At 34.3% G+C, this 115,343-nt stretch carries 96 protein-coding genes and 4 tRNA genes (2 of these 100 only partly in view); 51 read left to right on the forward strand and 49 right to left on the reverse strand.

The genetic code is table 11. From position 1 onward, the window contains the following. The 4 genes from ACMDB5_RS07525 to ACMDB5_RS07540 all read right to left on the reverse strand — a co-directional run. Nucleotides 1-1,781, reverse strand: the 5' portion of a protein-coding gene (locus ACMDB5_RS07525; RefSeq protein WP_413997650.1) for a cation:proton antiporter. The gene continues 463 nt to the left of window position 1, outside the view; the window shows 1,781 of its 2,244 coding nt (coding positions 1-1,781); the start codon lies at nucleotides 1,779-1,781; the stop codon falls past the left edge of the window. 102 nt (nucleotides 1,782-1,883) lie between these two features. After that, nucleotides 1,884-2,654, reverse strand: a complete 771-nt coding sequence (locus tag ACMDB5_RS07530; RefSeq protein ID WP_413997651.1) for a polysaccharide deacetylase family protein — start codon at nucleotides 2,652-2,654, stop codon at nucleotides 1,884-1,886. Between the two features lie 30 nt (nucleotides 2,655-2,684). Further along, nucleotides 2,685-4,031, reverse strand: a complete 1,347-nt coding sequence (gene purB, locus ACMDB5_RS07535) for an adenylosuccinate lyase (RefSeq protein WP_413997652.1) — start codon at nucleotides 4,029-4,031, stop codon at nucleotides 2,685-2,687. A gap of 68 nt (nucleotides 4,032-4,099) precedes the next feature. Continuing rightward, a complete protein-coding gene (locus tag ACMDB5_RS07540) occupies nucleotides 4,100-4,792 on the reverse strand; it encodes an SIR2 family NAD-dependent protein deacylase (protein ID WP_413997653.1) in 693 nt (230 codons plus the stop codon). 152 nt (nucleotides 4,793-4,944) lie between these two features. Between ACMDB5_RS07540 and ACMDB5_RS07545 the strand changes: the two genes are divergently transcribed. Next, on the forward strand, nucleotides 4,945-5,607 hold the full coding sequence (locus ACMDB5_RS07545; RefSeq protein WP_413997654.1) for a TrmH family RNA methyltransferase: 663 nt from the start codon (nucleotides 4,945-4,947) through the stop codon (nucleotides 5,605-5,607). 185 nt (nucleotides 5,608-5,792) lie between these two features. After that, nucleotides 5,793-6,761 carry a c-type cytochrome gene (locus ACMDB5_RS07550; protein ID WP_413997655.1) on the forward strand — a complete coding sequence of 323 codons (969 nt, stop codon included), beginning with the start codon at nucleotides 5,793-5,795 and terminating at the stop codon, nucleotides 6,759-6,761. Between the two features lie 135 nt (nucleotides 6,762-6,896). Here ACMDB5_RS07550 and secA read toward each other — a convergent pair whose 3' ends face one another. From secA to ACMDB5_RS07580, 6 genes are all read right to left on the reverse strand, one after another. Beyond that, nucleotides 6,897-10,244 (reverse strand): preprotein translocase subunit SecA, encoded by a 3,348-nt coding sequence (gene secA, locus ACMDB5_RS07555; RefSeq protein WP_413997656.1) that lies wholly within the window; start codon nucleotides 10,242-10,244, stop codon nucleotides 6,897-6,899. An 87-nt stretch (nucleotides 10,245-10,331) separates the two neighbouring features. Further along, nucleotides 10,332-10,553: a DUF2795 domain-containing protein gene (locus tag ACMDB5_RS07560; protein ID WP_007138072.1), complete on the reverse strand. Its 222-nt coding sequence runs from the start codon at nucleotides 10,551-10,553 to the stop codon at nucleotides 10,332-10,334. 151 nt (nucleotides 10,554-10,704) lie between these two features. Continuing rightward, nucleotides 10,705-11,274 (reverse strand): cob(I)yrinic acid a,c-diamide adenosyltransferase, encoded by a 570-nt coding sequence (locus ACMDB5_RS07565; protein WP_413997657.1) that lies wholly within the window; start codon nucleotides 11,272-11,274, stop codon nucleotides 10,705-10,707. Nucleotides 11,275-11,567: 293 nt separating this feature from the next. Beyond that, on the reverse strand, nucleotides 11,568-12,254 hold the full coding sequence (locus ACMDB5_RS07570; protein WP_413997658.1) for an ABC transporter ATP-binding protein: 687 nt from the start codon (nucleotides 12,252-12,254) through the stop codon (nucleotides 11,568-11,570). Nucleotides 12,255-12,451: 197 nt separating this feature from the next. Then, nucleotides 12,452-13,081: a carbonic anhydrase gene (locus ACMDB5_RS07575; protein WP_413997659.1), complete on the reverse strand. Its 630-nt coding sequence runs from the start codon at nucleotides 13,079-13,081 to the stop codon at nucleotides 12,452-12,454. Nucleotides 13,082-13,111: 30 nt separating this feature from the next. After that, nucleotides 13,112-13,891, reverse strand: coding sequence for an O-methyltransferase (locus ACMDB5_RS07580; protein WP_413997660.1), 780 nt, complete (start codon nucleotides 13,889-13,891; stop codon nucleotides 13,112-13,114). A 187-nt stretch (nucleotides 13,892-14,078) separates the two neighbouring features. On the opposite strand from ACMDB5_RS07580, the gene ACMDB5_RS07585 reads away from it, so the two are divergent. Both ACMDB5_RS07585 and katG read left to right on the forward strand, forming a co-directional pair. Then, the gene (locus tag ACMDB5_RS07585; protein WP_414000371.1) at nucleotides 14,079-15,629 is read left to right on the forward strand and encodes an SDR family NAD(P)-dependent oxidoreductase; all 1,551 of its coding nucleotides are present in this window, start codon (nucleotides 14,079-14,081) and stop codon (nucleotides 15,627-15,629) included. Between the two features lie 193 nt (nucleotides 15,630-15,822). After that, nucleotides 15,823-18,042 carry a catalase/peroxidase HPI gene (katG, locus tag ACMDB5_RS07590; RefSeq protein ID WP_413997661.1) on the forward strand — a complete coding sequence of 740 codons (2,220 nt, stop codon included), beginning with the start codon at nucleotides 15,823-15,825 and terminating at the stop codon, nucleotides 18,040-18,042. Between the two features lie 592 nt (nucleotides 18,043-18,634). Here katG and ACMDB5_RS07595 read toward each other — a convergent pair. The 3 genes from ACMDB5_RS07595 to ACMDB5_RS07605 all read right to left on the reverse strand — a co-directional run bounded on the left by ACMDB5_RS07595 (nucleotide 18,635) and on the right by ACMDB5_RS07605 (nucleotide 23,061). Beyond that, the gene (locus tag ACMDB5_RS07595) at nucleotides 18,635-20,164 is read right to left on the reverse strand and encodes a carboxypeptidase-like regulatory domain-containing protein (protein ID WP_413997662.1); all 1,530 of its coding nucleotides are present in this window, start codon (nucleotides 20,162-20,164) and stop codon (nucleotides 18,635-18,637) included. A gap of 258 nt (nucleotides 20,165-20,422) precedes the next feature. Then, nucleotides 20,423-22,285 (reverse strand): ABC-F family ATP-binding cassette domain-containing protein, encoded by a 1,863-nt coding sequence (locus tag ACMDB5_RS07600; RefSeq protein WP_413997663.1) that lies wholly within the window; start codon nucleotides 22,283-22,285, stop codon nucleotides 20,423-20,425. A 218-nt stretch (nucleotides 22,286-22,503) separates the two neighbouring features. Continuing rightward, nucleotides 22,504-23,061: a hypothetical protein gene (locus ACMDB5_RS07605; RefSeq protein ID WP_413997664.1), complete on the reverse strand. Its 558-nt coding sequence runs from the start codon at nucleotides 23,059-23,061 to the stop codon at nucleotides 22,504-22,506. Nucleotides 23,062-23,667: 606 nt separating this feature from the next. Between ACMDB5_RS07605 and ACMDB5_RS07610 the strand changes: the two genes are divergently transcribed. The 15 genes from ACMDB5_RS07610 to ACMDB5_RS07680 all read left to right on the forward strand — a co-directional run bounded on the left by ACMDB5_RS07610 (nucleotide 23,668) and on the right by ACMDB5_RS07680 (nucleotide 35,546). After that, entirely contained in the window at nucleotides 23,668-24,978 is a 1,311-nt protein-coding gene (locus tag ACMDB5_RS07610; RefSeq protein ID WP_413997665.1) for a dihydrolipoamide acetyltransferase family protein, read from the forward strand. A 218-nt stretch (nucleotides 24,979-25,196) separates the two neighbouring features. Beyond that, nucleotides 25,197-25,970, forward strand: a complete 774-nt coding sequence (locus ACMDB5_RS07615; RefSeq protein WP_413997666.1) for an exonuclease domain-containing protein — start codon at nucleotides 25,197-25,199, stop codon at nucleotides 25,968-25,970. A gap of 39 nt (nucleotides 25,971-26,009) precedes the next feature. Next, nucleotides 26,010-26,621, forward strand: a complete 612-nt coding sequence (locus tag ACMDB5_RS07620; RefSeq protein ID WP_413997667.1) for a fumarylacetoacetate hydrolase family protein — start codon at nucleotides 26,010-26,012, stop codon at nucleotides 26,619-26,621. Continuing rightward, nucleotides 26,621-26,965 carry an Hpt domain-containing protein gene (locus tag ACMDB5_RS07625; protein WP_413997668.1) on the forward strand — a complete coding sequence of 115 codons (345 nt, stop codon included), beginning with the start codon at nucleotides 26,621-26,623 and terminating at the stop codon, nucleotides 26,963-26,965. The genes ACMDB5_RS07620 and ACMDB5_RS07625 overlap by 1 nt, the downstream gene beginning before the upstream one ends. Nucleotides 26,966-27,077: 112 nt before the next feature. Beyond that, nucleotides 27,078-28,331, forward strand: coding sequence for a CinA family nicotinamide mononucleotide deamidase-related protein (locus tag ACMDB5_RS07630; RefSeq protein WP_413997669.1), 1,254 nt, complete (start codon nucleotides 27,078-27,080; stop codon nucleotides 28,329-28,331). Nucleotides 28,332-28,403: 72 nt separating this feature from the next. Then, nucleotides 28,404-28,640: a 50S ribosomal protein L28 gene (gene rpmB, locus ACMDB5_RS07635; RefSeq protein ID WP_072941276.1), complete on the forward strand. Its 237-nt coding sequence runs from the start codon at nucleotides 28,404-28,406 to the stop codon at nucleotides 28,638-28,640. Between the two features lie 29 nt (nucleotides 28,641-28,669). Continuing rightward, nucleotides 28,670-28,852, forward strand: a complete 183-nt coding sequence (rpmG, locus tag ACMDB5_RS07640; RefSeq protein ID WP_011963553.1) for a 50S ribosomal protein L33 — start codon at nucleotides 28,670-28,672, stop codon at nucleotides 28,850-28,852. Nucleotides 28,853-28,926: 74 nt separating this feature from the next. Then, complete coding sequence (locus ACMDB5_RS07645) at nucleotides 28,927-29,079, forward strand: DUF4295 domain-containing protein (protein ID WP_072941281.1); 153 nt, start codon at nucleotides 28,927-28,929, stop codon at nucleotides 29,077-29,079. A gap of 127 nt (nucleotides 29,080-29,206) precedes the next feature. Continuing rightward, the gene (gene ftsY / locus ACMDB5_RS07650) at nucleotides 29,207-30,160 is read left to right on the forward strand and encodes a signal recognition particle-docking protein FtsY (protein ID WP_413997670.1); all 954 of its coding nucleotides are present in this window, start codon (nucleotides 29,207-29,209) and stop codon (nucleotides 30,158-30,160) included. Nucleotides 30,161-30,478: 318 nt separating this feature from the next. Continuing rightward, complete coding sequence (locus tag ACMDB5_RS07655) at nucleotides 30,479-31,579, forward strand: sensor histidine kinase (protein WP_413997671.1); 1,101 nt, start codon at nucleotides 30,479-30,481, stop codon at nucleotides 31,577-31,579. Further along, nucleotides 31,579-32,913, forward strand: coding sequence for a sigma-54-dependent transcriptional regulator (locus ACMDB5_RS07660; protein ID WP_413997672.1), 1,335 nt, complete (start codon nucleotides 31,579-31,581; stop codon nucleotides 32,911-32,913). Before ACMDB5_RS07655 ends, ACMDB5_RS07660 begins: the two co-directional genes overlap by 1 nt. 203 nt (nucleotides 32,914-33,116) lie before the next feature. Continuing rightward, on the forward strand, nucleotides 33,117-33,338 hold the full coding sequence (locus tag ACMDB5_RS07665; RefSeq protein ID WP_413997673.1) for a hypothetical protein: 222 nt from the start codon (nucleotides 33,117-33,119) through the stop codon (nucleotides 33,336-33,338). A gap of 6 nt (nucleotides 33,339-33,344) precedes the next feature. Next, nucleotides 33,345-34,625 (forward strand): Glu/Leu/Phe/Val family dehydrogenase, encoded by a 1,281-nt coding sequence (locus ACMDB5_RS07670; protein WP_413997674.1) that lies wholly within the window; start codon nucleotides 33,345-33,347, stop codon nucleotides 34,623-34,625. A 91-nt stretch (nucleotides 34,626-34,716) separates the two neighbouring features. Then, entirely contained in the window at nucleotides 34,717-35,133 is a 417-nt protein-coding gene (locus tag ACMDB5_RS07675) for a GreA/GreB family elongation factor (RefSeq protein ID WP_413997675.1), read from the forward strand. Nucleotides 35,134-35,183: 50 nt separating this feature from the next. Continuing rightward, complete coding sequence (locus tag ACMDB5_RS07680; protein WP_413997676.1) at nucleotides 35,184-35,546, forward strand: hypothetical protein; 363 nt, start codon at nucleotides 35,184-35,186, stop codon at nucleotides 35,544-35,546. 61 nt (nucleotides 35,547-35,607) lie between these two features. Here the strand turns inward: ACMDB5_RS07680 and ACMDB5_RS07685 are convergent, their stop codons facing one another. Further along, the gene (locus tag ACMDB5_RS07685) at nucleotides 35,608-36,675 is read right to left on the reverse strand and encodes a serine hydrolase domain-containing protein (protein WP_413997677.1); all 1,068 of its coding nucleotides are present in this window, start codon (nucleotides 36,673-36,675) and stop codon (nucleotides 35,608-35,610) included. Nucleotides 36,676-36,915: 240 nt separating this feature from the next. Here ACMDB5_RS07685 and ACMDB5_RS07690 point away from each other — a divergent pair, with 240 nt between their 5' ends. Both ACMDB5_RS07690 and ACMDB5_RS07695 read left to right on the forward strand, forming a co-directional pair. Continuing rightward, on the forward strand, nucleotides 36,916-37,359 hold the full coding sequence (locus ACMDB5_RS07690; protein ID WP_413997678.1) for a hypothetical protein: 444 nt from the start codon (nucleotides 36,916-36,918) through the stop codon (nucleotides 37,357-37,359). Next, nucleotides 37,340-37,636, forward strand: a complete 297-nt coding sequence (locus ACMDB5_RS07695; RefSeq protein ID WP_413997679.1) for a DUF721 domain-containing protein — start codon at nucleotides 37,340-37,342, stop codon at nucleotides 37,634-37,636. Before ACMDB5_RS07690 ends, ACMDB5_RS07695 begins: the two co-directional genes overlap by 20 nt. Before the next feature lie 82 nt (nucleotides 37,637-37,718). Here the strand turns inward: ACMDB5_RS07695 and ACMDB5_RS07700 are convergent, their stop codons facing one another. After that, nucleotides 37,719-38,138 carry a nucleoside-diphosphate kinase gene (locus ACMDB5_RS07700; RefSeq protein WP_113634352.1) on the reverse strand — a complete coding sequence of 140 codons (420 nt, stop codon included), beginning with the start codon at nucleotides 38,136-38,138 and terminating at the stop codon, nucleotides 37,719-37,721. Between the two features lie 86 nt (nucleotides 38,139-38,224). After that, a complete protein-coding gene (gene bshC, locus ACMDB5_RS07705; protein WP_413997680.1) occupies nucleotides 38,225-39,814 on the reverse strand; it encodes a bacillithiol biosynthesis cysteine-adding enzyme BshC in 1,590 nt (529 codons plus the stop codon). A 329-nt stretch (nucleotides 39,815-40,143) separates the two neighbouring features. Here bshC and ACMDB5_RS07710 point away from each other — a divergent pair, with 329 nt between their 5' ends. Continuing rightward, nucleotides 40,144-40,386: a DUF1648 domain-containing protein gene (locus ACMDB5_RS07710; RefSeq protein ID WP_413997681.1), complete on the forward strand. Its 243-nt coding sequence runs from the start codon at nucleotides 40,144-40,146 to the stop codon at nucleotides 40,384-40,386. A 72-nt stretch (nucleotides 40,387-40,458) separates the two neighbouring features. On the opposite strand, the gene ACMDB5_RS07715 is transcribed toward ACMDB5_RS07710, so the two are convergent. Beyond that, nucleotides 40,459-45,630 carry a T9SS type B sorting domain-containing protein gene (locus ACMDB5_RS07715; RefSeq protein WP_413997682.1) on the reverse strand — a complete coding sequence of 1,724 codons (5,172 nt, stop codon included), beginning with the start codon at nucleotides 45,628-45,630 and terminating at the stop codon, nucleotides 40,459-40,461. Between the two features lie 146 nt (nucleotides 45,631-45,776). On the opposite strand from ACMDB5_RS07715, the gene ACMDB5_RS07720 reads away from it, so the two are divergent. The 4 genes from ACMDB5_RS07720 (at nucleotide 45,777) to ACMDB5_RS07735 (ending at nucleotide 51,713) form a co-directional block, all read left to right on the forward strand. Beyond that, nucleotides 45,777-47,966 carry a B12-binding domain-containing radical SAM protein gene (locus ACMDB5_RS07720; RefSeq protein WP_413997683.1) on the forward strand — a complete coding sequence of 730 codons (2,190 nt, stop codon included), beginning with the start codon at nucleotides 45,777-45,779 and terminating at the stop codon, nucleotides 47,964-47,966. 190 nt (nucleotides 47,967-48,156) lie between these two features. Continuing rightward, a complete protein-coding gene (locus ACMDB5_RS07725; protein WP_413997684.1) occupies nucleotides 48,157-48,642 on the forward strand; it encodes an acetyl-CoA carboxylase biotin carboxyl carrier protein subunit in 486 nt (161 codons plus the stop codon). 83 nt (nucleotides 48,643-48,725) lie between these two features. Then, the gene (gene accC / locus ACMDB5_RS07730) at nucleotides 48,726-50,168 is read left to right on the forward strand and encodes an acetyl-CoA carboxylase biotin carboxylase subunit (protein ID WP_413997685.1); all 1,443 of its coding nucleotides are present in this window, start codon (nucleotides 48,726-48,728) and stop codon (nucleotides 50,166-50,168) included. 3 nt (nucleotides 50,169-50,171) lie between these two features. Continuing rightward, nucleotides 50,172-51,713 (forward strand): acyl-CoA carboxylase subunit beta, encoded by a 1,542-nt coding sequence (locus ACMDB5_RS07735; RefSeq protein ID WP_413997686.1) that lies wholly within the window; start codon nucleotides 50,172-50,174, stop codon nucleotides 51,711-51,713. Between the two features lie 71 nt (nucleotides 51,714-51,784). Here the strand turns inward: ACMDB5_RS07735 and ACMDB5_RS07740 are convergent, their stop codons facing one another. The 5 genes from ACMDB5_RS07740 to ACMDB5_RS07760 form a co-directional block, all read right to left on the reverse strand. Then, complete coding sequence (locus ACMDB5_RS07740; RefSeq protein WP_413997687.1) at nucleotides 51,785-52,687, reverse strand: N-acetylmuramoyl-L-alanine amidase; 903 nt, start codon at nucleotides 52,685-52,687, stop codon at nucleotides 51,785-51,787. A gap of 32 nt (nucleotides 52,688-52,719) precedes the next feature. Next, on the reverse strand, nucleotides 52,720-53,184 hold the full coding sequence (locus tag ACMDB5_RS07745; protein ID WP_413997688.1) for a hypothetical protein: 465 nt from the start codon (nucleotides 53,182-53,184) through the stop codon (nucleotides 52,720-52,722). Between the two features lie 42 nt (nucleotides 53,185-53,226). Next, entirely contained in the window at nucleotides 53,227-54,540 is a 1,314-nt protein-coding gene (rimO, locus tag ACMDB5_RS07750) for a 30S ribosomal protein S12 methylthiotransferase RimO (RefSeq protein WP_413997689.1), read from the reverse strand. A 223-nt stretch (nucleotides 54,541-54,763) separates the two neighbouring features. Next, nucleotides 54,764-56,260 carry an OmpP1/FadL family transporter gene (locus ACMDB5_RS07755; RefSeq protein ID WP_413997690.1) on the reverse strand — a complete coding sequence of 499 codons (1,497 nt, stop codon included), beginning with the start codon at nucleotides 56,258-56,260 and terminating at the stop codon, nucleotides 54,764-54,766. A gap of 56 nt (nucleotides 56,261-56,316) precedes the next feature. After that, entirely contained in the window at nucleotides 56,317-57,411 is a 1,095-nt protein-coding gene (locus ACMDB5_RS07760; protein ID WP_413997691.1) for a hypothetical protein, read from the reverse strand. Between the two features lie 101 nt (nucleotides 57,412-57,512). Here ACMDB5_RS07760 and proS point away from each other — a divergent pair, with 101 nt between their 5' ends. The 6 genes from proS (at nucleotide 57,513) to rpsT (ending at nucleotide 59,777) form a co-directional block, all read left to right on the forward strand. Next, complete coding sequence (proS, locus tag ACMDB5_RS07765; protein ID WP_413997692.1) at nucleotides 57,513-58,991, forward strand: proline--tRNA ligase; 1,479 nt, start codon at nucleotides 57,513-57,515, stop codon at nucleotides 58,989-58,991. Between the two features lie 77 nt (nucleotides 58,992-59,068). Next, nucleotides 59,069-59,140, forward strand: a tRNA-Glu gene (locus ACMDB5_RS07770). Nucleotides 59,141-59,186: 46 nt separating this feature from the next. After that, nucleotides 59,187-59,261 (forward strand) — tRNA-Glu (locus ACMDB5_RS07775). 43 nt (nucleotides 59,262-59,304) lie between these two features. Further along, nucleotides 59,305-59,376: transfer RNA gene (locus tag ACMDB5_RS07780), tRNA-Glu, on the forward strand. Between the two features lie 41 nt (nucleotides 59,377-59,417). After that, nucleotides 59,418-59,489, forward strand: a tRNA-Glu gene (locus tag ACMDB5_RS07785). A gap of 36 nt (nucleotides 59,490-59,525) precedes the next feature. Then, nucleotides 59,526-59,777 (forward strand): 30S ribosomal protein S20, encoded by a 252-nt coding sequence (gene rpsT / locus ACMDB5_RS07790; protein ID WP_040473828.1) that lies wholly within the window; start codon nucleotides 59,526-59,528, stop codon nucleotides 59,775-59,777. Nucleotides 59,778-59,905: 128 nt separating this feature from the next. Here the strand turns inward: rpsT and ACMDB5_RS07795 are convergent, their stop codons facing one another. Together ACMDB5_RS07795 and ACMDB5_RS07800 are read right to left on the reverse strand one after the other, a co-directional pair. After that, on the reverse strand, nucleotides 59,906-60,325 hold the full coding sequence (locus ACMDB5_RS07795; RefSeq protein WP_413997693.1) for a response regulator: 420 nt from the start codon (nucleotides 60,323-60,325) through the stop codon (nucleotides 59,906-59,908). Nucleotides 60,326-60,327: 2 nt separating this feature from the next. After that, entirely contained in the window at nucleotides 60,328-62,040 is a 1,713-nt protein-coding gene (locus ACMDB5_RS07800) for a PAS domain-containing protein (RefSeq protein ID WP_413997694.1), read from the reverse strand. Nucleotides 62,041-62,208: 168 nt separating this feature from the next. Here ACMDB5_RS07800 and typA point away from each other — a divergent pair, with 168 nt between their 5' ends. Next, on the forward strand, nucleotides 62,209-64,005 hold the full coding sequence (gene typA / locus ACMDB5_RS07805; protein ID WP_413997695.1) for a translational GTPase TypA: 1,797 nt from the start codon (nucleotides 62,209-62,211) through the stop codon (nucleotides 64,003-64,005). A gap of 92 nt (nucleotides 64,006-64,097) precedes the next feature. Here typA and ACMDB5_RS07810 read toward each other — a convergent pair whose 3' ends face one another. The 6 genes from ACMDB5_RS07810 to ACMDB5_RS07835 form a co-directional block, all read right to left on the reverse strand. Beyond that, a complete protein-coding gene (locus tag ACMDB5_RS07810) occupies nucleotides 64,098-68,558 on the reverse strand; it encodes a T9SS type B sorting domain-containing protein (protein WP_413997696.1) in 4,461 nt (1,486 codons plus the stop codon). A gap of 24 nt (nucleotides 68,559-68,582) precedes the next feature. Further along, nucleotides 68,583-70,934, reverse strand: a complete 2,352-nt coding sequence (locus ACMDB5_RS07815; protein ID WP_413997697.1) for a choice-of-anchor L domain-containing protein — start codon at nucleotides 70,932-70,934, stop codon at nucleotides 68,583-68,585. A 15-nt stretch (nucleotides 70,935-70,949) separates the two neighbouring features. Further along, complete coding sequence (locus ACMDB5_RS07820) at nucleotides 70,950-71,786, reverse strand: ABC transporter permease (RefSeq protein ID WP_413997698.1); 837 nt, start codon at nucleotides 71,784-71,786, stop codon at nucleotides 70,950-70,952. Between the two features lie 2 nt (nucleotides 71,787-71,788). Beyond that, on the reverse strand, nucleotides 71,789-72,706 hold the full coding sequence (locus ACMDB5_RS07825; protein WP_413997699.1) for an ABC transporter ATP-binding protein: 918 nt from the start codon (nucleotides 72,704-72,706) through the stop codon (nucleotides 71,789-71,791). Between the two features lie 76 nt (nucleotides 72,707-72,782). Beyond that, nucleotides 72,783-73,172 carry a response regulator gene (locus ACMDB5_RS07830; protein ID WP_413997700.1) on the reverse strand — a complete coding sequence of 130 codons (390 nt, stop codon included), beginning with the start codon at nucleotides 73,170-73,172 and terminating at the stop codon, nucleotides 72,783-72,785. Further along, nucleotides 73,162-74,991 carry a PAS domain S-box protein gene (locus ACMDB5_RS07835; RefSeq protein ID WP_413997701.1) on the reverse strand — a complete coding sequence of 610 codons (1,830 nt, stop codon included), beginning with the start codon at nucleotides 74,989-74,991 and terminating at the stop codon, nucleotides 73,162-73,164. Before ACMDB5_RS07835 ends, ACMDB5_RS07830 begins: the two co-directional genes overlap by 11 nt. A 323-nt stretch (nucleotides 74,992-75,314) precedes the next feature. Here ACMDB5_RS07835 and ACMDB5_RS07840 point away from each other — a divergent pair, with 323 nt between their 5' ends. After that, nucleotides 75,315-76,364, forward strand: coding sequence for a hypothetical protein (locus ACMDB5_RS07840; RefSeq protein ID WP_413997702.1), 1,050 nt, complete (start codon nucleotides 75,315-75,317; stop codon nucleotides 76,362-76,364). A gap of 37 nt (nucleotides 76,365-76,401) precedes the next feature. Continuing rightward, nucleotides 76,402-77,277: an SdiA-regulated domain-containing protein gene (locus ACMDB5_RS07845; protein ID WP_413997703.1), complete on the forward strand. Its 876-nt coding sequence runs from the start codon at nucleotides 76,402-76,404 to the stop codon at nucleotides 77,275-77,277. On the opposite strand, the gene ACMDB5_RS07850 is transcribed toward ACMDB5_RS07845, so the two are convergent. Then, complete coding sequence (locus ACMDB5_RS07850; RefSeq protein ID WP_413997704.1) at nucleotides 77,260-80,991, reverse strand: metallophosphoesterase; 3,732 nt, start codon at nucleotides 80,989-80,991, stop codon at nucleotides 77,260-77,262. The two genes, ACMDB5_RS07845 and ACMDB5_RS07850, sit on opposite strands and share 18 nt — an antisense overlap. 25 nt (nucleotides 80,992-81,016) lie before the next feature. Between ACMDB5_RS07850 and ACMDB5_RS07855 the strand changes: the two genes are divergently transcribed. After that, entirely contained in the window at nucleotides 81,017-82,189 is a 1,173-nt protein-coding gene (locus ACMDB5_RS07855; RefSeq protein WP_413997705.1) for a Pycsar system effector family protein, read from the forward strand. Here the strand turns inward: ACMDB5_RS07855 and ACMDB5_RS07860 are convergent. From ACMDB5_RS07860 to ACMDB5_RS07900, 9 genes are all read right to left on the reverse strand, one after another. After that, complete coding sequence (locus tag ACMDB5_RS07860) at nucleotides 82,186-84,555, reverse strand: GAF domain-containing protein (RefSeq protein WP_413997706.1); 2,370 nt, start codon at nucleotides 84,553-84,555, stop codon at nucleotides 82,186-82,188. The two genes, ACMDB5_RS07855 and ACMDB5_RS07860, sit on opposite strands and share 4 nt — an antisense overlap. Before the next feature lie 592 nt (nucleotides 84,556-85,147). Further along, the gene (locus tag ACMDB5_RS07865; protein WP_413997707.1) at nucleotides 85,148-86,206 is read right to left on the reverse strand and encodes a nucleoid-associated protein; all 1,059 of its coding nucleotides are present in this window, start codon (nucleotides 86,204-86,206) and stop codon (nucleotides 85,148-85,150) included. A gap of 88 nt (nucleotides 86,207-86,294) precedes the next feature. After that, nucleotides 86,295-86,834, reverse strand: coding sequence for an IS1096 element passenger TnpR family protein (locus ACMDB5_RS07870; RefSeq protein WP_413997708.1), 540 nt, complete (start codon nucleotides 86,832-86,834; stop codon nucleotides 86,295-86,297). 125 nt (nucleotides 86,835-86,959) lie between these two features. Then, nucleotides 86,960-87,553 (reverse strand): HPP family protein, encoded by a 594-nt coding sequence (locus tag ACMDB5_RS07875; RefSeq protein ID WP_413997709.1) that lies wholly within the window; start codon nucleotides 87,551-87,553, stop codon nucleotides 86,960-86,962. A gap of 26 nt (nucleotides 87,554-87,579) precedes the next feature. Continuing rightward, nucleotides 87,580-87,969 carry a VOC family protein gene (locus ACMDB5_RS07880; protein WP_413997710.1) on the reverse strand — a complete coding sequence of 130 codons (390 nt, stop codon included), beginning with the start codon at nucleotides 87,967-87,969 and terminating at the stop codon, nucleotides 87,580-87,582. A gap of 2 nt (nucleotides 87,970-87,971) precedes the next feature. Continuing rightward, nucleotides 87,972-88,232 carry a hypothetical protein gene (locus tag ACMDB5_RS07885; protein WP_413997711.1) on the reverse strand — a complete coding sequence of 87 codons (261 nt, stop codon included), beginning with the start codon at nucleotides 88,230-88,232 and terminating at the stop codon, nucleotides 87,972-87,974. Nucleotides 88,233-88,307: 75 nt separating this feature from the next. Beyond that, entirely contained in the window at nucleotides 88,308-88,700 is a 393-nt protein-coding gene (locus ACMDB5_RS07890) for a hypothetical protein (RefSeq protein ID WP_413997712.1), read from the reverse strand. A gap of 45 nt (nucleotides 88,701-88,745) precedes the next feature. Continuing rightward, a complete protein-coding gene (locus ACMDB5_RS07895) occupies nucleotides 88,746-89,312 on the reverse strand; it encodes a sugar O-acetyltransferase (RefSeq protein ID WP_413997713.1) in 567 nt (188 codons plus the stop codon). A gap of 45 nt (nucleotides 89,313-89,357) precedes the next feature. After that, entirely contained in the window at nucleotides 89,358-89,816 is a 459-nt protein-coding gene (locus tag ACMDB5_RS07900) for a YciI family protein (protein WP_413997714.1), read from the reverse strand. 183 nt (nucleotides 89,817-89,999) lie between these two features. Between ACMDB5_RS07900 and ACMDB5_RS07905 the strand changes: the two genes are divergently transcribed. The 6 genes from ACMDB5_RS07905 (at nucleotide 90,000) to ACMDB5_RS07930 (ending at nucleotide 95,790) form a co-directional block, all read left to right on the forward strand. Beyond that, nucleotides 90,000-92,159 carry a TonB-dependent receptor gene (locus tag ACMDB5_RS07905; RefSeq protein WP_413997715.1) on the forward strand — a complete coding sequence of 720 codons (2,160 nt, stop codon included), beginning with the start codon at nucleotides 90,000-90,002 and terminating at the stop codon, nucleotides 92,157-92,159. 151 nt (nucleotides 92,160-92,310) lie between these two features. Further along, a complete protein-coding gene (locus ACMDB5_RS07910) occupies nucleotides 92,311-92,931 on the forward strand; it encodes a hypothetical protein (RefSeq protein ID WP_413997716.1) in 621 nt (206 codons plus the stop codon). Nucleotides 92,932-92,943: 12 nt separating this feature from the next. Beyond that, nucleotides 92,944-94,302, forward strand: a complete 1,359-nt coding sequence (locus tag ACMDB5_RS07915; RefSeq protein ID WP_413997717.1) for a histidine kinase — start codon at nucleotides 92,944-92,946, stop codon at nucleotides 94,300-94,302. 2 nt (nucleotides 94,303-94,304) lie between these two features. Then, complete coding sequence (locus tag ACMDB5_RS07920; protein WP_413997718.1) at nucleotides 94,305-94,604, forward strand: 2TM domain-containing protein; 300 nt, start codon at nucleotides 94,305-94,307, stop codon at nucleotides 94,602-94,604. Nucleotides 94,605-94,669: 65 nt separating this feature from the next. Next, a complete protein-coding gene (locus ACMDB5_RS07925; protein ID WP_413997719.1) occupies nucleotides 94,670-95,011 on the forward strand; it encodes a 2TM domain-containing protein in 342 nt (113 codons plus the stop codon). Nucleotides 95,012-95,034: 23 nt separating this feature from the next. Beyond that, complete coding sequence (locus tag ACMDB5_RS07930) at nucleotides 95,035-95,790, forward strand: LytR/AlgR family response regulator transcription factor (RefSeq protein ID WP_413997720.1); 756 nt, start codon at nucleotides 95,035-95,037, stop codon at nucleotides 95,788-95,790. Between the two features lie 25 nt (nucleotides 95,791-95,815). Here ACMDB5_RS07930 and ACMDB5_RS07935 read toward each other — a convergent pair whose 3' ends face one another. From ACMDB5_RS07935 to ACMDB5_RS07950, 4 genes are all read right to left on the reverse strand, one after another. Then, a complete protein-coding gene (locus ACMDB5_RS07935) occupies nucleotides 95,816-96,589 on the reverse strand; it encodes a CDP-alcohol phosphatidyltransferase family protein (RefSeq protein ID WP_413997721.1) in 774 nt (257 codons plus the stop codon). A 60-nt stretch (nucleotides 96,590-96,649) separates the two neighbouring features. Further along, nucleotides 96,650-97,672 carry a COX15/CtaA family protein gene (locus tag ACMDB5_RS07940; protein WP_413997722.1) on the reverse strand — a complete coding sequence of 341 codons (1,023 nt, stop codon included), beginning with the start codon at nucleotides 97,670-97,672 and terminating at the stop codon, nucleotides 96,650-96,652. Nucleotides 97,673-97,684: 12 nt separating this feature from the next. Then, complete coding sequence (locus ACMDB5_RS07945) at nucleotides 97,685-99,118, reverse strand: CCA tRNA nucleotidyltransferase (RefSeq protein WP_413997723.1); 1,434 nt, start codon at nucleotides 99,116-99,118, stop codon at nucleotides 97,685-97,687. A gap of 75 nt (nucleotides 99,119-99,193) precedes the next feature. Further along, nucleotides 99,194-99,763 carry an L-threonylcarbamoyladenylate synthase gene (locus ACMDB5_RS07950; protein WP_413997724.1) on the reverse strand — a complete coding sequence of 190 codons (570 nt, stop codon included), beginning with the start codon at nucleotides 99,761-99,763 and terminating at the stop codon, nucleotides 99,194-99,196. 492 nt (nucleotides 99,764-100,255) lie between these two features. Between ACMDB5_RS07950 and ACMDB5_RS07955 the strand changes: the two genes are divergently transcribed. Next, nucleotides 100,256-101,419, forward strand: coding sequence for a glycosyltransferase (locus ACMDB5_RS07955; protein ID WP_413997725.1), 1,164 nt, complete (start codon nucleotides 100,256-100,258; stop codon nucleotides 101,417-101,419). On the opposite strand, the gene ACMDB5_RS07960 is transcribed toward ACMDB5_RS07955, so the two are convergent. The 3 genes from ACMDB5_RS07960 to ACMDB5_RS07970 are packed head-to-tail and all read right to left on the reverse strand — an operon-like array spanning nucleotide 101,414 to nucleotide 104,218. After that, the gene (locus ACMDB5_RS07960) at nucleotides 101,414-102,202 is read right to left on the reverse strand and encodes a glycosyltransferase family 2 protein (RefSeq protein ID WP_413997726.1); all 789 of its coding nucleotides are present in this window, start codon (nucleotides 102,200-102,202) and stop codon (nucleotides 101,414-101,416) included. The two genes, ACMDB5_RS07955 and ACMDB5_RS07960, sit on opposite strands and share 6 nt — an antisense overlap. 39 nt (nucleotides 102,203-102,241) lie before the next feature. Continuing rightward, nucleotides 102,242-103,354, reverse strand: a complete 1,113-nt coding sequence (locus tag ACMDB5_RS07965) for a glycosyltransferase family 4 protein (protein ID WP_413997727.1) — start codon at nucleotides 103,352-103,354, stop codon at nucleotides 102,242-102,244. A gap of 48 nt (nucleotides 103,355-103,402) precedes the next feature. Continuing rightward, nucleotides 103,403-104,218: a 2,3,4,5-tetrahydropyridine-2,6-dicarboxylate N-succinyltransferase gene (locus ACMDB5_RS07970; RefSeq protein ID WP_413997728.1), complete on the reverse strand. Its 816-nt coding sequence runs from the start codon at nucleotides 104,216-104,218 to the stop codon at nucleotides 103,403-103,405. A 231-nt stretch (nucleotides 104,219-104,449) separates the two neighbouring features. Here ACMDB5_RS07970 and ruvX point away from each other — a divergent pair, with 231 nt between their 5' ends. Both ruvX and ACMDB5_RS07980 read left to right on the forward strand, forming a co-directional pair. Beyond that, a complete protein-coding gene (gene ruvX, locus ACMDB5_RS07975) occupies nucleotides 104,450-104,866 on the forward strand; it encodes a Holliday junction resolvase RuvX (RefSeq protein WP_413997729.1) in 417 nt (138 codons plus the stop codon). Between the two features lie 120 nt (nucleotides 104,867-104,986). Beyond that, a complete protein-coding gene (locus ACMDB5_RS07980) occupies nucleotides 104,987-106,483 on the forward strand; it encodes a malate:quinone oxidoreductase (protein ID WP_413997730.1) in 1,497 nt (498 codons plus the stop codon). Nucleotides 106,484-106,529: 46 nt separating this feature from the next. Here the strand turns inward: ACMDB5_RS07980 and ACMDB5_RS07985 are convergent, their stop codons facing one another. Then, nucleotides 106,530-108,743: an FUSC family membrane protein gene (locus ACMDB5_RS07985; RefSeq protein WP_413997731.1), complete on the reverse strand. Its 2,214-nt coding sequence runs from the start codon at nucleotides 108,741-108,743 to the stop codon at nucleotides 106,530-106,532. Between the two features lie 199 nt (nucleotides 108,744-108,942). Between ACMDB5_RS07985 and def the strand changes: the two genes are divergently transcribed. The 3 genes from def (at nucleotide 108,943) to mazG (ending at nucleotide 110,960) form a co-directional block, all read left to right on the forward strand. Beyond that, the gene (def, locus tag ACMDB5_RS07990) at nucleotides 108,943-109,530 is read left to right on the forward strand and encodes a peptide deformylase (RefSeq protein WP_413997732.1); all 588 of its coding nucleotides are present in this window, start codon (nucleotides 108,943-108,945) and stop codon (nucleotides 109,528-109,530) included. An 86-nt stretch (nucleotides 109,531-109,616) separates the two neighbouring features. Beyond that, on the forward strand, nucleotides 109,617-110,093 hold the full coding sequence (locus ACMDB5_RS07995; protein WP_413997733.1) for a DUF5606 domain-containing protein: 477 nt from the start codon (nucleotides 109,617-109,619) through the stop codon (nucleotides 110,091-110,093). Nucleotides 110,094-110,177: 84 nt separating this feature from the next. Beyond that, nucleotides 110,178-110,960, forward strand: coding sequence for a nucleoside triphosphate pyrophosphohydrolase (gene mazG, locus ACMDB5_RS08000; RefSeq protein WP_413997734.1), 783 nt, complete (start codon nucleotides 110,178-110,180; stop codon nucleotides 110,958-110,960). A 151-nt stretch (nucleotides 110,961-111,111) separates the two neighbouring features. Here mazG and ACMDB5_RS08005 read toward each other — a convergent pair whose 3' ends face one another. Next, complete coding sequence (locus ACMDB5_RS08005) at nucleotides 111,112-111,792, reverse strand: Crp/Fnr family transcriptional regulator (RefSeq protein WP_413997735.1); 681 nt, start codon at nucleotides 111,790-111,792, stop codon at nucleotides 111,112-111,114. Between the two features lie 109 nt (nucleotides 111,793-111,901). Between ACMDB5_RS08005 and ACMDB5_RS08010 the strand changes: the two genes are divergently transcribed. From ACMDB5_RS08010 to ccoN, 3 genes are all read left to right on the forward strand, one after another. After that, nucleotides 111,902-114,277 (forward strand): heavy metal translocating P-type ATPase, encoded by a 2,376-nt coding sequence (locus tag ACMDB5_RS08010; RefSeq protein ID WP_413997736.1) that lies wholly within the window; start codon nucleotides 111,902-111,904, stop codon nucleotides 114,275-114,277. Nucleotides 114,278-114,399: 122 nt separating this feature from the next. Then, nucleotides 114,400-114,591 (forward strand): cbb3-type cytochrome oxidase assembly protein CcoS, encoded by a 192-nt coding sequence (gene ccoS, locus ACMDB5_RS08015; protein ID WP_230061523.1) that lies wholly within the window; start codon nucleotides 114,400-114,402, stop codon nucleotides 114,589-114,591. A 2-nt stretch (nucleotides 114,592-114,593) separates the two neighbouring features. Next, nucleotides 114,594-115,343, forward strand: partial view of a cytochrome-c oxidase, cbb3-type subunit I gene (gene ccoN, locus ACMDB5_RS08020; RefSeq protein WP_413997737.1) — the beginning only. Its footprint extends 1,434 nt past the window's final position; only the first 750 of its 2,184 coding nucleotides appear in the window; its start codon is at nucleotides 114,594-114,596; its stop codon lies off the right edge, out of view.

The raw sequence follows: 115,343 nt of genomic DNA on the forward strand, positions 1-115,343 counted from the left end.
TCAAATGTAGTCATGTGTCCGTCCCAAGGTGTCAAATTAGCATAACGGCGTTCAACTTTAGTGACTTCTCTATCATTAAGATTTTTTAGGAAATGATTTTCAATTTTTTGGTATTGCATGTGTAATTTCTTTGGAAAGAATAAATAAACGGCAATGGCAATAATCAATGCAATAAAAGCAATTCCTGGTGAGAAAAAGATATTCAATAAGAAACCGATATAGAAAATAGCTAGTCCAATTCGTAATAAAATCATCATGATGATTGGACCTCTGTACTTGCGTTCGCTCAATAAAATTTGCACTTCTTTGACAGCTACACGTCTTAATGATAATGCCCATAAAAATGGTGAAATAGCAATAATAGTGATCAAGGCAGCAATAGCATTCCCAAATTTAGAATGCTCTACTAAAGGCAAAATAAATTTAGATGACAGCAGAATGATGGCCGTAATGATGATGGTATGAAGGATAACTTGAACCATATAGGCTCTTATAACCACTTGCCAAGTGCTCACTGATTTTATAGATTGGGTATTGGCACTGTAACGAGCAATGTTTTTTAGCCATTTTCGGGGTAACTTTCGCTCTAATAATTCTGAAAAAGGAACCGCCAATTTTATCATAAACGGGGTGGTAAATGTGGTTACCGCCGATACTGCAACCACTATAGGGTATAAGAATTTGCTGGTAACATTCATTGACATTCCCAAAGTGGCAATGATAAAGGAGAATTCCCCAATTTGGGACAAACTCATTCCTGTTTGAACTGATTGTTTTAGTGGCTGTCCTGAAATTAATGCACCAATGGTCGAACTTATTGATTGTCCAAACAAGACTACAAAAGTAAGAAACACCACGGGCAAAGCGTATTCATATAGCATATTCGGATCGATTAACATTCCTACAGATACAAAGAAAATAGCTCCAAATAAATCTTTTAAAGGTTTTATCAGGTGTTCAATATGTTCTGCTTGTGTAGTTTCGGCTATAATAGATCCCATGATAAAGGCACCTAAAGCTGGAGAGAAACCAACGTTGGAAGCTAGGATAACCATCATTAAGCACAAAGCCAGTGAGACAATTAGCATCATCTCATCCGTCAATAAATGTTTTGCTTTTTTTAATAAAGTAGGGATGAAAAAGATTCCTCCCACAAACCAAGCGATCAAGAAAAAAACCAGTTTTAATACTGAAAATAATAATTCACTCCCCGAAAATTGTTGACTCACTGCAACCGTTGATAGTAATACCATCATCAAAATGGCAACAATATCCTGAACAATGAGGGAACCAATTACGATTCCGGCAAATTTTTGGGCTTTGACACCTAGTTCATCAAAGGTTTTCAGAATGATGGTTGTGGACGATATGGAGAGAATTACACCAAGAAAAATACAGTCCATTTCTTTCCAACCCAACCATTTTCCGGCCATGAAACCAAAGACTAACATGACGGCAATTTGGGTAATGGCGGTTATAGATGCCGTTCCGCCTACTTTCATCAGCTTTTTAAAGCTGAATTCGAGACCCAAACTGAATAATAAAATGATTACACCAATTTCTGCCCAGACTTCTACACTCTTGATATCTTTTATCGAAGGGAAAAAATCAAAATGGTTTCCCGCCAAAAAACCTGCAATCAGATAGCCAAGGACTAAAGGTTGTTTTAGTTTTTTAAAGAGTAGTACGGCTATTCCGGCGGTCATTAAGATTAAACCTAAATCGCTAATTAAGGGTTCTAAATGTTGAGTAACTTGAGCTGCGGTTGTGGCAGTATCCATAAATGTTTGTTTTTTTAATTTTTACTTTTAACGATGTTGTACGATTAAAAGTGATTTTGTTTTAAAAAAAAATATAATTCCGGTAGAACAGGAAAACTATATTTACTTTAAATTATATAATTCGGATAGAGTGTAGAACTTCATATTATTCTGTTTTACATATTTACATATAAGTTCTAATGTTTCTATTTTGGTTTGATAATTTACGGTCACGTTTTTTACGGGTTTGTGACCAATAAGAATCAATATTTTATTATTCTGTTTTGCGTAATTCAGTAATTTAAAAAGGTAGGAAAGGTTAAACTGAAAATGTTTACTGTCAATGTCTATCCCAAAAACAATTCGGGTTTTATTGTAAAAACAATTCTGTTTAGAAGGATTTTCCAAACCATGGGTTATTCCTCTCAGGATTTTGAATTTGCTTAAAAGAGCAGTATCAATAGTTGTATTTCGGGCTCCATAAGGGTAAGCAAATGAATTTACTTTTAAGGAATAAAAATCCATCAAATCGAGCATGGGATTTATTTCTTTATCGATATAAGCATCTGTTCCGTATTGCTTAACAAATAAGTTTGCTTTGAGATGATTAAGGCTGTGGCCGGCAATTTCATGTCCTTCTTTTTGCAACTCTAACAGTTTTGCAATTTCTGAACGATTCAAAGTGTTTATTTTAGAAACACAAAATGTAGCTTTCCAGGAATAGCTGCTTAGTATTTTGTCCGCCTGAAACCATTCGTTGACTGTAGCGTCATCAAATGTTAATACAATACCGGGCTGGAGAGAGGATTTACTTTCTTTACTAAGTTTTTTATTTTCACAGGAAAATAAAAAAAAAGTACAAAGTAATATGAATTTCAAAAATATACTTTTCATGTTACCTTGTACTTTATGAGTTAAATTTTTTTATATCCCCAAGAAATTGCTGGGTGTAATTTGCATTAATTCAGTTCTAATTTCCTCTGAAACATCCAATGTGGCAATGAAGTTATGAATTGCTTTCTTATCGATTGCTTCATTGGTTCTCGTCAGTCCTTTCAGCGCTTCATAAGGGTTTGGATAGGCTTCACGACGCAAAATAGTCTGAATCGCTTCGGCAACAACTGCCCAGTTTTTCTCTAAATCTTCATGAAATTTAGGCTCGTTCAATAACAATTTGTTTAATCCTTTCAAAGTAGCTTCAAAAGCGATTAAAGTATGTCCCATAGGAACTCCAATGTTTCTTAAAACCGTACTGTCTGTCAAATCGCGTTGCAATCTTGAAACGGGTAATTTAGCAGATAGATGTTCGAAAATCGCGTTGGCAATTCCTAAATTTCCTTCGGAGTTTTCAAAATCAATCGGGTTTACTTTATGTGGCATCGCAGAAGATCCGATTTCTCCGGCTTTGATTTTTTGTTTGAAATATTCCATCGAAACATAGGTCCAAATGTCTCTGTCTAAATCGATGATAATGGTGTTGATTCTTTTTAATGCATCAAAAAAGGCTGCAAAATGATCGTAATGTTCAATTTGAGTCGTTGGGAAAGAATGGTGTAAGCCTAGATTTTCTTCAACAAATTTTCCGCCAAATTTCCTCCAGTCAATTTGTGGATAAGCCACGTGATGGGCATTGTAATTTCCGGTTGCTCCGCCAAATTTAGCCGCAAAAGGAACGTTGAATAACAAACGCATTTGCTCTTCTAAACGCTCTACAAATACCGCAAGTTCTTTACCCAAACGAGTAGGCGAAGCCGGCTGTCCGTGTGTACGGGCAAGCATTGGAACGTCCTTCCATTCGATACTTAATTCTTTCAATTTTGATGTCAAAGTAATCAAAGAAGGCATGTACACTTTCTCAAAAGCTTCTTTGGTAGAAAGCGGAATCGCCGTATTGTTGATATCCTGAGAAGTCAATCCAAAATGGATGAACTCTTTGTATTGCGATAAACCTAATTTTTCAAAAGCGTCTTTGATGAAGTACTCCACCGCTTTTACGTCGTGGTTGGTTACTTTTTCAGTTTCTTTGATCCAAAGTGCGTCTTCGGTAGAGAAATTTTTATAGATGTTGCGTAAACTGTCAAATAAGTTAGGGTTTACTTCTTTTAATTGTGGCAAAGGAACTTCGCACAAAGCAATGAAATATTCAATTTCAACTAATACGCGGTATTTTATTAAAGCTTCTTCAGAGAAAAAAGGAGCCAGTGAAATAGTCTTGTTTCTATATCGTCCGTCAATTGGAGAAATAGCATTCAATTCGTTTAAAGTAGTCATTGTTTTGTTGTTTGTTCGAAAACCACAAATATAAACTTTTAGAAGCAAAATCGAAAAGGAATGGTTTCTTAAATAGTTAAAATAAGCTTGTTTTTTAGAGTTTTCATTCCTTTAGAGGCTATTTCGGGTATTATTTCGAGTGGATTTCTTAGATTGGGAATCTTAATGGGTTTTGGGTCAATGTAAAAAATAGGAACATTCGAACGGGTGAAATCAATTAATCCTGCCGCAGGATAAACTTGTAACGAGGTGCCTATCACGGCAAAATAATCAGCAGTTTTTGTAATAGCGATGGCTTCGTCCAGCGCAGGGACTTCCTCGCCAAACCAAACAATATGAGGGCGTAATTGGTTTTTGTTTTTATCCAAATCGCCAAAATTCAAATCTTCAGTCCAATTAAGAATATAATCAGCATTTTTGGAGCTTCTCACTTTTAACAATTCGCCGTGCAAATGCAGGACATTCGTACTTCCGGCGCGTTCGTGCAAATCATCGACATTTTGGGTGATTACATATACGTCGAATTCATTTTCTAGTTCGGCCAAAATTTGATGTCCTAAATTGGGTTGTACTTCCTTGAGTTGCTGTCTTCTTTTGTTGTAAAAATCAAGAACTAATGCCGGATTTTTTTGCCAGCCTTCTGGTGTGGCAACATCCATTACGTTATGACCTTCCCAAAGTCCATCGCTGTCGCGAAAGGTTTTGATGCCGCTTTCGGCGCTGATTCCCGCTCCGCTTAGAACTACTAATTTCTTTTTCATTTTTATGTTTTTAGACACAAATTCAAGAATTTTCAAATTGTGAAAAATAAAATTTGTGAATTCGTGGCTAATATAGTTTTTTTGCGGTTTATTAATTTGTTGTATTAATGAAAGCTAATCTATTTTAGTATTTTTGCCAAAAAACAGACCCAATGATTGATATTGATTACCTTAATTTTCTTGAAAATATTCTAACTGACAATCGTAAAGAACGCTTTTTGAAAGTATTGGAAAACAGGACTAATCATTTTACCATTGCTGTCGAGGATGTTTTTCAGATGCACAATACCAGTGCGGTGATGCGCAGTTGCGAGGTTTTTGGAATCCAGGAATTGAATGTTATCGAACAGCGTTACGGCAAAAGTATCGACAAGGAAATTGCAATGGGTGCCCAAAAATGGGTGGATATTAATGCTTTCGATAGTGTTTCGAATTGCCTGGATACGCTGAAAAACAAAGGTTACCAGATAATTGCCACCACGCCACATGAAAATGACTGCCTGTTGGAAGATTTTGATATTTCAAAACCCAGCGCCTTGTTTTTTGGAACGGAAAGAGATGGCTTGTCGGAGGAAATTTTGCAACGTGCCGATGGTTTTCTTAAAATCCCGATGGTGGGTTTTACCGAAAGTTTGAATATTTCAGTTTCGGCTGCGATTATCATTCAGAATTTGACTAACAGACTGCGAAGTTCAAATATCGATTGGCAGTTGTCTGAAGAAGAGATTTTGGTAAAAAGATTGGCTTGGGCCAGAAATTCCATAAAAGACATCAAAAGAATCGAAGCACGTTATTTTGAAGAAAATCCAAGGTAATTAGGATTGATTTACATAAAATAGCGGAGAAACTTCTAATTCCTCTACATTTTAAGGCTGAAAATTATTTTCAGTTATTCTAAAATATTTTTATATTTTTACTTGTAACTAATTAATTTTTAATTAGTTGTGTTTTTGTTGTGAAGATGTAATTTTTTAGAATATTAATGTAAAGTAAATAAATCATGTGGAAAATAGTAAAAACCGTATTTGTAGCATTGATCCTAATTGTTATTGTAGGTTTATTGTTTGTCAGATTTGCTTTGCCTAATGTTGGTGAGGCAGAATATTTAAAAGTTGATGTTAGTCCGGAACGTATAGCAAGAGGAGAGTATTTAGCCAATAGTGTGGCTGTTTGCGTAGATTGCCATTCTGAACGGGATTGGAGTAGGTATTCTGGACCTTTGATTCCGGGTACGATGGGTAAAGGCGGGGAGATTTTTGATCAAAAAATTGGTTTTCCCGGTAGCTTTTATGCAAGAAATATTACTCCATATGGGATTGGTAATTGGACGGATGGCGAAATTTTGAGGGCTATTTCAAGCGGTGTCAGTAAAGATGGTTCGGCATTATTTCCGGTGATGCCTCATCCTAATTATGGAAAAATGGATAAAGAGGATCTAATCTCGATTATTGCTTATTTGAGGACTTTTAAACCAATTAAAAATGATGTGCCTAAATCTAAGGCTGATTTTCCAATGAATTTTATTATCAATACGATTCCTCAAAAAGCAAGTTTTTCTAAAATACCGGATACTAAAAATACACTAGTTTATGGGGAATATTTGTACAATGCTGCGGCTTGTTTTGAATGTCATACCAAAAAAGATAAAGGCGCTCCTGTTGCCGGAATGGAATTGGCAGGTGGTTTTGAATTTCCAATGCCGACTGGTGGAGTAATTCGTTCGGCAAATATCACTCCAGATAAAGAAACAGGTATTGGCAATTGGTCCGAACAGCAATTTGTATCTCGTTTTAAAATATATGGCGACAGTACTTTTGTTCCTGAAAAAGTTGAAAAAGGAGATGCCAACACCATTATGCCTTGGACTATGTATGGCAAAATGAAAACAGAGGATTTGAAAGCCATTTATGCCTATCTTAGAACGATAAAACCAATCAAAAACGAAGTCGTCAAGTTTTCAAAATCATGATTTTAATTTTGAATTAGGTAATTGCCGATTTATAGAATAGATTTTTTATCATAAGCAATAGATAAAATTAAAACCCCCAATTACGAAAGTAGTTGGGGGTTTTGCATTTCACAGATTAGAATCTGTTATTTGGATTTATTCATTAACGATAACCCATTCTCCAGAAGCTAATAGACTTTCTGCTTTTTTGTATTTCATCGTTTCCGTTTTTCCGGTAGCTACTTGTTTGATAGTTACATTGTCATTACGGTTGATTTTTGGCATATCTCTAACGATAGTTTCAGTAACTTGTCGTTGTTGCGTTTCGCCTGCTTCACGATTTGCAGCTTCACTATTAGGAATTTCGTCTTTGCTTAATTGCAATTTTTCTTTTGGTCGAACTTCTTCTCTAGCTTCTTGAATTTCCGGAGCGCTTTGTTGTGGTAGATCTCCTTTGAATAAGAATGAAATTACCTCTTTGTTTACTCCGTTCAACATACCGTTAAATAAGTTGAAGGCTTCGAATTTGTAGATAAGCAATGGGTCTTTTTGTTCGTGAACGGCTAATTGAACCGATTGTTTCAATTCGTCCATTTTACGAAGGTGTTTTTTCCAAGCTTCATCAACAATTGCCAAAGTGATATTTTTCTCGAAATCGGCAACTAATTGTTTTCCTTCGGAATCATACGCTTTTTTCAAATCAGTCACCACGTTCAATGATTTTACACCATCGGTAAATGGAACTACAATGCGTTCGAATTGGTTGTTTTTATCCTCGTAAACATTTTTGATAATTGGAAATGCTTCTCTGGCGCTACGTTCGGTTTTTTCGTTGTAGTATTTTAAAGCTTCTTTGTAAACTTTGCCTGTTAATTCTATTTCTGTCAATCTCGCAAAATCAGCTTCGGTAACCGGAGAAGTAATAGAGAAATAACGGATTAAATCAAATTCGAAAGTTTTGAAGTCAGTTGTACCCTTAGTGTCCTGAACAATAAGCTCACAAGTATCATACAACATATTTGCAATATCCAGTTTCAAACGCTCTCCGAATAATGCATGACGACGACGTTTGTAAACTACTTCACGTTGTGCATTCATTACATCATCATATTCTAACAAACGTTTACGAACTCCAAAGTTGTTTTCTTCTACTTTTTTCTGAGCACGTTCGATAGATTTTGTCATCATCGAATGTTGGATAACTTCTCCTTCTTCGAGTCCCATTCTGTCCATTACTTTGGCTACTCTTTCAGAACCAAATAAACGCATCAGGTTGTCTTCAAGAGAAACATAAAACTGAGAGCTTCCCGGATCTCCTTGACGACCTGCACGACCACGCAACTGACGGTCAACACGACGGGAATCATGACGTTCTGTACCTACAATTGCCAATCCGCCTGCTGCTTTTACTTCGGCAGATAATTTAATATCCGTTCCACGACCCGCCATATTGGTTGCAATAGTAACCACTCCGGCTTTTCCTGCTTCCTCAACGATTTGGGCTTCTTGTTTGTGCATTTTTGCATTTAATACATTATGCGTAACACCTCTCATTTTAAGCATTCGGCTTAATAATTCCGAAATCTCAACAGAAGTAGTACCAATAAGAACCGGTCTTCCTGCATTAGATAATTGGGTTACATCTTCAATAACGGCATTGAATTTTTCACGAGTCGTTTTATAAATAAAATCCTCTTTGTCTTGTCTTGAAATTGGTCTGTTAGTAGGGATTTCTACTACGTCCAATTTGTAGATTTGCCATAACTCACCTGCTTCGGTAACAGCTGTTCCTGTCATACCACCAAGTTTGTTGTACATTCTGAAATAATTCTGAAGCGTTACAGTTGCAAAAGTTTGAGTAGCCGCTTCAATTTTTACATTTTCTTTGGCTTCAATCGCTTGGTGTAATCCGTCTGAATAACGACGGCCGTCCATGATACGACCTGTTTGCTCATCGACAATCATAATTTTGTTGTCCATGATTACATATTCAACATCTTTTTCAAAAAGGCTGTAGGCCTTCAAAAGTTGTGTTAAAGTATGGATACGCTCACTTTTGATACCGAAATCTTGGAATAATCTTTCTTTTTCTTCCGCTTCAGTGTCTTTGTCAAGCTTTTTCTTTTCGATGATGGCAATTTCGGTTCCAATATCCGGAAGCACGAAAAAGTCAGCATCAGTATCTCCAGAAAGGAATTTGATTCCGTTATCGGTCAATTCCACCTGATTATTTTTTTCTTCAATCACAAAATACAAGGCTTCATCAATCTTGTGCATTTCGCGATTGTTGTCCTGCATATATTGGTTTTCTGTTTTTTGAAGTAATTGTCTTATTCCTTCTTCACTCAAAAACTTAATCAAAGCTTTGTTTTTAGGCAAACTTCTGTAGGCTCTTAAAAGCAAGAAACCACCTTCTTTAGTATTTCCTTCTTTGATTAATTTTTTAGCTTCTGATAAAAAACCATTTGCAAGTTGACGTTGTAGGCCAACTAAGTTTTCGATCTTTGGTTTTAGCTCATTAAACTCATGACGGTCACCTTGAGGAACCGGACCAGAGATAATCAATGGCGTTCTGGCGTCATCAATCAAAACAGAATCCACCTCATCGACAATCGCATAATTGTGTTTTCTTTGCACCAAGTCATTTGGTGAATGTGCCATATTATCTCTCAAATAGTCAAAACCAAATTCGTTGTTGGTTCCGTAAGTGATATCAGCTTCGTAGGCTTTTCTTCTTTCGTCAGAATTAGGTTGGTGATTATCGATACAATCTACGGTCATACCATGGAACTCAAACAAAGGAGCTTTCCAAGTACTGTCACGTTTTGCCAAATAATCATTCACGGTTACTAAATGCACTCCGTTTCCGGTCAAGGCATTCAAGTATAGCGGCAAAGTTGCCACTAATGTTTTTCCTTCACCCGTTTGCATTTCTGCAACTTTCCCTTGGTGCAATACCATACCTCCAATCAATTGAACATCATAATGAATCATGTCCCAAGTGATCTCTTTTCCGGCAGCGTTCCATTTGTTTTGCCAGATAGCATTGTCTCCATCAAGAGAAACATAGGTTTTAGTTCCAGAAAATTCTCTGTCTTTAGCAGTAGCAGTTACCGTAATTTGAGAGTTGTCTTTAAAACGTCTTGCTGTTTCTTTGACTACGGCAAATGCCTCAGGAAGAATTTCTAATAATGTTTTTTCAGAGATTTCGTAAGCTTCTTTCTCTAAGGTGTCTATTGCGTTATAGATGTCTTCACGCTTGTCAATGTCTTCAATTTCTTCTACTTCTTGTTGAAGTGCAGCAATCTTAGTGTCAATTCCAGCTCTGGCATGTTTTAGCTGATCTTTGAAGAAATAGGTGCGCGCTCTTAATTCATCGTGTGATAATGTAATTAAGTTACTTTCAAAGGTTTTAATTTTGTTTAAGTAAGGCTGTAGGGCTTTGACATCTTTCTCGGATTTGTCTCCAACAAAGGCTTTAATAATGCTATTTATGAAACTCATAATATATTTGTATTTCTAATTTATTTTATAGCTGTAAATTTAACCAAAAAAAAAGCCTCTTTTGAGACTTTTTCTTGGGTAATTTTTTTAATATTCATCCTCATTCCAAAGATAATCTTCGTCAGTTGGGTAATCCGGCCAAATTTCTTCCATTGATTCATATATTTCGCCTTCATCCTCTATAGATTGAAGGTTTTCTACTACTTCTAATGGTGCTCCTGCACGTATAGCGTAGTCAATAAGTTCGTCTTTGTTAGCAGGCCACGGTGCATCACTAAGGTAGGATGCTAATTCTAATGTCCAATACATCTTTTGTCGATTTAGTTTTGTGCAAAAATAAAATTTTTACTGAAAAAGGCAAGTAAAAATTCATTTATTTTAAAAAAAGTTAAGAACGTGCTGTTGATTGCTGATTTTTTAACTCGGATTAACGATGTTTGATTGAAGAAAATCTAAAATTTTATTTCCTCGGAATCCATTGTACTTCTTCAGCGTTCAAATCATGGGACAACTTTCGTGCCAATACAAAAAGGTAGTCAGAAAGTCGGTTTAGGTACTTGATTGCGATCTCGGCAACGGCTTCATTATGGCTTAAATGAACAGCTAAACGCTCGGCACGACGGCAAACACAACGTGCTATATGACAATATGACACAGTAGTATGCCCTCCGGGTAAGACGAAATGAGTCATTGGCGGGAGTTCATTTTCCATTGCATCGATTTCGTTTTCCAATAATTCGATGTCTGATTCTATGATTCCGAGTTTTTTCAAACGAAGTTCTCCGTTTTTCATCACTTCTTTTTCGGGAGGTGTGGCAATAATGGCGCCTATGGTAAACAATCGATCCTGTACTTCAATCAGGATTTTCTTGTAATGTGTATTCATTTCCTGATCTCGGATTAATCCGATATGTGAATTCAGTTCGTCAACGGTGCCGTAACTTTCAATACGGATATGATCTTTTGGGACTCTGGTTCCTCCAAAAAGAGCTGTCGTTCCTTTGTCCCCGGTTTTTGTATATACTTTCATTTTTGCTTTATTGTTTGTTTGCGGATTCGATGATTGTTCGGAATCACAACAAATTTAGGGTATTAATTCGACTATTTTGCTAAAAAATCCTTTGCAGAGTCTGTAATGAAAATGAAATGCAGGCAGGGTTTATTGCATTTTGGGATGCAATAATTTGTTTTTAAAATTGGGTAGAAACGATTGCCCTAGCCCGGATAGAAGTGAAAATCTTTTTCTTGAATCTTCTAACACTAATAAGTCAGAAAGATTCAAGAAAAGATTGTAACGGATAGCCGGATAAGCTCCCGAAAAAACTATTTTGTAATATCGCTTTCAACGATTCCATCTCGCAAGCGAATGATTCGGTGTGCGTGTTCGGCAATTTCCTCCTCGTGAGTAACTAGGATTACCGTGTTGCCATTAGCGTGAATCTCATCAAAAAGGGTCATGATTTCAAGAGAGGTCTTGCTGTCTAGATTCCCCGTAGGTTCATCGGCAAGAATGATCGAAGGGCTGTTTACTAAGGCTCTGGCTACAGCCACACGCTGGCGTTGTCCTCCCGAAAGTTGATTCGGATGGTGATCCATTCTGTCAGATAATCCCACTTGTGTCAGGACTTCTTTGGCTCTAAGATGCCTTTCAGATTTAGAATGACCAGCATAAATCATAGGCAAGGCCACATTGTCTAGCGCCGTTGTTCGGGGCAAAAGGTTGAAAGTTTGGAAAACAAAACCAATTTCTTTGTTTCGTATTTCGGCCAGTTCATCATCTTTCATGTGGCTAACATCTTTATTGTTCAAGATGTAAGTTCCCGAAGTTGGTGTGTCTAAACATCCCAAAAGATTCATTAAGGTAGATTTTCCTGATCCCGAAGGTCCCATTAATGCTACATATTCGCCTTTGTTTATTTCTAAATCAATGCCTTTTAGGACATAGACAATTTCATTTCCAAGAACAAAATTTCTCTTGATGTCGGTTATTTTTATTAATGGATTTGCCATTTACAGATACAATTGATAGATTATGATTTCTCGTTTTTAAAAGTACAAAAGACTTTTGAATTAGAGATAAGTTGCTAAAAATACATTTTTGTTACAAAAGTAATGGAAAACTCACAATAGGAATTGATAACTAACTCAAAAAAAAATGACAACCGGTTATGGATGTCATTTTTTAGGTTTTAAAAGCAAGCTAGAAATTAGTCAGCTATTTTGTAAATTGATGTTATTTCTTTAAATATCGCATCGACATCAATATTTAAATCAATTAGTTTTCCGGTGTGAATATCAAAAACCCAACCGTAAACTTTTAGATTTCGTTGTCTGTTTGCTCTTTGTACCTCTGCGGTTTTGATCACATTAATACATTGTTCTTGAACATTAAGTTCAACTAATCTTTTATATTTTTCGCCTTCATCCGTTATAGCATCAAGTTCATTTCTATGAAGTCTATAGACATCACGAATGTTTCTTAACCAAGGGTTTAATATCCCTAAATCGGCTTGTTGCATGGCGGCAAGTACACCACCGCAGCCATAATGACCGCAAACTACGATGTGATTTACTTTTAGACTTGTTACGGCATAATTAATAACTGACATGGAATTCAGGTCGGTATTAGGAACCATATTTGCAATATTTCGGTGTACAAAAACTTGTCCAGGTTCTAATCCCATCAGGTCTTCGGCAGAAACGCGACTGTCTGAACAACCAATGTATAGGAATTCTGGAGTCTGTCCATCGGCTAATTTATCAAAATAATGATCATCGCTTTGAAGCTTTTTTGCAATCCAATTGCGGTTATTCTCGAATATTTGTTTGATGTCCATGTGGTATATTTAGATTGCAAATATAATAATCTATGCGCGAATGATGAAATGTTCTTTTGGTTGTTCTCGTCTAAAAAACACCAATCCCCACTGAAACGTATCGATAGTTACCGTAACTTTTGGATGTTTTTTTATGATTTCCCAAACTTCTTCCATTTCCGCAGACCAATGAATATCGTCAAGAATCCAAACGCTATCGTTAGTTATCGTTGGCAATAAAAGTTCAAAATAATCTAAGGTTGCTTGTTTTTGATGGTTACCGTCAAAATAAATCAGATTGAAGATCTTAGATTTTAGATTTTCAGAATGTAAATAATTGTCGAATTCAGTTACTTGAAATTCTATATTGTTGCAGTTGATCTTTTGCAGTTGATTTTTCGCAATTGCTGCTGTCTCGTGACAACCTTCGAGCGTTGTTATTTTAGCATTTTGATTTCCTAACGAATGTGCAGAAGTCGCCAATCCCAACGAAGTGCCGATTTCTAAAATTGTATCAGGCTGAAAATATTTTGTAATTCTAAATAATAATTTCGCTCTTTTTGGGCTAATTCCGGCGGTTTGCGCAATTTGCGCAATTTGTCTTTTATTAGATTTAAAAACTTTCGATCCTGCGCCAAAATCGGTTACTTCAACATAATTCTTATTCCTTAAAAGTGAGTTTCGATATTCCCGTAAAATCGAATATTCCGGTTTGGGTTTTCGGTCATAGAAGCATTTGGTCAACAAATTAAAGACAAACGGAGAATGCACTGCATGTTCGTTCTTAGAGTGCCAAAGGAATTTTAGATAGGATTTTATTTGAAATAGCATATAGGCTTATTACACGAAGTCTTATTAAGTAGCTGCGAAGATACAAAAAAGGGACTAGGCGATAAGGAGAAATAAATAGTCGGCATTTAGTCAGCAGATTTTGATTTTAAGACTTTGAAACATAAAGACTTTAAAGCTTATATTTGCGGCCTTGGTATTTTTGCCAAGATTGATATATGTTTTTATGATGTTGAAGGAAGAAATAGATACGGCTACTGTAATTAGTGCGGAAGAAATAGGTAAATGTATCGCCATATTGGAGCAATTGGTAGCAAATACGGATCAGATATTTGACATTGATAAAGACCAAAGAACCGCCTTGATTAAAGCCGCGGGAATGTTTTCCAGACCAGACCGTGACGAGCTTTCTCGCAGAAAAAAGGACGGGAAACTAGTTGCCAAACGCAAAAAAGAAAAGCAAGACAGGACGGCAAGAAAAGAAACCGGAATTCGTCATGCCCGTGAAGCAAGCGTTTTTGTGGCGCCAAAATTATTGGCTTTCAATGATCTTGCTCATAAAGAACAATTGGAACTGGAAACCCCTAGGAATTGTTACGTATGTAAAACGGAATTTACCAAAATGCACCATTTTTACGATACGATGTGTACCGATTGTGGCGATTTTAATTACGCTAAGCGTTTTCAAACTGCTGATGTAAAAGGACAAATTGCGGTTATTACGGGTTCTCGTTTAAAAATAGGTTATCATATCACTTTGATGCTTTTGCGTGGAGGAGCGACCGTTATTGCGACGACTCGTTTTCCGGTGGATTCGGCTTTGCGGTTTTCAGATGAACCCGATTTCATGGAGTGGGGGCATCGCCTAAAAATTCATGGATTGGATTTAAGACATATTCCAAGTGTCGAAATCTTTTGCAATTTTATTGAACAAAAGTACGGACGATTGGATATTCTGATCAACAATGCGGCGCAAACCGTGCGACGACCTTCGGGATTCTATACGCATTTAATGGAAAACGAAGAACGCCCAATAAACTCTTTGCCGCAACAAGCACAAGAATTATTGTTGGATCATACCGATTGTCTGGATGAACTAAAAGTGTTGACCTCGGGAGTTTCCTCTAATCAAAATATGCCAGTGACCTGGCACGGACCCGAACCAGGAATCGGTTTGCGGGCTTCCGCCAAATTATCCCAGATTCCCTATTCTTTTGACAATGCGCTGGTGGCAAATGAAGTTTTCCCCGAAGGAGAACTTGATGCCGACTTGCAGCAAGTGGATTTGAGGAAAACCAATAGCTGGCGATTGAAGTTGGGACAAATAGAAACCACCGAAATGATAGAAGTGCAATTGGTGAATTCGGTTGCGCCTTTTGTGTTGTGTAACCGCCTTTCGGAAGTGATGAAAAAAGACAATACAGGCCAAAAACACATCATAAATGTTTCGGCCATGGAAGGGAAGTTTCATCGCTTTTTTAAAGAGGCGCGCCATCCGCATACCAATATGGCCAAAGCAGCTTTGAATATGCTTACCCATACCGCCTCGGGAGAATTGGCAAAAGAAGGTATTTTTATGAATGCCGTAGATACAGGTTGGGTAACTGACGAAGATCCTGCAGAATTAGCCAAAAAGAAACAAGAATTGGAAGATTTTCAACCGCCACTAGACATTGTGGATGGTGCTGCGCGAGTTATGGATCCCTTGTTTGACGGGATTAATACCGGCAAGCATTGGTGCGGGAAATTCTTGAAAGATTATAACCCAATTCCTTGGTAAAAGTATTTTAACTTATTAAGGTTGAGTATAAAGAATAATAGAAGCAAACCACAACAGAATTTGATTTTGTTGTGGTTTTTTGTTGTTGCTATTTGATGTGTGTATAGTTTTTATCTATCATAAAAATAATTTAGATAAGGAATTTTGTGCTAAATTAGCATTCAAACTCTAAAAAATTAAAATCAAACACAATATGGAAAATAACAATAATGGAAATGGTGAAAGTAAATGCCCGTTTTCGGGTGGTACTACAAAGCAAGGTGCAGCTAATGGAACACAAAACCAAAATTGGTGGCCAAATCAACTAAAAGTTGATGTTTTACGTCAGCATTCATCAAAATCTAACCCAATGGGTGAAGAATTTGATTATGCGGAAGCGTTTAAGTCACTCGATTTAGAAGCTGTAAAAAAAGATCTTCATGCCTTAATGACAGATTCTCAAGATTGGTGGCCTGCTGATTTTGGACATTATGGACCATTTTTTATTCGTATGGCTTGGCATAGTGCAGGTACATACCGCGTGCAAGACGGACGTGGTGGTGCAGGTGAAGGGCAACAACGTTTTGCTCCATTAAATTCATGGCCAGACAACGTATCGTTGGATAAAGCACGTCGTTTAATTTGGCCAATAAAACAAAAATATGGCAATAAAATTTCTTGGGCTGATTTAATTATCCTTACAGGGAATATTGCTTTAGAATCTATGGGATTCAAAACATTAGGTTTCGCCGGTGGTCGCGCTGATGTTTGGGAACCAAATATGGATGTATATTGGGGTTCTGAAAAAATATGGTTAGAAGAAAGCGGTGGTCCTAATACCCGTTATACTGGAGAGAGAGATTTAGAAAATCCTTTAGCTGCTGTTCAAATGGGATTAATCTACGTGAATCCAGAAGGACCAGACGGAAATCCTGATCCACTTTTAGCTGCTCACGATATTAGAGATACTTTTGCCCGTATGGCAATGAATGATGAAGAAACTGTTGCATTAATTGCAGGTGGCCACACATTCGGAAAAACACACGGTGCCTCTACCGTAGATCATGTAGGTAAAGAACCAGAAGCTGTTGGAATGGAACAGCAAGGTCTTGGATGGCATAATAGCTTCGGGACTGGTAAAGGTGGTGACACCATTAGTTCAGGGCTTGAAGTTACTTGGAGTAGTAAACCAACAGAATGGACTAACTTATTCTTCGAATATTTATTAGACTTTGATTGGGAATTAACTAAAAGTCCAGCGGGTGCTCATCAATGGGTTGCTACAAATGTTGAAGCGATTACTCCAGATGCGCACGATCCAAACAAAATGCACAAACCAACGATGTTAACGACAGATTTATCGCTACGATTTGATCCTGAATATGCAAAAATATCAAAAAGATTCCGCGAAAATCCAGATCAATTTGCTGATGCTTTTGCTAAAGCTTGGTTCAAATTAACACACCGCGATATGGGACCTCGTGAGCGTTATTTAGGAGCAGACGTTCCTAAAGAAGAGTTCACTTGGCAAGATCCTGTTCCTGCTATAGATCACGAATTAGTTGATGCTACTGATATTGCTGCTTTAAAATCTCAAATCTTAGGATTAGGTTTATCAGTTTCAGAATTAGTAGCTACTGCTTGGGCTTCTGCATCAACATTTAGAGGTTCTGATAAACGTGGTGGTGCAAATGGAGCACGTGTTCGTTTAGAGCCACAAAGAAGTTGGGAAGTAAACAATCCAGTTCAATTAAATAAAGTTTTAACAGCTTTAGAAAGTGTTCAAAGTCAATTTAATGCTTCAAACGGATCTAAAAAAGTTTCTATAGCCGATTTAATCGTATTAGCAGGTAATGTTGCTGTTGAAAAAGCGGCACAAGATGCAGGAACAACTGTTGCAGTCCCATTTACTGCTGGTCGTACTGATGCTACTCAAGAGCAAACTGACATTGACTCTGTTGGATACTTAAAGACTGCTGCTGATGGTTTTAGAAACTACAGAAAAAACAGAAGTGCTGTTTCTACTGAGGAATTATTAATTGACAAAGCGCAATTGCTAACATTAACTTCTCCTGAATTAACTGTTTTAGTTGGTGGTTTGAGAGTTTTAGATACAAACTTTGACGGAACTAAACATGGCGTATTAACCAATCGTCCAGGAAAATTAACGACAGATTTCTTCGTTAATTTATTAGATATGGCTACAGCTTGGAAAGCGATGGACGAAAGCAAAGAAATCTATATTGGTACAGATCGTAAAACGGGTCAACCAAAATGGACAGGAACTCGTGCTGATTTAGTATTCGGTTCTAATTCTGAGTTGAGAGCTGTTGCTGAAGTATACGCCAGTGCTGATGCTCAGAATAAATTTGTAAATGATTTTGTTGCAGCTTGGACAAAAGTAATGAACGCAGATCGTTTTAATCTAGTATAATTTCTTATTGCTTAAAGAGGTCTTAGAAATAATTATAAAAAAGAACCACAACAGAATCTGATTTTGTTGTGGTTTTTTCTTTGTTGCTTCATTTTACGGGCACGAAAAAGTTTCAGCAAAATTGTTGTGAAATATCCGAGAAGCCAGGTTTTTGGAAATTATTGTTGCTTTTTTTTCAATTCTTTAAAATTTATCGCAATTGGGATTGCAATAATAATCGGTATTTGCCTCTTTAGTTCAATATAAGAAAAGAATTCGGTCAGAGTGATAGTTTCCCCACAGATTAATTTCTTTATCGGGTCATATAAACAGATTAGCGTGAAACCTAAAGTCATAATAAGCATCAAGAATAGAGTCTTGACTATGAAGTTTTTTCGGTTTTCATTCAGTTTGATGGTTTGTCTCATTTATGGTAGTTTATTTAGTTTACAAGAAACATTTTTTTTTAAATTTATATTTTCGACTCATTACTTTTGTTTGCAGGTATGAGCAGGGGTATTTCGGATGTGTGCTTTTAGTAATAGTTTTGAATTGTTAATGTTAGCAAGATTTAGTTTAAAAAATATTATTTTGTAATAAATATTAGATCAATTCAATTGATAGCTTTAAATCGCTTCATTTCTTCAAGTGGTTCAATAGAATTGTAATCTTTCCATATTTTAGAATCATAGGCTTTTATATTTATAAATTTAAAATCTTCCTCCTTGATTTTTTCGATTGTAGTAGCTGCTGTTTTTGAGTTTGATACATTAAGAAATTCTGTTTTTGTACTTGAATTTCCTTCTAATTTTATATCTAAAGCGAGCACGTCTTTTTCGTTATTTGTTAATTCAATAAATTTCAAAGGTCGGTTGATATAAAAATATTGCCCTTTTTCTACAGTTGCATAATGTAAGTAATATCCGTTTTCGTTAGATTTTTTCTTGTATATTGTGGTTCCTTTGTGAATGTTTTCAGAGGCTTTAATGCCTAAAAGGAGTTTCATGTTAAAATTATTTAATTTTTCGCCTATGTCTAAGTTGTATTCTGCTCTTATGACTGCATAATCGGTTTCAGAAATATATAACTTACCTACATATTTTGCTTTACTTTTTCGAGGTTTAAAATTGAGTACGTAAGCAAATTCATTATCATCGGTATATGTTGTTCCTTCATAACTATAATTGTAGAGCTCTGGTTTATTGATGAAATTAAATTTAGTACTCGATAAAAAATTATTTTCAGCCATAAATGAATTAAGACTAATTTTAGTTGTAGTAAGCTGGTTTTTTATGTCTTTTGTTTTATTCTTATTTTTTTTCTGATTGAAATCTTTTCGTAACGAAATTGTATCGCGTGAGCCAAAAAGGCCACTTTTTACTCGGTAATATTTAGTTGAATCTAAATGTTGCAGCATGGTATTTATGGCTGTTTTTTGCAACTCATCTGAGGAAAGGGAGCTACCCTCATTTTTTAATTTAGTTGCTTTTAAAACATCCAGTTTTGATATAAATACAAGCTTATCTTCCTTTTTTGTATTTGTAGTGTAGTAATTGCAAAGGATGTCAGTGAATTCTTGTGGAGGATACGAAATTAAGTTTTTAGTAAAGTTTTTTATATCAGTATTCACTTTTTTGAGTGCAAGTTTTGTAAATCCGGTAGACTTGTCTATCTCTACTTCAATATTTTTTGGATTAAAATAATTAGACCTCCGATAGAATAACATTGCTTTCGAAGCTGAAGCATCGCTTTTGTAATTTCTAACCAAATTTACTTTGACATTTGCCATAATCTCATAAGGATTCGGTTTTTTATTGGATACATTAACATCACTAAGTTCAAAAATACCTGGAACAAGTGAGATTGTAAATTCTAATTTTTTTAATGTACTAATAGTTAATTGTTGATTAATATATCCCAAATACGAAATGGTAAGCATCGTATCATTTTGACTATTATTTTCTGAAAGAGTAAAATAGCCCTCGGCATTTGAAACAATATTTTCGGATTCGTTAACTTTTATGTTAGCATATGGAATACTTTCCCGTGTTTTAGCATCAATAATTTTGCCTTTGATGTTCTGAGCAACTCCTAGCTGGAATAAGAATACAATGAAAATAGAATTAATAATTATCTGTTTCATTTTGTTAATTTATTGGGTTGTATTAATTGTTTAGATGGGTGCTGTACAATTATTGACTTATATTTAAGACAAAAGTCATTGTTCTTGTTTTCAAATATAATGGATGTTAGATTATGAATTAGAGAATATTTATTAATTTGTTGTTAATTTTCTTACTAAATATAGACTCGTTTTATTTTCATAAAAAATAAACCCCAACACTTTCAGACATTATCTCTAAAAGTATTGGGGTTTTTCTATAATTATAAAAGAGAATTTTTATCCTTCCATTTTCGCGCTCAATTCAAACCAGCGTTCCTCTTTGGTCTCCATTTTATTGATGAGGTTTTGCAATTCACTGGCTTTCTTTTCGATGCTGTCATCTGCCACCTTGCCGTCTGCAAAAAGTTGTTCGATAGTCGCTTTTTGAGCCTCCAAATCCTTAATTTCTTTTTCTATTTTTTGAAATTCTTTCTGCTCGTTGAAAGTTAAATTTCCAGTTGGATTATTTTGTTTCCAGTCTTTCTTCTCGGCTTTATTTTCTTCTTTTTGGGCTACATCGGCACTGTCTTCGTAGGCTCTAAAGTCAGAATAGTTTCCAGGGAAATCTTCTACGACTCCTTGTCCTCTAAAGATAAACAAGTGATCGACGATTTTATCCATGAAATAACGGTCGTGCGAAACCACCACCAAACATCCCGGATAATCCAAAAGGAAGCTTTCCAAAACGTTCAAGGTCACGATGTCCAAATCGTTAGTAGGCTCATCCAGAATCAGGAAGTTCGGGTTCTGAATCAAAACCGTACACAAGTACAAACGTTTCAATTCCCCACCACTCAAACGATCCACAAAATCATATTGTTTTTTGGCGTCAAAAAGGAAACGCTCCAACAATTGTGAAGCCGAAATGATTTTTCCTTTCATCAACGGAATAAATTCGCCGTATTCCTTGATGACGTCAATCACGCGCTGTCCCGGTTTTGGGTTGATTCCACTTTGGGTATAATAACCTACTTTTATGGTTTCGCCCATGATCACTTTTCCGGAATCCAAAGGTAAAGTTCCGGTCAATAAATTCAAGAAAGTCGATTTTCCGGTTCCGTTTTTCCCGATGATTCCAATGCGTTCCCCACGTTGGAAATCGAAACTGAAATTATCCATGATCACATGATCCTTAAATTTTTTGGAGATTTTGTGAAGCTCGATAATCTTGCTTCCCATGCGCTCCATGTTAATTTCAAGTTCCACTTTATTTTCGCGACGGCGACTTTGCGCTTTTTCCTTAATGTCGTAAAAATCATCCTGACGCGATTTCGATTTGGTCGTTCTCGCTTTCGGCTGACGGCGCATCCATTCCAGTTCTTTCACGAAAAGGTTTTGCGCTTTGTCTACACTCGCATTTTCAGAGGCAATTCGTTCTTCTTTTTTCTCTAAATAATAAGAGTAATTTCCTTTGTAGGAATATAGTTTTCCGTTGTCTAATTCCAGGATTTCATTACAAACGCGTTCCAAAAAGAAACGGTCGTGCGTCACCATAAACAGCGTAATGTTTTCTTTTGCAAAATAACTTTCCAACCATTCAATCATCTCCAGATCCAAATGATTTGTAGGTTCATCCAAGATTAACAAGTCCGGACGATTGATCAAAATGATAGCTAGCGACAAACGTTTTTTCTGTCCACCCGAAAGGTTTTTTACTTTCAGTTTAAAGTCTTCCAACTTCAGTTTGAATAAAATTTGCTTGTATTGGGTTTCAAAATCCCAGGCATTGTGCTGATCCATTCCATCAAAAGCTTTTTGGTAAGCTTCTTCATCTTCGGGATTTTCCAACGCTTTTTCGTATTGTTCAATGACTTTCAAAATCTCATTATCCGAAGCAAAAATACTTTCCTCAATGGTCAGTTCGTCCTGTAAATTGTTGTTTTGCGACAAAAAAGCCATTCGGATGCCTTTTCTTAGCACCACCTGTCCGCCATCTGGTTCTTCCAGACCGTTGATGATGCTCATAATGGTGGTTTTTCCCGAGCCGTTCTTGGCTATAAAGGCAATTTTTTGGTCTTTGTTTATCCCAAAAGAAATGTTTTCAAAAAGCGTTCTTTCTCCAAAAGATTTGGATATATTTTCGACTGATAAGTAATTCACAAGTGTAGTTTTTTGCAAAAGTAAGCTATTTATATGGAGTTGTTGCAATTCTGTTACTTAGAGTATAAAGCTGTAAGATAATTAGGAGCGAATGATCGGGCTTTTTTGCAGGTATCGTTCCCGCTTTTTGTTTCAATCCTCGCTAAAAAGCTCGGGATTTTTACTTCAATCGGGGCTGTTAGTTTAAAATTCGGGAATTTTTAGAAAGCTTTGGGTAATCAGTTTTTTAGATTTTGGATGCTAACCGAAGCAATTTCTAATTGAGATCCAGCAACAGGATTGTAGTTCACAAAATTGAATTTACATAGATTGTGAATATTCAGGAGTTTTCCGTCCGGTTTTCCGTCTTGTCTAAAATGAGACCAGGGAATTTGTATTGTTGTAAATTGATTGGGCGAAGCCGGAACATCTACACGCGGATGCGAGCCGCCATGAACACAACCACTTTCTTCTTCATTGCCTTCTCGGGCTTGTAGTTTTATCAGTTGCGAGGATTTATAAGTAATGGAAACATATTCAGAATTTTTAGGAATGTTAGTAGGTATTCCGTCATTAGATTCCGAATTGCTAATCATGACATTCAACTCGATTGCGCCCACCGGATTGTTTTTTGCGGTTATTCTGATAATTCCTTTTGATTTCCGAGTATTGTTTAAGAAATTTTGATTCTCTATAGTTGGTCCGGAAATGTACCAAGTGTTTGTGGTAACAAGATTGTTGGCATCTTTAGGAGTTGTTTTTTTGTTAGAGCCACAACTAATGCCACTTAATAACACTATCGTAAAAAGTAGGCATAGCCATTTTTTTAATTGACTGATTTTTATGTTTTTTTGTGGCGATTAGAAAAACAAATATAGTTTTCTTAGCGAATTAATTGAGGTTTTTTGAAATGCTTTAAGGAGTTTTAAATTGTAAAAGGATGCATCAATTCAGGTTTAGAATTATTTTTTTGGGATGTAAATACTATTAAAATTATTTTCGTGAAGATAGAAATGAAATTATTTATTCTTCGCTCTTAGACAAGGTTTTAAAGGGTAAATGATTTTGTTATTGCAAAAAAAAAGCTTCATTTCCCGGTTTAAAAACGGAAAAAATGGTATTTTCGTCATGGAATTAAAGAAAGACAGCTCTTAAAATGCTTATGGGTAAGTTTTTGTTTTCTTCCAAGAATGTGTTAATTTTATGAAATCGTTAAAAAATAATAGATTAACAGTGATAATAGCATCAAAACATACTGATTTTTTAATAGGATAAGCTAATTCTAATGAAAATGGGTTTTGGGTGCGAAAAAATCGTGAAAAATTACATTTAATGTAATTTATATTTGAAATATTTATTAATTTCGCAAACTGAAAACAAAAACTACCTTTTAGGTTAACGATATGGCAAGATTTGAATTAAAGCTTCCAAAAATGGGAGAAAGCGTCGCAGAAGCAACCATTACAAATTGGTTAAAAGAAGTGGGAGACAAAATTGAAGCTGATGAGGCAGTACTTGAAATTGCAACCGATAAGGTTGACAGCGAAGTGCCTAGTGAAGTTAGCGGTGTTTTGGTAGAAAAATTGTTTGATAAAGATGATTTGGTGCAGGTAGGGCAAACAATTGCGATTATTGAAACAGAAGGTGGAGTATCAGGTTCTGAAACTAATGAAGAAGTTGTTCCGGCTGCTGTTGCCGAAGTAGCAAAAACGGTTGAAGCGGCCAAAGAAAGTGTTGCTGCTGTAGCTTCGGGTTCAACTGATTTTTCGGATTCGGATAAATTCTTTTCTCCATTGGTGAAAAATATAGCCAAAGAAGAAGGTGTTTCGGTTGCTGAGTTAGAAATGATTAATGGCACCGGAAAAGAAGGAAGAGTTACTAAAAATGATATTTTAGATTACGTAAAAAATAGAGGAAATAAAGCGGTGGCGACTCCGGTTAAAACTGTTGAGACTCCAAATGCAGTTCCAGTGGCTCAAAAAGCGGCTCCAGTTTCTATAAGTGGAGGTGATGAGATTGTTGAAATGGATAGAATGCGCAAGTTGATTGCAGGTTATATGGTTGCTTCGGTGCAAACTTCGGCTCACGTACAATCTTTTATTGAGGTTGATGTGACGAATATTGTGAAATGGAGAGAGAAACATAAAAATGCTTTCGAAAAGAGAGAAGGAGAGAAGCTGACTTATACGCCGATCTTCATGGAAGCTGTTGCAAAAGCGCTGAAAGATTATCCAGGAATGAATATTTCTGTTGATGGTGATTTTATCATCAAAAAGAAAAATATTAATTTAGGTATGGCAGCTTCATTGCCAAACGGAAACTTAATTGTTCCGGTTATTAAAAATGCGGATCAACTGAATTTGGTTGGTATGGCAAAAGCGGTAAATGATTTAGGAGGTCGTGCAAAGGCTGGAAAATTAAAACCGGATGATACTCAAGGCGGAACCTATACGGTTACAAATGTGGGGACTTTTGGAAGTGTTTTTGGAACACCAATTTTGAATCAGCCGCAGGTGGGGATTTTAGCTCTTGGAGCAATCCGTAAAATGCCTGCAGTTATCGAAACTCCAGAAGGTGATTTTATTGGTATTCGTCAAAAGATGTTCCTTTCGCATAGTTACGATCATCGTGTTGTAGATGGCGCTCTAGGAGGAAGTTTTGTGAAACGCGTTGCTGAATATTTAGAGGCATTTGATGTAAATAGAGATTTTTAAAAAAAAATATAGAATTACTTGAAAACCCGACAGAATTTTTAGAATCTGTCGGGTTTTGTTTTTTATAAGCTTTATTATTTAAGAAAAAGACTAGGCTTTTGGAGGGGGTGATCTTTTGAAATTTGGTGGTTAAAAAGCGGTGAAGCTAAAATTTTCGGGAAAATAGCGAGTGAATTTCAGCTTTAAAATTTACATTTGTATTATTATAAAAATAGAAAATGGAACTCAAATTAAATAAACCCATCTGCTTTTTTGACCTGGAAACTACGGGAATTGACATTGGAAAAGACAGGATTGTTGAGATATCAATATTTAAAGTTTTTCCTAACGGAAATAAAGAAAGTAAAACCTGGTTGGTGAATCCTACGATTCCAATTCCACCGCAAACAACGGCGGTTCACGGAATCACAGATGAGAAAGTAGCTAATGAGCCTACTTTTAATGAGTTGGCTTCACAGGTTTATAACTTGATTAAAGACAGTGATTTGGCTGGTTTTAATTCGGATCGTTTTGATATTCCTTTGTTGGCGGAAGAATTGCTTCGTGCCGGCGTAGATTTCGATATGAAAAACAGAGTTTCTGTTGATGTTCAGACTATTTTTCATAAAATGGAAGAGCGTACTTTATCTGCGGCACTTAAATTTTATTGCGGTAAAGGATTGGAAAATGCACATTCTGCCGAGGCGGATACTATGGCGACTTATGAAATATTAAAAGCGCAAATAGAACGTTATCCGGAATTGGAAAATGATGTGAAGTCGTTGTCGGAATTTTCGACTAGGAAAAAAATTGCCGATTTTGCAGGAATGATTGCTTTTGATAAAGAAGACAATGAAATTTTTGCTTTCGGAAAACATAAAGGAGTAAAGGTAGATACTGTTTTGGAAAATGAACCGGGTTATTTTAGTTGGATACAAAATGCTGATTTTCCTTTGTATACCAAGAAAGTATTGACCGCTATTAAATTGAGAAAACTGAATACTAAAAACTAAGTGATTAGCTATTTACTACTCACTATTCACTAAAAAAATATGAAGATAATTTGTATCGGCAGAAATTATGTCAATCATATAGAAGAGTTACAAAACGAGCGACCTACGGAACCAGTGGTTTTTATGAAGCCGGATTCGGCTATTTTATTGAAACAACATCCGTTTGTTATTCCGGAATTTTCGGAAGATATTCACCACGAAATCGAGATTATTGTAAAGATTAGCAAAGTGGGGAAATATATCGAGCCTAAGTTTGCTCATAAGTATTATGACGAAATTAGTGTGGGAATTGACTTTACCGCTCGGGATTTACAATCAGAGTTGAAAGCAAAAGGCTTACCTTGGGAGAAAGCTAAGGCTTTTGATGGATCGGCTGTAATTGGAGAATTTTTACCAAAAGAGCAATTTAGTTCGTTAGAAAATCTTACATTTGAGTTAACGAACAATGATAAATCGGTTCAAATAGGTGATTCTGCCTTTATGTTGTGGAAAATTGATGAGCTTATTTCTTATGTTTCTCAATATTTTACTTTAAAAATTGGGGATATTATTTTTACAGGAACACCGGAAGGAGTTGCCGCGGTTAAACCTAATGACGTTTTAGAAGGATTTTTAGAAGGACATAAACTATTTAGAATACAGGTAAAATAATGGCTTTAAACTATAACCTTTCAAAAGTGTACGCGCTTTCGGATAATGATACAGAATTTGTAAATGAAATTCTGACCTTGTTTGTAACCGAAGTTCCAGAGGATTTGTTGCAAATTAAAGAAGGGATAAAAAAGAAAGACCACAAGCATGCTTATGCTTATGCACATAAAATTAAGCCTACTCTTGATTTACTTGGTTTAAATGTAGCTTTTGAAGAAATTCTACAATTAGAGGCTTGGACAAAAGCAGAAGGAAAAAAGAAAGAAATAAAAGATATTTTTAAGAGTATTAAGAGTCAAGTAAGTGATGCTGTTAAAGAGATAAGAAAAGATTTTGATTTGTAATAATTTGCGAATCGTTCGTATTTCTTTTAATGATAATTATTAAAATTCAGCATTCAGATTTTTTGAATGTTGAATTTTGTTTATAGGGCAAATCCTAAATTTATATTGCATAATGAAAGCAACGATAGTTACTATTGGTGATGAAATTTTGATAGGGCAAATTGTAGATACAAATTCTGCTTTTATAGCTAAGTCATTGGATAGGATAGGGATAGAAATCGATGAAATGATTTCGATAAGTGATAATAAGCAAGATATATTAGATGCTTTTTTGAGTTTGCAAAATAATGTAGATTTAGTTATTGTTACTGGTGGTCTGGGGCCGACGAAAGATGATATTACCAAGAAAACCTTTTGTGATTATTTTGAAGATAAGTTAGTGGTAAATCAGGAGGTTTTGGCTCATGTGACTCAACTTATTGAAGGATTTTATAAGCGACCAATTACTCAAATCAACAAAGATCAAGCTTTGGTTCCGTCAAAATGTACTGTCCTTCATAATCAGGTAGGTACAGCGCCGGGCATGTGGATGAAAAAAGAAGGTACTGTTTTTATTTCGCTTCCGGGTGTTCCTTTTGAAATGAAATATTTGGTTGAAAACGAGATTGTTCCAAAAGTGATTAAAGAATTCGATCGTCCTTATATTATTCACAAAACAATTCTAACATACGGTCAGGGCGAAAGTCTTGTGGCGGAACGCATTGAAGGCTGGGAGGATAATCTTCCTGATTTTATTAAGTTAGCGTATTTGCCAAGTCCGGGAAGTGTTCGTTTGAGACTTTCGGCTAGAGGTGTCGATAAGGAGAAGTTAGAAACGGCAATTGATGAAGAGGTGCGCTCTTTGAATGCTATTATTCATGATATTATCGTTGGTTTTGATGAAGAGGAAACAATTGAGGTGGTGATTGGGAAGTTGTTGAAAAAAGAAAATAAAACTATTTCTACTGCCGAAAGTTGTACCGGTGGGGCAATTGCGTCTATTTTGGCTTCGGTTCCCGGAGCTTCAAATTATTTTAAGGGAAGTGTGGTTTCCTATGCCACGGAAACAAAAATTGATGTTTTAGGTATTTCTGAAAGCTTGATAAATGAGTTTTCTGTGGTGAGTGCCGAGGTGGTTTCGGCTATGGCTTTGAGCGTAAAAAAGAAGATGAAAACAGATTACGCAATTGCGACAACAGGTAATGCTGGTCCTACAAAAGGCGATGAAAATGCTGAAATTGGGACAGTTTTTATTGCATTGGCAACTCCAAATGAAGTGATTGTTGAAGAATATAATTTTGGTCAACCACGTGAAAAAGTGATAGATAGAGCAGTGATTAAGAGTTTAGAACTATTAAGGAAAGAAATTTTGAAAAATGTGTTGTGATTTTTTTGCTACATCCGTTTATTTTTCTTTTCTTTGCACCCTGATTTTGAATAACGATAAAAGATAAGCATAATGTCAAGAGTTTGTGACCTTACAGGTAAAAGAGCGATGGTAGGAAATAACGTTTCTCACGCTATGAATAAAACTAAGAGAAAATTTTCTGTAAACTTAGTTAAAAAGCGTTTTTATCTTCCAGAAGAAGATAGATGGATTACTCTTAGAGTAGCAGCATCTACGATAAAAACAATTAACAAAAATGGAATTGCTGCAGTTTTGAAAAAAGCGCAGTCACAAGGGTTTATTAAATAATCTTTATTCCTAAATAAACAAATAGCAAGATGGCAAAGAAAGGTAATAGAATCCAGGTAATTTTAGAATGTACTGAACACAAAGCATCAGGTGTTGCGGGAACTTCAAGATACATAACAACAAAGAACAAAAAAAATACTCCAGATAGATTAGAGATTAAAAAATTTAATCCAGTTTTGAAGAGAGTAACTGTTCACAAAGAAATTAAGTAATAATTAGAGGTTTTAATAAAAATCTCAAATGTTTACATTTGGGCGTTTATTGAAATTTAAATAACATTTGAATCATGGCAAAGAAAACCGTAGCATCGTTACAAACATCTTCTAAGAGATTATCAAAAGCCATCAAAATGGTGAAATCTCCAAAAACAGGTGCATATACATTCGTAGAATCTATTATGGCTCCTGAAGCTGTTGATGAATTCTTGAAAAAGAACTAATTAGTTAAGCATTATATAGAAAAGCTACTTTCATTCGGAAGTAGCTTTTTTATTTTCTATCTTTACCCATTAGAAAATCGCATTAGCTTCCCAAGTCTAATGCTTCATTTTTAATACTGTCAATATAATGAGTTTTTTCAAAAGAATATTTTCATCAGAAAAAAAAGAGACTTTAGATAAAGGTCTTGAAAAATCAAAAACATCTTTCTTCTCTAAGTTAAGCAAGGCTGTAGCCGGAAAGTCTAAGGTTGATGATGACGTCTTGGATAATTTAGAGGAAATACTTGTTTCCTCAGACGTTGGTGTCGATACAACTTTAAAAATAATTACTCGAATAGAAAACCGTGTTGCTGCGGATAAATATTTAGGTATTGACGAGCTTAATAAAATTCTACAAGAAGAAATCGCGGGTTTATTGTCTGAAACCAATACAGGTGAGGCTACAGAGTTTGTGATTCCAATTAATACAAAACCTTATGTTTTAATGGTTGTTGGGGTTAACGGAGTCGGAAAAACCACAACTATCGGAAAATTAGCTTATCAGTTTAAAAAACAGGGTTATAAGGTGGTTCTTGGTGCAGCAGATACTTTTAGAGCAGCGGCAATTGACCAATTACAAATATGGGCAGACAGAGTGGGAGTTCCTATTGTAAGACAAAATATGGGTTCAGATCCTGCTTCGGTGGCATTTGATACTCTGCAATCGGCAGTTGCTCAGGATGCGGATATCGTAATTATTGATACTGCAGGTCGTTTGCATAATAAAATTAACCTGATGAACGAATTGACAAAAGTAAAACGTGTGATGCAAAAAGTCGTAACCGATGCTCCTCATGATGTTTTATTGGTTCTTGATGGTTCAACCGGTCAAAATGCTTTTGAACAAGCCAAACAATTTACTGCTGCTACCGAAGTGACATCTCTTGCTGTTACCAAATTAGACGGAACTGCTAAAGGTGGAGTGGTTATCGGAATTTCGGATCAGTTTAAAATACCGGTCAAGTATATTGGAGTGGGAGAGGGTATTGAAGACTTACAGGTTTTTAATAAGTATGAATTTGTGGATTCTTTCTTTAAATAATTAGTATAATGAATTTTTCTTCGATTAAAAATATACCTACGATGTATCTTTATTTAGGGAGCATCTTTTCTTTTGTTTTAGCAAATATGATTAGAGACAAGAATATTACTTTTTATTATGTATTATTGGTAATAGGAGTGTTATTTTTTGTTTTTGGTTTGTTTAAAAGAATAAAGAAACAATAGGTTTCAAATATTGAACGTTATTTTTAATTTGTAAAATAGCGTTATAGTTTTGACTTGATTTTAAACAGATTGTTGTTTGTTTGTGAGTTAGTTTTACTCCTGTTTTCTTTAATGTTTTATCACTTTAAGAGCTATGGATTCTATTATATCTACAGAGGAAATACTTCAAGAGCGGATTAAGGAATTATCCTGCTTGTATGATGTTTCTTCTGTAATTGTTCAGTATGAAGAATCGATATCAGTCACTTTAGATAAAATTTGTTCTATTTTAAAACGAGCTTGGCGATTTTCTGAAGAGTCAATTGTTGAGTTAAGGTTAGCGGATTATTATTTTACTACAAGTTTAATTCCGGCAAAAACTGTTTTCCAAAAGTCGACTATAATCATTTTTGGTGAAGATAAAGGGTATATAAAAGTGCATTATCCATCAGGTCAATTTACTCAAAAATACTTTTTGGCTGATGAAGAAAGGTTACTCAACAAGGTGTCTTCTGATGTTAGTGTATTTTATGAAAGACATTTAAATAGGGAGAGAGAAGAGTTGCTTAAGCGTAGCGTTGAGCGAGTAGATCGACTTTCTATTTTAGGAGAAATTACCGCTGGCATTGCTCACGAACTGAATACACCATTAGGTAATATTCTGGGTTTTGCAGAGTTAATTCAAGAACGTACTAAGGAAAAACAATCACAATTTGATACCGCTAAAATTGTTAAAGCGGCCATTTATTCTCGAGAAGTGGTTAAAAAACTCATGTTTTTTTCCTGTGAAATGCCACAAAACAGTAGGTTTGTAGAGATAATCCCTATCGTTTCGGATGCATTAAGCTTATTGGGACCTAATTTTAAAAAAGCGGAAATTAGTTTTGAAGTTGATTTCCAAGATCCCAAATTAGAAGCACAGTTAGATCCTATTCAGCTTACTCAAGTCCTGTTTAATATTTTGATAAATGCTATTTATGTGTCGCCTAAAAACACGGTAATTAAAGTAAGCGTGTATGCGGTGGATTCAAGTTTTTTTATTGAAATTGCCGACCAAGGACCAGGTGTTGAGGAGGCTTTTGTGTCTAAAATATTCGAACCTTTTTTTACTACAAAACCTATTGGTGAAGGTTCTGGTTTAGGACTTAGCGTCGTGCATGGAATTGTTAAGAGTCATAAAGGAGATATTATTTCTTTTGATAATAAGCCTCAAGGTGCTGTTTTTCAAGTTCGATTACCCTTAAAGATGATTTAATGAAGTCAAAGAAAGAAAATATTTTAATTGTTGATGATAATTATGACATGCTTGAGTTGCTTCATCGCAATTTGAAAGCTCAAAATTTTCATACTTATAAGGCTTCTTCGGTCAAAGAAGCTATTGATATTTTAAAATTCAGTTCTGTAGATTTATTAATTACTGATTTACAGATGCCCGGAATTAATGGAATTGAACTTGTGAAGTATGTTGATGAACATTTCCCTGCCATTCCTAAACTTGTTATTACGGGATTTCCTTCTGTCGATAGTGCAATTGAGGCTGTGAAATCAGGAGCTTTGGATTATTTGGCAAAACCGTTTACTAATGACGAGCTAAAAAAAGCAGTGCAAAATTTAATTGTTTCAAAAGAGAATGCCAAAAATAATAATGAAGAAGTTGCTAGTTCTTCCGGTAAAATAACTGAATATGCTGGCATTGTAGGTAAGTCTCAACAGATAGTTCAGTTGGTAGATTTGATTCAACGTGTCAAAGATAACAGGGCTACTGTTCTTATTCAGGGTGAAAGCGGTACGGGGAAAGAATTAGTCGCTAGAGCAATACATTATGAAGGTGTTTTTTCATCTAAGCCGTTCGTTGTGGTGAATTGCGGTGCTATCCCTGAGAGTTTAATGGAGTCAGAACTTTTTGGTTATGTAAAAGGTGCTTTTACGGGTGCAAATGAAACTCGGGATGGTTTTTTTCAAGCGGCAGCTGGTGGAACTATATTTTTAGATGAAATTGGAACGGCTCCATTGGCGGTTCAAACCAGATTATTGCGGGTATTGCAAGAAAAGGAAGTGAGTATGGTTGGTTCTCAGAAGACACAAAAAATTGAGCTGAGGATTATTGCCGCCACAAATAATGATTTGTATGAAATGTCTAATAAGGGTGCTTTTCGCGAAGATCTTTATTATAGATTAAATGTTGTGAATATTGAAACGCCACCACTTCGCAATCGTAGAAGTGATATCAAGCTTTTGATAATTACTTTTCTCAATAAATACAGTGTGGAGTATAATAAGCCCCAAATAACTATTTCGGCTAAGGCAGTTTCGGTTTTAATGCGTCATTCATGGCCTGGAAACGTAAGGGAATTAGAAAATGTAATTCAGAGAATGATCATTATGAGTGGAGATCAAATTGAAGTTGCTGATGTTCCTGAATATTTGAAATTTCCTATGCCTTTTGAAAAAGAAGAATTTAAGTCGTTAAAAGATATTGAGAAAGCACATATTTTAAAAGTGCTTTCGGTGGTTGAAAATAATAAAACGCGTGCAGCAGAAATTCTTCAGATTGATCGAAAAACACTTCGTCAGAAACTAGAAAAATAATTCATATTATTTGGGTAATTTCTTCTTGTTTGGGTAATTTCTCCCCGATTATTCCAGTGTTACTAAATCCTATATTTTTAAAAACCCTTTGTTCGCAAGGGTTTTGTTGTTTATAATATCTTGTCAGCTCAATTGGCATACAGTTTGTCTGCTATTATGTAAGCAATTGTTTTTTAGCGAATAAGTATTTAAAATTTTATTGAATGAGCTTATTAAGTAAAAAAGGGATTGATTATATCCCTATTGTCATTAAAAGAAAAATGAAAAGAGACAAAATGATAGTTGACTTGGAGAATTCTGCTGTTATAAAAGAAAAATCAGTTTCAATAAATGGGATAAATGTGGGTTTGTGTAGTCATTGCGATGACAATTCCCATTGTAATTGGAAACGAAATAATACGATGTTTTGTGAACATTATCAATAAAATAATATGACAACTATTAAAGAAGCTACTAAAAAAAGTATGCTTGACAATGTGATGCAACAGTTTAATAAAACGGCTGATAGTATCAAATTAAATCCAAACATTAGAAAGATTTTATCAATAACCAACAATGAAATTATACTTAACTTCCCTGTTAAAATGGATAATGGAGAAGTGCAAATTTTTACAGGTTACCGTGTGCAGCATAATAATGCATTAGGGCCATATAAAGGAGGATTGCGTTATCATCCTACAGTAGATGTTGACGATGCCAAAGCACTGGCGATGTGGATGACTTGGAAAACCTCATTGGCTGGTTTGCCTTATGGAGGTGCAAAAGGAGGAATTCAAATTGACCCAACAGCATATTCAATTGGAGAACTAGAACGAATTACAAGGCGTTTTACTTACGCTTTAGGAGAAAATATAGGACCGGAGCATGATATTCCGGCACCAGATGTTAATACTAATGAGCAAACGATGGCTTGGATGGCCGACACATTCATGTCTACTAAACCATCCTCGGAGCGTTCCCGTAATCAACACGTAGTAACAGGGAAACCCGTAGGTTCTGGTGGTTTGGAAGGAAGAAATCGTTCCACAGGTTACGGAGTTTATTTGACAATTAAATTGTTATATAAAAGTAGAGGTGAAAGTTTAAAAGGTAAAAAGTTTATTGTTCAAGGTTTTGGTAATGTAGGTTATTGGGCTTCTCATTTTTTGACTCAAGATGGAGCGATTTTAATTGCAGTTCAAGATGCTCATGCCACTATAGTTAATCAGAAAGGTATTGCTGTGGCAGCTTTATTTGATTATTCTAAAAAACGAAAAGGCTCTGTTCAGGGATTTAGTGGTGCCGAAGAAATGGATCCGAAATTGTTTTTTGGATTGGCTTGCGATATTCTTATCCCGGCAGCTTTAGGGAATCAAATTACCGCCGAGAATGCATATTCAGTAAAAGCAGATGTGATTGCCGAAGGAGCAAATGGACCTGTTGATACCGATGGCGAAAAAATAGCATTAGAAAACGGAATTACGATTATTCCGGATATTTTGTGTAACTCTGGAGGAGTTATTGGTAGTTATTTTGAATGGCTTCAAAATAGAAATGGTGAACTTTGGTCACTTGAAGAAGTGATGCAAAAGATTGATAAAAAGCTTACCGAAGTATTCTACAAGGTTGAAGGTCTTGTTGAAGAAGGCGAAATTGATTGGAGAACGGCAGCTTATATTTTAGCAATAACAAGAATAGAAACTGCTTATATTCAAAGGGGAATTTTTCCATAATATTTTTTTAAAATCTGTTTAATTAAAAAAACCTTTATAGTAACGATCCATTACTATAAAGGTTTTAAGTTTATACTTTTACAACCAAATTATGAAATACGGACAACTTATAGTAGACGAAAAAGAACATGCTTTACTAATGCGTAACATGGAGAGCTCTCGAAGTCAAGAAGATAAAATATACAGGGATTCAATTAAGAAATTGAAATTGGAACTACAAACGGCTAAAATCATGAAAGAAACTAAGATGCCGGAAGATGTAATTCGATACAATTCTATTGTAACCATTCGGACCCCATTTAATACTCAAAGCAGTTATCAGATTGTTACTCCTGAAAAAAGTAATATACAGCAAAATAAAATTTCTATTTTGTCACCTATGGGATTGGCTCTTTTTGGTTATGCAAAAGGAGATCGTATTGTTTGGCAATTTCCATCAGGAACCAATGAGATTGAGATTGTGGGTGTAAATCAGCAAGACAGCCTAGTAAAAAAAGAAGCTTTATGAAAGATTTGATTTATAAACACGAGACAATTGATGATATCCAAATGAAGTTTATGGATAGAGATATTGAACTTTGGAAAGAGGATATTTCTATTATTAGAGTTGAGATACTTTTTTTTAAACGAATGTTGACTTCATCAGTTTTTAAGGAATTGAATTCCAGTGAACAAAAAGACAGTTTAGTAAAAGATTTGACAAACGTTAAAGAAATAAATGAATCGTATTCTAATCAATTAATGGACTTTGTTAATAAATTAGGTAAGATAAAAGAATGTGATGATGTTCAGTGTGAAACCTTTTATTTAAATAATCATACTAAATTTAGAAAAGATATTGAAAGTCATTTTTCGGCTTATCGATTTTACAAGATGAATGTGATTTTATTTTTTGACAGCTATTTAGAGGATAAAATATAAAATAACATTTGGATATTCGTAAGACTAAGAACACATTTGAAATAGATTCAAATGTGTTTTTTTATTGGTATAAGGCGCTAATTTTTTGCCATAATATTTTGTCGAAATCGGATAAAGCCAGATTGGTGTTATCAGCTGTATCTCCCATCCTGATTACTACCATTTTTTTGCTGGGAACAACATATATTTTTTGATCATTTTTCCCTAAAGCCATAAATAGATCATTTGGTGCAGTTGGAATAATGCTTCCTGGAAATTGCAATTGTGATTGGGGCAAATGGTAGCTACTTTTTCCATTTAGCCACCACAAATAACCATATGCTTGATTTATATTTTGAGAAGTAGTTGTAGCAGCCGCAAAATAATTTTCATTAAGAATACTATTATTGTCCCATTTTCCTTTGTTTAGCATTAATAAACCAAAACGCGCCATACTTCTGCTAGTACTCATATAAACTGAATTATTTCCAATGGTTACCCAAGTACCGTTCATTCCTATTTTATCTCGTAATTTAGTATTGAAATAATTGTTCCAAGTTTGATTCGTTGCTTTAGTAATAACATCTTGTAGTTTTAGATATACGTTATGATAGGCCCAACGCGTTCCTGCATCTGCTTTGTATGTCAGGCAATCCGGTGTTACACAATCATCATTGTCTAAGTCTTCTAGACCTGAAGTCATGGTGAGTAAGTGTTTGTTGGTAATCAAGTTTTCTTTGGCTAGCGGCAAACTAGTCCAACCTGTTCCTATATAATCTGAAACTTTATTGTTTAAATTTATAAAACCTTCCTGTTCTGCAATTCCGGTGATTGTTGCAGTTAATGTTTTTCCCGCGCTTGCCCAATACCAATTTGTTGTTGTGGAATGTCCGTTGAAATAATTTTCCATAACAATTCGGCCATTGATCAGTATCATAAAGGACTTAGTGTTTTTGAGCTCTAAATAGTCTAATAATGGTTGAACCGCTGTTTGTTTCCAATCCAAACTCGAAATTGATTTCGTTTCCCAAGTTGTTCCTGTAATTGGGGGAAAATAGTTTGTTTCTGTGGGAGTTGTAGTAGGCGAAGTTTCGGAGGAGCAGCTAACAAATAAAAACACGATAAATAGACTATTAATTATTTTTGACATGCCCTAATTTTTAATTTTTGTTGGATTAAAAATAGGTAAAATAGTTTAATGTGTTTTGTTATTTTTGTTTTCTTTGAATTTAATAAGTTTAACTTTGTGCTGTAGAAAATAGGACTTGCTGACACAAAAGTCCTAGCCCTGATGGAAGCGGCATCCTGCGCTGGATTGTGAGGAACGAAGCAATCAGTGCAGATATAGCGGACAGCAGGATTAAGCTCCTAAAAATAACAACTAATTGATATGAAGAATATATTTAAAATTTTAGTGCTCTCTTTATTTTTTGTGGCTTGTAAGCAAAAGATACAGACTACCGATATTGCCAAACTAAATGGCTATTGGGAAATAGAGAAAGTGGTTTTTGATGACGGAAAAGACAAAGATTATAAGATGAATGAAAGCTATGATTTTTTTGAAATTGGGAAAAATAATGCTGGAATTCGAAAAAAAGTGATGCCACAGCTAGACGGAACATTTTTAGTTAATGACACTTATGAGAATGTGAAAGTCCGATTTGAAAACGACAAGGCATTCTTAGATTATGCAACTCCTTATGCCAAATGGAGCGAAGAATTAATCACTCTTTCTGATAAAGAATTAGTTTTGAAGAATAAGGAAAAGGCAACATATCATTACAAAAAAACAGGACCAATAAATTTGACTGACGATGGCAAAAAGACTGAATAATCAGAGCACAATAGGGGATGTTTTGAAACAAATTATCCAAGTGAATAAACTTCAACCCGGAATGGATCAAATAGACGTCAAAGACGCTTGGAAGAACCTAATGGGGAATGGTGTAAATAGTTATACCAATAATGTGGTTTTGAAAGGTTCGACTTTGTATGTGGAATTAACTTCATCGGTATTGAGGGAAGAATTAAGTCATGGTAAATCGAAAATTATCAAGATGATAAATGAAGAACTGAGAAGAGATGTAGTAACAAATGTGGTTTTGCGATAGTTGACTTGTATTCAAAATAGTTATCATAAAAAAATCCCGTTCCTTAATTGAAACGGGATTTTTAATATTTTTTTGCTTGAGACTAGAACTGCTCTCTTCCTGCAAAATGAAATGCACCTTCGATAGCTGCATTTTCATCGCTATCAGAACCGTGAACTGCATTTTCTCCGATAGAAGTAGCATAAGCTTTACGGATAGTACCTTCGGCAGCTTCAGCTGGGTTAGTAGCACCAATTAAAGTTCTGAAATCTTCAACAGCGTTATCTTTTTCTAAAATAGCAGCAACGATTGGTCCTCTTGACATGAATTCAACTAATTCTCCGTAGAAAGGTCTTGCAGCGTGAACTTCGTAAAAAGCTTGCGCGTCAGCAACAGTAAGTTGAGTTAATTTCAAAGAAACGATTTTGAAACCTGCGTTAGTAATCATTGCAAGAATGTTTCCGATGTGTCCGTTAGCAACAGCATCAGGCTTAATCATTGTAAAAGTTCTATTAGTAGCCATTTTATTTGTTTTTTAAATTTTGTGCAAAAATAGTTTTTTTTGTTTAATAATGTTGTAAATTTTGCATTATAGTGAGTTAAATAAAATTATAATGTAATTACTTCAAATTTATTTTCTAAAGGTTGAAGTTGATCGATTAGTTTTGGAATCAAATTTTCGCCGTTTTCTAAATAAAATTCGGAAAAATTAGCCTGGCGTTCCTGTAAACTTTTATTAGGGAATAATTCATTTTGCAAGTCGGTTATACGCTCAAGCTCGTCATTAAATCTCCTTTTTTGAGCTTTTAACAAACGTCTTTCTAGATTTTCTAATCCTTTTATTTGTTTGGCTTCCTGTGCTTTTACGGCATTCGAAAAAGAAGGGTCTGTTTTTTTTGCGATGGAATGTAAGTAGTGAAACTGGTTTTTTAAAAAGTCTTTTTGGATGCTTAAATCAATTGGGAAATCCGATAAATCGGTAGTTTTCTTGTTGATTAAGTCGGCTTGTTTAGAAAACAAATCAGTCCAACTTAAACCCAGTTTGTCTGCTTTTTTTGTCTGCTTTTCGGTTGTTAATACTACCGAATTTCGAACTAAAAGTATCGGGAAAGTTATTTTTACGGCATCAAAAAATGATTTCAATTCCAGCCAATAGGCAATCTCTCCACCTCCGCCAATGTAACATAAATTAGGTAAAATCACTTCCTGATATAGCGGACGCATTATCACGTTTGGGCTAAATTTTTCGGGATGATTTTCTAATAATGTTAAGATTTCCTCTTCGGTAAATTCCATTTTGGTATGGTTTACCCTGAATTTTCCATCTTCGAAAATAATGCGTTCACGCAAATGATCTTCTATATAAAACAAGTTGATTTCACGAGGGTTTACCTGAATGTTGTAATCTTTTAATTGTTCAACAGTTTTTAATACTTCTTTATGTGAAGTTTGCTGTAATAATTCTTGTTTTATAAAAGGAATAAAGTTGCGTTTCAAATCTGAATTATCAGCATCCAAAATCACTAAACCATGATTTCCAAAAAGGGCATTTGCCAAATGGCGTGTGGCATCGGCTAAGTTGGGGTGTTTTAGATAAGCATCTTGAAATAGTTTTTTGAGCGTAGTTGCATTGGTGGTAGTTCCCAATTCAAGTGCATAAATTTCAAGAAATTCGTCTAAACCTTCGGTAGATAATCTGCCCACTGGACCAGTGCTTATTTTGTTCCATCTGAATTTTCGTCCTTTGAAGTTGAAATAATTAATTTCTTCAAAATCATGGTCTTCGGTTGCCATCCAATAAACGGGAACGAAGTTATAGGTTGGGTATTTCGTTTTTAAATCTTTTGTAAGATTAATAGTTGAAATGATTTTATACAAAAAATATAAAGGACCGGTAAACAAGTTTAATTGGTGTCCGGTGGTGATTGTAAAAGTATTATTTGCTTTTAAGGCTTCAATGTTTTGTTGTGTCAAATGGGAAGTTTCAATTGTTGCATATTGTTTTTGCAATGTTGAAACTAAAGCGGTTCTATTGGAGTGTTCAAAATTTTTCTGTTTCTCTAAGATTTGATTTTCAAAGTTTTCAAGCTTTGGAAATCTGTTATATAAGGATTGTAAGTCTTCTTTCTGGTCTAAATAATCATTCATCAAAGGAGAGAAATATCCGGAGTTTTGATAGCTGATACAGTCGGTTGGCATAATGTTGTTTATTTGATGCTAAATTACCAATTTTATTTGAAACAAAATTTTGGAGGATTAAAAAAGTATTTAGATACTTGTCTAAATATATAATTGATTTTATGGTATGAACGCCATTTTTAAAGCTTTGAATGATGCCACTCGCAAGGAAATCCTATAGCTTTTGAAGCAAGCGGATTTAATGGCCTCCGAAAAATAAGGACAATTTGTTATTTATTCTATTAACACAACGATAATAGAAGATGTTTTGTAATGGTTTTTAACTTTTAAAAGATAAAAAAACGAACTTAACTTTAAGGTAAGAATTGCCTGTCATCGAAATCGTCTTAATGCCATTTGTTTATTTGGCTTATTTATGGAAAGCGTTGCCCGATAAGGTGCCCACACATTGGAATTATAAGGATGAAATAGATCATTGGGGAGACAAATACACCTTGGTGGGAATGCTGTTTATTTTGCCGGATGAAATTATTTTGCCTGTTTTTATAACTGTAATTATACTGATCGTATTGGTTTCTGTTGTGTGTTCTTATGTGAAATTTAAAAAAATAGAGAAGATGGAAAAGATTTAGTTTAATTTGGGCATAAAGAAATGTTGAAATTGTTTTTTAAAGACAGAATAAAACAATCCTTGTTTATTAGATTTATCGTTTCAGGCTAAAATGCCCTTTATATTCTTTTCCATCTGCTCTTGTTACTACAAACCAATAATCAGTTGCAGGAAGACCTTGCCCATTATAAGTTCCGTCCCAAGCGGAATTAATGTTTAATTCTTTGATGAATTTTCCGTAGCGATTAAATATTCGAATAGATGAATTTGGAGCTAAATAAGCAAAATCAACTGTCCAAGTGTCATTGTGCCCATCATTATTTGGTGTAAAGAATTTAGGAAACGGAAGTTCATTTACATAATTTATACACTCTACCGTTGTTGCTTCCAGAATCTGAATTGTTACTGAAGTTCTTTCGCTTTCACAATTATTTATTGTTTGAGAAGCATAATAGGTAATTCCATTTTCTAATGGAGTTGATCCTGATAAATTTGCTCCGGCTGTTATTGTATCATACCAGTTTATGTTCTGACCATTAATTTTAATTTTGTCAATTGTAGCATTTTCCTGCACACAAAAAAGCTGATTTAAATCAGCAATTGGAGCTTGATTATCTTGAATTTTTATAGTTACAGGAGTTCTATTGCTCTCACATTCATTTATAGTTTGCGACGCGTAGTACGTTTTGTCATTTTGAAGCAAAGTATTGTTTGGCAAAAGTATTCCAGCTGTTGAGGCATCGTACCACTTTATGTTTTGGCCTGTAACAGTGATATTTCCTAAAGTCGCATTTTCCTGAATACAGAAGATTTTAGAATTTAAATTTTCAGGAGTTGGTATAGAATTGATAAAAGGTGTTATCGTTGCTTTTACAGCTTCAGAAACACATCCATTTGAGTTTTTTGTTTTCAGAGAATATTCTCCTGCATTTAGAAACGTAGATGCTGCATTAGTATTCCAGTTTGCACCATTATCAAAACTATATTCTGATGCAAGAGAGAGAATAGTTATTTTTCCTTTATTATTACTGCAGTCCGGCTGAATCGTACTATATGTTGGAATACTTGGAAAATCTGCTGGTGGATTTATTTGGATTGAAACGGCCTCAGATTCACAACCAGCTGAATTTTGAATTTTAATTTTATGATTTCCAATCGCTAAATTTCCAGAATCTGGATTTGTTTTCCAAGTTACTCCGGCATCAAAACTATATTTTGCAGCTATAGTTGTGATCGAAATACTGCCAAAAGGGTTAGTACAACTAACAGGTTGAGTAGTTGTATAACTTGGAAGTGTTATGGTTTCTAAAGGATTATTTACTATTGCTTTAGTAGCAGTTGAAGGGCAGCTTGTAGTGCTATTTTTAATCTTAACGAAATAAGTTCCAGGAACTAAATCTATTGCTTTAGGATTTGTACTCCAAGTTGCACCATTATCAAAACTATATTGAGATGCATTTGTTGATACTGTAATAATTCCCTTTGCAGAAGTACAGCTGCTCGGTTGTTGTATTGAAATACTTGGCTCCCCAGGAGAAGGATTTAAATCATATAGAGAAATGAATTCGGAATTAGATTCACATCCAAGGGCGTTCTTTATTTTTAAATAATAATTTCCAGATTTTAAGTTTGAAAATGTAGAATTTGTACCCCAATTAATTCCATTATCAATACTATATTCTGAAGCAGTTGTATTGAAAGTTATACTGCCTAAAGATTCACAATTAGGCTGTATTGTTGAGTATAATGGGGAATTAAGTTGAAATTTTGGAATATAAATATTTTGCGGATAGGATTCACAACCTAATTCATTTTTTATCTTTATTACATAATATCCTTCATCTAAATTTGCAGCGGTTGGATTGGTTGTCCAACTTAATTCATTGTCAAAACTATATAATGCAGCTGGAGTGGTTATTGTAATACTTCCTCCAGTTCCACATATGGGAGGGGTTGTAGTGTAATTTGGTGCAGGTAAATAAAAATCATAAAGTATGGCAACTCTCCACCAGGACTCACAACCTAAATTATTTTTTACTATTATGGAATAATTACCAGGAGATAAATTTGTGGCTGTGTTGTATTGACTCCAGGTTCTACCATCATCAAAGCTATATTGATCAAATAGGGGATCTATAGTAATGCTCCCTTTATTCTTTGATTCACAAGTAGGTTGAATTACTTGTATATTAAAATTAGATAAATATTCTTCAGTGAAATTTACAGAATAAAGTGTTTCTGAGATACATCCAGATTCATTTTTTATTTTAGGATAATAAAAACCAACAGGTAAATTTGTAGCGGTTGGACTTGTACCCCAAGTTTCACCACCATCAAAACTATAAAATGGTGCCGGTGTAGTAATTGTAATAGAACCTCCTTTACCACAGCTAGGATTAGTAACTTTATATTCGGCCTCTTTTATTTTAAAAGGAGTGAATTCAATTATAAGGTTTCCTGACTCACATCCTTCTGTGTTTTTAATTTTTAATTGATATTTAAATCCTATAGGAAGATTTGAAGCTGTAGGGTTAGTGCTCCAATTTAAGCCACCATCAAAACTATATAAGGCGGCTGATGTCGTAATAGTAATACTTCCGGTAGCATTACTGTCACAAGTCGTTGGTTGCACTATTGTATAAGTAGGAGTATTAAGGAAATTGAGGTTAAGACCAAACCAATTATGATTACTTATACAGCCTGATTTATTTTTAATCCTAAGATAGCCACTTACGCCACCATTTGGATATTTAGTAAGATTTGGATCCGTACTCCATGTTGCTCCATCATCAAAACTATAAAATGCAGCAGGAGTGGTTATGGTAACACGTCCTGGAGTGGTACAGGTAGGTTCTACAGCTAAAAATTCGGGAGGACCTAAATAATAAGTATTATTTATATAGGCAATTGCGTAATTGGATTCACAGCCTAAAGAATTTTTTGTTTTTAAGAAGTAAGTCCCATAATCTAAATTAGAAATATTTGGACTTGTACTCCATGTTACTCCTCCGTCAAAACTATAAGATGCAGCAGGGCTTGTAATTAAAATACTCCATTTTGATTCCGTTTCACAATTGGGATTTATTATTTTGTATGTAGGCTCATTAAGATAGAAAGCAGGTAAATTGATATATACAACATCGGATTCACAGCCTACTTCATTTTTAATTTTAATGTAATAATAACCCGGAGTTAAATTAGCTGCCGTTGAATTTGTTGTCCATGTTTCTCCATTATCAAAACTATATTCGGATGCGGGGCTGGTAATCGTAATACTTCCGTTTGTTGTACACGCAGGATTTATTGTGGTATAAGTTGGTTTAGATAAATAAAAATTTATTTTAACTGGATAAACATCGGATTCACAACCTAGTTCATTTTTCGTTTTCAGTACGTAATTGCCAGGTTTTAAATTATTAAAAGTAGGTGTTTCCTGCCACGTTAATCCGTTGTCAATGCTGTATTTATGTGCAAACTTTGAAAAAATAATACTTCCGGTATTGCTACAAGTATTTGGTTGAGTAACTTTAATTTCGGGGTATGATTTAGAAAGTGGATTAAAATAAATTTGATTAAAATAAGGTTTCGATTCACATCCAAATTCATCTTTAATTCTAACATTATAATAACCAGAAGGTAAATTAGTTGCCGTTGGATTTGTTGTCCATGTTTCTCCATTATCAAAACTATATTCAGATGCGGCGCTGGTAATAGTGATACTGCCACCTTGATTACAGCTAGGTTGGATTAAAGTATAGGTTGGAGAATTAATATATGATGGAAAAAGTAAGACGCTTTGAGAATAGGATTCGCATCCGGTACTGCTTCTTATTTTAAGTAAATAATTTCCAGTAGGTAAATTTGTTTTGGTAGCACTATTTTCCCAAGTCAAACCATTATCAAAACTAAATTGTGACCCCGGGGTTGTGATAGTAATAGTTCCGCCAGAACTACAAGTTGGTTGAATAATCGAAAATGTTGGGCGGTCTAATAATATTGGGGGATTAATTGTTACAATCGTAGGTGTAGAAATACAGCCCGAAGCGGTTCTTGTTTGAACATAATATTTGCCATATTCTTTTGTTACAAAGTTGGCATCTGTTTGCCATACTAAATCTTTTGTAACATAATTGTCATCTGAAAGGAAGTCCAGGCCTTTATCAAAACTATATTCTATTCCTGGGTCGTTAACTTTTATATAACCATTTGTATCTTGACATGTAGGCTGAACTACTGTTACAGAAGGATTAAGTATCGAATTGTTTATAGTTAATTTTGAACTTATGAAGCAATCATTTCCATCTGTAACTTTTACAGCATATTCTCCCAAATTTGTTTTAACTGAAGGAATTGGATAAGTTTTATTCGTTGCTCCATTTATCGCTATTCCATTTTTATACCATTGAAAAGTTGTTGTTAAATTCATGGTTTTATTCAGATTAGCAGTCAATATTAAATCATTATTGCAGAAATTGCCGCTTTGAACAATAGTAACGCCAAAATTTTCAGCAGTATTTAATCTTAAATTATCATATAAGAAAGAAGGTTCATAATCAGTATTAAATGATGGAGGCAATATCTTTTCTGGTCCTAGCATTATTGCGTTAATAGCAATATTTGTGGTAAAACTAATTGTTATTTCTCCCCAAGTAGTCTGAGGTTGGTATAAAACTTTTCCAATTTCAATCCAGGAGGAGTCAAACGAATTTGGATCTGAATTGGTATATAATGGTAAATTATCTTTATTGTTAGATCCATAAAGTGTTATATAAGTCGGCTCTAAAAAATTAAAATCAAAACGTTTACTTAGGTTATTTGTTTCGATACTCATCAATGTAGCAATATTCAATGTTAATTGATAGTTTATACCGGTACTTAACGGACTTGATAATTTTGTAGCGATATATTCTTTCTTATTGTTTTTGTATACTGCCCTGAAAATCCCTTTACCATCGGGGAAATTTTGAAGATTTTTGGAGTAAATAGTATTAAAAAGATTGCAGTCTTTATTTAAATAATCTGGGGATGGAATTGTTCCTTTTGTCCAATGAGTGGTTGTTGGAATGTCATCATAACCCTGAGGACAATTAGTTTTTTCTTCAAAAGAAGAATTCGCTAAAATTGAAGCAGTGCTATTACAAACACAATCACTATCATTTAAATCTATTTTTCCATCACCATCATCATCAATTCCATTATTACAGTTTTCTTGCGAAAAACAAAATGTAGAAAATATAAGAAATAAAACGAGTAATGTATGTTTCATAAAGGAATTTTAGCGGCCTAGCAAATGTAATTAAATATCTACTAAATAAAGCTAAAAATTCCCGATCCAAACCTTAAGTAAAGCCTCCAAAATCTTTTCATAAAAAGAAGATAAATATCCCCTATTTTTGCAGAAAACATTTCCCTTTGAAAACCAAACTTTTCCTCACGACGCCACCTTTTACTCAGCTCAATACACCCTATCCGGCAACCGCCTATATTAAAGGTTTTTTGAATACTATAAATGTAGAGTCAGTTCAGGCAGATTTAGGAATTGAAGTGATTTTGAAATTATTTTCGAAAGAAGGTTTGTCTGATTTGTTTGCGAATGCCAAAATTGAAAATAGCATTTCGGATAATTCAAAACGTATTTTTGCTTTACAGGAAGAATATCTAAAAACGATTGATCCCGTAATGGCTTTTCTGCAAGGGAAAAACCCAACCTTGGCACTCCAAATTTGTCAGGAAGATTATTTACCGGAAGCTTCGCGTTTTGCACAGTTGGAAGAACTCGATTGGGCTTTTGGAACAATGGGAACTCAAGATAAAGCCAAACATTTGGCGACTTTGTATCTCGAAGATATTTCCGATTTTATTGTGGAATGTGTCGATGCTAATTTTGGCTTTAGCCGATATGCGGAGCGTTTAGGGCGATCCGCCAATTCTTTTGACGAATTGTACGAAGCTTTGCAGCAACAAACTACTTATATTGATACTATTCTGATTTCAATTTTGAAAGAAAGAATAGAAGTGATTCAACCAACATTATTCTTGATTTCGGTTCCCTTTCCGGGGAATTTATATAGTGCTTTTAGATGTGCGCAATGGGTAAAAAACCATCATCCTGAAATTAAAATTTCGATGGGAGGCGGTTTTCCAAATACCGAATTGCGTTCGCTTTCGGATGCCCGCGTTTTTGAGTTTTTTGATTTTATCACGTTGGATGATGGTGAAGCACCCGTTGAAGAATTGATCGCCAATGTTGAAAATCCAGATTATAACTCTTTTAAAAGAACTTTTCTTTTAGAAAATGGGAAAGTAGTTTACAAAAACAATTCTGCTAAACCAGATTATAAACAATCTCAAGTCGGCACGCCGGATTATTCTGATTTGCCTTTGGATAAATACATTTCGGTTATCGAAATCGTAAATCCGATGCACCGAATGTGGAGTGATGGGCGTTGGAATAAACTCACCATGGCGCACGGTTGTTATTGGGGAAAATGTACTTTTTGCGATATTTCATTGGATTATATCAAAATTTATGAACCCGTTGCTGCGAGTTTACTTTGTGACCGAATGGAGCAAATGATGGGGCAAACAGGGCAAAATGGGTTTCATTTTGTTGATGAAGCGGCGCCACCTGCTTTGATGCGCGCTTTGGCTCTTGAGATTTTGAGAAGAAAACTGTCAGTCACTTGGTGGACGAATATCCGGTTCGAAAAAAGTTTTTCAGGAGATTTATGCTTATTACTGAAAGCTTCCGGCTGTATTGCAGTTTCGGGTGGTTTGGAAGTGGCTTCAGACCGACTATTGAAATTAATTGACAAAGGTGTTACTGTTGAACAAGTGGCAAAAGTTACCCGAAATTTTACCGAAGCAGGAATTATGGTTCATGCCTATCTGATGTATGGCTATCCTACACAAACGGTTCAGGAAACGGTGGACAGTCTCGAAATGGTTCGTCAGTTATTTGAAGCAGATGTTTTACAATCTGGATTTTGGCATCAATTTGCGATGACGGCGCACAGTCCTGTGGGAATGTATCCGGAGAAATTTGGTGTTGTGAAAGAAACCGAAGTTATTGGAACTTTTGCCAATAACGACATCAATTATATCGATTCAACAGGGATCGATCATGATAAATTTAGTTTCGGATTGAAGAAATCGCTCTTTAATTTCATGCATGGAATTTGTTTTGATTACGAATTGCAGGACTGGTTTGATTTTAAAATTCCGAAGACAAAAATCTCCGATGATTTTATTTTTAATGCTTTGCAGGAAGAGGCGGATTTCAATATCAAATCCAATGCTAAAATCGTTTGGTTGGGAGGAAAACCATCAGTAGAACTTTTTACCAAATCCAAAAAAGGAAATTCTTGGGAAATGATGAGTTTGACTTTTCACGATAAGAAAGAAAGTTTTATAATTCAAACCAATAAAGCGGAAGGCGAATGGTTGGTGGAAATTCTACAGAAAATATCTGTTTCAAATACAAAAGTATATTCTTTTCAAGAAATTAAAGCTGATTTTGAAATGAATTTGGAAGATTTTGAATTGTTTTGGTATTCAAAGCCAATCAATACTTTAAGGGAATTTGGTTTGTTGATTCTTTAATAAATAGACTGAATCTTTTGTTTTAAAAAATATCTCTTTGTAATTATATTCTAAAAATAACCTAATTAAATATGCTTTTGTAAGATATATCTAATGCCGATGGAACTTAATTTTATCGGTACAAAACTCTTTATTTCTTTTACGAAAACGTTTTCTTTTGCTTATTTTTACCGCTATAAAAATTACATTAATGAGTGATCGCTATAAAGTAAAAGTAAATGATTCTTTTCAATTTGATTTTGATAAAGAGCAAATTTCGCAATTCGACGCTGTAGATACAGGAACCAATAAATTCCATGTTTTGCAGGAAAATATTCCTTATAAAGCGGAGGTTCTCTCGGCTGATTTCAATCAGAAAAAATACATTGTAAAGGTAAATAACAACAGCTACACTGTTGCAATTACTAATGATTTAGACCAACTGATCAAAGAAATGGGATTTGAGGTAGGACTTACTAAACAGGTCAATGCCATCAAGGCGCCAATGCCGGGATTAATCTTAGAGATTAGTGTCATCGTAGGGCAATCCGTAAAGGAAAACGACAGTCTTTTGATTCTAGAAGCTATGAAAATGGAGAACAGTTTCCTTTCGCCACGTGATGGAATTATCAAATCGATTTCGGTGGCCTTGGGAGATGCCGTAGATAAAGGGCAGTTATTAATTGAATTTGAATAAAGAAGGAAGAGAAAAGAACCAAGAAAAAAGACTTCTTTACTCTTGAAGTGAAACGGTCTTTCTTCTTTTAGTCTTATTAAAATATGAAAAAAATATTAGTTGCCAATAGGGGAGAAATTGCCATTAGAGTAATGAAAACTGCCCAAAAAATGGGGATAAAAACAGTAGCCGTTTATTCAACCGCCGACAGAAATGCACCTCATGTGAAATTTGCTGATGAAGCGGTTTGGATAGGGGAATCACCATCAAATCAATCTTATTTATTAGGAGATAAAATTATAGAAGTAGCTAAGTCTTTGGGCGTAGATGCGATTCACCCAGGTTATGGTTTTTTGAGTGAGAATGCTGATTTTGCTGAAAAAGCAGAAGGAAACAACATCATTTTTATTGGACCAAAATCGAAAGCCATCCACATTATGGGAAGTAAGTTGGCTGCCAAAGAAGCAGTTAAAGCATACGATATTCCGATGGTTCCCGGTGTAGACGAAGCCATTACTGATATTGATAAAGCAAAATTGGTGGCTAGCGAAATTGGATTTCCAATTTTGATAAAAGCTTCAGCCGGCGGTGGTGGAAAAGGAATGCGTGTGGTGGAAAATGAAGCGGAATTTGAACCTCAAATGAAAAGAGCGATAAGCGAAGCTATAAATGCTTTTGGCGATGGTTCAGTTTTTATAGAGAAATACGTTGGTTCACCTCGACATATCGAAATTCAAATCATGGCCGATAGTTATGGTAATATCTTGTATTTGTTTGAAAGAGAATGTAGTATTCAGCGTCGTCATCAAAAAGTAGTTGAAGAAGCGCCTTCTTCTGTTTTGACACCGGAATTGCGAAAGAGAATGGGAGAAGCTGCGGTATTGGTAGCAAAATCCTGTGATTATCTCGGAGCGGGAACGGTAGAATTTTTATTGGATGAAAATAATAATTTCTTTTTCCTTGAAATGAATACTCGTTTGCAGGTAGAACATCCTGTAACGGAATTGATCACCGGAATTGATCTGGTAGAAATGCAGATAAAGGTGGCAAGGGGAGAAGCCTTGGGTGTAAAACAAGAAGATTTGCAAATAAAAGGGCATGCTTTGGAACTGCGTGTATATGCCGAAGATCCTATGAATGATTTTTTACCAAGCGTAGGGCATTTGGATGTATATCAATTACCTGTTGGAGATGGAATTCGTGTCGATAATGGTTTTGAACAAGGGATGGATATTCCAATCTATTATGATCCGATGCTTGCTAAGCTGATTAGCTATGGGGAAACCCGTGAAGAAGCAATCCAAGTTATGCTCAAGGCAATAGATAGCTATCTGGTAGAAGGCGTGCAGACAACTTTGCCATTTGGTAAGTTTGTTTTCGAACATGAGGCATTTCGCTCGGGGAATTTTGACACCCATTTTGTGAAAAAATATTATAATGCGGACTTGTTAAAAAACCAATTGGCACAAGAAGCTGAAATTGCAGCTATGATAGCGATGAAACAGTATTTTGAGGATCAAAAAATCGTACGATTACCAAATCAATAAATTATGGAGTCTAAAATAAAAGAATTAAACGATAAAATTGCTCAAGCCCATTTGGGTGGAGGCAAAAATAGAATTGCAAAACAGCATCAAAAGAAGAAGTTAACCGCCAGAGAACGAGTTGATTATTTGATGGATGAAGGCTCTTTTGAAGAAATCGGAATGTTGGTAACCCATCGTACAACTGATTTTGGAATGGAAAAGGAAACCTATTATGGTGATGGCGTTATTACTGGATATGGAACCATTAACGGAAGGTTAGTCTATGTTTTTGCTCAGGATTTTACTGTTTTCGGAGGAGCTTTGTCAGAAACCCATGCCGAGAAAATATGTAAGGTGATGGATATGGCGGTAAAAATGGGGGCACCTATGATTGGGTTAAACGATTCTGGAGGGGCTCGTATCCAAGAGGGAGTTCGCTCTTTGGGTGGTTATGCCGATATTTTTTACAGAAACGTACAAGCTTCGGGAGTGATTCCTCAAATTTCGGCTATCATGGGACCCTGCGCGGGTGGAGCGGTCTATTCTCCGGCTATGACTGATTTTACGATGATGGTAGAAGACACCAGTTATATGTTTGTAACTGGACCTAATGTTGTGAAAACGGTTACCAATGAAACCGTAACTTCTGAAGAATTGGGTGGTGCCAGTACACATTCAACCAAGTCTGGAGTGGCGCATTGTACTTCTGCAAATGATGTAGAATGCTTGGAAGATGTAAAGCGATTATTGAGCTATTTGCCTCAAAGCAATAAAGAGACGACTCAAAAGCTAGCTTATGAACTCAATGATGAGGTTCGTGAGCAACTCGCAGCTATTATTCCTGATAATCCCAACAAGCCTTATGATATGCATAATGTAATAGCTGGAATTATCGATGAAGATTCTTTTTTTGAAATTCATAAAAATTTTGCCGAAAATATCATTGTTGGTTTTGCTAGATTAGGAGGAAGAAGCATCGGTATTGTAGCGAATCAGCCTTTATATTTAGCAGGGGTTTTGGATGTAAACAGCTCGATTAAGGCAGCACGATTTACTCGTTTCTGTGATGCTTTTAATATTCCGCTGTTGGTTTTGGTAGATGTGCCAGGTTTTTTACCGGGAACTGATCAAGAATGGCATGGGATTATTGTGCATGGAGCCAAATTGCTTTATGCATTAAGCGAAGCTACCGTGCCTAGAATTACGGTTATTACGCGTAAAGCATATGGTGGTGCCTATGATGTGATGAACTCGAAACACATTGGTGCCGACATGAATTTTGCTTGGCCAACTGCCGAAATTGCGGTGATGGGAGCAAAAGGAGCTTCTGAAATTATCTTCAAAAAAGAAATTAGCGAAGCCGAAGATCCTGCCGTAAAACTATTGGAAAAAGAAGCAGAATATGCCAATTTATTTGCGAATCCTTATACCGCAGCCCAGAGAGGTTTTGTTGATGAGGTGATTTTGCCGCAAGATACCAGACGCAAACTTTTGAAAGCGTTTAGTATGCTCGAAAATAAAGTGAGTGTTACTCCCAACAGAAAACACGGGAATATTCCTTTGTAGATTTTATAAAAAAAACCAGCATCATCTGCTGGTTTTTTTATAGTTCCTAAATTTTTTTCTGTAAAATTAAATTATGATTTCGTACTGATATCATAAATTGTATTTCTAGTTTTTTCATCCACTATAGCATTGATTTCATTAGGCATATAATGACGTTTGAAAGCGATTATGGTTGCCGAAAGATTTTTTGTTTCATAACCTATAATTCGCAATCCTTGTTCTATGTTGAAGTTTTCAGGAGCAGATGGTAACGGATCACTTGGCCAAATGCCAAATCCGTTTTCTGCCAAGGTTTTCCAAGGAAACAAAGCACTTGGATCTTGTTTTCGCGTAGGGGCAATGTCAGAATGACCAATGATATTTTGAGCCGGAATACTATAGTCTTTTTTAAGTTTACTCAATAATGCTATTAAAGTAGTAATTTGAGCTTCAGAAAAAGGTTCGACTCCATTATTGTCTAATTCAATTCCTATCGATGAAGAATTAATGTCGGTGTTTTTTCCCCAAGAACCATTACCAGCGTGCCAAGCACGTAAATAATCATTTAGCATTTGTACTACGCTACCGTCATCAGCAATTACATAATGAGAACTTACTTGGGTTCTGGTTAAAGTAAATGTTTTTATAGTTTGTTGTATCGAATCTTGTGCAGTATGATGAATGATAACAAAATTTGGTTTTCTTAAATTAAAATTTACAGTGCTAATCCATTCTGTATGGATTCCATTTTGCAAAGCCGTAGATCCTGTTTTTGAAAGAGTATCCTTAAAAGTGTACAATTGTTTAGTGTAAACACTATCTATGGTAATAATTGTTTTGGTTACAGCCGGTAATGGTTCAGGTTCTTTGTTTGAAATTATTTCCTTAAAAGATTTAAGTTTACTATCGTATTCTTTTTCGGTTGCTTTATGTGGATTTGTAGCGCATGAAGTTATTACAATAGCAAGAATCAAGTAACAAATTTGTTTTTTCATATTTTAAAATGCCTTTTTTCTTTCAAAAATAATTATTTTTTCTTCTTCGATTTCTTTGGATTCTTACTGTCTTCTTTAAAAGCTTTGTATTTTGCTTTTTGCTCATCGCTTAAAAACTCATTCATCTTTCTGTCTGTTGTTTCAGAAAGAGCTTCAAATTCCTTCATTAATTCCTCTTGACTGCTTTTTGATTTCAGTAAAGCAGTTTGTGATTTTATACTTTCTGTTAAAACATTTGTGACCGCAATTTCTTGGAGCGCATCAAGTTTTAATTCCGTTTTTAGCTGTTCCATTATTTTATTAACGGTTACTTCAATCGGAATTTCTTTGGGTTGTGATGGTTCCCTATTTTGGCTCATTTGACTCATTCCTCCATTTCTGCCATAGCCATTATTGCCATAACCGTTGCCATAGCCATTCCCGTAACCGTATTGTGCTGAAACAGCAGTTGCAGATAATAATAATGCAAAAACGTACAATATTTGAGTTGTTTTCATATTCAAAGTTTTAAAAAGTATATAAAAATAGAAATTAAAAATTTAAACTGGCTCTCCGTACAAGTCAAATTCAGTTGCTTCAATGATTTTTATCATTGCAAAATCGCCTGTTTTTAGATAATGTTTCGAAGCGTCAATCAAAACTTCATTATCGACATCAGGACTGTCAAATTCTGTTCTTCCTACAAAATGACCACCTTCTTTTCTGTCTATGATACATTTGAAAACTTGGTCTATTTTTTCTTGGTTTAAATCCCATGAAATTTGTGACTGTAATTCCATGATTTCATTTGCACGATCTTGTTTCACAGTATCAGGCACATCATCTTCCAATAAATAAGCATGTGTGTTTTCTTCGTGAGAATAGGCAAAACAACCCATTCTGTCAAATTTCATTTCTTGAACAAAATCTTTCAAAATATTAAAGTCTTCCTGAGTTTCGCCTGGATAACCTACTATTAAAGTAGTACGGATTGCCATTCCTGGGACAGCAGCACGGAACTCTTTTAATAATTTGGTCGTTTTTTCTTGAGTTGTTCCGCGTCGCATAGATTTCAAGATAGAATCCGAAATATGTTGTAACGGGATATCAATATAATTACAAATCTTAGGCTCGCGTTTCATGATTTCCAAAACATCCATCGGGAAACCAGTAGGGAAGGCATAATGCAAACGAATCCATTCGATTCCTTCTACTTTTACTAGTGCTTCTAACAGCTCGCCAAGATTACGTTTTTTATAAATATCAAGACCATAGTAAGTCAGGTCTTGTGCTATTAAGATCAATTCTTTTACACCGTCTTTTGCTAATCCTTCGGCTTCTTTAACCAGTTTTTCAATAGTTTGAGAAACGTGTTTTCCTCTCATCAATGGGATAGCGCAAAAACTGCAAGGTCTGTCGCAACCTTCGGCAATCTTTAGATAAGCGTAGTTTTTTGGAGTCGTTGTTAAGCGCTCTCCAAGCAGTTCATGTTTGTAATCAGCACCCAAAGCTTTCAGTAATTGTGGTAACTCAGTGGTTCCAAAAAACTGATCTACATTTGGTATTTCTTTTTCTAAATCAGGTCTGTATCTTTCCGATAAACATCCGGTTACAAAAACTTTGTCTACCAGTCCTTTTTCTTTTTTATCAGCATATTCTAATATCATGTTTACTGATTCGGCCTTGGCATTATCAATAAATCCGCAGGTATTGATGACAATAATGTTTCCTTCGCTTTCGGCTGGCGCTTCATGTTCAACTTCTTTGCCACTGGCACGGAGTTGCCCCATTAGTACTTCGCTGTCATATATGTTTTTAGAACACCCAAGGGTGATCACGTTGATTTTATTCTTTTTTAAAGACTTGGTTCTCATAGATTTGTAAATTGGAGTGCAAAATTACACTTTTTTATTCAAACTGAACTTGTTTCGGTTTCATTTAGCTGTTTTTTCTGGAGCCAATCCCGCTCCCGAAGCATCGGGTTGCTCAATATTTATCTGCCATAAAGAGACAAGTAAAGATGTTGCTACGATCAGAGTTAAAAAAAATCCGCTTCAATTTGATGAAACGGATTTTTAGATTTGTTTCTTCTTGGATCTATAACTCAAAAAGCAAAGTCAAAGAAACGTTATTGTTGATGCTGTTAATTTTAGCACCATCCGTTAATCCTTGTGAGAAAAACGCTTGTTGCGAATCTCTTTTTGCGTAAGCATAAGATAAATCTAGTTTTGTGGAACCAAAGTTGTAGCCCAAACCACCAGAATAGCCATTTAAATCACCCATTGTAGCGGTGTTTTTGTACGGACTTTGTTCGTAACGGTATCCTGCTCTTAAACTTATTTTTTCAATTTTATATTCTGCACCTATTCTTAATTCACCGGTATTGTCAAGTATGTTATTCATATCAGAGTTAATTGAGTTGAATTCATTTTTAGGTTTGAATTGAGTATTGCTGTAATCTTTCATGGCGTAGTCAATACTTATTAGCCCCGATTTTCCAAAAACATAAGCAAAGCTTCCGGTAAGTTTACTAGGCGTTTGTAATTTATATGGTGCGTAAATGTTGGTAATACGCGGATCTGCAATGTCGTTAGTGTCTCCAGCACCATTTTTGCTGCTTATAGAGCCTAAGCTTTGAGTTAATTCGTCATTCAGGTTATACCAAGTTGATGATTCGTAAGCTAATCCTAAACGAAGTTCATTTGTAACTTTTGCAATAGCACCTAGTTGAAAAGAAAATCCACTTCCATAAGTGTATAATTCGTTTTCAAAGCGCAGACTAGATACGGTATATTCATTTGTCAATGGTGCATTATTGTCTTCGTAAAAGCTTGTGAATTGCCTGAAATCAGTAAAATGAGAATTTAAATTTATACCAATATACAATTTGTCTTTATAAGAGGTAGCGGCGTTGAAGGATAATTTTCCGTTATATCCTTGTGAAGTAATAGTGTTTTCCTGATAATAATTGCCTCCTGCAGGTACATTTGAGTAGTATTGTGTGTTGCCTGGAGTTGCGTTTAGTGGGTCAATAATGAAAGCGTTATATCCTAGATAAGCTTGTTGAGCTGCAAAATTAAGTCTGCCATAGCTTGTGTTTTCGAAATCACTAAAAGGAATTCCGTTGGCATAACTTAAAAAATAACGGTCTACAGAATTGTTTGGATTCTTTCCTGCAGAAAACACAGAATTACTAAAATTATTTGTGTTTTCGTAATTTAAGGCAAATGAGAACTTTTTCCAATCGCTGTTTGAATTTTGGTTTTTAAAAACAAACACACCTCCGGCTTGATTTAAATCAAAGGAGTTGTCTTTTTCACTTGTTTTGGTGCCAAAATAATTGGAGTTGTTTTTTGTATTTAAATTACTTATAGTAAATGCTGCTTGGTTATTAGAAAAAACAGCAGATCCTGCAGGGTTGATGTTTATAGATGATAAATCTCCGCCAAGGGCGCCAAAAGCACCACCCATAGCTTGGAATCGAGCTGTTCCGTTCAGGTTGTTTTGAGCATAGCGCAAAGCATCAGTGATTTCTTGAGATTGAGCTGCGCTAAATGTGAAGCCCGTGAATAATAAGAATAGATATTTTTTCATCTTCTGTTTTGAATAAAGTTTTTATTTTAAGTAAAAAGTATCGTGGATACTTGTATTTAGCCTCTTCTGCCGCCGCCACCGCCAGACGATCTTCCACTTCCTCCTCCAGAATTGCCAGAAGAATTTGATCTAGAAGGAGAAGAATAGTTGTTGCTAGAGTTGTCAGAACTTGAACTTCTGGCTCTAGAAGGAGAAGAATAGTTGTTGTTAGAGTTGTCAGAACTTGAGCTTCTGGCTCTAGAAGGAGCGTAGTTGTCATTTCTGGAGCTGTTTGAACTTGGGGTGTAAGTTCTTGTAGGAGTGTTGCTTTGTTCTCTTGAGCTATTTACGTTGTTTCTTGTTCGAGTATTATAAGAGTTGTTTTGATAGGTGTCTTTTCTTGAAAAAGTAGGACTCGTTCTGTTGCTATTGTTGAAATTAGAAGTTCTTCTCGGACTTGCGTAGTTAGAGTTTCTATTGGTGTTTACTCTGTTTTGCGAGTAATCAGAGCTATAAGTTCGGCTTCTATTTACTGAATTAGTATAAGAAGCACCTCTTCTGCCTGAGCTGTAGGAATAATTACGATTGTTGTAATAATGTCCGTGATTTGTGTAGTAATTGCCATAATATGGAGAATTCCATCCGTAATAACCTGGGTAGCTCCAGCCATAATAAGGATAATTCCATCCAAAATTCGAGTATCCATAATAATAAGGAGAATATCCCCAGTTGTAATTGTTGTAACCCCAACCATAATAAGGGTAGCCTAAATAAGGGTAACCTAGTCCGAAACCAAACGATGAATTCCAATTGTTAGAGTATACGTTGATTTGGGTTTTTGTATGGTTGTTTCCCCAATCGGCATAATCGTAATTTCTCTCTTGACTGTTGTATGAGATACTGTCGTTAACGTTGTAGTTGTCTATGTCGGTAAAAAAATCTTCAGATTGACTATCGTTTTGCAAAGAATTAAAATAATCTTTGTAATAGCCGTTATTTTGGTTGGCTTGTGGTGCGTTTTGTATATTTCGAGTTTCGGTGTATCCGTAAATGCCATCACCATCGTAATAAGAACTATTTTGATAGGAGCCACAAGAAGTCATCAAGATGCTGAAAAACACAATTAAAGGATAGAGTAAAGTTTTTTTGGTGGAAAAAATATTTGTTTTCATATCTATAAGATTTTTTATTGTTGCACATTGCAAAAATAGTTAGTTTTGTGAAACTATTTAGTAAAAAATAATAGCGCAAAATTTGTGCCAAACTATTCAATATGAGTAAGAACCTTACTACAAGATCAGAAGATTATTCAAAATGGTATAACGAGTTGGTTGTTAAGGCTGATTTAGCCGAGAATTCAGGAGTTAGAGGCTGTATGGTTATCAAACCTTATGGTTATGCTATTTGGGAAAAAATGCAAGCAGAGTTAGATAGAATGTTTAAAGAGACAGGGCATCAAAACGCCTATTTTCCTTTATTTGTTCCTAAAAGCATGTTTGAGGCGGAAGAAAAAAATGCGGAAGGATTTGCAAAAGAATGTGCTATCGTGACTCATTATAGATTGAAAAATGATCCTGATAAGCCTGGTAAGTTAATGGTGGATCCTAATGCAAAACTGGAAGAAGAGCTGATTGTGCGACCAACGAGTGAAGCGATTATTTGGTCTACTTATAAAGGATGGGTTCAATCTTATAGAGATTTACCATTGTTGATTAATCAATGGGCTAATGTTGTTCGTTGGGAAATGAGAACCCGATTGTTCTTAAGAACTGCTGAGTTTTTGTGGCAAGAAGGGCATACGGCACATGCTACAAGAAGCGAGGCTATCGAAGAATCAGAGAAAATGATGAACGTATATGCTGATTTCGCCGAGAATTTTATGGCTATACCTGTTATAAAAGGATTGAAGACGGAAACGGAACGTTTTGCTGGGGCAGAGGAGACTTATTGTATAGAAGCATTGATGCAAGACGGAAAAGCATTGCAAGCGGGTACTTCGCACTTCTTGGGTCAGAATTTTGCAAAAGCTTTTGATGTAAAATTTGCTAATGCTGAAGGAAAGCAAGAATATGTGTGGGGAACTTCATGGGGGGTTTCAACTCGATTGATGGGTGCTTTAGTGATGACGCATTCCGATGATAAAGGATTGGTTTTGCCTCCAAGTTTGGCTCCTATACAAGTTGTAATAGTGCCTATTTATAAAACAGACGAGCAATTAGCTGAAATTACTGCCGAGGTGAATGTTTTGATCTCTGAGTTGAAGAAACTTCGTGTTTCTCTTAAGTATGATGATAGAACGACGCAGAAGCCCGGTTTTAAATTTGCTGAATGGGAGTTGAAAGGAGTGCCTGTTCGAATAGCAGTAGGGCCAAAAGATTTAGAAAACGGAACTTTTGAAGTAGCAAGAAGAGATACTTTGACAAAAGAAGTAAAATCTAAAGACGGAATTGCGACTTATATCAGTGATTTATTGGATCAAATTCAAAAAGATTTATTCAATAAGGCATTGGATTACAGAAATAGCCATATTACGGAGGTAAACGATTTTGAAGAGTTTAAAACGGTTTTAAACGATAAAGGAGGTTTTGTATCAGCACATTGGGATGGAACTGCGGCTACTGAAGAGAAGATCAAGGATCTTACCAAAGCGACCATTAGATGTATTCCTTTGGATGGAAAGGAAGAGGCGGGAACCTGTGTGTTTACTGGGAATCCTTCGGTAAGAAGAGTTCTTTTTGCAAAGGCATATTAAAAAAAAAATATTTTTTTTGTCTCTACTATTGCGCTTCTCAAAAATAGTTGTATTTTTGCATCCGCATTAGAGAAGCAGGCCCGTTCGTCTATCGGTTAGGACGCATGGTTTTCATCCATGTAAGAGCGGTTCGATTCCGCTACGGGCTACTATTTTTTTTGCAGATTAAAGTTATCCTGAACTAAGAGGGAAAATGGCCCGTTCGTCTATCGGTTAGGACGCATGGTTTTCATCCATGTAAGAGCGGTTCGATTCCGCTACGGGCTACCAGTTTTTTGAAGATTAAAGTCATCCTGAACTTGAGAAGGATAATGGCCCGTTCGTCTATCGGTTAGGACGCATGGTTTTCATCCATGTAAGAGCGGTTCGATTCCGCTACGGGCTACAATTGAATTGTAATAGATTGAAAAAAACTTAGGAGAATAAGGTCCGTTCGTCTAGGGGTTAGGACGCCAAGATTTCGTCTTGGTAACAGGGGTTCGATTCCCTTACGGACTACAGAAAAAAAATAGTAAAAGATAAAAAAGAAATAAAATGGCAAATCATAAATCAGCTCTAAAAAGAATTAGAAGTAACGAAAAGAGAAGAGTATTAAATAGATACCAACATAAAACTACTCGTAATGCTATTAAAGCATTAAGAATAGCTACTGATAAAGTTGATGCTACTTCTAAATTGTCAAATGTAATCTCTATGATTGATAAATTAGCTAAAAAGAATATTATCCATGATAATAAAGCTTCTAATTTAAAATCTAAATTAACGAAATTTGTTTCTAAATTGTAATTTTACATTTTAGAAAAGTATAAAAAAAAGCTCCTTTTTAAGGGGCTTTTTTTATGCTTTTTTTTTAAGAAACTCATTTTTGAGAACTAAGTTATTTTGAATGTTGTTGTTTTTAAGAGTGTGCTGATTTAGTCTTCTTGATTGATTTTCTTTGTCAAGTAATCAAGCATAGACGGGCTGATTGGTTTTGGTAAAAAATCGATTACCATTGGGTATTTTTTAGCTTTTTCTAAGTCTTCAGGGTCTATTGTAGAGGAGAGGACAACTACTTTTGTTGAATTGTAATCAGAATAATCGGAACTGCTAAAACAATCTAGAAATTCCCATCCGCCCATTACTGGCATGTTTAAATCTAAAAAAATAAATTGAGGCAGTTTTTTTGCTCGGCCTTCGTAAGCGTCCTGTTTGAGTGAGTCATAGTAATGGAGTGCTTCTTCTCCATTTTTGGCTGTAATTATTTCGTGGGAAAAGGATGTTTTTGCAATGGTTTTTTTGCATAACATCAGTGTTATAGGGTCGTCGTCGATAAATAAAATTAAGTCTAACATTGTTATTGGGTTTTAAATGTTAATGTAAATGTGGTTCCTTTATTAACTTCGCTTTTAATATCAATTGCTCCTTCCATGGCTTCAACTTGTGATTTAACAAGATATAATCCTAATCCTTTGCTGTCAGGGTAGTCATGGAATCTTTGATAAAGTCCAAATATTTTGTCTTTATTTCTTTTTAAATCGATTCCGATTCCATTGTCTTTAAAACTCAGTATAACTGAATTCATAGTTTGGATGGCGCTGATTGTTATTTTTAGTGTTTTGTCTGTAGATCTGTATTTTATTGAGTTTGTTAAAAGGTTTAATAAGATGCTTTCTATGTAGGATTTGTTTGCGTTTAAGATAGAAATTTCTCCTATGTTTAATTTTAAGATTGGTTTGTGTAGATTAATTTGAAAAGTAAGTTGATTAAAAACATTTTCAAATACTTCTTTTAGGAGTACAGTTTCTTTTTGGTTCGAAGAATTGTCTTTGATTATCATGACTTTTGTTAAGTCATTGATGGTTTCATTTAGTAAAAAGGTTGATTTGTTGAAGCCTTCCAAAATTTCTTTCAGTTCAGTATCTTCAATAGGTATGTCTTCGATTAAATTTAATAAACCGGTTAAGTTTGATATCGGAGCTCTAAGGTTGTGTGATGTAATGTAGGAGAATTGTTTTAGGTCTTTGTTGTTTCGGGTTAGTTCTTTTATTAGTTGTTCTTTTTCTTTTTCTTGTTTTTTCTCTTCTGTAATGTCTCGTTGTATTGAGATCCAGTGAGAAAGTTCGTTTTCTGAATTGTAAATTGGGATCATCGAGAAGTGTAGCCAGAATTCTTCTTTGTTTTTTTTGCGGCAAATGGCTTCTATTAAGCTTTCCTCTCTATTGTTTATCGTGTTTATTATCTTTCGGATGTCATTGCGGTCGGTATTTGCTGTTTTGAGAATATCGGGAGATTTGCCGATGACTTCGTCAAATGTATATCCTGTCATTACTGAAAATGCCGGGTTTACATAAACTATTTTAGGGAGGCTTCGGTTGTTGAAGTTGGCTTCGGTGATGATTATAGCGTCTTTGGTTTCGATAATTACGGTTTCGAGTAGTTTGAGTCGTAATTCTTCTTCTTTTTGTTTGGTTACATCTTGTATGGCTCCAATCATTCGAATGGCTTTCCCATTTTCATCTTTCAGAAGAAAACCTCTGTCTAGAACGTATTTATAAGAGTTGTCTGAGCATTTGAATCGGTATTCATCTTGCCAATTGTCGGTTTTTTGCTCTATAAAAGAGTATAGTTTGATTGACATTCTTATACTGTCTTCTGGGTGAATGTTTTCGAACCACCATTTAGAGCTGTCTCCGACTTGATTTTCGTCATAGCCGAAAATGCTTTTTATTCCTTTGTTCCAAAAGAATTTGTCTTCTTGAATTTTCCAGTCCCAAATTGTGTCACTTGTTGCCTTTGCTACAATGTCGTATTTTTCATTCGACTCCTTGATTTCGTCGTTCGTGTCTTTGAGTTTTTTGAAGATAGTGTTGCTTCTTCTTTCGTTTTTTGATAGTATGTATTTGTATGTTAGTCCGGTAAATAGGACTAGAAGGATGTCTTTTGAAAAACTATAGATTCTGAAATTGGCAAAAGTGGAATGTTTTAATGATAGTTTGTGAAAAATAATAACTGCAAATAGAGCAATTAATAAATACACTATGGTTATTTGATTGGATTTGTTTTTCATTACTCAAATGTAATTAATTAATGCCAATTAAAAAATACCATCAGAGACTTATTTTATAAGTTTATATTGTCAATTTGTTTGTCTAATGGGTTAACAATATGGAAACTATTGAAGAAAAGTATTTTGTATTAAAAAAAATTGTACATTTGCGCCCATTAAAAAACTCAGATGGAATCTATAAGAAATATTGCAATTATTGCCCACGTCGATCACGGTAAAACAACAGTGGTAGATAAAATTATGTATCACTGTCAATTATTTCGTGACAATGAAAACTCAGGTGATTTAATCCTTGATAACAACGACTTAGAGCGTGAAAGAGGTATTACTATTACATCTAAAAATGTTTCTGTTCAGTATAAAGGAACAAAAATTAATATTATTGACACTCCTGGTCACGCCGATTTTGGTGGAGAGGTAGAGCGTGTTTTGAACATGGCTGATGGAGTTTGTCTACTTGTAGATGCTTTTGAAGGACCAATGCCACAAACTCGTTTTGTATTGCAAAAAGCTTTAGACCTTGGTTTAAAACCTTGCGTAGTTATTAATAAAGTAGATAAAGAAAACTGTACTCCTGAAGAAGTTCATGAAAAAGTTTTTGACTTAATGTTTGAATTAGGTGCTACTGAAGAACAATTAGATTTTCCTACAGTTTACGGTTCAGCTAAAAATAACTGGATGTCGGATGATTGGAAAATTCAGACTGAAAATATTGAGCCGTTACTAGATATGGTTCTTGCTAACGTTCCAGCTCCTAAAGTATCAGAAGGAACGCCACAGATGTTAATTACATCTTTAGATTTCTCTGCTTTTACAGGTCGTATTGCTATTGGTCGTCTTGAAAGAGGTGTTTTGAAAGAAGGTATGCCAATATCTTTAGTGAAAAGAGATGGTACAATTTCAAAATCTCGTATTAAGGAATTACATACTTTTGAAGGACTTGGTCGTAAGAAAGTACAAGAAGTAATTGCAGGTGATATTTGTGCAATTGTAGGTGTTGAAGGTTTTGAAATTGGTGATACTATCGCTGATTTTGAAAATCCTGAAGGTTTAAAATCAATTGCTATTGATGAGCCTACAATGAGTATGTTGTTTACAATTAACGATTCACCTTTCTTTGGTAAAGAAGGTAAATTTGTAACTTCTCGTCATATTAGAGAACGTTTGACTAAAGAATTAGAGAAAAACTTAGCAATGAAATTAGGTGAAACTGATTCAGCTGATAAGTTCATGGTTTTTGGTCGTGGTGTATTGCACTTATCTGTTCTTATCGAAACAATGAGAAGAGAAGGTTACGAACTACAAATTGGTCAACCACAAGTTATCATCAAAGAAATTGATGGTAAAAAATGTGAGCCAATTGAGGAATTGACAATTGATTTACCAGAAAACCTTTCAGGTAGAGCGGTAGAGTTTGTTACTATCCGTAAAGGAGAAATGTTGAGCATGGAAGGTAAAGGTGATCGTATGATTATAAAATTCAACATTCCATCTCGTGGAATCATCGGATTGCGTAATCAATTGCTTACTGCAACTGCAGGTGAAGCAATTATGTCACACCGTTACATAGGATATGAGCCTTTCAAAGGAGCAATTCCTGGAAGAAACAATGGTTCATTAATCTCTATGGAAAACGGAAAAGCGATTCCTTATTCTATCGATAAATTACAAGATCGTGGTAAATTCTTTGTTAATCCAAATGATGAAATTTATGAAGGTCAAGTAATTGGAGAAAATTCACGTAGCGATGATATGTGTGTAAACGTAACTAAGGCTAAGAAACAGTCTAACGTACGTTCTTCTGGAAATGATGAAAAAGCAAGAATCATCCCTCCAATTATTTTCTCTTTAGAGGAAGCTTTAGAGTACATCCAAAAAGATGAATATGTAGAGGTAACTCCAAAATCTATTCGTTTGAGAAAAATTTATTTGACTGAAACAGATAGAAAAAGATTTAAAATCTAATTCTTTTATATTTTATACTAAAAAAGCCATCCGCAAGGATGGCTTTTTTTATGAATTCAAAAAGGGAATAAGAATTATTTCCTTTTTGAATTTTATCTTTTTAAACTAAAATGACCTTTGGCTTCTCTACCATCTTCTAATTTCACAGTATACCAATAATCATCTGTAGGCAAAGGTTGTCCGTTAAAAGTTCCATCCCATCCCTGATTTGAAGGATTTATTTGTTTGAGCAGTTTTCCATAACGATCAAATATATAAATAATTGATTTTGAATTGAAATTGGCAGTTACGCCTTTTATATTCCAATAATCATTATAACCATCGCCATTTGGGGTGAAAAATTTTGGAGCGCCAATGACTGCAATAGTTTTGCTGACAGTGCCGCAGCCATTCTTGTCATTGATAAATACGTCATGAATTCCCGAAGGTACATTATCAAAAAAATTAGAGTCTTGAAACGGGCCGTTTGCCCCGTCAATGCTATATTCATAGTTACCTTGACCAGAAATATTTACAGTTACCGTATTTATATCTGTCAAATCTGAGATAATTATAGAATCGATATGGGCTATATCTGAGGCCGTCACTTTAATTGTCCTGATTCTGCTACAGCCAAAACGCGTTGAAACTTCAACTTTATAAGTACCTTCGGTATTAACGTTTATTGTTGGTGCTGTTTCACCGGCTATAATTGTATCGTCTTTCCACCAAATGTAGCTATAGTCATTCGTTGGCGAACCATCATTGATTCCAGCATCAAGTTGTACAAAAAAGGAGGGAAGATTGGAGCAAACTAATTTATCTTTGCTATGATCTTCGTTGGTATCTATATTGGGTTTTGCATTAACAGTTAAGGTTATATGTGGTCCCAATCCGTAGCAAGCATTATCGAGTGTGCTCTCAACTCGAATCCATATTCTCTGTTGATTTGGGTAACCAATATTTCTGTAATTAGTTGTATTGGTAATTTCATTTGATTCTGCCAATGCATCGGCTTCATCTCTGTAATATTTTATCGTATATAAAGTGCTTGAACTAAGATAATTTGTTTTTATATCATCCGTTACGGAGCTGAAATCAAATGTTGCAACTCCATCTTTGTCATCGTTTATAGGATCTATGAAATCATCACATTCAGAAAAGGAACTTGTAAAAGTATTTGGAATTTGAGTCGTTGATACAATTAAATTTAATTGAGCGACTTTGGTACAACCGTTTTCGTTTTCTACTCTAGCCCACGCAATTCCATTAGCACTTGAATAAGCTGTTGGATTATTTATGAAAAAGTTAGAATCTGAATTATTTGCTCCTGAAAAAGTGGTATAATAAGTAAAGCTTTCATTAGAATAATTAGTCGAAATAGAGCTGTTTTTTTCGGTTAGATTGAAGTCTGTGATTCCATCGGCATTATCGTCACATTGGATGATTGATGTTGTATTAACATTAGGTAAAGGATTAATAACTAAACTTGTTTCGGCTGATATTAGGCCGCATGAATTTCCTGTTTTGTTTAATTGAACACGATATTTATAACCATTCATAGCGTTTTTTACATTCGTTATGGATAAAGTATTTGTCGTAGCGCCGGAATAAGTTGCATTGTTTGTTATATTGTTCCAAGTAGTTGCATCTGTTGAAAGTTGCCATTGGTAGGAGTTTCCGCCGTTATCTGCTAAAGTAATAGTTGTATTTTGAAACTCGCATGTTGGCGGTGCTTGCGGTTGTGTGCTAATAACTATTGGTGCGGCAATTATGTAATTATTGTTTGGAGTGGTATAACCCAGACTGCTGCTAACTTTGCCATTTGCATTTCGAGTTATAGGACTATTTCCTAATAAACCGTCGCCGTCAGGATCTAGGAAACCGGCTTCAATAACATCAAAACATAGATCACCATCGCTGTCAAGGTCAATATAGTTAAAAGTCCCATCTGCGTCAGTATCCGCAATTGGTTTTTTCAAAATTCCGCTATCTGGATTCGTTTCTAAATCGTCAAAAAGTCCATTTGTACCGAAAGAACTCGGAATTCCATTAATTTTTCCGTCAAAGTCGGCATCAATGGCATCATTTCCGGATTCTGTGACATCATAAATTCCGTCATTGTCACTGTCTAAATCCAAATAATCAGGAAACTGGTCTTGATCCGTATCTATCGGTATAAATCCGGGTTCAAAAGCATCATCAAGACCATTTTTGTTAGAATCAATTCCCGAAAATATTTTTGGATTTTTCCCCTGCGCTTCGATTGTGTCGGGAATTCCATCATTATCACTATCAATATCCAAAAGATTTTGAATTCCATCGGAATCGGAGTCAATCATTAAAAAGTGTTCTATACCAAATGTTGCTTTGTTACTATTGGATTCGGATAAATTAGTGTGCGAAAAAGTAATTGAATTGGTCAAATAAGATTGGAATTTAAAGGAACCAGTTCCGGGTAATAATGGCACTGTATTTTTTAAACGGAAACGAATTTCAAAAGAAGAAAACTCTTTCACGCCACTTTCATATATGCCATCGTAATTGGTGTCTATCAATAATTGGTCATTGGGATCGGTAACGGTTATGGTTTTATCGGTAGGGACTCTTAGTATAAAATCCCCGTCACTGTTCAGATAATCTGTAATTGCCGTAGTTTGATTGGGATTACCTTGAGAAATATAACTAAACGTCACTATTTCAGGTTGGTTGAAGTTTAGAGTGTAGTTTATTGTTTTGTCTTTTCCTGCCGGGACTTCAGAAACAAATCCATAAAGCGGATTACCAACGATATTTCCGGATCCATTTATTAAACCACTATATTCTGAGCCTAAAACGGGGTTAGATTGGTTAATTAATATATGGGGTGCTTCATATCGGTTAATGATACCATCGTTATCTAAATCAATATCGATATTGTTGTTTACTCCGTCATTGTCAGAATCATCGGGGCAATTGCTAACCGGGATTTTATCTGAGAATACTGTCGAACCACAGCCTGAAATACTACCTTTTACCTGATAATATCCAGCTTGGGTAGGAGTGTAGGAGTTTAAATTTGCACCAGTAATGGGAATGTCATTAAAATACCATTGAAAGGTATCGTAAGATGACAAAGAATTTATTTTTAAGGTGATATTTGGAATACATGAGGAGCTGTTCAACGAAATTTTATCGGAAACAATTTCTGGTTTAGTATCAAAACCGGAATAATAGCCTCCATAAGTTGCCGCTCCATTAGTTCCAAAATAAGATACATAAACTTGTTTAGTTGATTTTATACTTACGTTCCCGGATAATCCACTAACAGTGTAATATGCAAAACTGGCATTTCCATTTATGCTTATAGGGTCTGCCGTAATTGGGTTGTCATTAATTAAAACTGTAGCACCAATTTCAGTTACCACATTTATGCTTCCAGTAAAAGATGTAGTTCCTATTAAATTGATAAAAGGAATGTTGTTGACAGTATTTGGTGTAGCACAATTTATCGGAGGAACAAAAAATAAGTTTTGATTGGCTGGACTTAGAGTGCCTCCTATGCTTTGATAGGCAAAAATATTCTCGGATGATGTAACATACAAATTACCATTACTAAATTGTGATCCATCTAAAGCTATGAATTCTCCCGCATTTAGGGTACTTATAGGAGTGGGATTTCCATTGGTGTAAATCTTAGTATTGTTTTTATGCGCAATTAATAATACACGCTCCAACTCATCGGTTCCGTTTCCTTTAATGAAAATGTATTCTTTACCCGTTTTATCGAATGAGACGATTTGGTCAAATCCCACATCTCTGCCTGTTGGGCCAGTTGAACCATCTTGTAATCGACCAACAAGCGTACTATTACTCCCTCCAAATGATCCGGAATTGACTACTACAGGCTTGTCTGATTCAACCAAAGCACCAATCATTTTAGAGCTGTTTGAAGGGGTAGTGTTTGTATTGTTATCCATTGCGAGAACATAGCTCTCATTTTTGTTTAAAGTAACTATTATTGGTCCGTTGATGGTAGAACCATCTGAGAGAATTGTGCCGTTTGGAATATTCGAAATAGTAATTTTTGTACCGTTTTCCGTAGATAAGATAGAGGCAAAATTCAACAGAGTACTGTCAAATAGTGGATTTAACATCGCACCTAATCGGAATGTGTTGCCCAAGGCACTATTTCCTTTAGATACCAATCCTCCGGCATGATTGTAAGTACCCTCTTGGTTCAGAGCGGAATTAACTCTAACACTAACATAAATTAAGTCTTCAGCTTCAACTACAAAACCTTTATTTGTTAAAATCCCAATAGTGTTTTTTGGAGTCAATAGCTGTGTATTTGAACCTTGTCCAATAGTATGCCTATATGGCGCATTATTATTAACTGTTCCCGTAATTGTGTTTCCACCAATTGCTATGATCTTAAAATTAACATTTATGGTACTTGGAGTTGAAATGTATATATACTGATCAGCTGCTAAATTGCTAGTACAAGTTAACGGCGGAATATAATGTGTTTTACTAAATTGGGCAAAGCAGCTTATCGATAAAAAAGTAAATATGATGAGTAATTTTTTTTTCATTTGCTAAAAATAGCAAAATAATTCTTATCTTTTTAACGAAAAATTTCCTTTAATGCTTTTTCCATCTGCAAAATTTATGATAAACCAATAATCATCTGCCGGTAGATTGTATCCATTAAAAGTACCGTTCCATCCTTGGCTTGTTGAATTAAGCTGTTTTAATAATTTTCCATAACGATCAAAAATGGTAATTGTAGCTTTAGGGAATAAATCCAGATTTTTGATAATCCATAAATCATTAAAGCCATCGCCGTTTGGAGTAAAAAAACGAGGGTAGTCTAATACATAAAATAGATAAGGATTTGAAAGGCCACAACCGTTCTTGTCTCGGGCGTAGGCATAATAAGTTCCGGCAGCAATACCTTCAAATTTGGGATTATCTTGAAAATAGGAGCCATCAAGCGAAAATTCATAATCACCTATTCCCGTATATTCAATCAGGACAGAATTTTGATTTCCGGCAAAATCATTTATTTTGGTACCGGTTATTGTCGCTATTTCAGAAGCTAAAACATGGAATTTTTTTGTTGCTTCACAGCCATTTGTGCTTGTTACTTTTACAAAATAATCTCCTGGACTTTGTACGCTAATCTCATTTGTTGTTTCTCCGGTATTCCATAAATAGCTTAAAAAACCTGCATTTACGGAAATATTTAGATTGCTATCAGTACATAAAGCGATATTCTCATCTTGAAAATTTGGAGGATAAAATGAATTTACAGCCAGATTAACAGAAATAATTCCATAACAATCAGATCCGTTTAGAACCCGAGCATATATGGTTTGCTGGTAGGGAATAGTGTTTTTGAAAAGAGTAGCCAATCTGTTTTCATCAAGATAAGCATCGGTTGAGTTTAAATAAAAATAGACATAAATATTGTTTCCTATATTTGAAAAATTATCCGAAGTTGCGATTGTCATCAAGTCAAATTGATAGATTCCATCATTGGTTCCATCATCATCGCAAACTATTATCGGCGCTAGTGGTGCAATAATTTGGTTCGAAATCCCGAGGGTCAATTGGGCATAATTGGCGCATCCGAAGCTATCCAAAACTTTCGCAATTACAATTTGATTGCTTGATTTGTTCGTATAGCTATTCGGATTAAGAATTTTGTTTAGACCATTTTGGGCATCTGCCAATGTTTCAAAATAACTAACTTGGCTTAAGCCAGAATTATTATTTTTTATGATAGCATCTGTTTTTGTCAAATCAAAAACTGCAATTCCATCACCATTTTCATCACATTGTATTAGGCTTGCATCATTCAACACAATTTCGGGTGTGAATTCGACTTTTATTTCACCAGAAGCAATGCAGTTTACGCTTCCTAATTCTACTTCAACCCTATAAGTTCCTGCTTCTGTAGCTTGATAAGAAGGACTCGTTTCGCCGGGAATTGGTGTTAAGGAATTGTCTTTATACCATTTGTAAATATAGCTTGGAGATAGTTTAGTATCAATGATAAAGTTTTCGCCAAAACAGATTGGATTATTGGGAGCAATTCGATCGGGACCTAAATCAATTTTTGAGGTGAAACTACCCGCCTCGATAAAAATGGCAGAATCGTAATAATTTCCGCCTTGATCAGCAATCACTAATTTTATATGATAGGTTTTTCCAGGAACAACGACCGTTTGCGCATTCATGACGACGGTTTGACCAGCGTAATTTATCGGACTGGTATTGGTTGAACTTGTATTTAAGCTGCCAAAATAAGCCTCATTTTCCGCAGGGCAGCCAGGTCTTGTACTTGAGGTACCATTGAAAGTAGGAACTAATGGATGAACATTTTTTGAGGATACCGGAATAGTTGTGTTGGGGAGTACAGCTAAATTTTGATAGGTAGTTGTCCCAATTTCTTTTATCAAAAAGGCAAAACCATCCGAATAATTACAAGGGAAATCGTCTAGGTATTCATTGGAAGCGAATAAATAATTAAAGCTAATTACATTTGTTATCGCTGTAAAATTAAATTCTAGAACAGTTGCATTAAAAGTATTTGTAATACCCAATGCTTGTTCCAGATCAGAATCGCCTAGCCAGTTTGTGTTCCCACTTTTAGGGCCGTTTGCGGGTTCTCTCATAAAAGGCCCTGGAGAATATATACTACTCCAAGTGCTTAAAACAATACCTTCATTAAAAGGAAAACTACCGCCTTGATTATTAAAATATCCAAAACTATTTTTACCAGAAGTAAAATTATCTCCATTTATATTTTCTCCAGAAATACTGATGCAAGAACTATTATTGGTTAGTATTTTTGTAAGATCAATTGCATTTTTAGTATCATCTACGCTGATAGATTGTGCATTTACAATGGTAGTAATGCAGCCAAAAAAGATCCAAAATAAAATTATTTTTACAGATTTCATAGCATCACAAAGATACTATAAATCTCTGTTTTTCAACATTTTGAAAGACATAAAGATGAATATGAAAGTCCATACTAAGACAATAAGTATCGATGTGAAATGAACATCATAATCTTTTAAATTATCTACTCCAATTTGTTTTCCTAGGTTTTTAACTACAGATAATCTGGAAAAAGGTTCGACAATTAGATTAGACATGGATTCCAAAGGGAAAAATTGCGTTATATAAGATGCCGTTTTACTGTCTGGAAATATTTTAAATGTCAAAATGCCTTTAGTAATCCATTCGAGGATATTCCAAACAAATAGGAAGCCAAGCGCAAATGCGGAACGTTTTACCAATATACCCAAGAATAAACAGAAGGAAAAAAAGCCAACTAATTTTATAAAGAAAGCAACCAGATATCCTAATTCAGAGAAAACGATACTTAACTCGGTATATGAGGAGAAGCTAAATCCCAATATTAGACTCATGATAAAAACAAAGAGAGTCGAGCAAAATGCAAATAATACTACGGTAAGGAATTTAGAAAGAATAAATTCCTGTTTACTCATTCCATCAATTAGATTTTGTTTTAAAGTTCCGTAGCTGTACTCATTAGCCATCATTGAAACGATGACTATGGCTAAAAATAATTTTAAAATAGAGGCGATATAAGTATTAAAATGCCAAATAAAAGGGAAATTAAATATACCCATTTCGGCAAGATGGAATTTAAAAATACCAAGATCAAATTTTATGGATGCTATTAATGCTATAAAGGAAAGTAAAATGAAATAAGCCAAAGTCAAAACACGGCTTGCCTTATTCATCCAGATTTTTTGTAATTCTATAGAGAGTAATCTTTTCATGTTTACTGGTTTTTAGATGTTGGATTAGAATTGTTTGTCAATTTTAAAAATTGCTCTTCAAGGCTGTTTTTGCGTTTTACTAAATGTCCTAAATTGATATTTCTTTCAAAAAGGAATTTATTCAGATCAGCAGCTTCTAATTCACTTTTTAAATAGACCAACACTTTTTCTTCTCCCTCTTTGACCCTCTCAATGGCAGGATGTGTTTTTAAAACGGCTATCAAATTTTGAGTATCTTCAGATTGCAATTCAAAAAAACCTTCGTTTACCGAGATGTCATCGACTAAGCCGGCATATAAAATTTCGCCTTTTCTTAAAACGACAACATGCGTACATACTTTTTCAACCTCGTCCAATAAATGAGATGCCAGAAGGATGGTTGTTCCTTTGCTAGCAATTTGTTTAATAATATCCCTAATTTGATGAATTCCTTGTGGATCTAATCCATTGGTTGGTTCGTCCAGAATTAATATTTCAGGATCGTTCAATAGGGCAGATGCAATCGCTAAGCGTTGTTTCATTCCTAATGAAAAACTACTGAATTTGCTGTCTTTTCTTTCGATTAAGCCCACCAATTCCAGTTTTTCCTGAATTTTGTTATAATTGATGTTTTTTATTTTACATACTAGCTGCAGGTTTTCCTGCGCCGTCATGTAAGGATAAAAATTAGGTCTTTCTATAATCGCTCCCACTTTTTTCAAAGCTTCGTGGGTTTGCATTTTATTATCAAACCAGCTGTATTCTCCCGAAGTCTTATTGACTACATTTAAAACAATTCCTAATGTTGTCGATTTTCCGCTTCCGTTTGGGCCTAAAATACCATATACATTACCTTTCTTTATGTCGAAGGTTATATTTTTTAAGGCCTGCAAACTGCCATAGCGTTTGTTAAGATTTTTAATAGAAAGAATGGTTTCCAAAATGTTAGCTTTTTTAGTTTTTTATAGGACGAACAAAATAGAAAATTGTTACTCTTAAATTCTATTTAGTTTGAACTTAAATTATTTCCGACATAGCTCTTAATTTTTCAGCAGTAATAGGCTTCATGATATAATCTTTTAGGAAATGATGTTTTTTTGCCATTTCAATATCAACCGGGTCTATTGACGAGGTTACGATGAAAATAGAAATTTCTTTTTTTATGGGCAAAAGAATAAACTCATCCAGGAACTGCCAGCCGTCCATTACAGGCATATTCAAATCGAGTAAGATACCATCAGGCATTTTGTCGTTATCGCCGCTGTTTTTTTCGAGTTCTTCTAATGCGGATTGTGCGTTAAAAAAAGAATGAATTTCATCACAAAATTGATTTTTCTGAATTAACATGCTCATTAATTTAACCGATAGTTTATCATCGTCAATAATATAGAGTCTTTTATTTTTCATTTAAATATATTTTAAAAGTGGAGCCAATACCCACTTTGCTTTCAACTTCAATTTTTCCTTTCATGGCTTCAATTTGGTTTTTGGTAATAAATAAACCAATACCTCTTGCATCATGATTGCCATGAAATGTTTTATACATTCCAAATATTTTATGGCCGTTTTTTTCAAGATCTATTCCTAGACCATTGTCTTTAAAGTTTATGATTGTATGCTGTTCATTGACCTCATAACTTATTTCGAGTTTGGTTTCTTTTTTTGGACATTTATATCTTATTGCATTTGTAAATAGATTGAGTAAAATACTTTCTAGATAGGCCGGAACAACAAAGAGGGTTAAATCATTAGGAATGTTATCCGAGATTGTAATTTGGTTTTCTTTGATGATTAGACTTAGAGTGTTTTTTGTTTTTTCGATTTCATCTTTCAAGCGAATTTTTGTTTTCTCTATATTCGTGCTTTTCTGGATCGTGATAATCTCGTTTAAGTATTCGATGGTTTCAGAAAGTTTTTCAGTTGCTTCTTTGAAAAGATCGATATAAGATAATTTTTCTTCTACGTCATCAGTGTCTTTCATCACTTCTAATACCATAGCCAAATTGCTTGTATGAGAACGTATGTTATGAGAAATAATGTGGGCAAAATTAAATAGTTTGTTATTCTGATGATTTGTTACCTCTAACAGTTTATTCAGTTCTAACTCTTTTTCTTTTTGGGCAGTTACATCTCTGCCTACTCCTATATAATTAATTAGCTCATTTTGTTTGTCAAAGACAGGTGTGATGTTTAGATCAAACCAATATTTTTCCTTGTTTTTTTTATAATTTAGGATAGTAATTTTTATGCTTTTTTTGTCTCGAATTGCTTCTCTCATTATAGCATTCGTATGCTTGTCGGTCTCCGGACCTTTAGAAAAATGTCCAGGTCTATAACCTATTATCTCATTTAGACTAAAGCCTGTAAGTTCCAGATAGGCTTTGTTTGCCCAGGCCGTTTTTCCATTAGGATCTGCAATAATTATAGTGTCGGTTGTTTCTGATACTGCAAGAGAGAGTTTATTCATGTTAGTTTCAACTCTTTTTCGTTCAGAAATATCTCTGAAAAAGCATACTAAGAAGGTGTTGTCCTTAACTTTAAATCTTTTGCCGGAAGCCACTTCAACAGGGATTATGTTTCCATTTTTTGTTTGAATGTAGGATTCACTTACAAGATAATTGTCTTTCTCTGTATTTTGTTTAAGAAGATTTTTAATTTCATCTCTATAGGTTGCTGGAAATAATTCTGAATTGTGTAGGCCAACTAGTTCATTACTTGTATAGCCTGTAAGTTCTGAAGTTCTAGGGTTACATTCTGCAATATGACCGTTTGAAATATCAAAAATGAATATGGCGTCGTTGGCACTCGAAAAAATAGAAGAAAATTTTTCGACGCTGAGCTGCATTTCATTTATTAAATTTTGTTCATTGGTAATGTCTTGAAAAGTACCCAACAACCGTCGGGGCTTTCCTTTTTTGAAAGCTACCTGACAAATACATTCGACATATTTGATGGTGTTATTATCGGTTGTAATTTGGAATTTATCGTTAAATGGAATTCCTTCATTGATAGCCTGATCAAGTAAGAATTTGATTCGATTTCTATTTTCACCTTCAGTGTAGAATCTGATACTGCTTCCTTGTACGGGCATAAAATCTTCGGGGACTTCAAGGATGCATCTTGTAACTGCATCCCAATATAGGGAGCCTTTTTTAAGGTTCAGCTCCCATATCCCAATTTTTGCCGACTTGGCGGCATTGAGATATAGCTTAAGCTTATTTGACATAATAGTAGGTTTGGTTTTAATTTAACATATTGGGGTTTCCAAATTTAAATTAAATAACTAAGGTTCTTTTTGTTTTAAGATAAAAAATGATTTTTATTTAATGCGGTTTTTCTTAATTTATTGATTACCAATACTTTATAGTTGATTACAAAACACCCTTTTTTTGTAAATAGAAAACTATTAATATTAATCAATTTGTTATGTTGTATCTTGGTTTTTAAATGATTTTGAGCGTAGCTAAAATTATTTGCTAGAGCGAAGTAGTTTGTAAAATGGTACTGTTGAACTATAATTTAATGTAAATTTGTATTAAATAATGAGTAATGGAAGATTCTTCAATACTGTTTAAAAAACCAAGTTATCCTATAAACCAAGCACTTTCTGATTATCTGGAACGGTATGATCGTGTCTCCAAGGTTCCAATTAGTTATGATGATTTGTTGCGTTTTTCGGGATCCATTAATGTTTATGATAAAAATGATCAGGATACATTGTGGATTCGGGTATATTACAATGAATTTGAAAGTGCTGAAATTGATTTGACATTAAAGAAAATCTATTCACTTTTACTATCAGATGGAAATCTGGGGATTCTAAAATTTTTAAATGTCGATTCTATCGATTATTGCACTTTTGGAAATTCGAAACCCTTTAGAATAAAAGTTCGAAATATTCTAAATGATAACTATACCCATTTTTATATCAAAAAAGCAGACGCTTCAAGGGTTTACGGATTAGAATTAGAACATATTTTGTCTCCTGATAAAATTAACTTTTTGGTTTATAAAGATACTCTGATAGAAGAGCATATCATGGGAATTCCCGGTGATGTATTCATAAAAACGCTTTTAAGCAATTGTACCGAGACCGAAAAAGCGCAAATAGCCAAAGAATTTGTGAAATTCAATGAGCGTTGTATGATTCGTTTGCTAGGCGATATGCGCTCATACAATTATGTGGTGGTTCCAACTCATGATTTTGACCAAGTAGTTTACAAAATACGCGCTATCGATTTTGATCAACAATGTTATGAAGGGAATTTCAAGATATATCGTCCTCAGTTTTTTAAAGAAAATTATCCGATGGTAAAATTGGTCAAAGATAAACTCCAAGACAGTTCGATAGACCAGTACAAAGACGAGGAAAGATCAGTTTTGGCTAAAAGAATTCATTCGGCTGAGAATAAAATAAAACGGCTATTGCAAATCATGAGTGATGATAATATAGCTCCAAAAGAGAATCAAATGAAATTGCAAATGGAATTGTATCGCTATACAAACGATATGAATTTTAAAAACGCAAAATCTATGGGTTATATAATGAAAGCAGCATTTGAATTTATTATCAGAAACTTTAAAAAAGTTAATTATTAAACTGCATTTTTATATTTATTTAATGATTATTTGAATTATGAAAAATTATATTTCTCTAATAGCGGTCTTTTTTTTATTAGCCTGCCAACAAAATTCCAGTTCCTTAAAACTGCTGTATTCTTTTCCGAAAAAGTTGAAAGAGGTTTCAGGAATTAGTTATGCTCAACAAACAAATTTAATCTGGGCATTAGAGGACAGCGGAAACCCAAATACAATATATGGACTGAATTCTAGCGGTGCTATTGTAAAGACCATAACTATCGAGAACACAAATAATATTGATTGGGAAGATATTACCAATGATAAGGAAGGAAATCTGTACATAGGTGATTTTGGGAACAATGAAAATACTAGGAAAGATTTGTGTATTTATAAAATCGATAAAAAGGCACTAAAAAATAATAGTACTATTCCTGTCTATAAAATCTCATTTGCTTATCCGGAGCAAAAAGAATTTCCGCCTAAAAAAAAGGAATTATTCTATGACGTAGAAGGTTTTTTCGAATTCAAAAACAATTTTTATTTGTTTACCAAAAACAGAAGTAAAGGATTTGACGGCACTGCTTCGGTATACAAAATTCCTAATAGTCCGGGTTTTCATCAAGCCAAGCTTATAGGCAAGTTTAAAACCTGCGAAGATTACAATCACTGTGTGATTACAAGTGCAGCCATGAGTCCCGATGGATCTAAAGTAGTTGTTTTGAATCATGACAAAATTTGGCTATTCGAAAACTTCAAAAACGAGAATTTCTTGAATGGGACAAAAACGGCATTTGCTTTAAATCATTTTTCTCAAAAAGAAGCCATTTGTTTCAAAAACAATGATGTATTGTATATTGCCGATGAAAAATCAAAAAAAGCAGGTGGGGATGTTTATGAAGTTAGTATCAAAAAACTAAAATCCAAACCCTAGGCCAAAAGTAACTCTAGCTTCTTCATCAATACTTTTGAAATAAGTAAGTCGGGCAGTAACGACATTCAATCCGTTGAGCCAAAGTCCGCCACCAAATGATTGATGCCATTTGTTAGAATCTTCACCCTGAACCCAAACTCTACCATAATCAAAGCCACCTAAAATTCCATACGACATAGGGATTAGGCTTCTCTTTATCTTTCCTAGATTCCAACGTAAATCACTACTTTGGTAAAAAGATTGGTTGCCTAAAAAACGTTCGTTTCTATAACCTCTCAAATCATAATCACCACCTAAAGTTGCTCCTTGGTAAAATTCAAAATTGTTGTTTAAGAGTTTTTTTGCTTTTATAATTGTGGCCAAAACTACTTTTCCAGCGGGATCTATTTTATGATTAAAATTAAGTTTACCTTCTAATGAAGGGAAGTTTCTTTTGCTGTTTTCAAGATCCATTTTCCAGCTTCCACTTATCGAAAATCCCATTCCCATGGTAGGAAATGAAGGGATGTCATAATTTTCGAAACTATATTTTAATGTAGCTCCGGCAAATTGTCGGTTTTGAAAAACGGTCTGATTTACAATTGCAGGAATGCTTATAAAACGATTGTCTGTGTCTTCTACTTTTATGTTTTCAAAAGTGGTTGTAAAATGAATTTCACTTCCAGATGCACCAATTTTTTTAATCGATGGCGCAACTTTTAACGTTCGGATACGCACCCGATTGTAGTCCATATCAAAAATTTCATCATTATTTACAGTTTCATTTCCCAACCCAAAATAGTTAATAGTGAAATTAGGGCTGGTGATTCGCGATTCTAAATCCAAATCCCATTTGCCAATTGATTTTGGAAAATGAGCATTGTAAATTAATTCGTATCCGCTTGTAGCAAAAAAATAATTGGCAATTAAAACGTGTTTTTGCGTGTACGGATTTTGTTTGAATTTATTTACCGTGTAATTAGCATTAATGCCTAGTTTTATACCATCATCAGGATTGAAACCGCCATAAGGGAATCCTGCAAAAGAACTGTATTTTGGTTTTTCATAATTGTAAAGATTGGTTTTATAATCATCGGTCAAAACAGTTTTGGTTTTTTTGTCCAATGTATAAGAATTTACTTTAGATTTAAAATCGTAAATTTTTATATTTCTACCGTTTTCCACCGTATAAGAATCTTCATTTTGTCCGCCAATCAATCGAAGTCTTGTTGTTGATTTTTTATTTCCTTTCACCTCAAAAATATCATTGTCATCTAAACCGTAAATCCAGATGTTTTTGGTTTTAGAACCAGAATATTCTTTGGTGTATAGTAATTCATCGCCTTCTTTTTTTAAGCGATAAACTTCAACTTCAAGTAGGTTTCGTGCTTTACGTTGAATTATAAATTTGTCTTTTTTATCGGTACCAACTATTAAAACTGTTTTCTGTAAAACAGAATAATATTCCGAGGCATATTTTTGAAGCTGTTCTCTTCGTGTTTTCAATTTATACTTAATGCTTTCGATAGTTTGATCTTGAACTTCTTTCGGTAAATTATCAAAAGCACTATCTATGGTTGCATCCGAAAGATTTTCCTGAATGAATTTAGCTTGCAAAATCCATTCTTTTTCGCCAGCAGTTTTAAGAAAAGCAAGATCCAAAGGATAAGGTTCACGATTGAACCATTTTACATTTTTTATATTTTCCTTGAAGGTTTGCATGTGGCGCAATGCCGGCATATTCATCAAAAGCGAAAGTAAAGCTCCGTCGTATTTTGTAAACGCCTGATCTCTATCGCGTGGAATTGGTTTGTAAATTATTTTTCCATTTTCTTCATATTCGCCCCAGCGCCACTGATCTTGATGTCTGTCCCAATCTCCAATGAGCATATCAAATAATCGGGCTTTGATATAGGCATTTTCATCGATGGTATATTTTTCGTCTTTTTGAAGGTTTTTCAATAAATCAGCTGTGCTAATAATTGTGTTAGGTTTTCCAAAGCTTTTTACATCCTTTTGACTATCTGTAGGTCGCTCTTCTATCATGTATAATTCATCACCAAAATTGGCATTAAAGTCTTTCAAAGCTTCGTGTTTCGGGATATAATACAGTTTAGGATTGGTATGTGAAACACCAATTTTTTCAGCCAAATTGCCTACAGCAAAAGGCGTGTAAGGATGCGAAGTGGTATAAAAATCAAATAAGAAATTTTCGGCATAGGTGTTTTCAAATTCGTTTGCAATAAACTGGTCTTTGAATGCAACTGATTGCAGAAAATTGGAAGCGCTTTTTCTCATGCCACGCATAACGTATTCCTTGCCATTTTTGTCAATGATTCGCAATGATTTAGTTTGATGACCACCACCGGCACGTTTTGGTTGTAGTCCACCAAAAAGAGTGTCAATAGTTACCGTTTGGACTTCTATTGGCTGGCTGTAATATTTTCTGTAATGTTTCCCGAATAGAAATTTATAAAACCAGTTTTTATCCGTTTGTTTTTTTGAATAAATAGATGTTGTGGTAGTTTTAGCAAAAGAAGCCGGCAGTTGATCTGTATCGTTCTTTTTTGTTTTTAATATTATTTGTTCAAAAAGAAGCTTTTCGGTATTGTTTTCATTGCCATAAAAGGATACTTTTCCAGAGCCATTTTCATAAATGGTTAGTGTTGCAAAACCATTTCCACCATAAGAAAAATCATTAGGAAATAGCGCTCTTGCAGCTTCAGATTTTGAGCCAGCACCACTGATAATTTGTTTGATATTGTCTTTTTCAATGTATTGTAAGTTGTGGTCATGGCCTGAAACTACTATAACATTGTCTTGACCCTGTAAAAGCGTTTTTACTCGTTTTATAAAATGAGTATATTGTTTGTTTTGAATATCTTGTGGACTTATACCTGATGTTTTTCGCAATAAATTGATAAAAGAACCTAGTACAGGAAGTGGAATTTTTTGTTCTAACGGGAAAAGCTGTTTTTCTAATGAAAATTGTCCGCCATGTGTTCCATTGCTCATTAATGGATGATGAACTGCCAAGATTACCGTTTTGTCTTGGTTTTTATTCAAAATACTTTCTAATTCATCAAAAAAAGCTTCTCTTGTTTTGATATCACAGTTGTCATTTATGGTTGGGTTTTTATCCCAATCTTCAAGAAACCATTGACTGTCGATGGTGATTAAGGTAGTGTTTTTATCTATTTTTAAATCTTCGATGCCACAGTTTTTTCGGGGTAAAAAGGCCTTTTTATCGTTAAGGTAGTTCGTTACAAAATTAGCTTGGCGTTCTAGACCTTTTATGCCACTATACCAATCATGGTTTCCGGGAATAAAAATGGTTTTTCCTTTGTAATTTTCGGATAATTTGAACTGATTCGTTAATTTTTTTTCAGCCAAGAGTTGTTCATCCGTATTATCGGTATTGGGGAAGCCTTTGGGATAAATATTATCACCAAGGAATAAAAGAGTGGTGTTCTTATCTGCTTTTTTTAATTTATTATGAAGTAAATCAAGGGTTTGCTGTGTTTTAATTTCATTGGCATTACCGGCATCGCCAACTAAAAAAAAAGTGTGCGCAATTTTAGAGGTGTCAGCTGCGTTTAGAGCTATTGGATTTTTGATGTTTTTTCCAAATTTCGCATTATGACTAGCACAAGATTGAATAAGGATCCCTAGCAAGATTAAAAACAGCGAAATTTTATTCGAAAGAATTAAGCGATTATCCAAAAACAATTTCATAATTTAGTAGTATAAAAATATGTTTATGACTCTTTTAGATGAAGCCGAAGATTTTGTTAGTAAATTACTCAAAGATAAGCTTTCTACTTTATTTACCTATCATAATTTTAATCATACCCTTGGTGTTGTAGCCGCCGCCAATCAAATTTCGGAGTCCGAAAATTTAAATATTTCTGACAAAGAGATTTTGCTCATAGCAGCTTGGTTTCATGATACCGGCTATACAAAGGGCTGTGTCAATCATGAGGATTCTAGTATTGCTTTCGTAACCGATTTTTTAAATGAAAAAGAGAAATCAGCAGACTATATCGCAAAAGTTTCTGGTCTAATAAATGCAACTAGATATGGTTATGAACCTCAGACTCTTTTTGAAAAAATAATTAAAGACGCCGATTGTTTTCATCTGGGCAGTGATGAATATTTTTCATCATGTGAATCTTTGAGAACAGAATGGAAAAATCTTGATCAGAAATGCTTTTCAGATAACGATTGGGTTTTAGAAAATTCAGATTTTTTAATAAACAGGCATCGTTTTTATACAGATTTTGCTTTAGAGCATTGGCAACCAATGAAAGAGAAAATCATAGAAAGGATTCAAAAAAATCTTAAGGGAATGGAAGTCAATAAAGAGAAAGAAAATAAAAAAAAGGAAAAAGAGGAAAAACCAAATCGTGGGATAGATACTTTATTTAGAGTAACCTTAGGAAATCATACCCGATTGAGTGGTATTGCCGATAGTAAGGCCAATATTTTACTTTCGGTAAATGCTATTATTATTTCGATAGCACTATCAACATTAATTCCTAAATTGGACAGTCCGAGAAATACCCATTTGACAATTCCTACTTTTATCATGTTGATATCTAGTGTTATTACTATCATTTTTGCTATACTTTCGACACGCCCAAAAGTTACTAAAGGCGTTTTTGATCGACAAGATATTGAAGAGAAAAAAGTGAATTTACTGTTTTTTGGGAATTTTTATAAAATGCCTTTAGAGGAATATCAGTGGGCTATGAATGAGATGATGAAAGACAGAGAATACCTTTATAATACCATGATCAAAGACCTTTATTTTTTAGGTTTAGTGCTAGAGAAAAAATACCGATTATTGCGAATTGCTTATAATTTATTTATGGTAGGAATTGTTTTATCGGTTATTGCTTTTGTTATTGCTTTCAAAATGGTTGGTACTTAATTCAATTCGTCCAATAAATCTTGATAAGAAAAATTTTTAGGAGTATGGTCTTTATTGTCATTGACAACTTTTACTCTAATGGCTTTTAAACCTGAAATTCCCTGTAATTCTTCTACTTCAAATTGTTCTATGGTGGGTTCCAGTATTTTTTTGAACTGCAAAAACTTGATGTAATTCAAATATTCTGTTTCTTCTGTATTATGAGAATAGACAATAGTGATTTTCTCTTTTTCGGTAATTCGGTCTTTTGTTCCTTTGATATTGGCTTTATCAATCCTCTTTTTAACCACTTCATAGCGCGCATTGTAGGTTCCATCAACATCAAAACGTTTTTCGTCCATCCTAAATCGAATAGAGATTGGAGAACTGAATACAAGAATTAGCGAAGTTACATCGAGTTCATAAGGCAAAGTAGATTTGAGATGGTGATGTTCTAATTCCATTTCGCACAGCGTTTGCAATTGCCACAACCTCAAATTATGAAGGTACATTGTGTCAAAAGGTTTTGAAGGAGCTATAGAAGAGCCAATATAAAGATTGTGTTCTACGCCATCGGTTTTGAATCTTTCATAATAATGAGGATAAATCTTTTGGGCTTTTATTTGTCTTTTATCGAGAACGGTTGCTAATTTTTTATTAATTATTGACATGGCGTTATCGAACTTTTTTCTGGATTGATAAAACATTCCTGTTTTCTCATCAAGGTTTTCAAAATAGTTTTTCTCCAATAATTCGCCTTCCGAATCTGTTTTGGTGTTTTTTAGAATAGGATGAATTTCATTTTCAATATAAAGTTGAATTTGTTGTTCGGTATCTGCTTTTAATGGAAAATCTAATTCTTTGTATAATGATTGTAATTCAAATTTTCGTTGTTCTAATAAAACAAGATTTGTATTGGGTTTTTGATTTTCAATGATTTGTAAAAGAATAGTTAATTGGTTTTTTAAATCCTCTTTTACAGTCTCATTTCGGTGGTCAGAAGAACCTTTAATGTCTATCTGACCATATAAAGGATACACTTCTTTGAATACGATTTCTTTAAAAATGTAATCTTTATTTGGATTATTAGTCTGGAAATATTTTTGGGCTTCTTTTCGAAATTTCCAATATACGCTTGGATGAATAGCGGTGTATTCCCTTTGTATGACAGCTTCCACCTTATTTTTCATATCGGTATTGTAGCGTTCTGTGGTGTCAATTAAATAGGGAAGTATCAAATCAAGTTTGCTGGCGTTGATGCTGTTAAGTTCTCTTGGACTCGAAGAAACTAATTCTATGACGCCTAAAACAACTTCGTTTCTTATAATTGGAGCAAATATGCAACTGTAAATGTTTTGCTTTAGTAAATGCTGACCTAGTCTTTCGTTTCCTTCTACTAAGGCAAATTTTTCGACATTTGAAATTATCAATGGTTTTTGATTATCCAATATGTTTTCAAAGGAACAACCCAAAAGAGCATTTTTACAATCAACTTCTTCTTCTAGTTGAAGAATAAAGCTGCTTATACTTTTATCGCTAAAATTGGGTTTTGTAAATTTTTCTTCCTCAGAATTGTAGAAAATTAGGCCAATTCGTAAATCGGCTATTTTAAATATAGAACGAAAAATACCTTCAGAATTTTCATATAAAGTTATTTGTTCTTTCTCGGGTTTCAAAAGATTGCTTTTTAACTTAGAAATAGCACTTTCAGTAGTAGCGTCATAAAGTATGACGATACCAAAGCCTTTTAAAATCCAACTTTCTATAGGGAATTTTTCTTTCCATAAATCGATATTATCGTAATTATCCATCAATAAATCGATGTCATCTTGCGTAATTTCAGGAGAGTTTTCAGTTGGGATAATTTCTATAAAATCGGCATTATACAAAATGCGATATTGATTCATTATGCCTTGGGCATTTGGGATGTCGTAGAATAAAGGTTTGCTGAAATCAATTTTTTGGCCATAAAATTCATTAAGAATCAGCGTACAACTCATAATGTAGAATTGGTGTTCATCAAAATCTCGGATGGCCATATCAAATTTGCTTCCGGCATTTTTTACTATTACTTTGAATCTCTCGCTGTAATTAAAAGTTAAATTTTGATAAGGTATTGTAACCGCTTTTATCTCATTATTTGTTAGCGCGGTAGGAAATAAATCGGCTAATAAATGTTTAATTAAGGTCTCGTTTTCCGTGATTAAATTTAGATTTTCAATTCCGCTTCTGAATTCCGGAAAAGGTTCAATTTCTTTCAGTAATGCTTTGGCATAATTAGCTCTGTAATCGACATTAGTTTCTGCGATTTCCTCTAAAGTTTCAATGAGTTTATGAAACGAAATCAAGGTTTTAAAAGGGCTTTCTTTAAAAAGATTATGAGTCATTTTTTTTGCTTTACTGTAAATACAAATTTACTAAATAAAACAGTACCCCAAGGCACATAAGATTATTCCCTTAGAATGATTTACAAGAAATAGATGGCGATTTTTTTTGAAATCAAAATTCAGGCACTATGAAGCTTTTTTTTATTGAAACTTATTAGCGTTTCATTAATTTCTTTTAGTTCTGGGGTGAGAATTTTTTTCCGGCCTTTATCATCATTCGTTAATTCTAAATGACAAACTTTACATTCAAATTCCTTGAAGTGATTTGTAATATTTCTAGTAACGATAAATTTATGACCGAATAAAGAACATAAAATCTTTTTATTCAGTAATTTTTCTTTGAGTTCAACAGCGGTTATCATATTCTGGTCTGATATTTAGGTTGTTAAACATAATTATTTGTAGTTGAAATGTAAAATATAATCGTTAAAATACAATAAATATTAATTTAAATAAGTTAAAGCTTACAAATTTAGATGTATTTTTTTGAATTTTACTGTTAAAAAAATACAAATGCAATAAAAAATCCTCAATTACAAAAGCAATTGAGGATTGAAATTAATTTTGGACAGAAAGTCTTAATTTATCTGTTTTATGATTTCTCTTCTTTGTTGAAATAAACTAAATAATAATACATTTGTTTTTCTTCGTCCCAGCCTTTTTCAACAAATTTTTCGGCACTTTCAGGATTGATAAAATCCATTTTTATCTGGATATGCGTATCTAAATTGATGACATTTTTTATCGATTTTCTGGCATCAGAAACCGCTGCATTGGCGATAGGGAAGCTCGTTATGTCTTCAATGCTGTATTTCTCGCCTTTATCTACTTTGTAATTCTTGAATTCAGGAATCAAGTCAGGATTATCTAATACTTCATTCAGGAATTCAGTTTCTTCAAATTCGTCATTTTTGGCAAAATAATTCACGGAGCGGTTCATGAACATTACTTCTTCTTTCTTGTCTTCGGCAGGGAAAACAACATCTTTAGCAAAGCCTTGACAGAATTTCAGGTATTTTTTTGTGATGAAATTTTCATCCTCAAATGCATCAACAGAAAGGAAATGCTCTAACCAATATCTTGCATCATAACGGTTGCTGTCAACGGTCAGGATTTTATATCCTTCTTCTTTTTTATGATTAAAAATCAAACATCCTTTATCCAATTTGTTTAGATTGATACCTTGTTGTAAAATCATTTCAAGATGAGTCCCTTTCTCTTCAAACTGTAAAAAATCAGATTGTAACTCACTTTTAAAAATTCCAATAGCGTCAACAACATTATTATCAATATTGACATTTGTTAAATAAGCTACATAAACTTCTCCATTTTTGATGTGAGGATGGTTTGATTGCTCAAATAAATGTTTGGTGATTTTTTTTGAACATTCATGTAAATTACTAGGATTTTCAAAAATTTCAGAAGAAAATTTAAACATGTCATTGTAATCCAAATCCACTTCATGCGCAAACTGAAAGTAGTTTTCTTCTTTTTCTCTAAAAGGCTTTAGAAAAAATTCTTTGATAAGAGGTACAATTTCATCCTGAAGATTGAAAGGTTGCTCTGATAAAAAGATAGCTTCATTACGACTTTTGTTTCCAACACGATGAATGGAAAGCGTCTCGATGTGCGTGTTAAATAAGTTGATCATTTTATATGTTTATTAGATGAAAGAGCCAAGATGAAAGACAGTAGAATGGTCTTTGATCTTGGCTCTTGATTCTTAGTTTTTTACTATTCTAGTTCCAATTTTCTTCAAATCCATAATCCTCAAAGCTGTCGTCTCCTTCAAACATATCCAGATCATCTTCATCTAAATCGTCTTCAAATTCGCTGGCGAAATCATCGGCATTGTCTGCTTCAAAATTTTTATCCATCGCCTCATCCGGCATTTCTCCATGTGAGAATAGTGTTTCGGGATAGCTAGTTCCGGCTGTTTGCTCTTCAATGGCTGCCAGTTCAACTAAGAAAGTCCACATGTTTATGAAATCATAGACATAGAGAATTTTTGTGTTTTCGTCGTCAAGTATCTCAGAGAGTTGGTAATCGCTCATTGTTTTTTGCTCGCCCGGAATATCACCTGTGTCAAACATAGGTATTTCCTCCTCTTGATTCCAAGTTTCATCGCAAGTATAGAATGAAGCTACTTCCATACCGTCAAACCCAAAGGAATTGAAGATGGCATTGTGTAAATCCTCTAAAGTGTCTTCAGCAAGTATTGCAATATCTCTAAATATATCTTCTTCTGCATCTAGAATTACTCTGAATTTGTAAACCATAATCTTTATTTTTATTGAAAGGTCAAAGGTAAAATTTAATTTTAGATTTCATCCCGAAGTTTCGGGACAGATTTTAGATTTGTTAATAATATTTTTGCGTATGCTTTTATAAAGACCAGAATCAATTATTTAAGTGTTTTGTGAATTCTCTTTCTGAATTTGTGGTATTTTTTATGGCTTGGATAATACCTGTTTGCGGTCATGTTGTTGAAAATTAAGGCTACGATCAGAAGAGTTAACACACCGCTTAATACAGGAGTGATTACATACCAATAGCCTAAATTTTTTATTTCAGCCGAGCCTGTTACCGCTATCAAAGCGGTTGCGCCACCTGGTGGATGTAATGTTTTTGTCAATTGCATTAAAACGATAGAAATTGAAACGGATAAGGCCGATGTTAGCCATAAAACATCAGGAACAAATTTAGCAACTGTTACGCCTACAATTGCCGAAATAAGATGTCCGCCAACCAAATTTCGTGGTTGTGCCAATGGACTCTGAATTACGCCATAAATTAGTACACTTGATGCGCCAAAGGAACCAATAAGATAAACAACATCCGAATGGGGCAATTCTTTCGATTGCAAATAAGCAATAATTCCAATTCCGATAAAAGATCCCAAAAAAGCCCAAAAATGTTCTTTAAAATCAATCAGCGTTTCTTTGTAAAGAACATATCTGGTTTTGCGGTAACTTCTTTTTATTTTTTGAATGTGCATTTTTTTTTTGCAAAATTATGAATATTTTATTTTTCATAAAACTCTATCGGCAAATCATCCGGGTCAGAGATAAAGAAAAATCGTTTTGCAGTATATTCATCTGTTCGAATGGTTTCCGAAGAAATGTTGTTTGCCAATAAAAAATCGCGGGTTTGCTCAATGTCATTTACCTCAAATGCCAGATGCCGTAATCCCGCGGATTCCGGTCTTGAAGGGCGCTGTGGTGGATTTGGAAACGAAAAAAGTTCAATTATGTAAACGCCATTTAGTGCCAAATCCAATTTATAGGATTGTCTTTCCTCGCGATACACTTCCTGAATAATCGTTAATCCCAAAATATCGGTATAAAAGGTTTTTGATTTTTGGTAATCGGAGCAAATAATGGCAATGTGGTGTACTTTGTTTATCGAAATCATGGTTATTCTAAATAAGTCATTTCAGGAAGATTCGCTTTTGGATCTTTTGCTAAAGTTTCCGAATGGAGTTTGTCAATTAAAGCTTTGGTGTCTGCAATATCATTTATTTTAAAAAGAAATTGTACTTCATTTTCATCGTCAACATTTTGCCAAATGTGCTCGAGATACATTCCTTGCGAAGCATGAAATGTTTTGTCTTTTTCTAAAACCTCTTTAATAATCTCCAAGGGAACATTTTTTAGTTTTGCAAGAAGATGTGGCATAATTTCGATTGGGTTTGTATTATTTTATTTGAAATAACAAAAAGCCTAATCTATGGATCAGGCTTTTGTTTTGTATTATTTTTGTTCGGAACAAAGTCCTACAATTTCATGGAATACGTCATGTAGTTCTGTGATTGATTTTAAAATATCGGCATCGGATGCTTTTGATGCGACTAATTTGTGCAAATCGGCACTTTTAAGCTGTAAGTTTTTGGCGGAAGCTAATATAGCCTTGGTTTTAAATTCTTTTGGAATATTCGATTTTAATACAATGTTCGCTTTTGAAGCCATTTCTTCGGAGCGCGCTTTAATTGGAGCCAAATCTCCTTCTTCTGCCGGATGAAAAGTCTGGGACATCACTTGGTGAAATTCTTTTATGGCGGGCCATTTTTCAAAAGTGGATTGTGCAGCAATTGTATTTGCGGCAAAAAGTAATGCAAAGAATAGAAAAGCTTTAAAATGTCTCATAATTTGTTTTTTAATAGTTTATAATTCAGGTAAATATATTAAAAATTACTTTTCTGGTTGATTTAATTTCCGTACCACTTTGGCCGGGTTCCCCACAGCCATCGAATTATCTGGAATATCTTTTGTAACAACAGAACCGGCGCCTATCACGCAGCCATTTCCTATAGTTATTCCTGGGCAAATTATTGCATTTCCGCCAATCCAGCAATCATCGCCAATGGTTATCGGTAATGCATTTTCAAGCGTTTTTCGCAACTCGGCGTCCAGGGGATGGCTTGCGGTATACAATTGAACCCCTGGAGCAAATAAAACATTGGAACCGATCGTTACTTTGGTAGAATCCAAAACAACGCAATTCACATTAAAATAGACATTATCGCCACAGATTATATTGTAGCCATAATCGCAAAAGAAAGGAGGTTCTATGTATAAATTCTTGCCGGCATTTGGAATCAATTCCTGTATAATCTCTCGTGCTTTTTTGGTAATCCGATACTCGGTTACATTCAATCGATGGAGCAGGTTTTTAGACTTTCGTCTTTCTTTTACTAAAACAGCATCTCCGGCCAAATAATGTTCTCCGGCAATCATTTTTTCTTTTTCGGTTTTCATAAAGAGATTTTAGTCAGTTGCTATTCAATAAAAAAATATTCTAATTTAAAATTTTGATTTAGCAATTCGATCATGCAATTTTGAAATTTCTTGTAAAGCGGCACTACTGTACCAAGGAATTAATTCTACATCAAATATTTTTGCTTCAACTGCAGGATCAGTCGCTACAAGGTTTTGAGCTTCTTCAACTGTTTTAACATTAAAAATAAAGATGCCTCTGTAGTTTTTATCGTTTTCCATAAATGGACCGGCAACTATTAATTTCCCTTCTGCTGCCAGTTTATTAATATTAGCCATATGGCCTTCAAATAATTTTTTTCGGGTTTCCTTAGTAGCGGTTGTATTGCTACCGGTTTTTAGAATACAAAAAACATATTGCTTCATCCCATACTGATCAGCTCCTAATGATTTTGCAAGTTTTTCATCAAAAGCTGTTTTAGTTTCTTGAGAAAACACATTCGAGAAACAAAGTAATAGAAGCAGACTTAAAATGGTTTTTTTCATTTTTTTCATTTTTAAAAACAAATTTAATGTTTTTATGGCAAAAGCTTAACCATTGTAAATAATAATGAATTTGCGGTTGTTTTTAATAGGGCAACAATTCATCCCGCAATTTCTACAGTTGGGTAAGAACTTTTTTGGTAGATCTATATTGTCTATGATATTTGCTTGATCAAAATCAATATTATGAAAACCACTTATACATTTTGCATTCTTTTATTTTCAAGTATTCTTTTTTCACAAACCATAATTTCGGGAAAAGTGGTTGATGCAAAAGGAAATCCGGTTTCCGGCGCCAACATTTTTATCGAAGGAAGTTATGATGGTGCTTCTAGTTCTGAAACAGGAGCTTTTTCTTTTGAAACCAGCGCGACAGGAAATCAGACTTTGGTGGTGAGTTCTCTAATTTATGAAACTTCGAAAATGCTGATTGATGTTGCTAATTTTCATGGAAAAACAGTGAAATTGAGAGATAATATCAATACGCTCGATGCGGTTGTTATTACTGCTGGAAATCTTGAAGCGGGAGACAAAGCCAGAGTTTCGGTTTTGAAACCGCTGGATATCGTGACGACAGCCGGTTCGGCCGGAAATATTATCGCCGCCTTGCAAACGCTTCCCGGAACACAAAACGTAGGCGAAGACGGAAGATTGTTTGTGCGTGGAGGCGAGGCCAATGAAACCCAAACCTATGTGGATGGGATTCGGGTGGCGCAACCTTATGGCGCAACCACTAATAATTTGCCAACACGCGGTCGGTTTTCTCCGTTTTTGTTCAGTGGAATTGCGTTTTCAACGGGTGGTTATTCTGCCGAATACGGGGAAGCTTTGTCGAGTGTTTTGCTGTTGAATACGCAAGATGAACCCACTCAAAATAAAACAGATATTTCGCTGATGAGCGTTGGTGTGGGCTTAGGAAATACACAAAAATGGAAACGAAGTTCGTTGAGCGTCAATACTTCTTATATTAATTTGGCGCCGTATCAGGCCGCAATCAAGCAGAATGTGGATTGGAATAGTCCTTATCAATCTTTGTCAGGTGAAACGGTCTATCGCTATAATTTCAATAGCGGAATCCTGAAACTGTACGCGGCTTTTGATTCCTCAAGATTTGATATTAATCAGGAAAATGTAAATTCCCCGCAAAAAATGCGAGTGGATTTAAACAATAACAATTTCTATTTTAATACGTCCTATAAAGGTGGTTTTGGAAACAATTGGCAAATAACTACAGGTTTGAGTTATGGTTATAGCAAAAACAAAATTAAAATAGACCTAGATGAGGTTGCGAATGACGAGAATGCGGCACATTTGAAATTGAAACTAAAAAAGAGTTTTTCCGATAGAGTAAAATTGTCTTTTGGTGCCGATTATTTCATTACAAAATTCAACGAGGATTTTAATCCAAATGCAGGAATCGGTGGTAGTAACGGTTACAATTCAAACATTGCCGCGATATATTCCGAAGCCGATATTTTCTTCTCTAAAAATTTTGCGGCAAAAATTGGCCTGAGAGCTTCCAATAACAGTTTGTTGAATGAAAATGCCGTTTCTCCGCGTATTTCATTGGCTTACAAAATGGCTAAAAACAATCAGCTATCATTTGCTTACGGGGATTTTTCGCAAACACCAAGCGTTGATTACATCAAATATTCTAAATTCCATCAATTCGAAAGCGAGAATGCGTCGCATTATATTTTGAATTACCAATACAATAGCAACGGTAAAACTTTCAGAGCCGAAGCCTATTATAAAGACTATAGCAATTTGGTGAAATACGATACTCCTTCTATACAATACAATTCGGTTTTCAATAATAACGGTTCTGCTTATGCCAAGGGATTGGATTTGTTTTGGCGAGACGGGAAAACTTTCAAAAATTTAGAATATTGGGTTTCCTATTCGTATATAGATACCAAAAGGGATTACAGGAATTTCCCGATTCAGGCTACGCCCAGTTTTGTTGCGGACAATAGTTTGTCGATTGTCACCAAATATTGGATAAATGATTGGAAATCACAAATTGGTTTCACTAATATGTACAGTTCCGGAAGGCCTTATAATAGTCCAAACGAAACGCAATTCATGAATGGAAAAACAAAATCATATAACAATTTGAGTTTCAACTGGGCATATTTATTGACTACGCAAAAGATTTTGTATTTCTCGGTTTCGAATGTTTTAGGAAGCCAAAATGTTTTTGGATACGATTACGCCAAAAACCCAGATTCAAATGGCTTTTATAACAGGAAAGAAATAACACCTACAGCCGATCGCTTTTTCTTTGTGGGATTCTTTTGGACCATCAGCAATGATAAAAAGGATAATCAGTTGAAGAATTTATGATAACAATTTCAATAATAATAACAATTCATCCATCAAAACCGACAGTTGGGTAAGTATAAATTTTATTAGAATCAGAATCGAAATACTTTTGAAGAATAAAATATTTAAAGTTTTAATCATCAAAAATTTCAATCATTTAAAACAAGAAATCATGACCAAAATTATCACTACTATCGTGTTTTTTATTTGTAGTTTATTGTCCGCTCAAGGTCAATTTGAGCAAGGAATGGGAAAAGCATTTGGACTTTGGAAAGAGGGAAAAAACACCGAAGCGTCGGATCTATTTGAAAGGATTGCCGCTGCCGAAAAGACAAGTTGGTTGCCTAATTATTATGTGGCGTTGGTTAACACGACGGCAGCCTTTGGAACAAATGATAAAGACAAAATGAATTTATTGCTTACCAAAGCGCAAAATGCCTTGGATGTTGAAATGATAAAAGACCAAAGCAATGCCGAATTATATGTCATGCAAGCGTTGATAAACACCGCCTGGATTGTTTTTGACCCAATGACAAACGGTATGAAATTATCGGGAAAAACGATGGAATTGTATGCCAAAGCCGAAGCATTGGCGCCTAATAATCCTCGAGTTGTTTTCTCTAAAGCGGAGTTTCAAATAGGAGGGGCAAAATGGACCGGAATAGATACCAAACCTTTGTGTGGAGAAATTGAAAAAGCTATCGGACTTTTCGCTACTTTTAAACCAGAAACGCCTTTTTCTCCAAAATGGGGATTGGAAAGAGCTACAGAAGTGTTGAAAACCTGTAAGTAATATAAAATAATAATGGAAAATCAAAGAGTAAAAACATTTACAGAGTTCAAGAAAGGTTTTATCGTTTGTTTGAAAATCAGTTTGATTTTTACATTAGTGTTTTCTGTTATTCAAATGAATTTTGAATTGAATAATGTGTTGATTACCTTCTTGGTGAGTTCCTTGTATTCATTCGGAATTGGTTTCGGAAATGGAGCTATAAATGTTTTTTTAGATAAAAAATGGGATTGGCTCGAACAGACCAATTTAAGGGTTTATTTTGGGATAATCACAACTATTATATATACCATTCCTGTTGTTTTAGGAATTGATTACCTCACTTTTGTAGTTTTTCAAGGTCTGGATCCATCGCAGTTTTTTAATGAAAGAATGATTTGGGTGCATCTTTTTTATATTATTTTATCGTTGGGTGTTTCTACTTTTATGCATGCTAAAAGTTTTATGGCTAATTGGAAACAAGCTTCAAAAAAAGAGGTTATTGAACATAAAATCATTGCAGGAACGGCAAACGCTAAATTCGAGAGTTTAAAAAATCAAATTGATCCGCATTTTCTTTTTAATAGTTTGAATGTATTAAGTTCCCTAATTGAAGAAAATCCAGACAATGCACAACGGTTTACCACTTCTTTATCTAAAGTTTATCGTTACGTTTTAGAACAAAAAGACAAAGAGTTGGTCAGTGTTGAGGAAGAATTGGCTTTCGCCAAAACCTACATGAATTTATTGAAAATGCGTTTTGAGAATAGCCTTTTTTATGAATTGCCAACCACAAACATAAATCCGGATGCCAAAGTAGTACCGCTGTCCTTACAGCTTTTATTAGAGAATACGGTAAAACATAATGTAGTTAGTGAGCAAAGACCCTTACATATTAGGATTTATGTAGAAGGAGATTATTTAGCGATACAAAATGATTATCAAAAAAAAGAAGTCCTCCAGGATCATCGTCAAGGCGTAGGTTTGCAAAATATTATCAATCGTTACGGAATCATTACGAATAGAAAAGTGTTGATTGCTCAAAATGAAAAAACCTTTACTGTCAAAATCCCTATTTTAACTAAACAGATTTCAGTTATGGATAATGCGACAAATTACAACGAAAATAATGCTTATTATAGAGCCAAAAAAAGAGTAGAAGAGCTCAAAGGATTTTACGGAAACTTAATTTCTTATTGTTGTGTTATTCCTCTTTTGATATTTATTAATCTTAGTTATTCACCACATTTTCAATGGTTTTGGTTTTCTGCTGCAGGATGGGGTTTTGGATTGATTATGCATGGAATGAAAGTTTTTGGGTACAGTTCGAATTGGGAAGAGCGTAAAATTCAAGAAATTTTACAAAAAGAAGATAACAATAAACATTGGAAATAATCATGGAAAACAATTATCAAAACGAAGATCGCTATCTTAAAGCTAAAAAAAGGGTAGAAGAGATTAAGGGGTTTTATGGGAATTTGACAGCCTATGTCTTAGTAAATATTGGTCTGTTAGCAATTAATTTGCTCACTTCTCCGGATCATTTATGGTTTTATTGGCCGATGTTGGGCTGGGGAATTGGAGTGGTCATTCATGGAATGAAAGTCTTTAATTACATGCCATTCATAGGTAAAGATTGGGAAGAGCAAAAAATTAAGGAATTTATGGATAAGGAAAAGAAAGAAAATTGGCAATAATTCTTAAAATTGAATTTTAATTTGGGGTTTTACGATTTCAATTAGTATTACTAATAATCAATAAAATGAGAAGAAGATATAAATCGGATTTTGATAGTTATCAATCCGAAGATAAGTATAAAGAAGCGGAGAGAAAAGTGAAAAAATTGAAAGGGTTTTACACTCATTTAATAGTTTACATATTGGTTAATATTTTGATTGTTTTTATAAATATCAATGATTTGTCCGCAGGAGAAAGTTATTTTAAAATGGAGAACTTTTTCACAGCATTTTTTTGGGGAATTGGATTATTAGCGCACGGACTTTCGACTTTTATGCCTCATTGGATTTTCGGAAAAAATTGGGAGGATAAAAAGATTAAGGAGTTTATGGAAAAAGAAAAGCAAAATAATACAAATTGGGAATAATTTGAACCTGAGGTAATTTTACAATGAAAACAATCATAATCGAAGACGAAAAACCAGCAGCGCGATTGTTGCAAAGAAAACTCCAAAAGCTTAATGTTGAAGTAGGAGTGATGTTACATTCAGTAGAAGAATCAATAGCCTGGTTTTCTGAAAACGAACATCCTGATTTGATTTTTTTGGATATTCAGTTATCTGACGGATTATCGTTTGAAATATTTGAAAAAATAGCAATTAAAAGTGCGGTGATTTTTACTACAGCTTATGATGAATACGCTTTGCGTGCTTTTAAATTGAACAGTATCGATTATCTTTTGAAACCAATTGATGAAGATGATTTGGAACTTTCAGTTGTCAAATTCAAGACTCGTTTGCCAAAGCAGGAATCGTTACAGCTCGATTTTGAGCAAATAAAAAAAATGCTTTCGAATCCTTTTGAAAAAAATTACAAAAAACGATACACCGTAAAAATAGGGCAGCATCTAAAAGTTATTGCAACTGATGAGATAGAATGTTTTTTTAGCGAAAATAAAGGAACTTATATTCATACTTTCGACAACAGAAGTTATTTGATTGATGGGACTTTAGAGCTTTTGGAACAAGAATTAGATCCTGAAAAATTCTTCCGTGTGAGCCGAAAATTCATTATTTCACTCAAAGCAATTAAGGAAATTTTAATCCATAGTAATTCTCGTTTAAAAGTGGTTTTGCCCTCTTATAAAGAAGATGAGGTTATCGTTAGTAGGGAAAAAGTGACTGATTTTAAAAACTGGATTGGCTGAAAGTGAAATTAATTTTCAATATTTTTTAAATCTTGAAAAAGCTTTTTCTGATTGCAATTAGGATAAAAATAAGAACCGAATAGCCGATGAAAAAAGGAACTATAAATTCAATATAATTTAAGGCTAACATAATGGCAATGAGTAACAATTGAAAACCCAATCCATACAAGGAAACGAAGGTCATAAACCAATTTGGTAATGTTTTTATTTTGTGGGCATCTCTATCTAAAGCGTAAATTATTCTGTCAAAGCCTCCATAAACCAAGATGTAGATTTTAAATAAAATATTGACTGTTTTTTGACTTTCGCCAGCCAAGGCTTCAGGCGTTTTGTATTCAAAAATTTTACTTGTGGTATCTCCGCCAACTGATTTATTTCTTAAAATTACATAGTAATAATTATACAAAGTGCCCTGCAATTGAATACAGAAAAATGCGATTAAAGTCATCACAAAAGATGTTTCTGAAACATAGCAAATTGCACTCAGAAATAAAAAATTAAGAACAATATCAAAAATGCTGTCAAGGTATCTTCCGGTATATGAAGGTGTGTTTTTTACTCGAGAAAGCTCACCGTCAGCCGCATCAATGATGGATTTTAGAATGATAAAAAAACCGGCCAAATAGTAGTGATTTTCTAAAATAAAATAAACCGCAGTAAGACCTGAAACAGCAAAAAGAAGAGTGATGTGGATAGGTGTTACAGCGGTATTTTTTAATTTTTTTGCAAAATATTTTGCGGGAGCTCTCCCATAATCTGATAAATCGAGAAAGGCTTCCTGAGCAGCAAGTTTAGACATTTAAGATTGTTTCCAAAGAAATGTGACGATATAGTCAAAAGTAAATATAGTCAAAAGTTCTTATTTAGACAATCGGTGTAAAGTAAAAACCATTGCAGATAAAAGGAAAAAAGCATTGATTTGGTGTGTTAACCCTAGCCATAATGGAACGCCATATAACAGGGTAAAAACGCCTAAAACAAACTGTCCAAAAACTAAAATCAAAAGCAAATTGATTCCTTTGGTTTGCGCTTTGTTCAAATTGTATTTTTTACTTTTAAAATAAAGCAATACCATAATTCCAACAACTACATAAGCCAGCATTCTATGAATAAATTGAACACCACTTTTGCCTTCGGTAAAACTCAAAAGCCAGTTTTTTTGTTCTAGAAAAACACTGTCATGAATGAATTGTCCATCGCTCATCAAGGGCCAGTGATTGTGAATCAAACCGGCGTTTAAACCGGCAACAAACCCTCCGTATATAATTTGTAATAGTAAAAAAGCAAGTGCGTAACGGGCAATGGAGCGTAATGATTTTTGAACTGGTTTTCTCTCAGGATATATCAAATCTAAAGCTACCCAAAGTGTATAGGCAAAGGTAATAAAGGCAAAAGTAAGATGAAGCGAAAGTCTGAAATGGCTTACATCTGGATTGTCTATCAAGCCACTTCGTACCATAAACCATCCCAAGAATCCTTGGAAACCTCCCATGAATAATAAAACAATACATTTTTTTATCGTTTGAGGCGAAAGTCGTTTTTTAAATAAAAAATAAATGAATGGAATAACGAAAACCAGACCAATTATTCTACCTATAAAACGATGAAACCACTCCCAGAAATAGATAAACTTATAATCGTCTAAAGTAAAATCATTATGAATATTAATTTTTTGGTATTCTGGAAACTGTTTGTATTTGTCAAAAGTTTCTTGCCATTTTGCTTCTGTAAGCGGTGGCAATGTATCAGTAACCAAATGCCAGTCGGTCATCGAAAGTCCCGAATTGGTCAAACGAGTAATCCCACCTACGACGACCATAATAAATAATAATGCACAACCTGAAAGTAGCCAAATTATAACTGATTTATTCTCTTTTTTCATTCTTTGATGGTATTATTTAATTACTTTAACTAAGCCTAGTTTTTCGGCTCGTTTTATCATAAAAGCATATGCAGCATCATAATTATTGAGGATGTCGCCTTCCAAAATTGCTTCTTTTATTGCTTCTTTAAGGATTCCAATTTCTCTAGATGGTTTCAAATCGTATATTTCCATGATTTCTTCGCCGGAAATTGGCGGTTGAAAATTACGAACATGGTCGCGTTCTTCTACTTCCACAATTTTTTTGCGAACAATTTCAAAATTACTATGGTACTTTTTGAATTTGCTAGGGTTTTTTGTGGTAATGTCGGCCTCACATAAAGTCATTAAGTTTTCTACATCTTCTCCGGCATCAAAAACCAATCGGCGAACAGCAGAGTCAGTAACGGTGTCTTGGGACAAAACGATAGGTCGAGAACTCATCATAACCATTTTTTGTACAAATTTCATTTTTTGGTTCAACGGCATGTGCAATCTTTCGAAGATTTTTTTGACCATTTTGCCTCCTAGAAATTCATGTCCATGAAAGGTCCATCCTTGTTTTTTATTGAAACGCTTGGTTGGTGCTTTTCCAATATCATGCAGTAAAGCGGCCCAGCGTAACCATACATCATCGGTATTCGGGCAAATGTTATCAACGACTTCCAATGTGTGATAAAAATTATTTTTGTGGGTATGGCCTTCAATTTCTTCTACTTGATTCAAAGCAGTCAATTCTGGAAGTATAATATCTAAAAGTCCCGTTTTGAATAATAATAAAAATCCAGCCGAAGGTTTGTCCGTCGAAAGGATTTTGTTCAGTTCATCAACAATGCGTTCTCCGGAAATGATTTTAATTCGGTCCGCATTTTTTGTTATCGATTCTAAGGATTTTTCTTCGATATCAAAGTCCAATTGATTAGCAAAACGAATAGCGCGCATCATTCGCAAAGGGTCATCAGAATAAGTGATGTCTGGATCAAGAGGCGTTCTTAAAGTCTTGTTTTCGATGTCATTTAATCCGTCAAAAGGATCTAGTAACTCCCCGAAATTAGTTGAATTCAATGATAAAGCGAGTGCATTTATGGTGAAATCACGACGATTTTGATCGTCCTCCAGTGTTCCGTTTTCAACAACAGGATTTCGACTTTCAAAATGATAGGATTCCTTTCGGGCACCTACAAATTCAATTTCGGTATCTTCAAAACGCAGCATTGCGGTTCCATAAGTTTTGAATACCTGAACTTTTGGTTTTTTTGGAAGTAATTCAGATACTTTTAAAGCCAATTCGATTCCGCTACCTACGGCTACGATGTCGATGTCTTTTTTGAAATCTCTTTTCAGAATCAAATCTCGCACGAAGCCACCAATAACATAGCTATCAATTTGTAGTTCTTGGGAAGCTTGAGAGATAACTTCGAATATTTTATTGTTTAAAAACTCTTTATAGGAAGTTTTAATATTCATTCTTATTTGGTTAGAGTTATTAGTTTTGAGATTTTAATGTCAAAAAACTAAAAACTGTGACAGAAAACTAATCGTTTATTTGCGTATAATTTTTACCTGAGAATCACTTGACAATTTTATAATTGTGGATGGTTTTCCGGCAATTTTATCGCGTTGCAAATTTACAACATAGTCCACACCTTTTAAAATTTCTGGACTAATATCTTTAAAAGCAATTGGAGTTGGCTGTCCCGAAATGTTCGCAGATGTTGAAACTAGTGGTTTTTTCATACGTTCCATTAGTTTAAAACAAAATGGCTCTTTTACGAGTCTAATCCCGAGAGTATTATCTGAGGCGACTAAGTTTGACGCCACATTTCTAGGTTTGTCTAATACTAATGTAGTTGGGTTTTCAGAGAGATCCATGATTTGCCAAGCAACTTCGGGAATGTCTTTGAAAACGTTGTACATCATTTTTTCGCCATTCATCAAAACAATCATGCTTTGGGTTTCGGCTCTTTTTTTGAGTTTGTATATTTTGGCTACGGCTTCTGGGTTTGTGGCATCACAGCCAATTCCCCATACAGTATCGGTAGGGTATAGGATGATGCCGCCTTCTTTTATGATTTCGTAGGCATTAAGTACTTCGGTGTTGATATCTTGCATAAGCAGTTTTAAATGAATGCAAAGATATTCATTCGTAGTGGGTTTAGGAAATTTGTTCCGCTCTTTTAAAGAAAATAAAATGGACATTTTTGGCAAAAAGAAGTAGTTCTTTTGTTTATCCGCTTTCTTAATAATTCCACTTTTATCTTTGGGTTGCTATGTGTTTTTTCTTTTTTTTTGATCTCTGTTTATTGCCTATCAAAAGATATAAGTGTCAATTTGTTTTCTAAAATTTCAGTATTTTTTATTGAGTTCGAGAAAGATTTTTTAGGCAATGTTTTCGTTTTTGGTTGATTTTAATGCTATATTTTTAATTATGTTATCAGGATTCATGGATGTTACCCAATCGATTTTGTATTTAGATGTTAAAAGTTTTTAAAAACATTATTGGTGTGTCTTTCGTTGTTGTTAGGTGATTGTTTTAGTCGATATTTTTTGTTAAAATTAGATGTATTATATTCTATATTTGCAAAACAAGTATTTTAATATTGTATGAATAATTCAAAAATAGATTTTTTTTTAATTGATCATACTCCTGTAGGAGGAGTAGAACGTGTTGGTTGTGATTTGATTAATCTTTTTTTATCTAATGGAATAGATGTAGATTATTTAATAACACAACACAATGATTATGAGAAACCTCATTTTCCTTATCCAAAAGAGATAAAATATATAAATTTAGATTGTTCTACAGCTGATCTTGAAGAGCGATTGTATGAATCTTTTCTGAATTTAAAAATTAAGAAATTAATTTTTGCAGGAGATAATATGTCTATTTCAATTGCTTTATTAAAAGCGGCCAAACGAGCTGGCGTTATTGCAATTCCTCAATATCACGGTTCTCCCCATGCTTATTTAGATAAGTATATTTCTTTGAGAGATATGCTGGGAAACCCATATTTATTTTTCAAATATTTGGTTGCTAAATCTTTCCGTCCCTTTAAGTTATTGAAATTAAAAAAATATTTATTGCTTGCAGAGCATGGTGTAGCTTGTGTTAGTCAAGGTTCGGCGGATGAGATCAAGAAGCTTTATAAGAATTCACGAGCTATAATTGATAGGGTTTTTACTATTTATAACCCGCTTCACCTAGGATTAGATAGAATTGATTGTAATATAAATGAGAAGAATAATACTATAGTTTACTTATCTCGGCTAGAGGAAAAGCACAAAAACTCATTTTTAGCAATAAAGGCTTGGAATGAGATTGCACATAAATATCCAAATTGGGAATTGCACATACTGGGAGACGGTTCTATTAGTGAAAAGATGAAAGGTTACGTGGCTGATAATAAACTAACAAATGTTGTTTTTTATGGTATGGTTAAGGATGTAGCTTCGCATTTGTCAAAAAGCAAAATATCTATTCTTACTTCTAATTGTGAAGGATTGGGAATGGGAGTTTTAGAATCTATCTGTTATAAGAATGCAATCGTTTCTACATTAAGTAATGGAGGGATTATTGATTTGGTAGAAGATCAAATATCAGGGTTATTGGTACCTAGAAATGATTATAAAGCTTTTGCTCAAAGTATGGAAAAAATCATGAATAATGAGCAGTTGAGAATTAAATATGTTAATGAATCTTATAAAATTCTAAGCAAGTTTTCGGATGATGGAATCATCTCTGAATGGAAAAAAAGGTTCAATCTATAAGTATTTATCTAATCCATTTTGACAACGATTTAGTTTTTTTGTCATTGTATTTTTTAGGATAAGATCGTTTGTTGGTAACATTTTTTTGCTATTCTCTGAATGGAAAATATGTAAAACGTTAGCATTGAATTTGATGTTTTTTCGAATGATTTTAGCATTGAGTAAACGTACAACTAATTCAGTGTCTTCTCGTCCCCATCCGATAAAATCCTCGTTAAAACCGTTAACTTTTATTAAATCACTTTTGAAGCAAGCCATATTGCAGGATCTAACCTGTTTGTGGCTAGTGGTTGTATAGCTGATAAGCTTAGAAAGTAAAGAATTATTAATTGTGTTTTTATAATTTGCTGAAATGTTATCAGAGCTTACAGAAAAATTGATTTTTTTCTCGGTAAGTAATTGTTTTGAATAATCTTCCTTCAGAAGAACTCGTGTACCAATAGTGAATTGGTTGGTTTTGCAGTGAGTAATATGATCTTTTATAAAATTGGGGTGCAGGATTAAATCTCCATCAATCATAATGATGTAATCTCCGGAGGATTTTGCAATCGCTTTGTTTCGAGAAGCCGCAGCTCTAAATCCAAGATCTTCTTGCCATGAATGAATAACAGGTATTTTTAGCCTGTCTTGCCATTTTTTTATTAAAATTTCAGTTTCCTTTGTAGAGCCATCATCTGCTATAATTATTTCATCGGGCATTACGATTAGATTTTCAATACTCATTAGGACAACTTCCAAAGCTTCAGGCCAATTGTATGTAGTTATTAGTAAAGTAGTGGTCATGATTTGTATTTACGATTGAATAATTAGCAATTTGTTTTTTTAGACTTCGGAATATAATTTGTTGATTTTTGACGCAATATTTTGGTCATTAAATTTCTGGACAAACTCAAATCCTTTTTCAGCAATTTCTTTCCTTAAACTAGCATCATGGAGCAAAGTATTAATTTTTTCCTCTAATTCGACTGTGTTATAGGGGTCAATGTATAGACTGTCTGGTCCTCCAGCTTCGGGAAAAACGCCGAATTTATTTGTGATAACAGGAACCTTAGAGTATAGAGCTTCAATTATTGGTATTCCAAAACCTTCAAATATTGATGGATATACAAAAACTGTCGCTAACTGATAGATTATCGCTAATTCTTTACTAGTCAATCCTTTTAGGAAGATTACTTTATTTTCTAAGTTGTTATCTGTGATGTAATCTCTGATTTTTTTCGAATAATTGGTTTCCTTGCCAATAATTACCAGCTTAGTGTCAATATTTTTGATTGCTTTAACTATTGTGAAAGCATTTTTGCGTTCTTCAATTGTACCAACATTCAGAATGAAATTTTGAGGAAGTTTATAATGATTGGCTACTTCTTCTTTTTCTTGATCGGAATGTTTTTCCTTGAAAACAGATTGGCATCCTTGGTAAATTACTTCAATTTTATCGGGGTCAACATTCAGAAAAGTAACAATATCTTCTTTGGTTTGTTCGCTAATTGCAATAATTTTGTCGGCTGCTTTTGCTGCTTTTTTGAATTTTAAATAATGAATTTTACGATCAAAAAAAGAATACAATTTAGGATAGCGCATAAATATTAAGTCGTGTATGGTTACGACGCTCTTTATGTTATTTGCTTTTAATCCAATTGGAAGTTCGCCAGATAATCCATGAAACAAGCTGATGTTGTCTTTTTTTAAATCATTCACAATCCCTTTTTGGCGCCAATAATTTTTGAATTTTCTCGTAAATTTTGTTTTAGGAAGTTGTTCAAAAACATTGCTGTTATTTGCCTCAAAAAGGGATTGATCAGATTTTTTTGGATTATATAAAAAATATGAATTATCTGAATAATAGGTACTCAGTACACGAATAACATCACGACTATAGTTTCCTAACCCTGTTTTGTTGTGAAAAATCCTTTTGGCTTCGTATCCTATTTTCATTTAATATCAATAATTTTTTTTGGAATATTTTTAGCAGCTTATATTGATTTAAACCGCTACGTCATATTCGCGTAAAGCATTGTTCAAAGATGTTTTTAAATCAGTTGATGGTTTGCGGGTTCCAATGATTAAAGCGCATGGTACTTGAAATTCTCCTGCGGCGAATTTTTTAGTGTAACTTCCAGGAATCACAACCGAACGAGCCGGAACAAATCCTTTCATTTCTACTGGAGTTTCACCCGTAACATCGATAATTTTTGTAGATGCTGTAAGACATACATTGGCACCAAGAACAGCTTCTTTACCAACGTGAACACCTTCAACAACGATACAACGAGAACCAATAAAAGCACCGTCTTCAATAATTACCGGAGCGGCCTGCAATGGTTCAAGAACCCCACCAATTCCTACACCACCACTTAAATGTACATTTTTACCAATTTGAGCACAGCTTCCTACGGTAGCCCAAGTGTCCACCATAGTACCTTCATCTACATAAGCACCAATGTTTACATAACTTGGCATCAAGATTACACCGCTTGAAATATAAGCGCCATAACGGGCAACAGCATTAGGTACTACGCGAATTCCTTTTTCGGCATAGCCTCTTTTTAGTAGCATTTTGTCATGGTATTCGAAAATTCCAGATTCCCAAGTTTCCATTTTTTGAATAGGGAAATACATAACCACGGCTTTCTTTACCCATTCGTTTACTTGCCATCCGTCAGCTATAGGCTCGGCAACGCGAAGTTTTCCCGAGTCTAATAATTCGATAACTTCTCTAATAGCATTTGTTGTAGTTTCTTCTTGTAACAAGGCTCTGTTTTCCCAGGCTTGTTCTATAATTGTTTGTAATGGATTCATGATTTTGATAATTTTTGTACAAATATAAATGGATTTTTTAGAAAACGACTTGGTTTTTGTAATACTAACATATTTATTGTTTTTGTTTGAAAAAATAAAGGATGCGTTATTGAATTTGACGTTTTAAAGAGGATGTGTCGTTTTCTATTTTAATGATGAATTCCGATAGTCTTATGTCAAAATTAATCGCATATAATCTTTGTGTATCTTTGCAAAAAAAATAAAAAATACATGCCTAGAATTCTTTCTATAGACTACGGACAAAAACGTACCGGTATCGCCGTTACAGACGAAATGCAAATCATCGCATCGGGATTAACCACAATTCCTAGTGCTACGGCGATTGCTTTTTTGAAGGATTATTTTTCTAAAGAAAAAGTAGAGGCAGTTCTTATTGGCGAACCCAAACAGATGAATGGCGAACCCTCAGAAAGCGCTTCTATTATAAAAGGTTTCGTGACTCATTTTACTAATCATTTTCCAGATATGAAAGTGATAAGGGTTGATGAACGTTTTACTTCAAAAATGGCTTTTCAAACAATGATTGATAGCGGAATGAAAAAGAAACAACGTCAAAATAAAGCCTTGATTGATGAAATTTCGGCTACAATTATGCTTCAGGATTATTTGAATCGAAAAACGTTTTAGACTTTGATATCTAATCAAATGAAAAAGCTTAATCGTTTTCGTGATTTCTAACTTTTAATCCCTTTTTTTATGTTTTTTTTTGCAATTTTATGAAGTACCTTTGTACTTTAAAATTTTGCTATGCCTGACACAACAACCCAATCACAAACTGACGTAGTTCTTATTGGTGCTGGAATAATGAGCGCTACTCTCGGTTTAATACTGAAAGAACTTCAACCCGATATAAAAATTCAAATTTTCGAAAGATTAGATATTGCTGCAGCTGAGAGTTCTGATGCCTGGAATAATGCAGGAACAGGACATTCTGCTTTTTGCGAACTGAATTATACTCCCGAAAAAGAAGATGGAACTATAGATCCTAAAAAAGCTATCAGCATTGCTGAGTCTTTTGAGGTATCTCGTCAATTTTGGGCTTATTTAGTAGAGCAAAAAAAAGTTCCCTCTCCAGAAAATTTTATAAAAAGCGTCCCTCATTTGAGTTTTGTTTGGGGAGATAAAAATGTAGCCTATCTTAAAAAGAGATTCGATGTTTTGCAGCGAAACAGTATTTTTAAAGAGATGGTTTTTACCACTGATTTTGCTAAGATGAAAGAATGGATGCCTTTGGTTATGGAAGGCAGAAAAGAATCGGATAGTTTTGCGGCAACTTCTATGCCTATTGGTACTGATGTTAATTTCGGAGAACTAACCAGAAGTATCTTTAATTATTTGGGTACTCTTGACGGAGTTAGCCTTCATTATAATCATGAGGTTAAGAAACTAAAACAACAAGAGGACAAAAGCTGGAGAATAAAAATTACCGATTTGGCTTCGGGCGAAAAGAAAAAAATATATACTAAGTTTGTTTTTATAGGAGCTGGTGGAGGTTCGTTGCCTTTATTGGAAAAAGCCGATGTTCCTGAAGGAAAAGGATATGGAGGTTTCCCGGTAAGCGGACAATGGTTAAAATGCATCAACCCTGAAATAATTGCTAAACACCAAGCTAAAGTCTATGGTAAGGCTAGTGTAGGTGCGCCGCCAATGTCGGTTCCGCATATCGATTCCCGAATGATTAATGGAGAAAAACAACTTTTGTTTGGTCCTTTTGCCGGTTTTTCGACTCGTTTTTTGAAAAACGGCTCTTATTCTGATTTGCCTTTGTCTATAAAAACAGATAATATTATTCCGATGATTGCCGCCGGAATTAAGAATATTCCGCTCACAAAATATCTGATAGAACAAGTAAGACAATCTCCAAAGGACAGAATTAATGCGCTTAGAGAATATGTTCCTTCTGCAAGATCTAAGGATTGGGTTATAGAAAGAGCTGGCCAAAGAGTTCAGGTTATTAAGAAAGATGAAAAAGAAGGTGGTGTGCTTGAATTTGGTACCGAGGTAATCACTACGGGCGACGGGTCTTTAGCTGTTCTATTAGGTGCTTCGCCTGGGGCTTCAACTGCTGTTTCAATAATGGTAGATTTAGTAGGAAGGTGTTTTAAAGATAAATTGAATACACCGGAATGGCAAGAAAAAATTAAAAATATGATTCCGTCTTATGGTCAGACCTTAAACGATAATCCGGAACTTTTAGATAAAATTAGAAATAATACGGCTTCGGTTTTGAAGCTTAATAATTAAATTTCTCAAACAAAAAAATCCCAATTCATATTGGGATTTTTTTTGTTTAAGATTTTAGCAATAACTGTGTTGTTTTTAGAATGTTTTCAGATAAATTAGTAAGCCATATCAGTTGTTCTATAACCAGTTGGGCTTCTTGCATTTTTGTCTGATAGGTTTCTTCATCCATGCTATCTACTTGTTTTAATTCATTCGAACGAATGTTCTTCAGTTCGGTGAATCGCTTACTTAATTCTTCGCTAACGGTTTTTTCTTTTAGTTCAGAGCCATCCGCTTTAAGAAGTATAATTGCACTTTGTAAGTTTTCGATAATTTTATTGAAAACCACATTGAAAGCCTCAGAGGCTTCGGTGGTTTTATGGGATTGGATGTATGTTCCCAATGAAGCTGCCGATGAAAGTAGGGAATGATTAAGTACGGTAAGTTTATAAACTTGAGATAACTTGTTTTGTTTTGATTTAGGCTCTTGAACCATTCTTTGAAAAGAAGCCATTAAATTGCCAATTTCAATAAATGCTTGCTTTCTTGCTAAACGGTATGAAGTGGATACTTCTCCCTTTTTGTTGTAGAAAATGGAAATTTGTTTTAAATAATTTTCATTGGCTTTAATCGATTTTTTTAAATGGAGCGGAATGTTCAAAAACTCCCAGGACGGCCACAAGAAATAATTAGCCAAAAAAGCTAAAGTGGCTCCAACTAAGGTGTCCAAAATTCGATATTGGATAACATCTTGGATGTTTGGGTTTAGAATTCCATAAACGAAAATGACATATATCGTTACGAAAGTGGCTCCAATTTTATAATTTGTTGGGGTGAAGGAATATCCCAAAAGCATTGAAATAATAGCTAAAACACCAATTAAAGTAGAGTTATGGATTATTAATAAGAATCCGAAAGCAATTAACACTCCAAGAAATGTCCCAAAAATTCTTTCGTAGGTGCGCTGCTTTGTCAAGCCGTATCCCTGACGCATGATGACAACAATGGTTAGTAAAATCCAATATGAATTTTGAAAGGGAAGTATTTGTCCAATCAGCAGACCGATTAAAATGGTAATCGTTAATCGAATCGAATGTCTGAAAACAGTAGATGAAAAACTGAAGTTTTCAACCAGGGTGCTTAATGGGTAATATTGAGGAGTTACAAATTTTTCTAAATCTTTATCTTTCCCTTTTAAGTCATGCGAATTGATGTTTTCCGTAAAAGCACGTTCGAGAATTTTGATTTTTTCGACTTGCTTTTCGGCATAATGCAACATGGTTGTAAGCATCAAAACTCCTTCAGAAGCAGGAATCTTGCCTAAATCATTTTCATATTTAGCAATTGCAAGCTCTAGTTTTTGTAAATCATCAATCAAATTGTGTTTTGATGAATATTGCTTTCTTTCCTGTATGTTTTTAGATAACTGCTTTAGAATCAAACCAAGATTGTATGCTAGATTTTGATAGGTTTTTAGCACTTTCGGATGATCATCAAATTTTTGATGCAACTTATCGTGATCAAATGAAGTAGATATTGCCAATTCTAATATCTCAAGTAAAGAGATAAAAACAATAAGCATTTTTCTATTTTGATTGGAAGATCCGGAACTCGTTCGGTTTCTTATTAATACCTCCCTGATGTTTTCATGGATAGTATTTAATTCTACTTGTAGTACTAATTGTTTTTTGGTGATGTCCTTTCTATCTGAATTTAATTCCCATAAATCACCTCTTAGTTTTAAATATTTAGAAGTCAATTGGATGCATTCTGCTATTTGTAATTCAATGTAGCGATTGGGTCTGATATAGAAAAAGATAAGGGAAATTAGTAAGTAAAACAGTCCTCCTGTAAGTATAAGACCCGAATATTGGAGCATTTCCCAGCCCGTATGTAAATGTGCAAATGCCAGCGAAATAGAAATTAAGGCCGAAAACGATGCCATGGTGGCCCTTTGTCCATAAACAGAAATCATTGATAAAATAAAAATCAACAATGTCAATAAAGGGTAGAAAATCCAAGGGTAAGGATGGCTAAGGTTTATTATCAAATTGACTCCAGAAACGATAATTGCAGTAACAAGTATACCGTTGATTTTGTGTTTTAAATTACTAGGAATGTCGCTAGGATAGGTGAAAAAAGCACCAAGGGCTATGGTAAAACCAATTTCGAAATTGCCTAAATAGGAGAATAACAACACCGGAATAACTGCTGAAATAGTTATTTTTAAAGCATTACTAAAATGAGTGCTATCTGTGAATTTCTGAATATTGGAAATCATAATTTGAGGATTACACACAAAGGTATGAATTGTACGATTTATCCATAGGATAAATGGCTGTGAATTATAATTAAATTATAAAAAAGCACTATTTATCAATTTGAGATTAACCATTGTCTAAAAATTTACTATTTTTGCCAATCCTAAATAAAAGGATTAATCCCTTAGTTTATGGCTGATAATACTTAATATAACAACAATGATTTTACCAATTATAGGATATGGTGATCCGGTTTTGAGAAAAGTAGGAGAAGAAATATCATCTGAAAATCCTAATTTGAAAGAAACGATTGCTAATATGTACGAAACGATGTATAATGCTTGTGGTGTTGGTCTTGCCGCTCCTCAAGTTGGTATGGCAGTTCGTTTGTTTGTTGTCGATACAACACCTTTTAGTGAAGACGAAGATTTAGAAGATTCAGAAATAAAAGAATTGAAAGGTTTCAAACGTACTTTTATCAATGCAAAGATCTTAAAAGAAGAAGGAGAAGAGTGGGTTTTCAACGAAGGCTGTTTAAGTATACCAGACGTTCGTGAAGATGTGTCTAGAAAAGAGCGAATTACTATCGAATATTGTGAAGAAGATTTTGTGATGAAAACGGATGTTTTTGATGGATTGATTGCCAGAGTAATTCAGCATGAATACGATCATATTGAAGGTGTTTTATTTACAGATAAAATTTCGTCTCTAAAAAAACGCTTAATTCAAAAGAAACTAAAAAATATCATGGATGGCAAAACATTCCAAGAATATCGAATGAAATTCTTTGGTAAAAAGGGAAGATAATTTATTTCTTGTCTGTTTTTGGTATACTTTTTGATTTTTAGCAAAAAAATAACACGAATTGATTTCTTAATAATAATTTAAAAAAAATGAATTTAGAAAAAATATTATCCATTTCGGGAAAGCCAGGTTTATACATATTAAAAGTGCAAACGCGTACTGGATTTGTAGCTGAATCATTATCTGATGGAAAAAAGATTACAGTAAATTTAAAAAGTAATGTAAGTTTATTGTCTGAAATTTCTATTTATACTTACGAGGGAGAAAAACCATTGGCAGAAATTATGAAAAGCATTGCTGCCAAAGAAAGTAATGGTCCGGCAATTTCTCATAAAGAAGATAATGCTACTTTAGCAGCTTATTTCAAAGAAATTCTACCTGATTATGATGAAGAAAGAGTATATCCTTCAGATATCAAAAAAATATTAAATTGGTATAATACAATTCAGTCTAAAGGCTTGGTAGTTGATGAAGCTCCAGTAGCAACTGAGACAGTTGAAGCAGCAGCAGAAAATGAAGAAGCTGTGGCTGAAAAACCAAAAAAAGCTAAAAAAGTTAAAGAATAATTTTTCCTTTTTTTAATAAATAAATCCTGCTTTCTATAATTATTAGACTGCAGGATTTCTTATTTTTACTAAAAACCAAATGCAATGAATACAAGACAAATACAATTACAGGCTTTTGAGAGGTTATTGAATATTATGGACGATTTGCGAGAGAAATGTCCTTGGGATAAAAAGCAAACCTTGCAAACCTTAAGACATCTTACTATCGAAGAAACCTATGAGCTTGGTGATGCCATCTTAGATAATGATTTGAATGAAGTTAAAAAAGAGTTGGGAGATTTGTTATTGCATATCGTTTTCTATGCCAAGATTGGGAGCGAAACAAAAGACTTTGATATTGCCGATGTTTGCAATGAAATTTGTGATAAATTAATACATCGTCATCCTCATATTTACAGCGATACTGTTGTGAAAGATGAAGAAGAAGTCAAGCAAAACTGGGAGAAATTAAAACTTAAAGAAGGTAAAAAGTCAGTTCTTGAAGGTGTTCCAAGAAGTTTACCGGCATTAGTAAAAGCGAGCAGGATTCAGGATAAAGTGAAAGGAGTTGGTTTTGATTGGGAAGAATCACATCAGGTTTGGGATAAAGTTCAGGAAGAATTGCAAGAACTACAAGATGAGGTAAAAGAAGGAAATCAAGATGCTATTGAAGCCGAATTTGGCGATGTTCTTTTTTCGATGATTAATTATGCGCGATTTTTAAATGTGAATCCGGAAGATGCTTTGGAACGAACTAATAAGAAATTTATCAAACGTTTTCAATATTTAGAAAGTAAAGCAGGAGAATTAGGTAAGCCTTTAATGGAAATGACCCTGGCTGAAATGGATGTTTTTTGGGAAGAAGCGAAGCGGCTTCCAAATAAATAGGAGTTAGAAAATTTTTAATTTTCAAATATTCTCATTTGGGAAGAAGCTAAGAAATTGTGATTTAAGATTAACGATTTTTGATTTCAGATTTAGCTGAAATCAAAAATCGTTAATCATCATTCTTAAATCTGCAATCAAAATCATAATGCTTTTATTCTGCCATCTTCTTTAATTTGCCAATCTCTTTCAGGGTGATTTTTTTACCGTTTAATTCAATCAAACCTAATTTGTTAAAATCAGACAATAAACGGATACAACTTTCTGTTGCAGTACCAATCATTCCGGCTAATTCTTCTCTAGATAATTGAACGTGTAAGGAGTTATCTTCATTTTTGCCAAAATTCTCAGCAAGGTGAATCAAAGTTTGCGCCAAGCGTTCCTTAACCGTTTTTTGCGCCATAGCCACCATATGATCATCAGATTCTTTCAGATCTCCGCAAATGTTTTTCATTACATCCATCGAGAATTGATTGTTTTTGTCAAAAAAGCCCATGATTTCTGCCTTTGGAATAAAACAAACTTCCATGTCTTCAAGAGCAACAGCACTTAAATTGGCGGGTTCATCGCTTATCATAGAACGTTGACCAAGCAGTTCTCCGGATTTAATTAACTTAACGATATGATCTTTACCATTTGCGCTCAATTTTGATAGTTTGCAAATACCTTCTTTTATGCAATAGATTCCATTAATACTATCACCCTCGCCAAAAATAGGTTCCCCTTTTTTAATTGTAAATGAGGTTTTACAATTGGCTACTTTTAAAAGTTCTTCTTTGTTTAAAGCTTTCAGTGAACTGAATTCTCTAACGATACATTGTTCGCATTTACTCATTATAAAAGATAAAATTCATACAAATTTAAAAAAAAATACATGATAAATGTCATTTTTTTAGCTATTTAAATTGGTAACCTTTGTGCAAGGTATAATGAGCAAAATAATTATGGATACACAAAATTGTTTCCATTGTGGATTAGATATTGTAAAGCAGGAAGAAATTGTTTTTGATGCGAAGAAATTTTGTTGCAACGGTTGCAAAACGGTTTACGAAATTTTCAGTTTAAATGATTTAGTATGCTATTATGATTTCGAAAAATCTCCAGGGGCAACACCACAAGAAATTAAAGGGAAATATGATTTTCTCGATAATGAAACTATCGTTTCAAAATTATTGGAATTTAAAGAGGATACTACTGCAATAGTTTCGCTTAGTATTCCTCATATTCATTGCAGTTCCTGTATTTGGATATTGGAGAACTTACAGCGTTTACAAAGCGGAATTAGTGTTTCTCAGGTGAATTTTCCTGAAAAGAAAGTTCGCATTACGTACAATCCTGAGAAAGTTTCTCTAAAGGAAATAGTCTATTTACTGAGTTCTATCGGTTATGAACCTTACATCAGTTTAGAAAATTATGAAACAGGAAAGAAGAGTATCGACCGGAGTTTGACTTATAAACTGGGAGTTGCTTTCTTTTGCTTTGGCAATATTATGTTATTGTCTTTTCCGGAATATTTTGAGGTCAAGGAGTTTTGGCTGGATAATTACAAACCCTTTTTTCGCTGGCTAATTTTTGCTTTGGCATTGCCTTCTTTCCTTTATTCGGGCAGTGGCTACTATGTTTCGGCTTATAAAAGTATTAAATCGGGCTTGTTGAATATTGATATTCCAATTGCTTTGGGTATTATAATCATGTTTATACGAAGTACCGTTGATATTGTATTTGACTATGGCTCCGGTTTTTTTGACAGTTTAACAGGATTGGTTTTCTTTATGTTATTGGGGAAAATGTTCCAAATAAAAACCTATAGTTTCTTGAGTTTTGAAAGAGATTTCAAATCTTATTTCCCTATCGCAATCACTCGAATTAACAGCGATACTTCGGAAGAAAGTATTCCGGTATATGATATCGAAAAAGGAAACAGATTACTCATTAGAAACCAAGAATTGATTCCGGTAGATGGTATTTTAATCAGCGAAAATGCATCGGTGGATTATAGTTTTGTAACAGGAGAAGCGATTCCAATTACTAAGAATTCAGGCGATAAAATATTTGCAGGAGGAAAGTTAATCGGGAAAGTGATCGAAATGGAAGTGTTGCATTCGGTTTCACAAAGTTATCTTACACAGTTGTGGAGTAATGATGTTTTTCAGAAAAAAGTAGAGCAAAAATACAAAAGTATCACTGATACCATAAGTCGATATTTTACGCCTATTTTATTATTAATTGCCTTTGTTTCTTTTGGATATTGGATTTTTATTGACACCAATACTGCTTTTAATGTTTTTACGGCAATATTGATCGTGGCCTGTCCTTGTGCTTTGGCATTGACTGCTCCTTTTACGATGGGGAATGTGTTGCGTATTTTGGGTAAACAGAAATTTTACCTTAAAAATGCTTTGGTTATCGAGCAACTTGCTAAAGTAGATACAATTGTTTTTGATAAAACAGGAACCATTACGACTAATAAAAAATCAAATATCTCTTACGAAGGAGAGCTACTTTCTGATGAGAATTTGATATTGGTTAAGAATTTGCTTCGAACGTCCAATCACCCACTTAGCCGAATGTTGTATGACTTTTTGCCTGAAGGCAGAAAAGCACAAACCACAGCTTTTAAGGAAGTCACGGGACAAGGAATTCAGGCTTTAATTGATGGGAATGAGGTCAAAGTTGGTTCTGCTTTTTTTGTTGGAAAAACTGAAGGGAATACCATTTTACAAACAGCTGTTCATATTCAAATTGGAGGCGTTTACTATGGTAAGTATGTTTTTAACAATCAATATAGGGAAGGTTTAGAAGTTCTTTTCAAAACTTTAAAAGAGAATTATCAAATTAAAGTTTTGTCTGGTGATAATGAAGGCGAGCGCGCTTCTTTAGAAAAACTTTTGCCTGAAGGAACTGAATTGATTTTTGATCAAAAACCAGAACAAAAACTTGAATTCATCAAGAAATTACAAGAAGAAGGTAAAAATGTAATGATGGTAGGGGATGGACTGAATGATGCCGGAGCCTTGGCTCAAAGTAATGTAGGTATTTCTATTTCTGAAAATGTCAATGTTTTTTCACCGGCTTGTGATGCTATTTTGGAAGCTAATGAGTTTCAGAAATTGTATTATTTTTTAAAATTATCCAAGAAAGCGATAACAACTATTAAGATGAGTTTTGTCTTGTCATTGCTATATAATGTTGTAGGACTGTCATTTGCTATTACAGGAAATTTAAAGCCATTGGTGGCGGCTATTATCATGCCTTTAAGTACAATTACGATTGTCAGTTTTGTGACAGTGATGAGTAATTATTATGCGAGAAAAAAATAAGAATTAAAATTATAATATGTTTCTTAATAATTTCTCGTTAATTTAGTCCAAAAAGACAAGTATGACAATTGTCATATTTTTTAAAAAACAAGCAGATTAACTTTGTAAAACAAAATTAAGGTATGAGTGTCATTTATTTATTAATCTCCATCAGCATATTTGTAGCTGTCGCATTTTTTATCGCTTTCATTACAGCTGTTAAGAGTGGTCAATACGACGATGATTATACACCATCGGTCCGAATGCTTTTTGACGACGAAATCAAGATCACATCCAAAAAAGAAAAACAAACAACAGAAGAAAAACAAAATTAATTATGGAAATGCAGCAGTTTTATTATGACAACAAAATTGTAAAAAAGTTTATTTACGCTACCATTGTTTTTGGGGTAGTGGGTATGGTTGTCGGACTTTTATTAGCCACACTTTTTTTATTCCCCAATCTTACCGACGGAATCTCTTGGTTGAGTTTTGGTAGATTAAGGCCATTGCATACTAATGCAGTAATTTTTGCTTTCGTAGGAAACGCAATGTTTGCGGGGATTTATTATTCCTTGCAACGATTACTAAAGGCGAGAATGTTCAGTGATTTTCTGAGTAATCTTAATTTCTGGGGATGGCAATTAATCATTGTGGCTGCGGCAATTTCGTTGCCTATGGGATATACTTCATCAAAAGAATATGCTGAACTAGAATGGCCTATAGATATTGCTATTACATTAATTTGGGTTGTCTTTGGTATAAATATGATCGGAACAATCTTAAAGAGAAGAGAGCGTCATTTATACGTAGCTATTTGGTTCTATCTGGCTACTTTCGTAACGGTAGCGGTATTGCATATTTTTAATAGTTTGGCATTGCCAGTTTCTGGAATGAAGAGTTATTCTGTTTATGCAGGAGTTCAGGACGCCTTGGTTCAGTGGTGGTACGGACATAATGCAGTAGCTTTTTTCTTGACTACTCCGTTTTTAGGATTGATGTATTATTTTATTCCAAAAGCGGCTAATCGTCCTGTATATTCTTACCGTTTGTCAATTGTTCACTTCTGGTCATTAATATTTTTATAT

Source organism: Flavobacterium sp. W1B, from assembly GCF_047344965.1.
GTDB lineage: Bacteria > Bacteroidota > Bacteroidia > Flavobacteriales > Flavobacteriaceae > Flavobacterium.

What these genes read in the sequence shown, in the direction of transcription:
- ACMDB5_RS07530 (WP_413997651.1), bottom strand. Translation starts at nt 2,654, where the DNA reads ATGAAAAGTATATTTTTGAAATTCATATTACTTTGTACTTTTTTTTTA.
- purB (WP_413997652.1), bottom strand. Translation starts at nt 4,031, where the DNA reads ATGACTACTTTAAACGAATTGAATGCTATTTCTCCAATTGACGGACGA.
- ACMDB5_RS07540 (WP_413997653.1), bottom strand. Translation starts at nt 4,792, where the DNA reads ATGAAAAAGAAATTAGTAGTTCTAAGCGGAGCGGGAATCAGCGCCGAA.
- ACMDB5_RS07545 (WP_413997654.1), top strand. Translation starts at nt 4,945, where the DNA reads ATGATTGATATTGATTACCTTAATTTTCTTGAAAATATTCTAACTGAC.
- ACMDB5_RS07550 (WP_413997655.1), top strand. Translation starts at nt 5,793, where the DNA reads ATGTGGAAAATAGTAAAAACCGTATTTGTAGCATTGATCCTAATTGTT.
- secA (WP_413997656.1), bottom strand. Translation starts at nt 10,244, where the DNA reads ATGAGTTTCATAAATAGCATTATTAAAGCCTTTGTTGGAGACAAATCC.
- ACMDB5_RS07560 (WP_007138072.1), bottom strand. Translation starts at nt 10,553, where the DNA reads ATGTATTGGACATTAGAATTAGCATCCTACCTTAGTGATGCACCGTGG.
- ACMDB5_RS07565 (WP_413997657.1), bottom strand. Translation starts at nt 11,274, where the DNA reads ATGAAAGTATATACAAAAACCGGGGACAAAGGAACGACAGCTCTTTTT.
- ACMDB5_RS07570 (WP_413997658.1), bottom strand. Translation starts at nt 12,254, where the DNA reads ATGGCAAATCCATTAATAAAAATAACCGACATCAAGAGAAATTTTGTT.
- ACMDB5_RS07575 (WP_413997659.1), bottom strand. Translation starts at nt 13,081, where the DNA reads ATGGACATCAAACAAATATTCGAGAATAACCGCAATTGGATTGCAAAA.
- ACMDB5_RS07580 (WP_413997660.1), bottom strand. Translation starts at nt 13,891, where the DNA reads ATGCTATTTCAAATAAAATCCTATCTAAAATTCCTTTGGCACTCTAAG.
- ACMDB5_RS07585 (WP_414000371.1), top strand. Translation starts at nt 14,079, where the DNA reads ATGTTGAAGGAAGAAATAGATACGGCTACTGTAATTAGTGCGGAAGAA.
- katG (WP_413997661.1), top strand. Translation starts at nt 15,823, where the DNA reads ATGGAAAATAACAATAATGGAAATGGTGAAAGTAAATGCCCGTTTTCG.
- ACMDB5_RS07595 (WP_413997662.1), bottom strand. Translation starts at nt 20,164, where the DNA reads ATGAAACAGATAATTATTAATTCTATTTTCATTGTATTCTTATTCCAG.
- ACMDB5_RS07610 (WP_413997665.1), top strand. Translation starts at nt 23,668, where the DNA reads ATGGCAAGATTTGAATTAAAGCTTCCAAAAATGGGAGAAAGCGTCGCA.
- ACMDB5_RS07615 (WP_413997666.1), top strand. Translation starts at nt 25,197, where the DNA reads ATGGAACTCAAATTAAATAAACCCATCTGCTTTTTTGACCTGGAAACT.
- ACMDB5_RS07620 (WP_413997667.1), top strand. Translation starts at nt 26,010, where the DNA reads ATGAAGATAATTTGTATCGGCAGAAATTATGTCAATCATATAGAAGAG.
- ACMDB5_RS07625 (WP_413997668.1), top strand. Translation starts at nt 26,621, where the DNA reads ATGGCTTTAAACTATAACCTTTCAAAAGTGTACGCGCTTTCGGATAAT.
- ACMDB5_RS07630 (WP_413997669.1), top strand. Translation starts at nt 27,078, where the DNA reads ATGAAAGCAACGATAGTTACTATTGGTGATGAAATTTTGATAGGGCAA.
- rpmB (WP_072941276.1), top strand. Translation starts at nt 28,404, where the DNA reads ATGTCAAGAGTTTGTGACCTTACAGGTAAAAGAGCGATGGTAGGAAAT.
- rpmG (WP_011963553.1), top strand. Translation starts at nt 28,670, where the DNA reads ATGGCAAAGAAAGGTAATAGAATCCAGGTAATTTTAGAATGTACTGAA.
- ACMDB5_RS07645 (WP_072941281.1), top strand. Translation starts at nt 28,927, where the DNA reads ATGGCAAAGAAAACCGTAGCATCGTTACAAACATCTTCTAAGAGATTA.
- ftsY (WP_413997670.1), top strand. Translation starts at nt 29,207, where the DNA reads ATGAGTTTTTTCAAAAGAATATTTTCATCAGAAAAAAAAGAGACTTTA.
- ACMDB5_RS07655 (WP_413997671.1), top strand. Translation starts at nt 30,479, where the DNA reads ATGGATTCTATTATATCTACAGAGGAAATACTTCAAGAGCGGATTAAG.
- ACMDB5_RS07660 (WP_413997672.1), top strand. Translation starts at nt 31,579, where the DNA reads ATGAAGTCAAAGAAAGAAAATATTTTAATTGTTGATGATAATTATGAC.
- ACMDB5_RS07665 (WP_413997673.1), top strand. Translation starts at nt 33,117, where the DNA reads ATGAGCTTATTAAGTAAAAAAGGGATTGATTATATCCCTATTGTCATT.
- ACMDB5_RS07670 (WP_413997674.1), top strand. Translation starts at nt 33,345, where the DNA reads ATGACAACTATTAAAGAAGCTACTAAAAAAAGTATGCTTGACAATGTG.
- ACMDB5_RS07675 (WP_413997675.1), top strand. Translation starts at nt 34,717, where the DNA reads ATGAAATACGGACAACTTATAGTAGACGAAAAAGAACATGCTTTACTA.
- ACMDB5_RS07680 (WP_413997676.1), top strand. Translation starts at nt 35,184, where the DNA reads ATGGATAGAGATATTGAACTTTGGAAAGAGGATATTTCTATTATTAGA.
- ACMDB5_RS07685 (WP_413997677.1), bottom strand. Translation starts at nt 36,675, where the DNA reads ATGTCAAAAATAATTAATAGTCTATTTATCGTGTTTTTATTTGTTAGC.
- ACMDB5_RS07690 (WP_413997678.1), top strand. Translation starts at nt 36,916, where the DNA reads ATGAAGAATATATTTAAAATTTTAGTGCTCTCTTTATTTTTTGTGGCT.
- ACMDB5_RS07695 (WP_413997679.1), top strand. Translation starts at nt 37,340, where the DNA reads ATGGCAAAAAGACTGAATAATCAGAGCACAATAGGGGATGTTTTGAAA.
- ACMDB5_RS07700 (WP_113634352.1), bottom strand. Translation starts at nt 38,138, where the DNA reads ATGGCTACTAATAGAACTTTTACAATGATTAAGCCTGATGCTGTTGCT.
- bshC (WP_413997680.1), bottom strand. Translation starts at nt 39,814, where the DNA reads ATGCCAACCGACTGTATCAGCTATCAAAACTCCGGATATTTCTCTCCT.
- ACMDB5_RS07710 (WP_413997681.1), top strand. Translation starts at nt 40,144, where the DNA reads ATGCCATTTGTTTATTTGGCTTATTTATGGAAAGCGTTGCCCGATAAG.
- ACMDB5_RS07715 (WP_413997682.1), bottom strand. Translation starts at nt 45,630, where the DNA reads ATGAAACATACATTACTCGTTTTATTTCTTATATTTTCTACATTTTGT.
- ACMDB5_RS07725 (WP_413997684.1), top strand. Translation starts at nt 48,157, where the DNA reads ATGAGTGATCGCTATAAAGTAAAAGTAAATGATTCTTTTCAATTTGAT.
- accC (WP_413997685.1), top strand. Translation starts at nt 48,726, where the DNA reads ATGAAAAAAATATTAGTTGCCAATAGGGGAGAAATTGCCATTAGAGTA.
- ACMDB5_RS07735 (WP_413997686.1), top strand. Translation starts at nt 50,172, where the DNA reads ATGGAGTCTAAAATAAAAGAATTAAACGATAAAATTGCTCAAGCCCAT.
- ACMDB5_RS07740 (WP_413997687.1), bottom strand. Translation starts at nt 52,687, where the DNA reads ATGAAAAAACAAATTTGTTACTTGATTCTTGCTATTGTAATAACTTCA.
- ACMDB5_RS07745 (WP_413997688.1), bottom strand. Translation starts at nt 53,184, where the DNA reads ATGAAAACAACTCAAATATTGTACGTTTTTGCATTATTATTATCTGCA.
- rimO (WP_413997689.1), bottom strand. Translation starts at nt 54,540, where the DNA reads ATGAGAACCAAGTCTTTAAAAAAGAATAAAATCAACGTGATCACCCTT.
- ACMDB5_RS07755 (WP_413997690.1), bottom strand. Translation starts at nt 56,260, where the DNA reads ATGAAAAAATATCTATTCTTATTATTCACGGGCTTCACATTTAGCGCA.
- ACMDB5_RS07760 (WP_413997691.1), bottom strand. Translation starts at nt 57,411, where the DNA reads ATGAAAACAAATATTTTTTCCACCAAAAAAACTTTACTCTATCCTTTA.
- proS (WP_413997692.1), top strand. Translation starts at nt 57,513, where the DNA reads ATGAGTAAGAACCTTACTACAAGATCAGAAGATTATTCAAAATGGTAT.
- rpsT (WP_040473828.1), top strand. Translation starts at nt 59,526, where the DNA reads ATGGCAAATCATAAATCAGCTCTAAAAAGAATTAGAAGTAACGAAAAG.
- ACMDB5_RS07795 (WP_413997693.1), bottom strand. Translation starts at nt 60,325, where the DNA reads ATGTTAGACTTAATTTTATTTATCGACGACGACCCTATAACACTGATG.
- ACMDB5_RS07800 (WP_413997694.1), bottom strand. Translation starts at nt 62,040, where the DNA reads ATGAAAAACAAATCCAATCAAATAACCATAGTGTATTTATTAATTGCT.
- typA (WP_413997695.1), top strand. Translation starts at nt 62,209, where the DNA reads ATGGAATCTATAAGAAATATTGCAATTATTGCCCACGTCGATCACGGT.
- ACMDB5_RS07810 (WP_413997696.1), bottom strand. Translation starts at nt 68,558, where the DNA reads ATGAAAAAAAAATTACTCATCATATTTACTTTTTTATCGATAAGCTGC.
- ACMDB5_RS07815 (WP_413997697.1), bottom strand. Translation starts at nt 70,934, where the DNA reads ATGAAATCTGTAAAAATAATTTTATTTTGGATCTTTTTTGGCTGCATT.
- ACMDB5_RS07820 (WP_413997698.1), bottom strand. Translation starts at nt 71,786, where the DNA reads ATGAAAAGATTACTCTCTATAGAATTACAAAAAATCTGGATGAATAAG.
- ACMDB5_RS07830 (WP_413997700.1), bottom strand. Translation starts at nt 73,172, where the DNA reads ATGAAAAATAAAAGACTCTATATTATTGACGATGATAAACTATCGGTT.
- ACMDB5_RS07835 (WP_413997701.1), bottom strand. Translation starts at nt 74,991, where the DNA reads ATGTCAAATAAGCTTAAGCTATATCTCAATGCCGCCAAGTCGGCAAAA.
- ACMDB5_RS07840 (WP_413997702.1), top strand. Translation starts at nt 75,315, where the DNA reads ATGGAAGATTCTTCAATACTGTTTAAAAAACCAAGTTATCCTATAAAC.
- ACMDB5_RS07845 (WP_413997703.1), top strand. Translation starts at nt 76,402, where the DNA reads ATGAAAAATTATATTTCTCTAATAGCGGTCTTTTTTTTATTAGCCTGC.
- ACMDB5_RS07850 (WP_413997704.1), bottom strand. Translation starts at nt 80,991, where the DNA reads ATGAAATTGTTTTTGGATAATCGCTTAATTCTTTCGAATAAAATTTCG.
- ACMDB5_RS07855 (WP_413997705.1), top strand. Translation starts at nt 81,017, where the DNA reads ATGACTCTTTTAGATGAAGCCGAAGATTTTGTTAGTAAATTACTCAAA.
- ACMDB5_RS07860 (WP_413997706.1), bottom strand. Translation starts at nt 84,555, where the DNA reads ATGACTCATAATCTTTTTAAAGAAAGCCCTTTTAAAACCTTGATTTCG.
- ACMDB5_RS07865 (WP_413997707.1), bottom strand. Translation starts at nt 86,206, where the DNA reads ATGATCAACTTATTTAACACGCACATCGAGACGCTTTCCATTCATCGT.
- ACMDB5_RS07870 (WP_413997708.1), bottom strand. Translation starts at nt 86,834, where the DNA reads ATGGTTTACAAATTCAGAGTAATTCTAGATGCAGAAGAAGATATATTT.
- ACMDB5_RS07875 (WP_413997709.1), bottom strand. Translation starts at nt 87,553, where the DNA reads ATGCACATTCAAAAAATAAAAAGAAGTTACCGCAAAACCAGATATGTT.
- ACMDB5_RS07880 (WP_413997710.1), bottom strand. Translation starts at nt 87,969, where the DNA reads ATGATTTCGATAAACAAAGTACACCACATTGCCATTATTTGCTCCGAT.
- ACMDB5_RS07885 (WP_413997711.1), bottom strand. Translation starts at nt 88,232, where the DNA reads ATGCCACATCTTCTTGCAAAACTAAAAAATGTTCCCTTGGAGATTATT.
- ACMDB5_RS07890 (WP_413997712.1), bottom strand. Translation starts at nt 88,700, where the DNA reads ATGAGACATTTTAAAGCTTTTCTATTCTTTGCATTACTTTTTGCCGCA.
- ACMDB5_RS07895 (WP_413997713.1), bottom strand. Translation starts at nt 89,312, where the DNA reads ATGAAAACCGAAAAAGAAAAAATGATTGCCGGAGAACATTATTTGGCC.
- ACMDB5_RS07900 (WP_413997714.1), bottom strand. Translation starts at nt 89,816, where the DNA reads ATGAAAAAAACCATTTTAAGTCTGCTTCTATTACTTTGTTTCTCGAAT.
- ACMDB5_RS07905 (WP_413997715.1), top strand. Translation starts at nt 90,000, where the DNA reads ATGAAAACCACTTATACATTTTGCATTCTTTTATTTTCAAGTATTCTT.
- ACMDB5_RS07910 (WP_413997716.1), top strand. Translation starts at nt 92,311, where the DNA reads ATGACCAAAATTATCACTACTATCGTGTTTTTTATTTGTAGTTTATTG.
- ACMDB5_RS07915 (WP_413997717.1), top strand. Translation starts at nt 92,944, where the DNA reads ATGGAAAATCAAAGAGTAAAAACATTTACAGAGTTCAAGAAAGGTTTT.
- ACMDB5_RS07920 (WP_413997718.1), top strand. Translation starts at nt 94,305, where the DNA reads ATGGAAAACAATTATCAAAACGAAGATCGCTATCTTAAAGCTAAAAAA.
- ACMDB5_RS07925 (WP_413997719.1), top strand. Translation starts at nt 94,670, where the DNA reads ATGAGAAGAAGATATAAATCGGATTTTGATAGTTATCAATCCGAAGAT.
- ACMDB5_RS07930 (WP_413997720.1), top strand. Translation starts at nt 95,035, where the DNA reads ATGAAAACAATCATAATCGAAGACGAAAAACCAGCAGCGCGATTGTTG.
- ACMDB5_RS07935 (WP_413997721.1), bottom strand. Translation starts at nt 96,589, where the DNA reads ATGTCTAAACTTGCTGCTCAGGAAGCCTTTCTCGATTTATCAGATTAT.
- ACMDB5_RS07940 (WP_413997722.1), bottom strand. Translation starts at nt 97,672, where the DNA reads ATGAAAAAAGAGAATAAATCAGTTATAATTTGGCTACTTTCAGGTTGT.
- ACMDB5_RS07945 (WP_413997723.1), bottom strand. Translation starts at nt 99,118, where the DNA reads ATGAATATTAAAACTTCCTATAAAGAGTTTTTAAACAATAAAATATTC.
- ACMDB5_RS07950 (WP_413997724.1), bottom strand. Translation starts at nt 99,763, where the DNA reads ATGCAAGATATCAACACCGAAGTACTTAATGCCTACGAAATCATAAAA.
- ACMDB5_RS07955 (WP_413997725.1), top strand. Translation starts at nt 100,256, where the DNA reads ATGAATAATTCAAAAATAGATTTTTTTTTAATTGATCATACTCCTGTA.
- ACMDB5_RS07960 (WP_413997726.1), bottom strand. Translation starts at nt 102,202, where the DNA reads ATGACCACTACTTTACTAATAACTACATACAATTGGCCTGAAGCTTTG.
- ACMDB5_RS07965 (WP_413997727.1), bottom strand. Translation starts at nt 103,354, where the DNA reads ATGAAAATAGGATACGAAGCCAAAAGGATTTTTCACAACAAAACAGGG.
- ACMDB5_RS07970 (WP_413997728.1), bottom strand. Translation starts at nt 104,218, where the DNA reads ATGAATCCATTACAAACAATTATAGAACAAGCCTGGGAAAACAGAGCC.
- ruvX (WP_413997729.1), top strand. Translation starts at nt 104,450, where the DNA reads ATGCCTAGAATTCTTTCTATAGACTACGGACAAAAACGTACCGGTATC.
- ACMDB5_RS07980 (WP_413997730.1), top strand. Translation starts at nt 104,987, where the DNA reads ATGCCTGACACAACAACCCAATCACAAACTGACGTAGTTCTTATTGGT.
- ACMDB5_RS07985 (WP_413997731.1), bottom strand. Translation starts at nt 108,743, where the DNA reads ATGATTTCCAATATTCAGAAATTCACAGATAGCACTCATTTTAGTAAT.
- def (WP_413997732.1), top strand. Translation starts at nt 108,943, where the DNA reads ATGATTTTACCAATTATAGGATATGGTGATCCGGTTTTGAGAAAAGTA.
- ACMDB5_RS07995 (WP_413997733.1), top strand. Translation starts at nt 109,617, where the DNA reads ATGAATTTAGAAAAAATATTATCCATTTCGGGAAAGCCAGGTTTATAC.
- mazG (WP_413997734.1), top strand. Translation starts at nt 110,178, where the DNA reads ATGAATACAAGACAAATACAATTACAGGCTTTTGAGAGGTTATTGAAT.
- ACMDB5_RS08005 (WP_413997735.1), bottom strand. Translation starts at nt 111,792, where the DNA reads ATGAGTAAATGCGAACAATGTATCGTTAGAGAATTCAGTTCACTGAAA.
- ACMDB5_RS08010 (WP_413997736.1), top strand. Translation starts at nt 111,902, where the DNA reads ATGGATACACAAAATTGTTTCCATTGTGGATTAGATATTGTAAAGCAG.
- ccoS (WP_230061523.1), top strand. Translation starts at nt 114,400, where the DNA reads ATGAGTGTCATTTATTTATTAATCTCCATCAGCATATTTGTAGCTGTC.